Here is a 110,435-nt window from a genome sequence, read left to right on the forward strand (position 1 = left end):
CCTCGCCGTGGTGCGGAAAGCACTCGGCCCCGACGATCCCGAAGCGACGGTGCTGATGAACAATTTGGCAGATACCTACATCCAGCAGCATCGCTATCCCGATGCAGAGCGGCTTCTGAAGCGGTCCATGGTGGTGGCCGAGAAGGCCTTCGGTCCCGATCATCCCGACGTCGCTCAGGCGCTGAACAATCTCGGTGCACTCTATGCGCGTCAGGGGCGAAACAGCGAGGCCGAGCGGCTGTTCAAGCGGTCGGTGGCGACTTTCGAGAAAACCTTCGGCTCCAATCATCCGGATCTTGCTGGTGTCCTGGACAACCTCGCCGGCATCTACAAGAATCAAGGTCGCACTGCCGATGCTGACCAAGTCCTGAAACGGTCGATGGCCATTCGAGGGAAGACAAGGCCGATCTGAGCAGGCCAGTCGAGATGTCCTTTGTGAAATGTTCGTCGCGTTTCGCGTTGAGGGGACCATGACGAAGCGTGCAAGACGGCTCCAACTTGCCCTCGCCCTGATGTGGCTCGGATTGTCTGCGGCAAAGGCGGCCGGCGGCCCCTCGAAGGACATGTGGAGCGGTGCATGGACGTTCGAAATGGACCGCCAGGATCGGCCATGGCTTGCCTTTTCCGACCCGCGCGGCAAGACCGTGTTCCGCATCGGCTGCGGTTCGCATTTTGAGCTGGATGCGGTCTATCCGGGGAATGCGCCGACAAAGGACCACACCGAAGCCTCGATCACGATCGGCAACGGCAAGACGCAGATGGAGTTCGCCGGCTTCGCATATGCGGGCCCTCAGTCCTTCCCGCCGAACACCTCGATGTTCAACCAGGCGGACCTTGGTCATCCCGGGCTCGCCGACGATCAATGGCGCATGCTGGAAAACCGCGTCCTGGATCTTTTGGGGGCGGGCCAGCCCCTGAGGGTCGCAGCCGAAGGCAAGAGCTACGTGCTGCCGCCGGTCAAGGTATCGCGCTGGCGCGACCGTTTTCAAAAGATATGCTGACGCGCTGATTGCGCGCAGGTGGACGCGTCTCCCGACGATTTTTTTTCGCTCGACCATGTCGGCGCCGACGGGTTTCAATCGTCCTTGGGTGACAAGTCCCGAAAAGTGCCGCCCATGGCGGCACAGGGGGACGTGATGTCGCACCTCGACTGCAGGAATGAACTGGAGCAATGCCCATGAGGATCACCGTTGAAACCAGCGTCGCCGCCCCCATCGACCAGGTCTGGCAGGCCTATACGACGCCCGCCGACATCGTGAAGTGGAATGCGGCGTCCGACGACTGGCACACGACCAAGGCGACGGTCGATTTGCGCGAAGGCGGCGCCTTCTCGTCGCGGATGGAAGCCAAGGACGGCAGCATGGGCTTCGACTTCGCCGGCACCTACACCAAGATCGTCGAGCACAAGCGGATCGAATACGCTTTCGGCGATCGCAAGGCCGAGGTGGAGTTCGTGCCCGGTCCGAACGGCGTTGTCGTCCGCGTCGCGTTCGATGGCGAAACCACGCACTCGGAGGAGCAGCAGCGGGGCGGCTGGCAGGCGATCCTCGACAATTTCGCGCGGTACGTCGCGGCGAAGAAAGCGTGATCGGTCAGGGATCGGACGTGATCGCTTGCATCACGCCTTCCGCGATGCTCTCACGGTAGCCCTGTTTTGCCCGACGGAGCAAACCGGCTTCGTAAGCTCCCAAAAAACGCAATGCCGCCAAGGGGGCGGCTACTGTGCATGGGGTTGTTTTCGCGTTTTTTGTTTGGCTAAGTACTGAGGTCGGGCCGGCGCGTCGCCAGCCCCCGCCTCAGCTATCCACCTTCAGCGCGGCAATGAAAGCTTCCTGCGGGATGTCGACCTTGCCGAACTGCCGCATCTTCTTCTTGCCTTCCTTCTGCTTCTCCAGAAGCTTGCGCTTGCGCGTGATGTCGCCGCCGTAGCATTTCGCGGTGACGTCCTTGCGCAGGGCGCGCACCGTCTCGCGCGCGATCACCTTGCCGCCGATCGCCGCCTGGATCGGGATCTGGAACATGTGCGGCGGGATCAGCTCCTTCATCTTCTCGACCATGGCGCGGCCGCGCCCTTCCGCGCGGGTGCGATGGACGAGCATGGAGAGCGCATCGACCGGCTCTGCATTGACGAGGATCTGCATCTTGACGAGATCGGCCGGCTTGTAGTCGGTCAGATGATAGTCGAACGAGGCATAGCCCTTGGAGACCGATTTCAGGCGGTCGTAGAAGTCGAACACGACCTCGTTGAGCGGCAGATCGTATTTCACCATGGCGCGGGAGCCGACGTAAGTGAGCTCCTTCTGCGAGCCGCGGCGGTCCTGGCACAGCTTCAACACGCTGCCGAGATATTCGTCGGGCGTCATGATCGTCGCCTCGATCCAGGGCTCCTGGATCTCCTCGATCTTGACCACGTCGGGCATGTCGACGGGATTGTGGATCTCGAGCTCGGTGCCGTCGGTGAGCTTCATCTTGTAGATGACGCTCGGCGCGGTCGCGATCAAATTGAGGTCGAACTCGCGCGACAGCCGTTCCTGGATGATCTCGAGGTGCAGAAGTCCGAGGAAGCCGCAGCGGAAGCCGAAGCCGAGTGCGGCGGAGGTCTCCATCTCGAAGGAGAAGCTAGCGTCGTTGAGCCGCAGCTTGCCCATCGCGGCACGCAGCGTCTCGAAGTCGTCGGCGTCGACCGGGAACAGGCCGCAGAACACGACGGGGATCGCCGGCTTGAAGCCCGGCAGCATCTCGGTGACCGGCTTCCTGTCGTCGGTGATGGTGTCGCCGACGCGGGTGTCGGCGACTTCCTTGATCGCGGCTGTGATGAAGCCGATCTCGCCGGGGCCGAGCTCGTCGACCTGCTGCATCTTCGGCGTGAAGAAGCCGACGCGCTCGACGTCGTAGGCAGCGCCCGTGCCCATCATGCGCACGCGGCTGCCCTTCTTCATAACGCCGTCGACGACGCGGATGAGAACGACGACGCCGAGATAGACGTCGTACCAGCTGTCGACCAGCAGCGCCTTCAAGGTCGCGTCGCGGTCGCCCTTCGGCGGCGGCAGGCGGGTGACGATGGCTTCCAGCACGTCTGGGATGCCGAGACCGGTCTTGGCCGAGATCATCACCGCGTCGGAAGCGTCGATACCGATGACGTCCTCGATCTGCTGCCTGATCTTCTCGGGCTCCGCCGCGGGCAGGTCGACCTTGTTCAGGACCGGGACGATCTCGTGATTGTTGTCGAGCGCCTGGTAGACGTTGGCGAGCGTCTGCGCCTCGACGCCCTGGCTGGCGTCGACCACCAGCAGGGAACCCTCGCAGGCCGCCAGCGACCGCGAGACTTCGTAGGCGAAGTCGACATGGCCGGGCGTGTCCATCAGGTTGAAGATGTAGTCCTTGCCGTCCTTGGCGCGGTAGGCGAGGCGCACCGTCTGCGCCTTGATCGTGATGCCGCGCTCGCGCTCGATGTCCATGGAATCGAGCACCTGCTCCTTGCCCGCCATTTCGCGGTCGGAGAGGCCGCCGGTCATCTGGATCAGGCGGTCGGCCAGCGTCGATTTGCCATGGTCGATATGGGCGACGATGGAGAAATTGCGGATGTTCGAAATGGGGACGGTCGTCATGGGCGCGGGATACCACTCACATCTCCGTGCGGCAACCATTCACTTGGTCTTCCCGCGTCCGCACGGAGGAGCCTCTGGAGGGGTTTAGCCGCCCGGGCTTGCGGCGGTCCGGGAAGGGGCGGAGATCGATCCGCCATGCCGCTGCAATCCGGCCTGCAGCCATCGATTTCAGGGGCCGGCTCTGCTAGCTTTCCGGCTTTCTGTCACGGAAATGGGCAATGTGTTGGAAGTTTCTTTTCGCCTTGCTGTTTGTAGTGTGTTTTGCCCACCCGGCCGCTGCTGAAAAGCGCGTCGCCCTCGTCATCGGCAATTCCGCCTACCAGAGCGTGTCGCGGCTGGAAAATCCCCGGAACGACGCGGTGCTGGTGGCCGATACGTTGCAGAAGCTCGGCTTCACGCTGGTCGGCGGCGGTGCCCAGGTCGAGCTGGACAAGCCCAGCTTCGACGCAGCGGTCCAGCGCTTCGGTAACCAGTTGATCGGCGCGGACGTCGCCCTGTTCTATTACGCTGGCCACGGCATCCAGGTCCGCGGGACCAATTACCTCGTGCCGATTTCCGCCAATCCGACGCGTGAGACCGACGTCGATTTCCAGATGGTCGACGCCGCATTGGTGCTTCGGCAGATGGACGGCGCAGGAACCAAGCTGAACATCGTCATTCTCGATGCGTGCAGGAACAATCCGTTTGGCGGACGCGGCCTGCGTGGCTCCGACAGCGGTCTCGCGCAGATCCGGGCGCCGGAGGGAACGCTGCTCTCCTATGCGACGCAACCCGGCAACGTCGCGCTCGACGGATCCGACGGACACAGCCCTTACACGCGCGCGCTGGTCGAGACGATGCAGCGTCCGGGCCTCGACGTGCTTCAAACGTTCAATCAGGTGGGACTTCTCGTCAAGCGCGCCACCGGCAGCAACCAGCAGCCCTGGGTCTCCTCCTCGCCGATCGACGGATCATTTTACTTTTCGGGCACGCCGGCCGGCCAGGTCGCCGCGGTCAACGTGCCGGCGCCGATCTCAACGCCTCCTGCGAATTCCACGCCGTCCGCGGCTGCGGCCGCTCGAACCCAATCGGATCTTCTGTTTCCGGATTCCGACAGCCGGCTTCTTGCCGATGGCGATTTGAGGCCGCTGAGCAAGGATGAGCTGCGCCTCGCGCGAAACGAAATCTTTGCGCGGCGAGGCCGCTACTTCAACTCGCCCGATCTGACGGCGCGGTTCAGCAGGTTCGCCTGGTACGTGCCCCACACCTGGGATCCGCAGTTGAACGCCGTCGAGAAGGCGAATGTCGCCCTGATCGATCGTTATGAATCCGGCGGTCCTGCGCCAGGCGGCTTCATCTTTCCCGATTCGGATCGACGGCTGCTCACGGTCGCAGACCTGCGCGGGCTGTCCCAAGACGAGCTCCGTATCGCGCGCAACGAGATCTTTGCGCGGCGGGGACGATATTTCGAAGCGGCGGACCTCAAGGCCCGCTTCGAACGTTTCCCGTGGTATTCGCCGAGCACATGGAATTCAAAACTCAATGCGATCGAGGAAGCGAATGTCGCGCTGCTCGATCAGGCTGGCAAGCGTCGATGAAGGCTGCGTTTCGAGCGATGCAAATCCTTGCCGCGCTCGTGGCTGCGTCCGTGCCGGCAGGCGCCCAAACCAGGACCGAGCTTCTCGACCGGCTGGTGCGTGCCTATCCCGACTTCCTCGCCAGTCACGACGGCAAGCAGATCCTGTGGCGCGACGGCACTGCGATGCCGGTGGACGATGGCCTTGATGACAAGACGTTCGATCAGCGCCTGCGCGATGCCTCGATCCTGGACCAGCTCCGATTGCCGTATCCCGTCGGTGCGTCCGGGCCGCCCGCGGTGAACGCCGACCCCGGACGGTTCCGGAACGAACCGTTCTTCACGAAGATGTATGGCGACTGCCGCAACGGAGCGGTGCAGCGCAATCTCGTCACCATCACCTGGCTGCCGCGTTCGTGGGGGAAGGCGGTCCGGGTGACGCGGATCAATGGTGTGGCCGACCGGCTCAAGGAGGTGTCCGCGGAGATCGACCAGCTCGAACCGGAGCTGAAGGCTGCGGCCTATCCGATTGCCGGAGTGCTGTCGTGCCGGCCGGTCGCGGACACCGGCAAGATGAGCATGCATGGCTATGCCGTCGCGATCGATCTGAACTTGAAATATTCCGACTATTGGCTATGGGCGGGCCGCGGAAAGTCCATTCCCTACAAGAACAGGATGCCGCGGGAGATCGTCGATATCTTCGAGCGTCACGGCTTCATCTGGGGCGGCAAATGGTATCACTACGACACGATGCATTTTGAGTATCGCCCCGAAATGCTGGCGCGGTGATCTCGCATCGTTTTTGCGGGCCGGGCGGTCATGCATTCACGTCAAGCTGATTTCACTCGGGCGCAAAACGCGCTACGCAGGCGCCCATGTCCACGACGTCGATCTCGTCCGCCCGACCACGCGCGAAAACCCGCCTGAGCTTCGACCGCTTCCGGGCCTGGCTGGTCGCCTGCGCAATCCGCCCGGAGGCGAGATTGTGGCTGGTGATCCAGCTCGCCATCCTGCATGCGGTGCTCTGGACCTTCATCCTGATCAATCTCAAGGCCGCGCAGGACGTTCACATGGACGTCGCGGAAGCCTGGGGCTGGGGCCAGAAATTCCTCTGGGGTTACGGCAAGCACCCGCCGCTGTCGGGCTGGGTCGCCGGCCTCTGGTTCACGGCGTTCCCGGCGACGGATTGGGCGACCTACGCGCTGGCGATGGCGACCGTCGGCCTCGGCATGGTGATCTGCTGGCTGGTGGCCTTGCGCGTCGTGGATGCGCGGCGCGCGTTCCTGGCCGTGGTGATGGTCGCGCTCTACCCGATCTTCAACTTCAAGGGCTTCAAGTACAATCCGGACCTGCTGCAGCTCGTCACGCTGCCGCTGCTCGTGCTCGCCTATCTCAACGCGTTCGAGAAGCGCAGCTGGCAATCGGGCCTCTGGCTCGGCCTTGCCGGCGCGCTGGCGCTGATGACCAAATATTGGGTGCTGACCATGATCGGCGCCATCGGCCTTGCCGCGCTGATCCATCCGGAGCGGATGAAATTCCTCGCCTCGCCGGCGCCGTGGGTGGCGATCGCGACGATGGTCGCGGCGATGATCCCGCACATCGTCTGGCTGGCGGATGCGCATTTCGTGCCGCTGACCTATGCCGGCGACACCTATAGTCTCCATGACGACCGTCTTCTGCATCAGCTCGTGGCCGGCTATGCCCTGCATAACATTGCGCTGCTGGCGTTGCCGGTGGCGCTCGCCGCGCTGGCGATGGCGTGGGTGCCGCCGTGGTTCAACCTGCTGCTGCGCGCGCCCTCGCGCATCGTCACGCGCGCCTGGGCGCGCGGCGCCAATCCGGGCGTCAACCTTTCGCAGGCGCTGAATGTCTGGATCGTGCAGGTCATCGTTGCGGTCGGCCCGCCGCTCGGTGCACTCGCTTTCAGCATCTACATGAAGACGGATTGGGGCATCTCGCTGTTCTTCCTGGTGCCCTTGGCGCTGGTCGCGATTCCGGCGCTGCGGGTGCAGAGCGCAGTGTTGTTCAACATCACCGCGATCTGGCTCGTGCTCAGCGTCGCGACGCTCGCCGCCTCGCCCTGGATCGCCGCGCGCGAGATGGCGGCCAATGCCGGCAACGCGCAGATTTACGGCGCGCGCTCGGAGCTCGCGCGCGAATTGACGCAAGCCTGGCACAGCCGCTTCGCCTCGCGCTGGGCCGTCGTTGCCGGCACGATGGAGCAGATTCAGCCGCTGGTCTTCTACAGTCCTGATCATCCCTCGGCATTGCTGCCGCTGGAGGCCTGGGATTCCGGATTGACCTCGCGCGACGATGCCAAGAAGTACGGTTTCATCGGCGTGTTCGATCCGACCGACGGCCGTCTGCCTGCGTTCGAGAAATGGGTGTCGGAGACCGCGCCCAACGCCGAACGCATCGTGATGACGACCCGCCGCTTCACCCACGGCAAAGCCGGCCCGTCGATGAGCTGGAACATCTACATCGCGCCGCCGGGGAAGTGAGGTTGTCGTCGTTCCGGGGCACGCCAAGCGTGAAAGGGTTCGATGCTGCGCATCGCCCCGAAATGACAACGGGCAGCTAAATCCCTTCCTCGTTGAACTTGCTTTCAACGAGCTCGGTGATCGCCGCGAGCGCGGCTTCGGCGTCGGTGCCGGCGGCGGCGACGGTGATGGTGGTGCCGGGTCCCGCGGCGAGCATCATCAGGCCCATGATCGAGGTGCCGCCGACGGTCTCGCCGCCGCGCGTCACCCAGACTTGCGCGTCGAAGCGCTCGACGGCCTGGACGAACTTCGCCGAGGCGCGCGCATGCAGGCCGCGCTTGTTGATGATCAGGAGATCCTTGGAGATCGCGCCCGCGGGCACGCCTGTCCCCGCTTGTGGCGCGTCGTCGCTCATTTGCCGGCGAGCACCCGGCTGGCGATGGTGACGTATTTGCGGCCCGCTTCCTGAGCCATCGCGATCGCGTCCGGCAGCGGACGCTCCTCGCGGACCTTGGCGAGCTTCACCAGCATGGGAAGGTTGATGCCTGCGAGCACTTCGACCTTGGGCCGGCTCATGCAGGATATTGCAAGGTTCGACGGCGTGCCGCCGAACATGTCGGTGAGGATCGCAACGCCATCGCCGGAATCGACGCGGTTAACCGCCTCGATGATGTCGCTTCGACAGAGATCGGAATCATCTTCGGCGCCGATCGTGATCGCTTCGATTTGCTTTTGTGGGCCCATGACATGTTCAAGCGCTGCCTTGAATTCGTCGGCAAGGCGCCCGTGGGTCACAAGTACTAGACCAATCATCGGAAAACTCCTCGCGGGCGCTTTTGGTGCACCGCACGAACGCGCCACTTTGACCATCCAGAGCCCCTGCGCAAGAGGGGATGTTGCGTATCTCCCTGAATCTAGACGGATGGATGAGGGGAGCTGCGCCGGTCTATTCGGTCGCGATAGTGGGGTTCATATGGTTACCATTTCCCTTCAAACAATCGCCTGAAGGGTTAACGGAAGATGAACTCTTGGTAGTGGTCAAGGCCGCAACAACCAGGGGGAGGGGTGAAGTGTCGCGGCCGACGGGGATTCGCGGTATTTCGACACCGGAAATGCTGGTTTTCAGGGCTTCCGGCGGCGGCAGGCGCTCGGCGTCCGCGGCGTCGAGATCGACCACGAGACCGACGGTCGCATGCTCCACGAAGTCGCAGCGGCGGATCCCGAGACCCCGGATCTCGATCAGGCCCTCAAGGCGGGGCGCGGGGCGGACCTCAATTTCATCGCCGACTGTCGCCAGATGGACACGGTCATCCCCGACCAGAACGGCCCTGTCGACCACGCCCGAACGTCCCGCCATGATCAAATCAAAGGCAAGGCGCGACTTGCCGGAGCCCGAGGGCCCGCGGATCAGCACCGCCAGAGGCCCGACCTTGACCGCGGTGGCGTGCACGCTGGGCGAGCCATCGTTCAAGCTGCCTTCGTTCAAGCTGCCTTCGTTCAAGCTACCTTCGTTCAAGCTATCTTGGCTCATAGCGCCGGCAGTCGCACCACGAAGCGCGCGCCGGCAACTGTGGGCACGCCCTCGTCATCCGGCGGGCCTGCGCGGTTCTCGGCCCAGATCCGTCCGCCATGGGCGTCGATGATCTGCTTGGAGATCGAGAGGCCGAGGCCGGAGTTCTGGCCAAAGCCCTGATGCGGACGATCGGTGTAGAAGCGCTCGAAGATGCGCTCCAGCGCGTCGTCGCGAATGCCGGGGCCGTCATCGTCGACCACGATCTCGATCTCTCCGCGCACGCGGCGGCAGGTGAGGCGCACCTTGTTGCCGCGCTCGGAAAACGACTGCGCGTTGGAGAGCAGGTTGGAGACCACCTGCCCGAGCCGTGAATCGTGGCCGGTCACGGCGAAGGTGTCGGTCGGGCTGCGGCCTTCGAGGCGGGTCTCGACCGCGACGTCGTGGCCGAGCTTGGTTTCATTGGCAACGGACACCAGCGTCGTCAGCAGGCGGCGCAGATCGACCGGGATCGCATCCTGGCGCTGCAATTCGGCATCGAGGCGGCTGGCGTCGGAGATGTCGGAGATCAGGCGGTCGAGCCGCTTGACGTCGTGCTCGATCACCTCGAGCAGGCGGGCGCGGCTGTTTTCGTTGCGCGCCAGCGGCAGCGTCTCGACCGCCGAGCGCAGCGAGGTCAGCGGGTTCTTCAGCTCATGCGCAACGTCGGCGGCGAACATCTCGATCGCCTCGATGCGGCTGTAGAGCGCGCTCGTCATGTCACGCAATGCGCCCGAGAGATGGCCGATCTCGTCGCGGCGGCGGGTGAAATCGGGAATCTCGATGCGGGCCTTGATGCGGCGGCGGACGCGCTCGGCGCTGTCGGCGAGCCGGCGCACGGGCCCGGCGATCGTGCTCGCGAGCAGCAGCGACAGCATGATCATGACGGTGGCCGCGACGCCGCCGACCTTCAGGATGGCGAGGCGTTCGGCGGTGACCATCTGGTCGATGTCGTCGCCTTGCGTCGACAGCATCAAGGCGCCATGGATCGCGCGCGAGCGCAGCACGGGGACCGCGACCGAGACGATCACCTCGCCGCGCACGTTGACCCGCACCATCGAGCGCTTCTGGCCCTGCAGCGCATCGCTCACCTCGGCATAGCCGTTGCCGTTCTCGGGCCCGAGCTCGCGATAGAGCGGCAGGTCGCCGCGGTTCAGCCAGGTGCGCACCGCGACCATGCCGCGTTCGACGATGCCGGGCTTTTCGGCCGGCGGCGGCAGATTGTAGCGCAGCACGTTTTCGAGGTTGCGGCTGTCCACCAGCAGGCTGCCGTTCGGATCGTAGATGCGGGCGCGCGTCTTGGTCGGCGAGATCAGCGTGCGCAGCACCGGCGCGACCCGCTCCGGATTGATCGGGAAGTCCAGCGGCGAATATTCGTCCGAGCCGCCATAGGTCTCGCCCGGCTTGAGGTCGAGCAGCCGGTCGGGATCGATGGTGATGGCGTTGGTCTGAACCGTGGCGGAGGCCGCGATCGCGCCGGCGATGATCTCGGCCTGAACCAACAGGCTCTGCGCCCGCGCGTCGATCAGGCCGGCGCGGAATTGCGACAGATAGAGGATGCTGGCGACCAGCGCGACGAGGCCGGCAAGGTTGAGCGAGACGATACGGCGGGTCAGGCTGGAGAAGGACAGCGCGAAGAAGAACTGACCGGCGCGCTTCAGCCAGTTCAGCGGCCGGAAGCCCTGTGGCTTGTCTTCGGCAAATTGCTGCTGAACGCCGTCGGATGTGACATCCCCGGCGCTCCGGTTTGGATCAGGCTGCGTTCGGTCCAGCAATGCTTACGCCTGCGTTAGGACAGCTCGTTGAGGGTCCCTGCATCCTAGAGCATGATCCGGAAAAGTGTGCAGCGGTTTTCCGAAGGATCATGCTCAAGAAATAATCGAACGTGCGATGATCTCATCGCGCTTGGAGCAATCCCGGTCCCCATGGAACGAGAACCGGAGATGCTCGTAAGTGTTTGCGAAGGCGCCCGCCGCCTCAGGCTTCCTTGAAACGGTAGCCGACGCCGTAGAGCGTCTCGATCATCTCGAACTCGTTGTCGACCACCTTGAACTTCTTGCGCAGCCGCTTGATGTGGCTGTCGATGGTGCGGTCGTCGACATAGACCTGGTCGTCATAGGCGGCGTCCATCAGCGCGTTGCGGCTCTTCACCACGCCGGGACGGGTCGCCAGCGCCTGCAGGATCAGGAATTCGGTGACGGTCAGCGTCACCGGCTCGTTCTTCCAGGTGCAGGTATGCCGTTCCGGATCCATGCGCAGCAGGCCGCGGTCGAGCGCCTTGGCGTCGTTCTCCTTCGGCGCGACGGTCGGGTCCTTCGGTGCCGAGCGGCGCAGCACCGCTTTGACGCGCTCGACCAAAAGGCGCTGTGAGAACGGTTTGCGGATGAAGTCGTCGGCGCCCATCTTGAGGCCGAACAGCTCGTCGATCTCCTCGTCCTTGGAGGTCAGGAAGATCACCGGCAGGTCGGACTTCTGCCTGAGGCGGCGCAGCGTCTCCATGCCGTCCATGCGCGGCATCTTGATGTCGAGGATGGCGAGGTCGGGCTGGGTGGTACGGAAACCGTCAAGCGCGCTGGCGCCGTCGGTGTAGGTCATGATGCGGTAGCCTTCGGCTTCCAGCGCGATCGAGACGGATGTGAGAATGTTGCGGTCGTCGTCGACCAAAGCGATTGTGGGCATGAGCCTCTGCTTTCTGCTGTCCGTTTGGGTCGTGGCTTGAAACGGCGAGCAATCCACTGATGCGCCGCATACATGGGTGCCGAAGTCGGCGTTCGAACCTTGTCACCGAGCAATGCAAGCTGGGCTGAAGTGTGACCAAGTTCCACGAAATGCAGCAGATTCGCCGCATGTCGACCCATAACCAGGCCCCCGTTTACCCGAAAAAAGGCCCCCCTTGCAACCACCTGAGCCGAGAAAGCCGATGCAACCGACCCCTGATTTCGACCCCTCAAAGCTCGCCAAATCCCTGCTGCGGCGATCGCGGCAGGGGGCGCTGGCAACCCTCATGGCCGGCAGCGGCGACCCCTATTGTTCCCTGGTCAATCTGGCCAGCCACCCCGACGGCTCGCCCATTTTGCTGATCTCGGGCCTCGCCGTGCACACCAGGAACATTCTGGCGGACAGCCGGGTCTCGCTGATGCTGGATGAGCGGGCGGCAGGCGATCCGCTGGAAGGCGCGCGGATCATGCTGTCCGGCCGGGCGGAGCAGGCGGATTCCGAAAGGGAACTGCTGCAGCGGCGGTATCTCAATGCGCATCCGTCTGCGGAAGGCTTTGTTTCTTTTAAGGATTTCTCCTTTTTCCGGATCCGCCCCACGGGAACCCATCTGGTAGCCGGCTTCGGCCGGATCGTCGACCTCAAGCCCGAGCGATTCCTCACGGACCTCACCGGCGCCGAGGATCTGCTGGCGGCGGAGGAGGGCGCTGTCGACCACATGAATGCCGACCATCGCGAGGCCATGGGCCTCTACGCGACGAAGCTGCTGGGCGCGGCCGCGGGCGACTGGCGCTGCACCGGCTGCGATCCTGATGGTCTCGACATGCAGGACGGCCAGATCGCGCTGCGGCTGGACTTTCCGGAGCGGGTCACGGACGGCACCTCGCTGCGCAAGATGCTGGTGCGTCTCGCTGGCGAAGCGCGCAGCAAGGTGGGCGACTAGGGCGTGTACTCCCGAAATCGAGGTCGGCTCTGAGCGCCGAGCGGAAGTTTTCTGATTGGGTGGAGCAGTACTGCTGATGACCCGGACCGGAAGTCGCAGCGCTCGCAACATGTGACGCCGTCATTCGCCATGTGGACGGGACTGCGCGAGAGCGCCGTTAAACGCGCGACCGTTCCTGTCATCCGCCCCGCCGGAGCCGCGCTGCAATTGTCTGCGACAGGCGGCAAACTGACGTGCCAACGTTAGCCCGTATCCGCTGATGCGGACTGAACGGACCCGGCGCCCACAAGATCTCGTTTGGCTCGCTTATGATCCGCAGCTCTCGGCGCTTGTTATCCAGGAGAATGTTTCTTGGCAGGCAATTATCTCAGCCACAGCTTGAGGGGAACCGCCTGACGATCGGGGCATTTCATGGTGCCCGTATAGGAGTCTGACAGTCGTCCACTGTAGGTGCATTCGACGCCGGCAACCGAGAATGTCGCGTTCAATTGGGATGATGAGTCCGATACCCGAAAACGCATTTCACCGGTCTTCTCCTCCGGGCCATCCTGAGTGCACACCCCGATGTGCTTCATCGTTAATGGCCCGGAGTATTCCTTCGTATGGCCGGAAACCGTTTCGGTGACGGTGGCGGTCAACTCCCACTCGCCCAAATGGCCAGAATATCCTACGACCTGAAGCGATTGAGCGCTGGCCGGGCTCGCAAGGATGCCCAGAACGATCGGCAGAAAGGCTGCTCTCACGGTGTGTTCCATGGCTTTCGCCGGCTTCTCAGCGCTTCGTCAGGAACGCACGCGCCTCGGCAAGCTCGATCCGGGTGCTATCGGCAGCATCGGCGATCGCAACGACCTGGCCGTAGTAGTCCCGAGCCTTGGCGGAGTCACCGGACTTTTCTGCGGCCTTGGCCGCGCCCACATAGGCGCCGAGTCGGTTTGGCTCCTTCCTCAGGGTTGCCTCAAAGGCGGCAAGTGCTTCATTGGCATTGCCGCTCTCGAGCAGCATGACTCCATAGAGTTCGCGCGCCGGTCTGAGCACGCCTGGCGTCACTGGATGCTTCTCGGTCTTGTCCTCGGCATCAGCAGCGGCACTCATCGCCTTCAGCGCATCGTCGCGGTTGCCTTCGGCGTAGAGCAGCCAGGCGGTGGCCACCTGCCGCTGAATGTCGACTTGCTGCGACCAATATGCGTCCTTGGCATCGCGCAACTTATCGCGCAGCTCAGCGAGCTTTGCGATGTCAGCCTTGGCGGCTTCAGGATTGCCCGACCGGGCTGCGCCTAGCGCTCGCGCGAAATGAGTGATCGCCTGGACGTGAGCCAGCGGACTAGGGCGAACCTGAAGCGCCGCCGCAGCCTTCCAATCGCCGCGCTCCACTGCGTAGCGTGCCGGCGAAGCGGCCTGCGCGTATGGCCCGGCGATGAAAGTCTCGGTGAAGCCGGTGACCGCGTTCATCTCGTCGATAATGGCTGCGGCTTTCTCATCCTGCCCAAGTTGTAGATAGGCGTAGACCAAATAATCCATAGCGTGCAGCTGATCATGGCCCTCGTTGTCCGCGCTGGCGACACGCGATGATTCGACGTTGGAGGCAATCGACTCCTTCCAGTAACCGACGCGCGTAAAGATGTGTGATGGCATGTGCTGGGCATGAGCTGACGCTGGCGCGACCTTGGCGTAGCGTCGGGCGGCATCAAGGCCTTTCTCGGCGATCGGCGGATAGTCGTAAAGGTGAATCAAGTAATGCGCCACGCCGGGATGTTGCGGCTGGCGTATTGCGATCGGCTCCAGGATTGCCGCGCCCTTGAGCTGGTTGGCGTAGGTTTTGTCGGCCGGCGAAGCCGAGGTGTTTAGGGCAAGCGCATAGTAGATCTGCACTTCGTCATCATTGGGGTAGCGCTGTGCTAATTGCTCCATGGCCTTGGCGTAAGCTTGCATGCGCGTACGGTGATCGACCTTGTCGTAGTCGGCATACATAACGCCCAGCGCATCGAGGTAGTCGCGCTCGCGCTGAGTCTTGGCGCCGACACTCTTTCCTTTCGCGATTATGGCCCCGCCCTCGGCGAGGTTCTTCGCAGGCGTCGGCACATGCGGATTCCACAACAGGCTGAGCGCGATGCCCCAATAGGCAATGCCGCATTCGGGATCGGCCTTAAGTGCATCTTCGAAAACCTTTTGCGAGGCGCGGTACCAGAACGAGTGCTGGTACAACATTCCCTGGCTAAAAAGCTTCTGCGCTTCCGGTTTGCACGATGTTTCGAAATTCACCGTACCGAGCTTGTCGTCCGATTGTCCCATTGCTGGTTGCGGGAGCGAAAGTCCAGCCGCCGCTATGGCGGCAACCGCGAATGATTTGTTTTTCATGATCCAGCTCCATGGCAGCATTCGAATTCCAACAGAGCGAACTGAAAGGTTATGCCGATTTCATGAGGCCAGCTACCCTTTTCTATTTGGCACTCTCCATGTCTACTTGGACTCCAAGGCATGTCAGCGAGATTTACGCTTGTTGTGCTCAGAAGCCGAGACGATCAAGACCGATATTAGCGCCTCCGCCGCGCCACGACCGAAGGTGGCCCATCAGCGAAGTCGCGCCTCATCTAATGGAGGTCCGCTCATTGGTGCTCGGCGGACTAGATTTGCTCAATCTGAGTTCTTCGCATTTTGACCCATAAGCGACATGGAAGGATCAAAAGTCTTGCCATACAATGTCCTGTGGGCAGCGGTTGCTCAAGACGGCCCAGCGCAGATTGCATCGCCAGGAGCCGATCAATGACATTGATTGACGAACGGCTTCTCGAAAGCAAGATGACCCAGATCGAGCAGGCCCGCAGTTGGAGCCCGCGCGTCATCTCCAAGTTCGAAACGCTGATCCGTAGCGGTGATGAGGTCAGCCTGTACCGTGCCAATCCGCTCGCGTTCGCCCGCGACCGCAGCGTGGCTGAGCCGGAGTCGATCGATCTATTTCTCCACGCCGCTCGTGTCGGGCTGGTCGACATGCATTGGGACATTCTCTGCCCCCACTCGGGCCTGGTGCTGGAGAGTTTTGGGAGGCTCCGTGCGCTTCGGAGCCATTTTGTCTGCGGGCTGTGCGATATCGAGGGCGAGACGGAGCTGGACGACTTCATCGAGGTTTCCTTCTCTGTCTCGCCGCAAGTCCGACCCCTCGCTTTGTATGACATCGATAATCTTTCGATTGAAGATCTGCACTGGAAGCTCAAGTTCGCCAACAGCGGGCGTCTGCCTGGCGGGCAAACCCGATTTGTCGATTTCCTGCGCGGCCTCCTCCGCGGAATGACTTATCTGCCATCCGGCCTGACGACGACGCTGCAGGCCGAGATCGAGCCGGGCGCCCTCTCCGGCGTCAACGTCCAGACGCAGGCGGGCTTCATGCTTCCGGTCATGCTCGCTCCCTCTGCCGAGCAGGTTCCGAAGACTCAGACGATCGTTCGCATCGCCTATGACGGGCAACGGTTCACGCCAGCTGTTTCGGCCCTCCCTTCGGGCTCCGTGGTCTTCGAGATCAGCAACACCGGTCCCAGGCGCGGTTCGCTGCTCCTGATCAACTGGCCGCCTGAAATCCTGGCGATGCCTAAAAAGCCGACGCTCCAATTCGATCCCTACGTCTCCGGTGGCATGCTGCTGACGCGCCAGACGTTCCGCAAGCTCTTCCGTTCGGAGCGCGTCGATGAAGAGGAGGGCCTCGGCGTCCGGCAGGTGACGTTCCTGTTCACGGACTTGAAGGGGTCGACCGCGCTCTACGAACGTCTCGGGGATCTCAATGCCTATGCCTTGGTTCGCGAACATTTCGCTCTCCTAGATGCAATCGCTCATCAGCATGCCGGTGCCATTGTGAAGACCATCGGCGACGCCGTCATGGCTGCGTTCTTCCAACCGGCGGATGCCGTGGCGGCGGCGCTCCAAATTCTGCAAGACATCGAACGGTTCAACCGGGATCATGGCCAGCCGGCGATCATTCTCAAGATGGGCGCCCATTGCGGGCCGTCTATCGCCGTGACCCTCAATGAGAACCTCGACTATTTCGGCCAGACCGTGAATATCGCAGCTCGGGTGCAATCATTCGCCGGTGCCGGCGAAATCTGTCTCACGGAAGCGCTCCATACGGCCCCCGCCGTTCGCCAGCTCCTGACGGGGTACGGTGTCGAAGAGTTCGACGCCCCGCTGCGTGGCGTCGAGGGCGAGGCGCGAGTCTATCGGGTCACTGGCCGATCGTAGCTTAGCTACCCGCCTTGCTCAAAGGACAGCGGTGTTGCGAGCGTCAAAGAGAGGGGGCCTCTCAACCGTGCAAATGTCGCCTTGTGGCCCATCAGCGACGTCCGGCGATGGCCGGCTCTATACCGCTGTTGAGGGGGAAGCGGACACCCGAGAGCGCTCAAACCCAGCGCCGGATTATGAGTACAACCTAGAACGCAACGTTTGAACGTAGCGACCCGTCGCTGCGACCCAAGACGATAGGTCTGTAAGGCTCGCAGCGAGAGGGTTTATGACGCGTCGTCGTTTGGCATTGGCTGCGGGTCTGGCACTCGCGATTACCACGTCGCTTGCCACGCCCGGCCTTGCCCAGAAGGGCGATCTGTCAGCACAAAGCGCGCGCATCAATGCGCTCCGCAGCGCCGGCAGATATGCGGAGGCGCTGCCGCTGGCGCAGGCCATGGTGGCCTCTCTCGAGAACACCAGCAACAACCGCGATCTCGCCGCCGCGCTCAACAATCTCGGGCAGATCCACGCCGACCAGGGCCACGACGACCAGGCCGAGCCGCTCTACAAGCGTGCCATTGCGCTGATGGAGAAGGGCACCGGTCAGGGCACCGTCGAGATCGCGCCGCTCCTGAACAATCTGGCGGCGCTCTATCAGCGGCAGGGCCGCTTCGCCGAGGCCGAGCCGCTCTTCAAGCGCGCGCTGGCCGTCAGCGAAAAGGGCCTGTCGCGCGAGCATCCCGATGTCGGCCGTGCCCTGAACAACCTCGCCACGCTCTACGTGAAGCAGGAGCACTTTGCCGACGCCGAGCCGCTGTTCCAGCGGGCGCTGGCGATCTATCAGAAGATCGCCGGGCCCGAGCATCCCGCGGTCGCCACCGTCCTCAACAATATCGGCCAGGTCGATCGCGACCTCAACCGCGACACCGATGCCGAGGCGCCGATCAAGCGCTCGCTCGCAATCCGCGAAAAAGTGCTGGGACCTGATCATCCCGACGTGGCGCGTTCGCTGAACAATCTCGCCGGGCTCTACGAGCACCAGCAGCGCTATGCCGAGGCCGAGCCGCTCTATCGCCGCGCGCTGTCGATCCGCGAGCGTGCGCTCGGACCCGACCATCCCGATGTCGCGACCTCGACCAGCAATCTCGCCAACTTCCTTCAGATGTCGGGCCGGACCGCCGACGCCTTGCCGTTCGCGGAGAAGACGCTTGCCGGCAATCGCGCGCAGCTGCGAGTCGTGCTGCCTGTTCTGTTCGCGGCGCGGCAGCAGGCGCTGCTGGCGAGCGACAAGGCGCTCGATGACGCGCTCGCCGCGATCCAGCGCGGTACGCAATCGTCCGCCGCCTCCGCCGTGAACAAGCTCGCGGTGCGGATGGCCGCCGGCAGCGATCGGCTCGCCGAGCTGGTGCGCCGGGACCAGGATCTTACCGCCGAGGCCGAGGCGCTCGACAAGGCGATCATCGCCGCGGTGTCGAAGCAGTCGGCGCAGCGGGATGCCACCGCCGAGCAGCGCAGCCGCGCCCGGATCGCTGCGATTGCGAGCGAGCGTGCGGGCTTGCAGAAGACGCTCGTGCGCGAATTTCCCGACTACGCCTCGCTCTCCAACCCGCTGCCGCTGGCAGTGAAGGACATCCAGCCGCTGCTGTCGGCGGACGAAGCGATGGTGATCTATTCCGTCGTCGACAAGCAGAGCTATGTCGTCGCGATCACGCGCGATGGCGCTGAGTGGAAGGAGATCCCGCTCGGCGCGGATGCGATGGCGCGGAAGGTGGCGGCTTTCCGCAAGGGACTGGATGTCGGCAAGGCGCGCGATGCCTCCGGCAAATCGGGACTGTTCGACCTCGCGCTCGCGAACGAGCTCTATGTCGCGCTGCTCGGCCCGGTCGAGGCGTTGACGAAGGACAAGCGCAATTTGCTGGTGGTGCCATCGGCGGCGCTGACGGCATTGCCGTTTCACCTCCTGGTGACGGAGACGCCGCGGGCTGCGATCCCGGACAAGATCGAAGGTTATCGCAATGCTGCCTGGCTGCTGCGGCGTCAGGCCGTCTCGGTACTGCCGTCGGTGATCTCCCTGAAATCGCTGCGTGCCTTCGCGCGCAGGGATCAGGGCGCAAAGCCGATGACCGGATTCGGCGATCCTGTCTTCAATCCCGCAGCCGAAGGACCGGCCGACCGACGCGCTGCAAGCGGTAAGGTCGCCGCGCGCAGCATCGCGACGATCGCCTATACCGATTTCTGGCGCGGCGCCGGCGTCGACCGCGCGCGGCTGGCACAGGCGCTGCCGCAACTGCCCGACACCGCCGACGAGCTGAACGCGGTGGCGAGGGACGTCGGCGCCACTGAAGCCGACATCCATCTCGGACGTGATGCCAGCGAGACGACGCTGAAGCGTGCAGCGCTTGCTCAATACGGCATCATCTACTTTGCCACCCATGGTCTCGTTGCGGGTGACGTCAAGGGACTGGGTGAGCCCTCGCTCGCGTTGTCCATTCCCGATCAGCCGTCGGAGCTCGACGACGGTCTTCTAACCGCGAGCGAAGTGGCGCAGCTCAAGCTCAATGCCGATTGGGTGGTGCTGTCGGCCTGCAACACCATCGCCGGCGACAAGCCCGGCGCCGAGGCGCTGTCGGGGCTGGCGCGCTCGTTCTTCTACGCAGGGGCCCGTGCGCTCCTGGTCTCGCATTGGGCCGTGGATTCGGAAGCCGCCACCCGCTTGACCACATCGACGTTCGAGCTGCTCAAGAACGAACCAAAGATCGGTCGTGCCGAAGCCCTGCGCCGCGCGATGTTAACGTTTGTTGACGACGCCTCGTCGCCACGCAACGCCTACCCTGCAATGTGGGGCCCGTTCGCGCTGATCGGCGAAGGTGAGGTAAGATAAGCCGACGACACAGGGATTGTGCGGCGCAATAACCTGATGTAACGCGCAAACACGCGTTTGGTTGCGCGATCATTTGCGTTTTCTCGTCGCGCCGGTTCAGAGCTGACATGCGCGACGTTTGGCGCGGTCCTTGAATAAACCAAATCCTGCGGGATCGGCTTGGCAACGCCAGCGTTCATGATTATTAGGTCGTTCAGCCGAGGCCGAATGGCCCATTCATCACGGTGACTGCGACGGCGCCAGGCTTGGTCCGCTAAATGTCGCGGGTTCTAGGAGGATTTTTTCGTGCAAGAGACGGGCGTGCGCAACGGTGCCTTCGGCGCCGACAAATTCGGCTTAAAGAATCTCAAGCAGGTTCACTGGAACCTGGGTGCGCCGCAACTCTATCAATATTCGCTCGCGGCGGGCGAAGCGGTGCTGTCGGCTGACGGCGCGCTCTGCGCCGACACCGGCGAGTTCACCGGGCGCAGCCCGAAGGACAAGTTCACGGTGCGTGACGCCACCACCGACAAGAAGATGTGGTGGGCCGGCAACCAGTCGATCACCGCAGAGCAGTTCGAGACGCTCTACCAGGACTTCCTCAAGCACGCCGAAGGCAAGAAGCTGTTCGCGCAGGACCTCTACGGTGGCGCCGATCCGGCCTACCGGATCAAGACGCGCGTCTTCACCGAGCTCGCCTGGCACTCGCTGTTCATCCGCACGCTGCTGATCCGTCCCGAGGCGATCGAGCTGTCGACCTTCGTGCCGGAGCTCACCATCATCGACATGCCGAGCTTCCGCGCCGATCCCAAACGTCACGGCTGCCGCTCGGAGAACGTCGTCGCGATCGATTTCGCCCGCAAGATCGTCCTGATCGGCGGGTCTTATTATGCCGGCGAGATGAAGAAGTCGGTCTTCACCACGCTGAACTATTACCTGCCCGAGCGCGGCGTGATGCCGATGCACTGCTCGGCCAATGTCGGCGCCAAGGGCGACACCGCGATCTTCTTCGGCCTGTCAGGCACCGGCAAGACCACGCTGTCGGCCGATCCGAACCGCACGCTGATCGGTGACGACGAGCATGGCTGGGGCCCGAACGGCGTCTTCAATTTCGAAGGCGGCTGCTACGCCAAATGCATCAAGCTGTCGCAGGAAGCCGAACCCGAGATCTTCGCGGCCTCGACCCGCTTCGGCGCGGTGCTGGAGAATTGCGTGCTCGACGAAGACACCCGCGTGGTGGATTTCGACGACGGCTCCAAGACCGAGAACACGCGTTCGGCCTATCCGCTCGACTTCATCCCGAACGCTTCGCGAACCGGCCGCGCGCCGCAGCCGAAGAACGTGGTGATGCTCGCCGCCGACGCGTTCGGCGTGCTGCCGCCGATCGCAAAGCTCTCGCCGGCGCAGGCGATGTATCACTTCCTGTCCGGCTACACCGCCAAGGTCGCCGGCACCGAGCGTGGCCTCGGCAACGAGCCGCAGCCGGAATTCTCGACCTGCTTCGGCTCGCCGTTCCTGCCGCTCGACCCCAGCGTTTACGGCAACATGCTGCGCGACCTCATCGCCCAGCACAATGTCGATTGCTGGCTGGTCAACACCGGCTGGACCGGCGGCAAGTACGGCGTCGGCTCGCGCATGCCGATCAAGGTGACGCGCGCGCTGCTCACTGCGGCGCTCGACGGCAGCTTGCGCAACGTCGAATTCCGCACCGACAAATATTTCGGCTTCGCGGTCCCGACCGCGCTGCCGGGCGTCCCGGCCGAGATCCTCAACCCGGTCAACACCTGGAAGGACAAGGACGAGTTCGACAAGACCGCCCGCGCGCTGGTCGGCATGTTCCAGAAGAACTTCGCCAAGTTCGAAGCCCAGGTCGACGCCGACGTCCGCGCCGCCGCGCCGGACGTGAAGCTCGCGGCGGAGTAACCTCTCGCATCGTCATCAATGCAAAAGGGCGGCCGCGAGGCCGCCCTTTTTGTTTGTGTGCGATACTCTCCGCAGACGAGTCCGCGGAAGAAGGAGCTACGCCTTGAAATACGCGATCTGCGTGCTCGTCGCGAGCAGCCGCTCGTTCGGCGACCACAACTCGGCATTCTGGTCGGCGTAGCTCTTGTGCATGATCTTCGAATCCGCCGTCGCCAGCACGCGCGTGATGTCTTCGGCCGCGAGCTCTTCGCTGTCCGTGTGAAAATAGGTCGTCAGCGACACCGTGCCGAACGGCACCAGCTCGCGCCGCGCGTGGAAGATGCGGCCGAAGAAGGCGTCCGACATCGACATCAGCGACAGCATGTCGAGCTTGCGCGGCGTGCGGTCGCTGATCCAGATCTTCGAATAGGTGCCGGCAAGCTCGGCCTGCGGTGGGCCGATCCGCATCTCGCCCTCGACGAAGCGGAATTCGTACTGGTTGGCCCAGGACGCCGCGATCTTCGGGAACGGCATCGTCTCTTCGAACGGCTTTGTTTGAGGATATTGCGCCACCCGATGCTCCCAGGACGGCCGGCGCTCGGCGAACACCGCGGTCGCGAGCGTTGCGACCTCGCCGCCGCCCTGGCTGAGCTCGACGCTCCAATGCTGGCTGGAGCGGTTGGCCTTCACCAGACGCACATCGAGATCGAACGGACCCTTCGCGATCGGCGCGCAGTAATTGACGGTGAGCGCCAGCGGATCGCCGGCGGCTTGCGGGTGCTCGATCAGCGCGCGGAGGATCGTCGCGGCGGTGGCGCCGCCGAACGGGCCGACAAAGGCCCAGTAATCGTCGCTGGTGTGCCCCTGCCAGCTCGAGTCGCCCGCGGTGATGCGGGTGGCGTCGTCGAAGGGATGCGGGAGCTTGGCGTGCATTGTTTGATCCGGCTTTCGATGTCGAACGTCATATCACGTCCGGCGCCGGCTGATGCAATTACCTCTGACGTAGCCGCTTCCATCCTGCGGAAAATCAGCCCGCGACGTCGCGCAGATCAGGCAGTAGCGGCGTGGTCGGGTTGACCGGCACGTTCCAGATCTCCTCGGCGTATTCGCGGATGGTGCGGTCCGAGGAGAACCACGCCATGCGCGCGACGTTGAGGATGGAGGCGCGGGTCCAGGCCGGCGTCACCTGCCAGCGTGCGTCGACCGCGCGCTGCGCTTCGTAATAGGAATCGAAATCGGCGCTGACCATGTAATGGTCGAGATAACGCAGCGCATGCGCGATGGATTCGAAGCGGCCGGGATCGCCGGGCGAGAATTCGCCGGTGCCGATCGCGTTGATGGCGCGCTGCAGCTTCGGCGAATTGAGGATCACGTCGGAGGCGTCCAGCCCCTGCTTGCGCCGGATCATCACGTCGCCGGCCTCCATGCCGAAGATCGCGATGTTCTCAGCTCCGACATGGTCGCGGATCTCGATATTGGCGCCGTCGAGCGTGCCGATGGTGATGGCGCCGTTGAGCGCCAGCTTCATGTTGCCGGTGCCGGAGGCTTCCATGCCCGCGGTCGAGATCTGCTCGGAGAGATCGGCCGCCGGAATGATCACCTCGGCGAGGCTGACATTGTAGTCGGGCAGGAACACGACCTTGAGCTTGCCGCCGATCGCGGGATCGTTGTTGACGACCTCCGCGACGTCGTTGATCAGCTTGATGATCAGCTTGGCGTAGCGGTAGCTCGCCGCCGCCTTGCCGGCGAAGATCTTCACCCGCGGCACCCAATTGCCGTCGGGATTGTCCTTGATCGCCTGGTACAGCGCGACCGTCTCGATGACGTTGAGCAGCTGGCGCTTGTATTCGTGGATGCGCTTGATCTGCACGTCGAACAGAGCGGTCGGGTCGACCTTGATGCCGAGCCGCTCGCCGATCAGGCGCGCCAGCGCGGTCTTGTTGTGCAGCTTGACGGTGCGGAACTTCTTCTGGAATTCGACGTCGCTGGCGCGGGCCTCGATCAGCGAAAGCTGCGAGGGATCGTCGAGCACGGCCTCGCCGCAGGTCTCGCGCAACAGATCCGTCAGCTTCGGGTTCGCCAGCATCAGCCAGCGGCGGAAGGTGATGCCGTTGGTCTTGTTGGTGATGCGGCCGGGATAGAGATGGTTGAGGTCGTGGAACACGGTCTCGCGCATCAGGTCCGAATGCATCCCCGAGACGCCGTTGATGCGGTGCGAGCCGACGAAGGCGAGCTGGCCCATGCGCACGCGGCGCCCGCTCTTCTCGTCGATCAGCGAGACCGAGGCGCGGAAGTCGATGTCGCCGGGGCAGCGCGCCTCGGCCAGCGCCAGATGCTGCACGTTGATACGGTAGATGATCTCGAGGTGCCGCGGCAGCAGCCGCTCGAACAGCTCGACCGGCCAGGTCTCCAGCGCCTCGGGCAGCAGCGTGTGGTTGGTGTAGGACAGCGTGGCGACCGTGATCTTCCAGGCCTCGTCCCAGCGGAAATTGTGCAGGTCGACGAGGATGCGCATCAGCTCGGTGACGGCAAGGCTCGGATGGGTGTCGTTGAGCTGCACCGCGACCTTGGACGACAGGCTGCGGAGTTGGCCGTCGGAGGCGAGGTGCCGCTTCACCAGGTCCTGCAGCGAAGCCGAGACGAAGAAATATTCCTGGCGCAGCCGCAGCTCGCGGCCCGCCGGGCTCTCGTCGTTCGGATAGAGGAATTTGCAGATCGCCTCCGCGCGCGACTGCTCGGCGCTGGCGCTGACATAATCGCCCTTGTTGAAGGCATCGAGCTTCAGCGGATCGGGCGAGCGCGCCGACCACAGCCGCAGCGCGTTGACGTGCTGGCCGCGCCAGCCGACGATCGGCGTGTCATAGGCAATCGCCTGCACCGTCTCGCCGGGATGCCAGATCGCGCGGTCGCGGCCCTTGTCGTCGACATGCTCGACGGCGCCGCCGAAATTGATGTCGTAGATCACCTCGGGCCGCTGCAATTCCCAGGGGTTGCCGAAGCTCAGCCATTCGTCCGGATATTCCTGCTGCCAGCCCTGATTGATGATCTGGCGGAACAGGCCGTAATCGTAGCGGATGCCGTAGCCGATCGCGGGGATCGACAGCGTCGCCATGCTCTCCATGAAGCAGGCGGCGAGCCGCCCGAGGCCGCCATTGCCGAGCGCGGCGTCGGGCTCGCATTTGCGCAGCTCGGGCAGCGAGACGCCGAGATCGCCGAGCGCGACCTCGAAGATCTTGAGGAGGCCCATGTTGTTGAGCGCGTCGCTGAACAGCCGACCGATCAGGAATTCGAGCGAGAGATAATAGACGCGCTTGCGGCCGGCGTCGTAGCTGTGCTTCTCCGCGGTGAGCCAGCGATGCACGATGCGGTCGCGCAGCGCGAGCGCCGCGGCCTGGTACCAGTCGTGCTTGGTTGCCATGCCGGCATCCTTGCCGATGGCAAGCCGCAGCTTCGCCAGGATCACGCCCTTGATCTCGGCCAGCGCGAGCTCGTCGATGGGCTGCGTGGCAGCGGAAGAACTGGGCTGGAACGATGAATCTTGCAAAGCTGTCATTTCCTGGTCGACGAAGCGCTACTCACTCTACGCACCCTGCTCCTGGACCGGAACCATCGCTGGCGCGGCCGTGTCCCGCACGGAGGTAAAATTATGCAAGGAACGGGCCGATTTGGGAACCCGGACGAGCACGGAGAAACCTAAGTTTCCGTGCTAGATTGCCGATCAATTCAGCCATCAGTGTGGAGGAACATCCCCATGAAACTGCTGAAGCGACTGCTGATTGAAATCGCCGCCGCGGCCCTGCTCGTCATCTGCATCAGCGCCTCCAGTGCCGCATTTGCCGCCGGCAAGCCCGGCCGCAGCGCGGATGGCCTGAGCTGCGGCTTCACCGTCCCGCAGAATGCCTCGCCCGCGGCGCGCTGCGCCGCCATCAAGCGCCAATGCGGCGGCAAGTTTTACGCGAATGCGTGCGGCGACAGGCTGATGTCCGCGGTGAATTGAGAGCCGGGCGGCAATCGTCGCGGCTTCGAGTCGGCGTCAGGCTGCCTTCAAGCCGCCTTGGCCTGCACCGCATCGCAAAATTCGGCAAGACGGTCCGCAAGCCGCAGCGTGGCCGGGCTCGCATCGGGCGAAGCCATCAGTGCGACCTCGGTCTTGTCGATCGGCGCAAAACCTTCCTTCGCCGTCAGCACGCGGTGGTCGGACTGGATCGACATCTCCGACAAGATGCTGAGGCCCATGCCGGCGGCGACCGCGGCCTGGATGCCTGACAGGCTCGAGGAGGAATAGGCCATGTGCCAGGCGCGGCCGATGCTTTCCAGCGCGTGGATGGCGCCGGCGCGGTAGAGGCAGCCGGCCGGGAAACCGATCAGCGGCACGGATTCGGCGTGGACGTCGACCGGATGGCTCTTGCTGGTCACCCAGTGCACCCGCTCCGGCCACACCGCGATGGCGCCGTTCTCGCCGGCGGCGCGCTTGAACAGCGCAAGGTCGAGCTCGCCGCGCTCGAGATCGCGCGCGAGGTGCTTGCTCTGGTCGGCGCGCACGTCGAGCCGCAGGCCCGGATGCGAGCGCGCGAACGCGCCGAGCAATTTGGTCAGCCGGTACGCCGCGAAATCCTCGGGGATGCCGAGCCGGATCGCGCCTTCGCCCTCCGGCTGGCGCAGCACGTCGCGCGCCTCCTCGGCCAGCGAGAGCAGCCGGCGCGCATAGGACAGCAGCCGCTCGCCGGCCTCGGTCGGGCGCACGTTCTTGCCGTCGCGATGCAGCAGAACCTGGCCGATATCGTCCTCCAGCCGCTTGATCTGCTGGCTGACCGTCGACTGCGTGCGGTGGACGCGCGCACTGGCGCGGGTAAAGCCGCCGGCCTCGACCACCGAGACGAAACTGCGTAGCAGCTCGAGATCGAGCATCACCGCCTCCATTCGAAAATCCACTTATCGGCAGTTAATCATTTAATTTCCAAATGACAAGCGGCCTCCCTAGATCGAGGGTTCAGGAGAATGCCCTCATGTCGCTCGCCCCCTCGATCTCGGTCCCCAGCCGCCGCTTCAACACGCTGCCGCTCGCCATCGGCCTGTTCTGCCTGCTCTGGAGCTACGCCTTCGTCGCCGGCAAGATCGGCGTCACCCATTGCCCGCCGCTGATCCTGCTCGCCGCGCGCTTCTCGCTTGCCGGCATCTTGATCCTGGGTGCAACGCTGATCCGCGGCGAGGCCTGGTCGCTGTCCTGGCGCGATGCGGCGATCTTCGCCGTGCTCGGCATCGCCAACAACGCGCTCTATCTCGGCCTCGGCTACACCGGCCTGCAATCGGTCTCCGCCGGCCTCGGCGGCCTGATCGTGTCGGCCAATCCGGTCTTCACCGCGGCGCTCGCAGCCTTGCTGCTCGGCGAAGGCATGACCTGGCGCAAGGCAAGTGGCCTGCTGCTCGGCATCGCCGGCGTGACGCTGATTGTCTGGCATCGCCTGTCGGTCGGCACGGATTCCCTGCACGGCATCGTGTTCACGCTGGCCTCGCTCGCCTCGATCGTCGCGGGCACCATCCTGTTCAAGCTTCTTGCGCCGAAGGGAAGCTTGTGGATCGGCAACGGCGTGCAGAACCTCGTCGCCGGCCTCGTGCTGACGCCGGTCGCGCTCACCTTCGCCGATGTCCACGCGATCGATGTCACGCCGGGCCTGATCGGGGCCTTCGCGTTCCTCGTGCTCGGCGGCTCGATCCTCGCTTACTGGCTCTGGTTCCATCTCCTGAAAGTGTGCGGCGCGACCGCCGCCAGCGCCTATCATTTCCTGATGCCGCCGCTCGGCATGCTGTTCGCGTATCTCGTCCTTGGTGAGCATGTCGAAGCGCGCGATCTGCTCGGCATCATTCCGGTCGCGCTCGGCATCTATCTGGTGACGCGGCCGGCGAAGACCGTCGCATAAGAGGAGTTTGTCCCATGCCCATTTCCATCACCCTGATCGGCGGCCCCACTGCGCTGATCGAGATCGACGGCTTTCGCCTGCTGACCGATCCGACCTTCGATGCGCCCGGCGCCTATCAGCTGCTGCATGTGAAGCTGGAGAAGACCATCGGCCCCGCGTTGAAGCCCGAAGCGATCGGACCGGTCGATGCCGTGCTGCTCAGCCATGACCAGCATTCGGACAATCTCGACAATTCGGGCCGCGACTATCTCCATAAGGTCAAGCGCGTGCTGACGACGGAAGCGGGCGCAAAGCGGCTCGGCGGCCATGTCGAGGGCCTTGCGCCCTGGGCGACCTCGCATCTGAAGGATCGCGACGGCAACACGCTGACCATCACCGCAACGCCGGCGCGCCATGGCCCGGCCGGCATCGAGCCGCTGTCCGGCGACGTGATCGGCTTCGTGGTGTCCTCGAGCCGCAAGGACACGACTTCGGTCTATATCAGCGGCGACACCACCTGGTTCGACGGCGTCGCCGAAGTCGCGCGCCGCTTCAAATGCGGCGTGGTGCTGCCCTTCGCCGGCGCCGCGCAGACGCGCGGGCCGTTCCATCTCACCATGGACACCAACGACACCATCGAGACCGCGCGCGCCTTTCCCGATGCGATGATCGTGCCCGTGCACACCGAAGGCTGGGCGCATTTCCGCCAGAACAGCGAGGATCTGCGCAAGACGTTCGACGCGCTCGGATTCGGACCACGGCTGCGCCTGCTGGAGCCGGGCGTGCCGACGGTGGTGGAAGCGCCGTAGCTGCCGCGGCCGTCATTGCGGCCATTCATGCACGAACGCAGGTCTCGTGCCCCGGACGCAGCGCAGCGCCTTTTCGGCGGTGCGCTGCTGAGCCGGGGCCCATGCCTCCGCATTCATCACGGGCTTTCTGGGTCCTGGCTCGCACCGCAACGCAAGAGCGTTGCGCCGCGTCCGGGACACGAGAGGAAGGAACGCGATAAACACAACCTCCCTCATTGCAATGACAGCGATCGTCAATCCTTCCGAAACACGATCGACGCCATCCAGCCCGTCATCAGCGCCATCGCGGCTGTGACGAGGCCGTAGATCAACCCGTTCTGCCGGGCGGTGGTGGCGACGAACTGTTCGAAGCCGACCTTGACGATCTCGAACGCGGTCTCGGTCTTGCCGATGAACGCGCCGTTCGCGAACAGCTTGATCTCGACTTCATAGGTGCCGATCGGCACTTCCGCCGGCAGCGGGATGCCGGTGCGGAACAGGGTCGGCGTCAGGAACGTGACGGCGCTCCCATCCTCGCGATAGAGCCCGTGCTGGGTGCGCAGGCGGATGAAGGCCGAACGGAACGCGTCGTTCGGCACCACGTCGGCATAATCGCCGCCGACCCGCTGCGTCAGCAGCACGTTGTTGAGCCCGATCTGCTGCCGCCGCGCGATCTCGGGCGAGGTGATGGCGTCGAAGGGGCGGTTGGCGAACAGCGCGAGATAGCTCGGCACCTGCAGGAACTGCCGATAATCGGTGTTGATCCAGATGCCGAAGGTGCGTTCCTTGCGACGCGTCACCATGTCGGCGCGCGGGCCCATCACGGTGACGACGAGATCGTAGGACGTGCGATCGGCGGGCGTGGTGGCGTCCTTCTCCACCGAGCCGAACAACACCAGCTCCTCGCCGGAATAGTTCGGCGTCACCGTGACGCGGTGGTTGGAGACCGACACGATCAGCCGCTCGGCGTGCGCAACCGAGCCGAGCAGCAGGACGAGCAGGAGGGCGAGCGCCGTGCGCTTCATCCGCTCGCTCCGAGGTCACGGATGGTGAAGAGGTCCGCAGGCTGGATCACCAGCTCGATCGCGAAGCGGATTCCGACCGAGAGGATGAGAAGGCCGAGCAGCAGCCGCAGCTGCTCGCCGCGGATCTTCTGGCCGGCGCGGACGCCGAACTGCGCGCCGGTGACGCCGCCGACCATCAGGATCAGTGCCAGCACGGCGTCGACGAGGTGATTGGTCACCGCATGCAGCATGGTCGCGAACAGCATGGTGACGAGGGTGAGGACCATTGAGGTCCCGATCACCGTCGAGGTCGGCACCCGCAAGAGATAGATCATGATCGGCACCAGGATGAAGCCGCCGCCGATGCCCATGATGGCGCCGATGAAGCCGATCATGATGCCGACGACCACCACGGGAATCACCGAGAGATAGATCTTCGAGCGCTTGAACCGCATCTTCAGCGGCAGGCCGTGGATCCAGTTGTGCGTGCGGCGCGGCGGCAGTGCGCCGCGGCGGGTCCGCATTAGCGCGCGCAGGCCTTCCGAGAACATCAGGCTGCCGACAGTGGTGAGCAGCACGACGTAAGAGAGCGCGATCATCAGATCGAGCTGGCCGAGCGCGCGAAGCTGCGTGAAGGTCCATACGCCGAGCGCCGTGCCCGTCACGCCGCCGCATAACAGGACGCTCGCCAACGCCGGATCGATCGCGCGCCGCCGCCAATAGGACAGCGCGCCGGAAAACGAGGACGCCGCGATGTGGCTGGTGACCGAGGCGACCGCGACCGCGGGCGTGATGCCGATGAAGATCAGCAGCGGCGTCATCAGGAAGCCGCCGCCGATCCCGAACATGCCCGAGACGAAGCCGACCGCGGCGCCCATCGCCAGCACCAGGAAGACGTTGACGGGAAGATCGGCGATCGGAAGATAGAGCTGCATCGAAGGACCACGCTCCGGCGAGACGGATCGACTATCGCGGAATGCCCGCCGGACGGTCGGAACGATTGCCGCGCCCCTCAATAGCGGAATTTGCTGGCGGGAGGGACCCTAGAAATTCTGGCGTGGTGAATGGCTGCGACGAGTGCGTGTTGAATTGGGCTTGATCGTTACGGCAGCGGAAGTGCGCTCCCTCCCCCGCAAGCGGGAGAGGGTTGGGGAGAGGGTACCTCCGCGGTGGGGCTCCCCAAGAGGAGAGAACCCCCACCCGCCGCGCTTCGCGCGTCGACCTCCCTCGCAAGCGGGAGAGGTGCACACCGAGCGCGTGGCTCGTACTGTCCGTCTAAAGCTGTTCGCCTTTAATGCGCAGCCGAGGCCGACTTCTTCGCCGCGACCGGCTTCGGTGCGGGCTTGGCGCTTGCCTGCGGGGCGCTGTCCCAGCCACCGGCGGGAGCTGCGACATTGACCGCATCATCCGGCTGCGGCTCGGCCGCAAATGTCTGGATCGCGAGCTTGGCGGCGGCGAGCGATTGCGGGTCGAGGCGCTTGGCGACGTCGTCGCGCTTGCCGGACGCATCCGCGTCGCCCTGGGCAGCGGCGAGGCTGAACCACTTGTAGGATTCGGCGAGGTTCTGCTCGACGCCGATGCCGCGGGCATAGAGGATGCCGAGGTTGAACTGGCTGTCGGCGACGCCGCGATCGGCGGCCTTGCGGAACCATTGCGCCGCGCTCTTGTAATTGGCGCCGCGTCCGCCGCCATCGGCGTCGAGCACCGCGAGATTGTGCATCGCCTTGGCGTTGCCGCGCTCGGCGGCCTGGGTGTAGTAGCGGCGCGCGATGTCGGCGTCCTTCTTCACGCCCAAGCCCTTCTCGTAGAGCGTGCCGAGGCGGAAGGTCGCGGGGATCACGCCGGCCTGTGAGGCGCGGTCGTACCATTTGGCGGCTTCGTCGTAGTTCGTCGCAACGCCCTTGCCTTCCGCAAAGCGCAGACCGATCTCGTAGGCCGCGGTCGCATCGCCCTTCATCGCGGCGCTGCGCAGGCCGGGGCCGCCGATGCCGTCAGGCAGCTTTTCGCTCGGCGGCACCTGGATGGAGCCGAGCTTGGCGCGGCTCGTGCCCGACAGCGCGCCGGTGACGTCGCTGCTCGGCGCAACTGCGGGCGGCACCGTGGCCGGCGCCGTCGGAATCTCAACCGAGGCCGAGTTGCCCGAATTGGCGGCGGGAGCCGGCGCGGAATTGTTCTGGGATTGCCGTCCGATCGGCGTCGGCGAGGTCATCGATGGCGTGACCTGCTCGGGCGTGGCGGGCTTGTTCTCGATCACCGGCGGCGGCGGAGGGGCCTGCGGCGCGGGCTGGCTGGACGTGTCCATCGCCTGCGGCGCTGGCGACGGGCTGCCTTCGAGCAGGTTCATCGCCATCTTGAAGGTGCCGAGCACGATCACGACCACGCTCGCCCCGACCAGCAGCGAGCGGATCTTCGAGGTGATGGTCGAAGCGCCGTCCTTGCCCTTGTCCTTGCCGCGATCGGCGCCGGCCTTTGCACCACCCTTGGCACCACGCGCCGGCTTTTCCGGCTGCGCGGCGGCGGCCTGTGCGGCGCGGCGGGCGGCCGCGATGAAGCTCGACGAGGAGACCGGCTCTTTCGCAGCAGCGGGAATGTCGCTGATCGCGCTCTCGGAGGCGGCAATGCGCTCCGACGGCGTGGCGGCGCGTCCACCCGGCCGTGTGCCCGGCTCGAGCGGATGATCCGGCGGCAGTTCGGGTGCGAGCGCGGCGCGGGCGGGCGCCGTATGCGGCTCCAGGATCTCGCTGATCGCGCGCGGCGGAATTGGCGGTGCCGACGGCACCGGCGGCGGCGCGGCGGGGGCCGCGGCATGGAATTCACGCGGCGCGGCGGCGAAGGCGGCTTGCGCCTGCTGCTGCGCGGCGGGATTCGGCAGCTCGGGCTTCGGATCGTATTTCGGCTGTTGTGCCTGCGGCCGCGGCTCGCGCGCGACAGGCGCGGGCTCCATGGAAACAGCCATGGGAGCCGCCATCGGCATCGGCTGCGGCGCGGCGGCCGGCGGCGCCGTGCGCACCGCGCGCAGGTCGCCCTCGATCATGGACAGGCGATCGACGACATGGCCGAGCGCGCTGTGGACGGCATCGAGCGAGTCCTGCGTGCTGCGGTTGGTCTCGGCCTGGCTGAAGCGGATGTCGGACAGCTCGCGCTTGACGAGATCGACAACGCCGGAATCGGCAGGTGCCGAACTGCGGCTCTCGGCCAGTGCGGAATAAGTCGCCTGCTGCCGCTCCAGGTGCCGGAGAATGTCGTGCAGCCCGTCCTCGACGCGGCTCAAATTGCCGTTGCGCGGGTCGGAGGCGGCTTCGATCCGCTCCAGCAGGTATGAGACGCGCTGTTCGAGATGGGCGAAGGTCGAGGCGGAATCGTTGCCGACCTGCATGCGGTCGAAGCGGTCCGACAGGGCGCGGATCGCGGATTCGAGATGCTCGGTGCTCTCGGAGGGCTGCGGCCGCTCGCGGGTTTCCAGCGCCGCGGTGAGCGCCGCAATGCGCTGCTCCAGCACTGCAAAGCTGTCGCCCTGACCGGAGGCGCGGGTGACCTGGTCGACCTTGGAGGACAGCAGCTGCACGTCTTCGGACAGGCGTGCCAGCGCTTCGTTGGAGGCGACGTTGGAAACGATGCCGCGCAGCGCCGAGATCGCGCTTTCGAGCTGATGCACGGTCGAGGGATCGTCATTGGCGCGCAAGATCAAATCGAGCTTGGCGCCGAGATTGCGGATCGCCTCGTCATAGCCGGTGAGCTGCTCCGCCGGCGTCAGCGTGCGCAGCACCTGCTTGATGTCGGACAGCGCATGCTCGATGCCGGACAGCACCTGGCCGTCGGTGCCGTTGGACCGCGTCTCGTCGATCCGCCGATGCAGCGAGCGGATCTCGTTCTCGATCGATTCGATCGCGCGCCGCGGCATCGCCTCGGTGATGGCGGTGCGGATCTCGGCGAGCTCGCTGCGGAAGGCGTTGATCGCCTGCTCGGTATTGTCCGGCCGCTGCAGCGACTCGATCTGGCTCGTGATCTTGAGCAGATGGCGCTCGAGCGAGGAGAAATCCGGCCCTGCTTGCGGCGGCGGCGGAGCATAGGCAGGCGCGGGCGGCGCCGCCATCGGTGTCATGGGCGGTGCGTAAGGAGCAGCCGAAGGCGCAATCGATGGTGCGGCGCGCGGCGGCATCTGCCGCGGCGTAAAGCCGTCGAGCTCGCTCTGCCGCGCGGTGATCTCGGCCACGGCGACGTCGAACGACGCGGGGCTCAGGGGAGGGGAGTTGCGATAGACCTGCGCGGCCGCGCGCTCGACCATGTCGGCCTGGCGCTGGCGTGTTTCAACGGGCGAGGGCGCAGGCGCCGGGCGCGGCGCTTGCTGCGACTGGGGCTGCTGCGGCTTGGAAATCTGCGACAGCCGCGCATCGAGCCGCGAGATCGCGTCGTTGAGCTGGCGCGCGACGCCCTGCTCGCGCGAGACGTCCCTTGAGGAATCCTGGCGCGGCGCGGGCTTTGAAATTCTTTCGATCTGCTGGGTGATCGCGTCGAGCCGCTGATGGATGTCGGCGACTTCGCGGCTTTCCTGGCTCGGTCCTTGATTCGGTCCCTGGCTCGCACCTTGGCTCGGAACGTGCGCAGCTTGCGGACGCTGGTCGTAAGATCCGCGAAAGTTTGGCGGGGCAGTTTCGCCGAGCGTGGAGTTCAGCCAATCGTTGAGCGACATGCCGGCTCTGCGCGCAGCAGCTTCGGCCCGCTCCCTGACGGATGGGTCGATGCCGTCAACACTCCACGATACGCGCGAATTCATGACTCTGTCCGGTTCCGACTCCGGCGCCCCACCCGGCGCCTCCAGTCTCCCCACGCGTGCCGGTTGCAAAGACAATCGAATTTGGCGCGGGTCGTCTGCCTCGAAAACCGACTTTTGTCCGTTACGGTAAATAACGGGTTAAGGAATGCCTTGCCGGTGTCTTAAAGTTGGGCGGGGAACACCAACCCCGGAACCGGTGCGCTCTCTCCCCGCTTGCGGGGGGAGGGCTGGGAGAGGTGCCTCCGTGATGGGACAGCCCCCAAGAGGAGAAAGCCCTCACCCGCGCCTTCGGCGCGACCTCTTCCGCAAGCGGGAGAGGTTTTGGCACGCCGTCGCTGATCGAATTCTCAGCCCTTCTCCCGCTTGCCCTCGTCCAGCGGTACCACCGTGGCCTTGCCGCTCATCGCCGACAGCGCGGCGAGGGTCTCCTCGCAGAAGTCGGCCACCATCTGCTCATGCCGGGCGCCCAGGCGGAGCAGCAGCAGATTGCCGAGGTCGAGCCTTCCCTCCGCGGTGCCGTCGGGAAAGCGCTTCTTCAGGATGCGCTCGTAATTGGCGTGGCGGTCGCGGTGGTGCTCCAGGCGGGCCATCAGATCGGCGCGCAGCGGCTCGATGTCGATGCTGTCGAGGGCGTGGAGGCGGACCAGCAAATCGTCCTTGGTCGAGGCCGGCGTGCTTGGCCGCGCGGCCCAGTGCCGCAGCGCTGTTCGCCCCTCCGGAGTGAGCGTATAAACCAGCTTGTTGGGCTTGCCCGTCTGCACGACCTCGCGGCCCTGGATGTGGCCGCGGTCGCGCAGCTTGGAGAGCTCGCGGTAGATCTGCTGATGGTCGGCCTTCCAGAAGAAGCCGATCGAGGAGTCGAACGTCTTGGCGAGCTCGTAGCCCGTCATCGGACGTTCCGTCAGACATGCGAGGATCGCGTCGCCCAGGGCCATGCCCGGCCTCCTTGTTTCAACCTCGACCATCGTGCTTGACTTTATGCGCATTGGCGCATATGCGTCAATGTGCATATCGCGGCGTCTCGGGCCGGGCGAAAGATCCGACCCGAAAAGCCCAGCGAAATCAATCACCACGCTACTGTGCATGGGGTTGTTTTCGCCCTTTTTAGTCCAGGCCTTTAGGGAGGCAGCTGAGAATGACCGGCCTCGATTCCTGGTACGCCTACATGAAGTCTCATGATCGCGCCGCGCTCTGGGATCTCCTGCATCCCGATGCCGTGTTCGAAAGCCCCGTCGTCCACACGCCGCAGCGCGGGCGCGACATCACCTTCAAATACCTTTCCAGCGCCGAGCAGGTGCTCGGCGGCCCGACCTTCACCTATGTCGGCGAATGGCGCAGCGACCACGGCGCCGTGCTCGAATTCAAGACCGAGATCGACGGCATCGAGATCAACGGCGTCGACATCATCAGCTTCGATGCCGAGGGACGCATCACGCATTTCAAGGTGATGGTGCGTCCGCTCAAGGCGATCAACATGCTGCACCGCCTGATGGCGGAGCAACTGGCCGCCCAATCATGACCCTGCCCTGAGGTTGCAGAACCCGCTAAGCTCGCGGGCCAGGCTGCGCCGCAGGAACGACCGACATCACCACTTTCGAAGGCCCATTGCCGGGAGACCCCCATGCCGATCTACAAAGCCCCCGTCGAAGACGTGAACTTCCTGCTCAACGACGTCTTCCAGATCGACCGCTATGACAATCTCGCCGGCTTCTCCGATGCGTCGAGCGACGTGCGCGAAGCCATTTTGGGCGAAGCTGCCAAGCTAGCCGAAGAGGTGCTGCAGCCGCTCAATCGCGTCGGCGATCTCGAAGGCTGCAAGCGCGCCGATGACGGCAGCGTCACCACGCCGAAGGGCTTCAAGGACGCCTTCAAGCAGGTCGCCGAAGGCGGCTGGCTCGGCCTGTCGGCGCCGACCGAGTTCGGCGGCCAGGGCCTGCCGGTGACGCTCTCCCAGGCCGTTAACGAATTCCAGATCTCCGCCAACATGGCGTTCTCGATGTATGGCGGCCTCACCATGGGCGCGACCGCGGCGCTGATCGTGCACGGCTCGCCCGAGCAGAAGCAGACCTATGTGCCGAAGATGGTGGCGGGCGAATGGACCGGGACCATGAACCTCACCGAGCCGCATTGCGGCACCGATCTCGGCATGCTCCGCACCAAGGCGGTGCGCCAGGCGGACGGCAGCTTCAAGATCACGGGCACCAAGATCTTCATCTCGGCCGGCGAGCATGATCTGGCCTCCAACATCATCCACCTCGTGCTGGCCCGCATCGAGGGCGCACCCGCCGGCATCAAGGGCGTGTCGCTGTTCGTGGTGCCGAAATTCCTGGTCAATGCCGATGGTTCGGTGGGCGCGCGTAACGGCGTCGTCTGCGGCTCGATCGAGCACAAGATGGGCATCCACGGCAACTCGACCTGCGTGATGAACTACGACAACGCCACCGGCTGGCTGATCGGCGAAGAGAACAAGGGCATGCAGGGCATGTTCGTGATGATGAACGAGGCCCGCCTCGGCGTCGCCGTGCAGGGCCTCGCGCAGTCGGAAGTCGCCTATCAGAACGCGGTCGCCTATGCCCGCGAGCGCATCCAGGGCCGATCGCTGACCGGCGCCAAGGCGCCGGACAAGCAGGCCGATCCGATCATCGTGCATCCCGACGTGCGCCGCACGCTGCTCTCGATCCGCGCCTTCAACGAGGCCGCGCGCGCCTTCGTGATGTGGACCGCGCTGAAGAGCGACGTCGCGCATCGCTCGGAGGACCCGAAGGACCGCCAGGCCGCCGACGACCACATGGGCCTGATGACGCCGGTGCTGAAGGGCTTCCTCACCGATTACGGCTTTGCCAACGCGGTGCAGGCGCAGCAGATGTATGGCGGCCACGGCTACATCGCCGAGCAGGGCATGGAGCAGTTCGTGCGCGATGCACGCATCGCCATGATCTATGAAGGCGCCAACGGCATCCAGGCGCTCGACCTCGTCGGCCGCAAGCTGCCGCGCGACGGCGGCCGCGCCATCATGGCGTTCTTCGGCGAGGTCATGGCCTTCGCCAAGGAGAACGGCGGCGACGAGGCGCTGAAGCCGTTCGTCGCCCCGCTGTCGGCTTCGCTCGGCCATCTGCAGCAGGCCACCACCTGGCTGATGCAGAACGCGATGGCAAAGCCCGACAATGCCGGTGCTGCCGCAACCGATTACCTGCATCTCTTCGGCTTCGTCGCGCTCGGCTACATGTGGGCGAAGATGGCGAAGGTGACGAATGCAAAGATTGCCGAGAGCGGGGCGACGCCCTATCTCTCGACCAAGCTGGTCACCGGCCGTTTCTTCATGGAACGGATGCTGCCGGAGACGGCCGCCAATCTCGCGCGCATCCAGGCCGGCTGCGCCACCATCATGGAATTGCCGGCGGAAGCGTTCTGACGCTTTCCGCTTCACTGGAGATCGCGACCGCGCAGCGGTCGCCGCAACAATAACTGCAATCAGGAGGCTCCCCATGGCAGATGCCTATATCTACGATCACGTCCGCACCCCCCGCGGCCGCGGCAAGGCCGACGGCGCGCTGCACGAAGTCACGGCGCTCGCGCTTGCGACCGTGCCGCTGAAGGCGCTGAAGGACCGCAACAATCTGCCTGAGGATTCCGTCGACGACGTCGTGCTCGGCGTGGTCGATCCGGTCGGCGAAGCCGGCAGCGACATCGCGCGCTTCGCCGCGCTCAAGGCCGGCCTCGGCGAAGCCGTCCCCGGCGTGCAGATCAGCCGCTTTTGCGCCTCCGGGCTCGATGCCGTGAATTTTGCCGCAGCCCAGATCATGAGCGGCCAGCATGAGCTCGTGATCGGCGGCGGTGCCGAGTCAATGAGCCGCGTCGGCATCGGCGCCTCCGGCGGTGCCTGGCCGATGGATCCGTCGATGGCGGTGCCGGCCTATTTCATGCCGCAGGGCGTTTCGGCCGATCTGATCGCCACCAAGTACGGTTTTTCGCGCGACGACGTCGATGCCTATGCGGTGCAGAGCCAGCAGCGCGCGGCGAAGTCCTGGGAAGAGGGCCGCTTCGACAAGTCGATCGTGCCGGTGAAGGACATCAACGGCCTCACCATCCTCGCCAAGGACGAGCACATGCGTCCTTCGACGACGATGCAGTCGCTGGCGCAGCTGCAGCCCTCGTTCACGATGATGGCGCAGATGGGCGGCTTCGACGGTGTCGCGATCCAGTCGCACCCGGAGATCGAGCGCGTCAACTACGTGCACCATGCCGGCAATTCCTCCGGCATCGTCGACGGTGCCGGCGCCGTGCTGCTCGGCAGCAAGGAGGCGGGTGCAAAGTACGGGATGAAGCCGCGTGCGAAGATTCGCGCCTTCGCCAATATCGGCTCGGAGCCGGCGATGATGCTGACCGGTCCGGTCGACGTCACCGAAAAACTGTTCGCGCGCTCCGGCATGAAGAAGTCGGATATCGACCTGTTCGAGCTCAACGAGGCCTTTGCTTCGGTCGTGCTGCGCTACATCCAGGCCTTCGACATCGACAACGCCAAGATCAACGTCAATGGCGGCGCCATCGCGCTCGGCCATCCGCTCGGCGCGACCGGCGCGATGATTTTGGGCACCGTGCTCGACGAGCTCGAGCGCACCAACAAGTCCACCGCCCTCGTCACGCTGTGCATCGGCGGCGGCATGGGCACCGCGACCATCATCGAGCGCGTCTAAGGCTAGGGAGCAACCAACATGTCTTACAAGAACTTCAGGGTTGAGACCGATTCCGACGGCATCGCGCTCGTCACCTGGGACATCCCGGGCCGTTCGATGAACGTGCTCGACGAGACCTCGACCAACGAGCTCGACGCCATCGTCAAGGCGACCACGGCCGATGCCGCGGTGAAGGGCGTCGTCATCACCTCCGCCAAGGAAGCTTTCTGCGCCGGCGCCGACCTCTCCATGCTCGAAGGCATGAACCAGGCCTATGCCAAGGTCTTCAAGGAGCAGGGCGAGACCGCCGCGAATCAGATGCTGTTCGACCAGAGCCGGCGCTTCTCGCTGGTGCTGCGTTCGATCGAGACCTCGGGCAAGCCGTGGGCGGCCGCAATCAACGGCCTCGCGCTCGGAGGCGGTTTCGAGATCACGCTGTGCTGCCACTACCGCGTGGCCGCGGAGAATCCCAAGACGCGCCTCGGCCTGCCCGAGGTCAAGGTCGGCCTGTTCCCCGGCGCCGGCGGCACGCAGCGCGTGCCGCGCCTGGTGCCGCCGCAGGACGCCATGACGATCCTGCTCAAGGGCGATCCTGTGACGGTCGAGAAGGCCAAGGCGCTGAATTTGATTCACGCCATCGCTCCGGCGGCCGACCTCGTCAAGGCGGCGAAGGACTGGATCAAGGGCGGCGGCAAGGCGATCGCGCCCTGGGACGAGAAGGGCTTCAAGCTGCCCGGCGGCCCCGTGTTCTCCAAGGCCGGCATGATGATGTTCCCGGCCGGCAACGCGATCTATCGCCGCGAGACCTACGACAATTATCCGGCCGCGCGCGCCATCATGAGCTGCGTCTATGAAGGCCTGCAGCTGCCGATCGACGCAGCTCTTCGCGTGGAGTCGCGCTACTTCACCTCGGTGCTGCGCTCGAAGGAAGCGGCCGCGATGATTCGCAGCCTGTTCCTGTCGATGCAGGAGCTCAACAAGGGCGCCCGCCGTCCGAAGGACGTGCCCGCCACCAAGGTCAAGAAGATCGCCGTGATCGGCGCCGGCTTCATGGGCGCGAGCGTCGGCTACGTCTCGGCCCGTGCCGGCCTCGACGTCGTCCTGATCGACCGCGACCAGGAAAGCGCCGGCAAGGGCAAGGCGCATGCGCAGAAGGTGATCGAGGAGCAGATCAAGAAGGGCCGCGCCAAGCCTGCGGACGCCGAAGCGCTGCTCGCGCGGATCACGCCGACCGCGGACTACGCCGCGCTGAAGGACGTCGATCTCGTCATCGAGGCCGTGTTCGAGGATCGCAAGGTCAAGGCCGATACCTTCGCCAAGGCGCAGGAGCACATGAAGCCGGACGTGATCTTCGCGTCCAACACCTCGACGCTGCCGATCACCTCGCTGGCCGAGAGCTTCAAGGACCAGGGCAAGTTCGTCGGCATCCATTTCTTCTCGCCGGTCGAGAAGATGATGCTGGTCGAGATCATCAAGGGCAAGAACACCGGCGATCTCGCGCTCGCGACCGCGCTCGACTATGTCCGGCAGATCGGCAAGACGCCGATCGTCGTCAACGACTCCAGAGGCTTCTTCGCCAACCGCTGCGTCGGCCGCTACGTCGCCGAGGGCAACGAGATGTTCCTCGAGGGCGTGCCGCCGGCGATGATCGAGAACTGCGCCAAGATGGCCGGCATGCCGGTCGGCCCGCTCTCGCTCTCGGACGAAGTCGCGCTCGACCTCGGCCTGAAGATCATGAAGGCGACGGAGGCCGATCTCGGCCCCAACGCCATCAATCCCGACCAGAAGAAGCTGATGGTGGAGATGGTCGAGAAGCAGGGCCGTCTCGGCCGCAAGAACAGCAAGGGCTTCTACGACTATCCCGAGAAGGGCAAGGGCTCGAAGAGCCTGTGGCCGGGCCTCTCGGCCTTGCAGCCGAAGCAGCTCGACCCCGACACGCTCGACATCGAGGAGCTGAAGCAGCGCTTCCTGGTGGTGCAGGCGGTGGAAGCCGCGCGCACGGTCGAGGATCACGTCATCACCGATCCGCGCGAGGCGGATGTCGGCTCGATCCTCGGCTTCGGCTTCGCGCCGTTCACCGGCGGCACGCTGTCCTACATCGACTTCATGGGCACGAAGAAGTTCGTCGAGCTCTGCCACAAGCTCGAGGCGAAGTACGGCTCGCGCTTCACCCCGCCGAAGCTGCTGGAGGAGATGGCGGCGAAGGGCGAAACCTTCTACGGCCGCTTCGCGCCGAAGAAGGCGGCGGCCTGACGAGAAGCCTGTAGCTGCGCAGAATCAAAAAGGGCCGGATCCATCGATCCGGCCCTTTCACTATTTCGGGAGAGCTCTGCCTTACTTCGCCTGCGCGAGGCCTTCCTTCCGCAGTGCTTCCTGCACCTGCGGCCTCGCCGCGACGCGGGCCTTGTAGGCGGCCAGGTTCGGCATCGCCGTGAGGTCGAACTTCATCCGGTCGGCCCAAACCAGCATCGTGAACAGATAGCCGTCGGCCACCGTGAACTGCTTGCCCATCAGGTAGTCGCGGCCGGCGAGCTGGCTGTCGATATATTTCAGCTTGCCCATGACGCGGTCCTTGAAGAAGGCCTTGGCCTCGTCGTTCAGCGCCGGCGCGAACAGCGGACCGAAGCTCTTGTGCACCTCGGAGGTGAGGAAGTTCAGCCACTCCAGCAGCTTGTAGCGCTCGGAACTGCCGTGGGCCGGCGCCAGCGCCTTGGCCGCTGCCTGATCGGCGATCATCTGGACAATGACCGGGCCTTCGGTCACGATCTCGCCGCTGTCGAGGCCCAGCGCAGGGACCTGGCCCTTGGGGTTCAGCTTCAGATAATCCTCACCATTTTCGAGCTTCTTGGCCCGGATATCGACCTTGACCAGCTCATAGGGCAGGCCGGCTTCCAGGAGCGCGATGTGGGGGGACAGCGAACAGGCACCGGGCGAATAATACAGTTTCATGGAATTTCCTTCTCCTGATGCTTGGTTCGGCCGAAAGAACGATTACATGCAGTTGCTTGGAATAGTCAAGATTGATGCAGCTGCATCAAATGAGGTAAGAGACGGGCGACGAGCTTGAGCGGGACCATGAAACGCAAACCATCGACCGAGGCGACTTCCGCCTGGATCCGCCTGATGCGGGTGCAGAGCCGCGTGCTCGATTGCGTCGAGCAGGATTTGAAGAAGGCCGGTTTCCCGCCGCTTGCCTGGTACGATGCGCTGCTCGAATTGTCACGGGCGCCGAGCGGCGAGCTGCGGCCGGTGGAGCTCGAACGGCAGATGCTGATTCCGCAATATTCCACCTCGCGCCTGATCGACCGCCTGGTCGACGAGGGCCTCGCCTCACGGCGCGAATGCAAGATCGACAAGCGCGGCCAGTTCGTCGAGATCACCGAAGCCGGCCGCGAGCTGCAGAAGCGGATGTGGGGCGCCTATTCGGCCGCGATCGAGAAATATGTCGGTTCGAAACTGTCCGATGCCGATGCCGTCAAGCTCAGCGGTCTGCTCGACCGGCTGGGCTGCTCGTGCGGCGAGATGAAGCTGCCGCCCGTCGCCAACGTCAACGAAACCGCGCCGTCGCGATGATCGCGCGGCACACCAGCTCGTCCGTGCGCCCGGTGGGTTCGCGGACCATCCCCGTCACCCGCGCGCATTCGGTCGAAGCGCCTTTGATTAGAGTTTGATATGGCGCGAGACCAGATCGATATGACGCCGCTGCAATCGCGCGACGAGCTCGTGGCGTGGTTCGAGGCCGGCTGCAAGCCGGCGTCCGAGTGGCGCATGGGCACCGAGCACGAGAAGACGCCGTTCACGCTCGAAGGCCACCGTCCGGTGCCCTATGAGGGCGCGCGGGGCATCGGCGCGCTGCTCGAAGGCATGAAGCTCCTGCTCGGCTGGGAGCCGATCATGGAGAAGGGCAACATCATCGGCCTCTACGACGTCACCGGCGGCGGCGCGATCTCGCTCGAGCCCGGCGGACAGTTCGAGCTCTCCGGAGCCCCGGTCGAGAATGTGCACCAGACCCAGAGCGAGTTGATGGCGCATCTGGCGCAGGTGCGCGAGATCGCAACGCCGCTCGGCATCGGCTTCCTTGGCCTCGGCATGACGCCGTCCTGGTCGCGCGCCGACATCCCGATGATGCCCAAGGGCCGCTACAAGATCATGACCAACTACATGCCGAAGGTCGGCCAGTACGGCCTCGACATGATGTACCGGACCTGCACGGTGCAGACCAATCTCGACTTCTCCTCCGAAGCCGACATGGTCAAGAAGCTGCGCGTGTCGCTCGCACTGCAGCCGGTCGCAACCGCCCTGTTCGCCAACTCGCCGTTCACCGAAGGCAAGCCGAACGGCTTCCTCTCCTTCCGCTCCGAGATCTGGCGCGACACCGACAACGCGCGGTCGGGCATGATGCCGTGGGCATTCGAGGACGGCATGGGCTTCGAGCGCTATGTCGACTACGCGCTCGACGTGCCCATGTATTTCGTCAAGCGCGACGAGGACTACATCGACGTGTCGGGCTCCTCGTTCCGGGCGTTCTTCGAGGGCCGCAACAACAACCTTCCCGGAGAGCGTCCGACGCTGTCGGACTGGGCCAATCATCTGTCGACCATCTTCCCGGAAGTGCGGCTCAAGCGCTATCTTGAGATGCGCGGTTCCGACGGCGGTCCGTGGGGCCGCTTGCCGGCGCTGCCGGCGTTCTGGGTCGGGCTGCTCTATGACGATGTCGCGCTCGATGCGGCCTGGGAGATCGTCAAGCACTGGACCGCGCCCGAGCGTCAGGCCCTGCGCGACGACGTGCCGCGGTTCGGCTTCAAGGCGCGGATCAAGAACCGTTACCTGTTCGAGATCGCCAAGGAATGCCTCGTTCTGGCCCATGCCGGCCTGCGCCGTCGCGGCCGGATCGACCAGCTCGGCCGCGACGAAACCCGGCATCTGGAGCCGCTCGACCGCATCATCGATTCCGGCCGGACGCCGGCCGAGGAAATGTTGGACAAGTTCAACGGTCCCTGGAAGGGCTCGGTGGAACCGGCCTACGCGGAATACGCGTTCTAGGGACCCGATCGGGAGTTCAGCCGTTCATCGCCCATACAGGTTTGCGGCGATCAAATGACCGGCTGAAAAAACCTGAGCGTCCTCAATAACTCGAAAGCTGTTCCGATGGGGAAGGGCCGCCTGTCCGGCGCCGTCATGGCACAGGTCTTGGCAAAGGTCTTGGCAAGCGTCGTGGCCTGTGCCGCGCTGCTGTCGCTCGCATTTGCGAGCGTGCCGGCGCGCGCCCAGACGGCGTTCGACCGGCCCGGCGGCGACTATTTCAGCTCGCCGGTCGCGTCGGGCGATCCGGAGGATTGCGCGCTGCTGTGCGAGCGCGACCGCCGATGCCGCTCCTGGAGCTTCAGCTATCCCGACGTCGAAGGCGGCTCGGCGGTGTGCTGGCTCAAGAACACCGTGCCGGCGCGCGTGCCGGGAAGCTGCTGTATCTCCGGCGTGCGCGGCGCTGGCGTGATCGAGCCGCGGGTCGAGGGCGTGGAGACGTCAATCGACCGCCCCGGCGGGGACCTGCGCAATTTCGAGCTGAAGGACGGCGAGAGCGTGGAGGCCTGCAAGGCCGCGTGCACCGCCGACAACAAGTGCCGCGCCTTTACCTATGCCCGCCCCGGCTACACCGGGCGCGAGGCGCGCTGCTTCCTGAAAAAGGAAATCAAGCCGCCGCGCCGCAAGGCAGGGTTCACGTCGGGCGTGGTGCGGTAGGGGCCGGTCTCACTGCAGGCGCAGGTGCCGTTGGTTGGGGAAAGGCGCCCCTGCTCCGTGCCCACGAACTTTCCAATACGGCGACGGATACGTGGGGACGCTTCGCTTTGCCCCCTACGAGATTCTCAGTCCGCTGCGATCACCGTGAGCTCCGGCCACAAGGTCTTCCATCGTGCGGTCTTCACCGCGTAATTCGCCGCGGAAAAATTCGGTCCTGGATTGGGCCGCGCGATCAATCCCCCAACGTCGTCAAAGCCGTGCGGCGCGTACACCTCGTAGCCATCCCCTGCGCGCCTCACGCCGACCTGCGTATTCTGCGTAAGGAAGCGGTCGATGCCGTGGGTCGAACGCGTCAACGGCGGATAGGGCAGGCCGTGCTTGTCGGGGTACCATAGATGCACACGCGCCTGGTTGCGGATCTCGATCTTGGCGCCGAGATGCGTGAGCCGCGCATCTAGCTTGCGGATCACAGCGTCCTCCGCCTCCCACGAAATATCGGGATCGAAATAGAACACGTCGTAATCGGCAATGCCGTGATCGACCGCGCGGCCCGTGAGCGCGTTCCACACTGTCTGCACCAGGCAACCAGAGACGAGCCACGCGTCCGGCAGGGCGAGGCGGTGCAGTTCATCGATGATCGCGACGTTGACGGGATTTCTCAGCGCGAGCGCGAGGAATTCGTCGCGGTTCATCGTAAGATGAGGAGGGTCAATGCACGGCGGTAAAGAACCGTGCGGGCCGGAAGCCGGACAGCCAGGTCCATACCGGCTGGCTGCGCATGCCGAGATCCCAGGAGCCGAGCACCGCATCTGCGCGGCCGATCAGATTGTCGATCGGCAACAGGCCGACGCCGCCGGAGCGCACCGACACGCGGCTGTCGGAGGAGTTGTCGCGGTTGTCGCCGAGTACGAAGAGATGACCGGCCGGCACCGTCACCTCCGGTGTGTTGTCGAGCCGGCCGTTGTCGCGCATCTTGAAGATCAGGTGCGAGACGCCGTTCGGCAGCGTCTCGACATAGCGGTAGGCGGGCTCGCTGCCGCCATTGTCGTCCTCGGCTGCTCCAACGCCGTCCGGCTTGAGCTCGGCGGGGCGGTCGTTGATGAAGAGCTGGCCCTGCCGCATCTGGATGCGATCACCGGGCAGACCCACCACGCGCTTGACCCAGGCCTGCGAACGATCGCCCGGCCAGCGAAACACCACGACGTCGCCCTGCTTCGGCGTCTCCGCGAACACGCGGCCGGTCTCGGGCAGGCTGATCTGGATCGGCAGGGAGGAGCTGCCGTAGCCATAGGGGAATTTCGAGGCGAGCAGCGCATCTCCGATCAGCAGCGTCGGCTCCATCGAGCCCGACGGCACGTAGAACGGTTCGGCGAGCGCGCCCTTGGCGATGAACACGGCGACGACGATGCCGGCGAGCTGAACGATCTGCCCGCCCCAGCCGCTGCTCTTCCGCTTGGAGGCGACAGTTACTTTTTCAACGCTCATGCGCCCGTTCCACCCACCGTAATGCGTTCCATCAGCAGCGACGGCTGGCCGACGCCGACAGGCACGCCCTGACCGTTCTTGCCGCAGGTGCCGATGCCGGTATCGAGCGCGAGATCGTTGCCGATCATGCGGATGCGATGCAGGTCGGTCGGCCCGTTGCCGATCAGCATGGCGCCCTTGAGCGGCGCGCCCAGCTTGCCGTTCTCGATCTTGTAGGCCTCGGTGCACTGGAACACGTACTTGCCCGAAGTGATGTCCACCTGACCGCCGCCGAAATTCGCGGCAAAGACGCCGTTCTTCACCGAGGCGAGGATCTCGGCCGGGTCGCGGTCGCCCGCGAGCATGTAGGTATTGGTCATGCGCGGCATCGGCACATGGGCATAGCCCTGGCGGCGGCCGTTGCCGGTCGGCTTCATGTTCATCAACCGCGCGTTCTGGCGGTCCTGCATGTAGCCGACCAGGATGCCGTCCTCGATCAGCACGGTGCGATTGGTCGGCGTGCCCTCGTCGTCGATCGACAGCGAGCCGCGACGCGAGGCAATGGTGCCGTCGTCGACCACGGTGACGCCCTTGGCCGCGACCTGCTGGCCCATCAGGCCCGCAAAAGCAGACGTCTTCTTGCGGTTGAAATCGCCTTCGAGTCCGTGGCCGACCGCTTCATGCAGCATCACGCCGGGCCAGCCGGCCCCGAGCACGACGTCCATCTCGCCGGCGGGGGCGGGGATCGATTCCAGATTGACCAAGGCCTCGCGCAGCGCGCCATCGGCGGCCTCACGCCAGCTCCGGCTCTCGATGAATTCGGCATAGCCGGCGCGGCCGCCATAACCTTTGCTGCCGCTCTCCTGGCGGTCACCCTGGCCGGCGACGACGGAGACGTTGACGCGCACGAGCGGGCGGATGTCGCGATAGCTCTCGCCATCCGGCCGCAGGATCTCGACCACCTGCCAGGTCGCGCCCAGGCTGACGCTGACCTGCCGCACCCGCGGATCCTTGTCGCGCAAATAAGCGTCGATCTCGGCGAGCAGCTTGACCTTGGTCTCGAAGCCGGGTGCGTCGAGCGGGTTGTCGTCGCCATAGAGCCGCACATTGGTGCGGGGAGGCGGCGCGGCAAAGCTGCCGGAATAGCCGCCGCGCACGGCCGCGACCGCGTCCGCCGCGCGCATCAGCGCCGGCAGCGAGACGTCGGAGGAGTGGGCATAGCCCACGGCGTCATCCTTGACCGCGCGCAGGCCAAAACCCTGCGAGGTGTCGTAGGTCGCCTGCTTCAGCCGCCCATTGTCGAACATCAGCGCTTCGGTCTGGCTGTACTCCAGGAACAGCTCGCCATCGTCGGCGCCGGAAAGCCCGCGCGCGACCTCGTGGCGAACCTGGTCGCGGTCGAGATTGGCGCGGTCGAGCAGGGAGGTCGTGGCAGGATTTGTCATGCGTCCGTCCATTAGCGGAAGATCTGGGGCAAGATAATGGTTTCGGACCGGTTCCGCGAGAGCGCCAAGCCTCACATTACGGAAACAATAGGATTCGCCGACCGACAGACCGCCCGCTACGGCAGCTTGTCGTAGCCCTCGCCGAGGCCGTTCAGGCTGAGCGGGAAGCCGATGCCTTCTTCGGGGGTCTCGAAGATGATGAAGGTGGCGGTCTTGGCGGTGCGGAGCTGGCCGAGCAGCTTGTCGTCCATGACGACCTCGGCGACGCAGCCATTGGGCAGGCAGCGGACGAAGCCGGCACGGCCGACGTCCTGGTTGTCGAGCTTGAGGCCGAGGCCGGAGGGCAGCAGGACCCCCAGCGGTGCGACCACGCGCATCAGGCGGCTCTTCTGGTCGGCGGTCTTCAGCACGATGACGGTCAGGCCGGCATTGGAACGGTCTTCCGCGACCACGCTCTGGATCAGGGCGCATTGCTCGGTCTGGGCGCCCGGCGGCGTGTCGCAGCGAATTTGCCAGTCGCCATGGACGGAGCGTACTGCGCCCTGCGCATGGGCGAGGCCGGGAAGCGCCAGCAGGGCGAGCGAGACCAGCATGGCGGCCAGCGCCGGGAGGTGGTTAAGCTGCCTTGTCGCCGGCCTAGCCATCGCTTTCGAAAGCCCCATCGGCTCGGTCCCTCTGCTCGCCTTCCTCGCTCGCGCTTGGCGGACTAATCTGGCGGACTGATACGGGAATGACGGCGTCTTGAAGGCAATTCCCAAGCAAATTCCACGCCGCCTCACGCCGCCGCCGCCCGCACGAATCAGGTTCCTGCGCGGCCATCCGCCAGTGCCTAACGCGGGCAATTCCGCTGTCAAGCGGCAGCATCCCGGCGAACGGTATTTTTGTCTGATCTTACTAGGAAATATCTTGCGGGTGATCGCTGGCAGACAGGGCTCAAGACTGCATTGCGATAGATCAAAAACTATGGTTTGAGAGGCTTGATTTCGGCGTTCTAGCGATCTGGCCCCAATTCCTCTTAGAGGTATTCTTGCGCGGCGGTTTGTCAGGCGGGCGGATCGAATAAGCGTTTCCCGGACACAGGGGAGCGCACTTGGGGTGACTTCGTAAGGGGAGCGCGAACGGCATGAGGATGTCGATGGGCCGGATAGGCCGGCACTTGCTGGGATTGGCCGTGGCGGGTCTGACGCTGGCGACAGGCGGTGCGGCATTTGCCGAGCTCGGACAGCCGAAGCCCTGGGAATGGACGCTTCAGGAGTCCGGTTCCCCGGTGATGGACAACATCGTCTGGTTCCACAATTTTCTGTTCGTGCTGATCACGCTGATCACGCTGTTCGTTCTGGCGCTGCTGGTGGTCGTGGTCATCAAGTTCAACGCGCGGGCCAATCCGGTGCCGTCGCGGACCACCCACAACACGCTGATCGAGGTCGCCTGGACGCTCGTTCCGGTGCTGATCCTGGTCGGCATTTCGGTGCCGTCGTTCCGGCTTCTGTTCCTCGAGCTCGACGTGCCGAAGGCGGATCTGACCATCAAGGCGACCGGCAAGCAGTGGTACTGGTCTTATGCTTATCCGGATAACGGCAAGTTCGAGTTCGACTCGCTGATGGCGCAGGACAAGCAGCCCCGTCTGCTCGGCGTCGACAACGAGATGGTGGTTCCGGTCAACAAGGTGATTCGCGTCCAGGTCACCGGCGCGGACGTCATCCACGCCTTTGCGCTGCCGGCTTTCGGCGTCAAGATCGACGCCATTCCGGGTCGCCTGAACGAGACCTGGTTCAAGGCCACCAAGACCGGCATGTTCTACGGCCAGTGCTCGGAGCTGTGCGGCAAGGACCACGCCTTCATGCCGATCGCGATTCGCGTCGTGGAGGACCAGGAATTCGCCTCCTGGGTCGAGACCGCGAAGAAGAAATTTGCGAGCGGCGGCACCAGCACCTACGCCTCCGCGGCCGGCCCGACGCAGTAAGCGTCGGGTGACGGCGTGAGGGACTGAAAGCGATAGAAGGGCGGGACCTCCTGGAGGTCCGAACGGGACGCAAGGCAGGATTTGAAAATGGCAACGAGCGCAGCGGCACACGGCGATCACGCCCACGGACATGACGAGCACGCCCATCCGACCGGATGGCGCCGTTACGTCTATTCGACCAACCACAAGGACATCGGCACGATGTACCTGATCTTCGCGGTCATCGCCGGCGTCATCGGCGCCGCGATGTCGATCGCGATCCGTGCCGAGCTGATGTATCCGGGCGTGCAGATCTTCCACGAGACGCACACCTATAACGTGTTCGTGACCTCTCACGGTCTGATCATGATCTTCTTCATGGTCATGCCCGCGATGATCGGCGGCTTCGGCAACTGGTTCGTCCCGCTGATGATCGGCGCGCCGGACATGGCGTTCCCGCGCATGAACAACATCTCCTTCTGGCTGCTGCCGGCCTCGTTCGCGCTGCTGTTGATGTCGACCTTCGTCGAGGGCGAGCCGGGCGCCAACGGCGTCGGCGCGGGCTGGACCATGTACGTGCCGCTGTCGGCCTCCGGCCATCCGGGTCCGGCCGTCGACTTCGCGATCCTGTCGCTCCATCTGGCAGGCGCTTCGTCGATCCTCGGCGCCATCAACTTCATCACCACGATCTTCAACATGCGCGCGCCGGGCATGACCCTGCACAAGATGCCGCTGTTCGTGTGGTCGATCCTGGTGACGGTGTTCCTGCTGCTGCTGTCGCTGCCGGTGCTTGCCGGTGCGATCACCATGCTGCTCACCGACCGCAACTTCCACACGACGTTCTTCAACCCCGAAGGCGGCGGCGACCCCGTGCTGTTCCAGCATCTGTTCTGGTTCTTCGGCCACCCCGAAGTGTACATCCTGATCCTGCCCGCCTTCGGCATGATCAGCCAGATCGTCTCGACCTTCTCGCGCAAGCCCGTGTTCGGCTATCTCGGCATGGCCTACGCCATGGTCGCGATCGGCGGCATCGGCTTCGTGGTGTGGGCGCACCACATGTACACGGTCGGCATGTCCTCGGCGACACAGGCCTATTTCGTCGCCGCGACCATGGTCATCGCGGTTCCGACCGGCGTGAAGATCTTCTCCTGGATCGCCACGATGTGGGGCGGTTCGATCGAATTCCGGGCGCCGATGATCTGGGCGGTGGGCTTCATCTTCCTGTTCACCGTCGGTGGCGTCACCGGCGTCGTGCTGGCGAATGCCGGCGTCGACCGCGTGCTGCAGGAGACCTACTACGTCGTCGCGCACTTCCACTACGTGCTGTCGCTGGGTGCGGTGTTCGGAATCTTCGCCGGCTGGTACTACTGGTTCCCGAAGATGTCGGGCTACATGTACAACGAGACGCTCGCGAAGGCGCACTTCTGGGTCACCTTCATCGGCGTCAACCTGGTGTTCTTCCCGCAGCACTTTCTCGGCCTGTCGGGCATGCCGCGCCGCTATGTCGACTATCCCGATGCGTTCGCGGGCTGGAATCTGGTCTCGTCGGTCGGCTCCTACATCTCCGGCTTCGGCGTGCTGATCTTCCTCTACTGCGTGTTCGACGCCTTCATGAAGAAGGTGCCGGCGGGCGACAATCCGTGGGGTGCCGGTGCGACCACGCTGGAATGGACGCTGCCCTCGCCGCCGCCCTTCCACCAGTTCGAAGTGCTGCCCCGCGTTCAGTAACGATCTCCCGCGGCGCCCGTCACGGGCGCCGCGGCTCTTCTAACGAAGCGAGTTGAATTCGTGTCCGTCCTCGACCAGAACGCCATCGACATCAATCCCCGCATCTCCGAGGCGGAGGTCGGCGACTACATCGCGCTGTTGAAGCCGCGGGTGATGTCGCTGGTGATCTTCACCGCGCTGGTCGGGATGGCGATGGCGCCCGGACACTTCCACCCCGTGCTCGCGTTGACCTCGCTGCTCTGCATCGCCGTCGGTGCCGGCGCCTCCGGCGCGCTCAATATGGCGCTCGAAGGCGACATCGACTCCAAGATGTCTCGCACGGCGAACCGGCCGATCCCGCGCGGCCGCATCACCCGCCCCGAGGCGATGGCGTTCGGCCTGACGCTGTCCTTCTTCTCGGTGATGACGCTCGGCATCCTCGTCAACTGGATCGCGGGCAGCCTGCTCGCCTTCACCATCTTCTTCTACGTCGTGATCTACACGATGGGCCTGAAGCGCTGGACCGCGCAGAACATCGTGATCGGCGGCGCCGCCGGTGCGCTGCCGCCGGTTGTGGCCTGGGCTGCCGTCACGGGCACGGTCGACGTCGAGCCGCTGCTGCTGTTCGCCATCATCTTCTTCTGGACCCCGCCGCACTTCTGGGCGCTGGCGCTGTTCCGCTCCGACGACTACGCGCGCGCCGGCATTCCGATGCTGCCCAACGTCGCCGGTCCCGATGCGACGCGCCTGCAGATCCTGCTCTACACCATCGTGCTGATCGCGGTCGCCGCGGCGCCCTGGGCGCTCGGCTATTTCGACGCCGTCTACGGCATCGTCTCGCTGATCCTGGGGGCCGGCATGCTGGTGCTCGCGATCAACGTCTATATGCGCCGCGAGCGGGCTGCGTCGCTGCGCGCGACCCGCAAGCTGTTTGCCTTCTCGATCCTCTATCTGTTCGTGCTGTTCGCGACCCTGCTGGCCGAGGTCGTGTTCCGGGCACTGGCTCCGATGGTTGGGGGCGCATGATCACCGCGATGGCCGACAAACCCGAGACAGACGGAATCGTCCTCACCGAGGCGCAGAAGAAGAGCCGTCGTCAGCGCTCGATCGCGATCGCACTCGCGCTCGGCGTGCTGGTGGTGCTGTTCTTCGCCGTCACCATGGTCAAGGGACCGGCCGTTCTCGTGCGGCCGATGTAGGACAGATGAATCACGAGCCGACCATATCGCAGGATGTCAGCGCCAAGCCGGGCGATCGTAAGCCGGCCAAGCGCCGTGGGCTGGGCCGCGATGCGGTGGTTGCGTCCATCTGCGGCGGCGTGGTCGCGCTGATGGTCGGTGCGTCCTACGCGGCGGTGCCGTTCTACAATTGGTTCTGCCGCGCCACCGGTTTCAACGGCACGACGCAAGTCGCGACCTCCGCGCCGGCCACGGGGCCGATCGCGCGGAAGATCTCCGTGCGTTTCGATTCCAACGTCGCGCCCGGCCTGCCCTGGAAGTTCGAGCCGGAGCAGAACGAGATCGAGGTCAAGATCGGAGAGGTCGTGACCGTCTTCTACACCGTGACCAACCAGGCCGCGCGCACCACGGCCGCCCAGGCCGCCTACAATGTCGCGCCGCTGACGGTCGGATCCTACTTCCAGAAGATCAACTGCTTCTGCTTCACCGAGCAGACCATGGCGCCCGGCGAGAAGCGGGAGATGCCCGTTGTGTTCTACGTCGACCCGTCGATCACCGAGGATCACGAGAACGACGGGCTCAACACGATCACGCTGTCCTACACCTTCTATCCGGTGAAGGATCCCGTGGTGAAGCCGCTGGCATCGGGCGAAGGCGACAAGCGCAAGGGAAATCTCTGACCGCCGGGCTCGCGCTCGCAAGGTCGGAACCAAGGGGATAAGTGCCTGACAGGCACGGGATTGAGGAGAGAGACCGCAAATGGCAACGGCGCACACCAAGCATCACGACTATCATCTGGTCGATCCCTCTCCGTGGCCGGCCGTCGGTTCGCTCTCGGCCTTCATCATGGCGGTCGGCGCGATCTCCTGGATGCATCACATGTACTCGGCCGCGCCGATCGTGTTCGGCGTCGGCACCGTGGGCGTGCTCTACACGATGGTGAGCTGGTGGGGCGACGTGATCAAGGAAGCCCAGTACAAGGGCGACCACACCCGCGTCGTGCAGCTGCATCACCGCTACGGCATGATCCTGTTCATCGCCTCCGAGGTGATGTTCTTCGTCGCCTGGTTCTGGGCCTATTTCAACGCGGCGCTGTTTCCGGCCGACGCGGTCCACGCCACCCGCGACGCCGTGTTCGGCTGCGGCCTTGGCACCCAGGCCGGCGCCTGCGCGGTCCCCGGCACCTGGCCGCCGAAGGGCATCGAGACTTTCGATCCCTGGCACCTGCCGCTCCTGAACACGCTGATCCTGCTGACCTCGGGCACCACCGTGACCTGGGCGCACCACGCGCTGCTCGAGAACGACCGCCAGGGCCTGAAATACGGCCTGATCCTCACCGTCGTGCTCGGCGCGCTTTTCACCTGCGTGCAGGCCTATGAGTACGGCCATGCGGCGTTCTCGTTCGGCGGCAACGTCTACGGCGCGACCTTCTTCATGGCGACCGGCTTCCACGGCTTCCACGTGCTGGTCGGCACCATCTTCCTGCTCGTGTGTCTGTTCCGCGCCTATGCCGGCCACTTCACGCCGAAGCAGCACCTCGGCTTCGAGTTCGCCGCCTGGTACTGGCACTTCGTCGACGTGGTCTGGCTGTTCCTGTTCCTCTGCATCTACGTCTGGGGACACGGCGCCGAGACCATGGCCCACGGCGCGCACTGAGCCGCGAGGCAGATGATCACAAAGGGCGGCCGCAGGGCCGCCCTTTCGCATTTGGGACGCCGCAAGTTTCGGCGAGAAGTGTGATAGAGTCCGCCATCATGAACGACACCGCCGGCAAATCCGAGTCCGAGACCACCGTCCTGCAGAGCGCGCTGCGCGGGCTTGCCTGCAGATGTCCGCGTTGCGGCCAGGGCAAGCTCTATGCGGGCTTCCTCAACCTCGCGCCCGCCTGCGAGCGCTGCGGTCTCGACTACGCCTTCATCGATACCGGCGATGGTCCGGCGATCTTCATCATCATGCTGGCCGGCGGGATCGTCGTTGCGGCAGCGCTCATCGTCGAGGTCAAATACCAGCCGCCATACTGGCTGCATGCGGTGCTGTGGTTGCCGCTGATCCTGGCCACCACGCTGTTGCCGCTGCGTGCGATGAAGTCGCTGCTGATCGCGCTGCAATTCCACCACAAGGCGGCGCCGGGCCGACTGGTCGACCGCACGAAATGAACCAGCCCGCGCGCAAGCCTCGCGTGGCCGGCTTCGCGCTGTTCACGCTGTTCCTGACGGCTGTTCTGCTGGCGCTCGGCCTTTGGCAATTGCAGCGGCGGACCGCAAAGCACGAGCTGATCGCGGCGCTCACCGAGCGGCTTGCCGCGGCGCCCATCGCGCTGCCGTCACCGGCCCAATGGGCTGCGCTCAATCCCGCACGCGACGAATTCCGCCGCGTCAGCTTCACGGCGACCTACGCGGCCCTGCCCGATGCGATGGTCTATTCGTCCGGCTCGGCGGTGCGCAAGGATGCCTCCGGCCCCGGCACCTGGGCGTTCCTGCCGGCGCGGCTTCCGAGCGGCGAGACGGTCGTGATCGATGCGGGCTTCGTCGAGAACACCATGCAGGACCGCGGCGTCGAGGATCGCGCGGTGAAGAAGCTCGTGACCGGGCAGCCGGTCGCGTTCACGGGCTATCTGCGCTTTCCCGAGGCGGCCGGCTGGCTGACGCCGACGGAGAACCGCGACAAGCGGCTCTGGTTCGTGCGCGATCATCCGGCCATCGCAAGCGCGCTCGGCTGGGGCGCGGTGGCGCCGTTCTATGTGGATCTCGAGCAGCCGGCGCCCGAGAACGGCATTCCCCGTCCGGGGCCGCTCGACGTGCATCTGAAGGATGACCACCTGCAATATGCCGTCACCTGGTTCTTGCTCGCGGGCGCCGTGCTGATCGCCTTTGCGGTGTGGGCCAGAGGCCGGCGGCAGAGCTGAGCTGGTCGGTCTCCGCGCGGGAACCCGGTATCGCCCGGGGTTTATTATTCAGCGCACATTCACGAGTGTGGTCCTAAGCCGCCAGTGGTTTCCCGCGGCAGACAGGATTGCGGCGTGAGCGATTTCGATCAGATGGGAATTGTCGTCGACTGGCTGGACGCCTGCCGGAAGGGCGACCTCACGACGTTGCTCGACCTCTATGCGGACGACGCCCAGGTCGAATGCACGTGCAACGGCGCGCGGCGCTATCGCGGCCGGAGCGAGCTTGAGGCCTATTGGCAGCCGCGGCTCAGCGCGTTCTCGCTGGCGGGTTTCGGGCTGGAGGAAATTCGCCCGGCGCCCCATGGCGTCGATCTCGAATATTCCGTCGCCGGCGCGCTGCGCATTCACGCCTCCTTTCGCTTCAGTCCGGAAGGCAAGATCCGCAGCACGCTGTGCGAGCCGGCGCGGCAGAACGCGCATGACGGCTGTTGCGCCTGCTGAAGCACGATCGAAAAAGTGCGCAGCGGTTTTCCGAAGAGATCACGCTTGAAGAACAACCTAGAGCGCGATGACGATTCTTCCTCATCGCGTTGCGCTTTAGCCGCTGGCCGGCGCCTCGCGTGTCGTCTCGGCCGGAAGGCGGCAACGGACATAGGTTCGCTCGTCCACGCGCAGCAGTGACAGCGATCCGCTGAGCGCGCGCACGCGCTCATGCATGCCGGTCAGGCCGCGGCCGAAGGCATTGTCGGCGGGGAAGCCGCCGCCGTCGTCGGAGATCTCGACGATCAGTGTTTCGCCGGCGATGGTCGCCTGGACATGGGCGCTGCCGGCCTTGGCGTGGCGCAGCACGTTGGTCAGTGACTCCTGGATCACGCGATAGACGGTACGCGCCAACGGCCCGTCGATCACGTCGAGATCCGGATCGATCGTATCCGTCAGGATGATATGAGGCGCCTGCTTGCGAAAGTTTCGGAGCAGCGTCTGCACGCTGGTCGCAAGGCCCAGCTCCTCGATGTAGAGCGGCCGCAGCCGATCGAGGATGCGCCGGTTGGTCTGCTGCAGCGCTTCGACCGATTGCAGCACCTCTTCCGCCGAGTTGCCGAGATTTCCCGCCTGGGGCGAGGCGTCGATCAGTGCGATCGTGCCGGCGCGGATGCTGAACAGCAGCGGTCCGAGTTCGTCGTGCAATTCGCGGGCGAGATCGCGCCGCTCGTCGTCCTGGAGCGATACCAGACGATGCATCAGATCGCGATTGTCCTGGCTCAATTGCGCGAGCGTTGCCGCCAGCGCGTTTGCCTCCGCACAGCTCTGCCGAATCTCGGGCGGCCCTCCGACCGGGATCGGCGTCGCGTAATCGCCACGCCGCATCCGCGTCAGGCCTTTGCCGAGATGCTGCAGGGGGCGCAGAGCCGATCCAGTGAAGGCGTAGGCGATAATTCCAGTGAGCACCATCAGCATGGCGACGAGACTGGTCAAAGCGAGAAAGCCGATCCACTTCTCGAATAGGTCGGCTGACAGATCCGGCAAAAACACGATATCGCCGATGTGCTTGCCATCAATGACCACAGCAGACGCGGTATCCATGTCCGGTATGGTCAGAAGATTGATGAACCACCCTGGAACCAGCTTCAGGTTGCGCGTGTCATCTCTCGGGGAGGGAGAAGGACCCTCTTCGACCCGACGGAATTGAATATCGGAGGAGGTGTCCAGCGACTGGACGAAGGCATCCAGCGTCTTCTGCGGATTGTCCGAGGCGCGCAGCGTGTTGTTGAGCGCGGTGGCAAGAATCCTGGTCGAGCGCCGGGCCGGCTCGTTCTCATCGGCAAGCTGCCCGGTTGCAAATATCTGCAGCAATATGCCGCCCAGGATCAGCGCGGCGAGAAAACTCGCGCCGAGCGGAAGAAACAGTTGTGTTCTGAACGACAGTTGGTGCCACATTAGGTCAATTCTAACGCGCATCGGCGGGATTTGCTCTTTCCATTTGTTCCCGGCGGTCTATGAGTCAAGAAAACAAGAGAGCGCGCGATGCAAGATACTGCCAAGCCGGGGACCCGGGTCCTGATCGTCGACGACCATCCCGTGGTGCTGTCCGGTTGCCGCACCCTGTTCGCGTCCGACCATTCGATCCGTATCGAGGAGGCGACGGACGCCAAATCCGGGCATCGCGCCTATGTCAGCAAGCGTCCAGACGTCGCCGTGATCGACATCAGCCTGCCCGATGTCTCCGGCTTCGAGCTGATGCGACGGATCCGCAAGGACGATCCCGACGCCAAGATCATCATGTTCAGCATGAACGACGATCCGGCCTTCGTGGTGCGGGCAGTCGAGCTTGGGGCGCAGGGTTATGTTTCCAAGGGCGACGATCCCAGGATCCTGCTTAAAGCGGTGCGCAAGGTGGTCGCGGGCGACAATTTCATCTCACCGCAACTCGCGGAAGCCGTGACGTTTTCCGGCGCGGCGATCAAGGCCAACCCGGCCTCGCAGATGACGCCGCGGGAGCTCGAGATTCTCCGCCTGCTCGGACGCGGCGACAAGATCGTGGAAGTCGCGGAAGCGCTCGGCATCTCCTACAAGACGGTCGCCAACACCACGTCCCTGCTCAAGCAGAAATTGGGGGCCAAGAACCACTCCGACCTGATCAGGATCGCAGTGGAAATCGGGATGAATTGACGTCCCGGGGCTGCCCGGGCACCACCGGCCCGGAAGCGCCGAACCGGCCGCTCCAGCCGGTTCGGCGGGACGGATCGGTGTCAGCGCGCAGCCGGGCAATGCATGGACACCGCCGACACCCATCCGCCGACCCCAATGGGCGGAGGCAGGGTTCGTTCCCAACGAATCCCATAATTCGGGAAAGAGCGGCAATGTGCGACGTGCTGCTGCACGGGAGCGTTTGCCGGGCCCGGATCTCGATCGGGAAAAATAGGAACATTTGCTTGCCCTCATCGTTTTCGCCCTTGACGGTTTCGTGACAGGCGACGAAAGAGTTGCGCGAACAGTTTTGAGGGGGCGACGACCCCGAGAGGCAAATCGGTCTGCACACATCAACGACAGACCTTCCAAGAGAGGGGCTGCGGCATCGCCGCAGCCCCTTTTCGTTGACCGGGGGAGAGGCGGGAAGCGGTTTCCCGATGCCGCAAAACACTTTATGGTGGCCCAAAGCCTCTGGCCGCTAACAAGTAATTTCGTGAAATCAAAGGCTTAACGAGCGGCGCAGGCCGCTCGGCCTTTGGAGGGCAGTTTGACTCGTTATATCTCGACCCGGGGCGAGGCCCCCGAACTCGGCTTCTGCGACGTGATGCTGACCGGGCTTGCCCGCGACGGCGGCCTGTATGTGCCGAACATCTGGCCGCAGCTCTCCAGCGAGACCATCGCCGGTTTCTTCGGCCGTCCCTATTGGGAGGTCGCGGTCGATGTGATTCGTCCCTTCACCGGCGGCGAGATCACCGATGTCGAGCTCGGCCGCATGGCGAACGAGGCCTATGCGACCTTCCGCCATCCCGCGGTGGTGCCGCTGCGCCAGATGGCGCCGCACCAATTCGTGCTGGAGCTGTTCCACGGTCCGACGCTCGCCTTCAAGGACGTGGCGATGCAGCTCATCTCGCGGCTGATGGACCATGTGCTCGCCAAGCGCGGTCAGCGCACCACCATCGTGGTCGCGACGTCGGGCGATACCGGCGGCGCCGCGGTGGAGGCTTTCGCCGGCCTCGAGAACGTGGATCTGATCGTGCTGTTTCCGCACGGCCGCATCTCGGAGGTGCAGCGGCGGATGATGACGACGACGGGCGCGGCCAATGTCCATGCGCTCGCCATCGAGGGAAATTTCGACGACTGCCAGGCGCTCGTGAAGGGGATGTTCAACAACCATCGCTTCCGCGATGCGACCTCGCTCTCCGGCGTCAATTCCATCAACTGGGCGCGCATCGTCGCCCAGGTGGTCTACTACTTCACGTCCGCCGTTGCCGTCGGTGCGCCGGCGCGCGCGGTGGATTTCGTCGTGCCGACCGGCAATTTCGGCGACATCTTTGCCGGCTACGTCGCCAAGCGCATGGGATTGCCGGTGCGGACCCTGCGCATCGCCGCCAACGTCAACGACATTCTCGCGCGCACGCTGAAGACGGGGATCTACGAAGTGCGCGAGGTGCACGCGACCGCGTCGCCGTCGATGGACATCCAGATCTCGTCGAATTTCGAGCGGCTGCTGTTCGAGGCTGGCCGGCGCGATGCGGCGGGTGTGCGCCGCCTGATGGATTCGCTGAAGCAGTCTGGACGTTTCGTGCTGCCCGATGCGACACTGGCCGCCATCCGCGAGGAGTTCGACGCCGGTCGCGCCGACGAGACCGAGACCGCGGCTGCGATCCGTGCCGGCTGGCGCGAGGCGGGCGAGCTGGTCGATCCCCATACGGCAGTGGCGCTCGCTGTCGCCGATCGCGACACCACGGACACTGGGGTGCCGAGCATCGTGCTTTCCACCGCTCATCCGGCCAAATTCCCCGACGCCGTCGAAGCGGCCTGCGGCCAGCGGCCGCAACTGCCGGCCTGGCTCGACGGATTGATGACCAAATCCGAACACATGAAGGTGATGAAGAACGATCAGGCCGAGGTCGAGCGGTTCGTGCTGGCGGTCAGCCGCGCCGCAAAGCAGGGAGTTGCCGGATGAGTGTCGAGATTTCCAAGCTTGCCTCCGGCCTGACCGTCGTCACTGACGAGATGCCCCATCTCGAGACCGCGGCGCTCGGTGTCTGGGCCGGCGTCGGTGGCCGCGACGAGAAGCCGAACGAGCACGGCATTTCGCATCTCTTGGAACACATGGCGTTCAAGGGCACGACCAAGCGCTCCTCGCGCGAGATCGTCGAGGAGATCGAGGCGGTCGGCGGCGACCTCAATGCCGGCACCTCGACCGAGACCACGTCCTATTACGCGCGGGTGCTGAAGGCCGACGTGCCGCTCGCGCTCGACGTGCTCGCCGACATCCTCGCCAATCCCGCCTTCGAGCCCGACGAGCTGGAGCGCGAGAAGAACGTCATTGTGCAGGAGATCGGTGCCGCGCAGGACACACCCGACGACGTCGTCTTCGAGCATCTCAACGAGCTCTGCTATCCGGACCAGCCGATGGGCCGCTCACTGCTCGGCACGGCCAAGACGCTGCGCGCCTTCAACCGCGACATGCTGCGCGGCTATCTTTCGACGCATTATCGCGGACCCGACATGGTGGTGGCGGCGGCCGGCGCGGTCGATCACAGCCAAGTGGTCGCCGAGGCCGAGAAGCGCTTCGCGACTTTCGAGGGGACGCCGGGTCCGAAGCCGCAAACCGCCCAGTTCGGCAAGGGCGGCGCCAAGGTGGTGCATCGCGAGCTGGAGCAGGCGCATCTGACGCTGGCACTGGAAGGCGTGCCGCAGAGCGATCTGTCGCTGTTCTCGCTCCAGGTCTTCACCAACATCCTCGGCGGCGGAATGTCCTCGCGCCTGTTCCAGGAGGTGCGCGAGAAGCGCGGCCTCTGCTACTCCATCTATTCGTTCCACGCGCCCTATACCGACACCGGCTTCTTCGGCCTCTACACCGGTACCGATCCGGCCGACGCGCCGGAGATGATGGAGGTCGTGGTCGACATCATGAATGATTCGGTGGAGACGCTGACCGAGGCCGAGATCGCGCGGGCCAAGGCGCAGATGAAGGCGGGCCTCCTGATGGCGCTGGAGAGCTGCTCGTCCCGCGCCGAGCAGCTTGCCCGGCATGTCCTTGCCTATGGGCGGCCGCAGACGGTGGAGGAGCTGGTGGCCCGGATCGACGCCGTCAGCGTCGAATCGACCCGGGACGCGGCGCGGGCGCTGTTGTCGCGGAGCCGGCCGGCCGTTGTCGCATTGGGCAGTGGCAGGGGTCTGGACACGGCGGTGTCTTTTGCGGAAGGATTGACCCGGGCACGTGCCAAGGCGCGGCTGCATTAGGAGCCGCGCGCGGGTCGATCTGCCCCGGGAAGCATCACCATGGCCCTCTTTCGCCTGCCGTCCAGTGGACCCGCCGCCCTCGCACCGCGCGGCAACGGGCTATTGCTGCGCGCGCCGCAGATGTCGGACTTCCTGCAATGGGCACATCTGCGTGAGTCCAGCCGCGACTACCTGACGCCCTGGGAGCCGATCTGGCCGTCGGACGATCTCACCCGCTCAGGCTTTCGCCGCCGTCTGCGCCGCTATTCCGAGGACATCGCCGCGGACCGCTCCTATCCCTTTCTGATCTTCCGCGAGCTCGACGGCGCCATGGTCGGCGGCATCACGCTGGCCAATGTCCGCCGCGGCATCGTGCAGGCCGGCACCATCGGCTATTGGGTCGGGCAGCCCCATGCCCATCGCGGCTACATGACGGCGGCGCTGCGGGTGCTGCTGCCGACACTGTTCGGCGAGCTCAATTTGCACCGGGTCGAGGCGGCCTGCATCCCCACCAATGCGCCGTCGATCCGGGTGCTGGAAAAGTGCGGTTTCTCACGCGAGGGGCTCGCCCGCCGCTACCTCTGCATCAACGGGGTCTGGCAGGATCATCTGCTGTTCGGCCTGCTGCATGAGGATTTCCGCGGCTGAGCCGCCCGATTCGCGTGGCCAAATCCCCCATTTTGCTGCCTTGGGTTCGCCGATTTTGGCGATATAACCCGCGGGGCCTGCCGGCGATCGGCCGGGTTTTGTCATGGAGTAGGGGCTTTGATGGGGAAGCAGCTTCGGTCGTCGCGGAATGTCCTGCAGCAGGTGCCTGCGATCGCGCTTGTTGTGTCGGTGTCGCTCGCCTCTGTCTCGCCGGTGGCGGCCCAGTCACTGACCGACCGTTTCAAGAGCCTGTTCGGCGGCAAGTCCGACGAGCCGGCCCAGCCCAAGCCGCCGCCGGCGCCCGGCCAGCCTGCCGAAGACGACCTCGATTGCCCCCAGGTGACGGTGCGCGCGGGGGCCTCGACCTATGCGGTCGGTGCCAGCGGCAAGCCGGCTGTCGGCAATGAGATTCGCTTCCAGGCCTCGATCACCAAGATGGCGCGCGAATGTGCCCGCAGCAGCGGCGGCATCACGGCCCGGATCGGTATCCAGGGCCGCGTGATCGCCGGTCCCGCCGGCGCGCCTGCCTCCGTCGAGGTGCCCTTGCGCATCGCCGTCGTGCAGGGCGGCGTCGGCGAGAAGGTGATCGCCTCGAAGGCCTACCGCACCACGGTCGACATGACCGAGGGCGGCAGCGTGCCCTTTACCTTCGTGATCGAGGACATGACCTATCCGGTGCCGGCACCCGCGGTCGCCGACAACTACATTTTCTATGTCGGCTTCGACCCGCAGGCGCTCTCGCCCGAGCCGAAGGGGCGGAAGAAGAAGTAGGGCGGGTAGTGCCCCGGACGCAGCGCAGCGCTTCTTCAGCGGTGCTCTGCGTCGCGTCATTGCATGCCGCGCCGCGTCCGGGACACGAAACCCTTGAGCCAACAAAAAAGCCGGCGCTCATCGCGCCGGCTTTTGATTGGTGAAGGCAATTGCCTCAGTTCAGCTTCTGCCGGACTTCGTTGATGCCCTTGGCGAGCAGATCGTCGGCGACCTGGCCCTTGACCGACTGCGACAGGATCGTCGAGGCGGCCTGGACGGCGGCCTCCGCGGCGGCGGCGCGGACATCGGCCACCGCCTGGGCCTCGGCGAGTGCGATCTTGCTCTCGGCGGTCTTGGTACGGCGGGCGACGAAGTCTTCCATCTTCGCCTTGGCCTCGGTCGCGATGCGCTCGGCTTCGCTTCTGGCGTTGGCGATGATCTCGGCGGCCTCGCGTTCGGCCGAGGCGGTGCGCGCCTTGTAGTCGGCGAGCACCTTGGCGGCTTCCTGCTTGAGGCGCTGGGCGTCGTCGAGCTCGGCCTTGATGCGCTCGGCACGATGATCGAGCGCGGTCATCGCCGACTTGAAGACCCCGAGATAGCCGAACACGACCATCAGGATCACGAAGGCGATGGCGACCCAGGTTTCAGGATCGAAGAACATCTGTGGCTAACCTTTCAGCGACGCATCGACCGCGGCATTGACTGACGCGGCATCGGGGACGACGCCGGTGAGCTGCTGCACGATCTGACCTGCCGCATCGGCCGCGATGCCGCGGACGTTGCTCATGGCGGCGGCGCGGGTCGAGGCGATGGTCTTTTCCGCCCCGGCGAGCTTGGCCGCCAGTTGCTCTTCCACGGCCTTGCGCTCGGCGTCCGCCTGCGCATTCGCCTTGTCGCGGGATTCGTTGCCGATCGCCTGCGCCCGCGAACGCGCCGAGGCGAGCTCGCTTTCATAGGCCTTCAGCGCCGCGTCGGACTGGTCCTTCAGCTTCTGCGCTTCGGCGAGGTCGCCCTCGATCTTGTTCTGACGCGCCTCGATCGCCCCGCCGACCTTGGGCAGAGCGAGCTTGGACACGATCACATAAAGCACGACGAAGAAGATCGCGAGCGACACCAGCTGCGAAGCATAGTTGCTGCTCTCGAACGGCGGAAAGCCGCCACCGTGGTGACCACCGTCAGCCTCGGTGTGTGCGCCCGCCGCCGGACCCTTCGCCCCGCCATGACTCTCAGCCATGGAGTACTCCTGTTGCTGTCAAGCGCGCCGCTTCGGTTGAAGTGGCGCGAAGAACGTCGTCCTCAGAGCGGAACGAACAGCAGCAGCAGCGCGATCAGCAGCGAGAAAATGCCGAGCGCTTCGGTCACGGCGAAGCCGAAGATCAGGTTGCCGAACTGGCCCTGAGCGGCCGACGGGTTGCGAACCGCCGCGGCGAGGTAGTTGCCGAAGATCACGCCGACGCCGACGCCCGCGCCGCCCATGCCGATGCATGCGATGCCCGCGCCGATAAGTTTTGCTGCTGCCGGATCCATTTTAGACTCCTTGGAAGAAAGATTGGGTTGTGGGTGGAAATTCCCCGGACCGCTCAGTGTCCCGGATGAATGGCGTCGTTGAGGTAGATGCAGGTCAGGATCGCAAACACATAGGCCTGCAGGAACGCGACCAGGATCTCGAGGGCGTACAGCGCGACCGTGAGCGCCAGCGGCAGCACGCCGCCGACCCAGCCGAGTGCGCCGAGCGAGAAGCCGAGCATGGCGACGAAGCCCGCGAACACCTTCAGCGCGATGTGGCCGGCCAGCATGTTGGCGAACAGACGGACGCTGTGGGAGACCGGCCGCAGGAAGAACGACAGGATCTCGATGAACATCACCAGCGGCAGGATGTAGCCGGGGACGCCGTGGGGCACGAAGATCGAGAAGAATTTCAGGCCGTTCTTGGCGACGCCGTAGATCAGCACGGTAAAGAACACCAGAAGCGCGAGCGCTGCCGTCACGATCAGATGGCTCGAGATCGTGAAGGTGTAGGGGATGATGCCGACCAGGTTCGAGACGCAGATGAACATGAACAGCGAGAAGATCAGCGGGAAGAACTTCATGCCTTCCGCGCCGGCCGTCGAACGGATGGTGCTGGCTACGAATTCGTAGGAGATCTCGGCGACCGACTGCAGGCGCCCGGGAACCAGCTGCGTGCCGCTGGCAAGCATCAGGATCGAGATGATCGCCACCGCCACCAGCATGTAGAGCGACGAATTGGTGAAGGCGATCGTGTGATTGCCGATATGGCCCAGGGTGAAGAGAGGCTCGATGTTGAACTGGTGGATCGGATCGATTTTCATCAGCGCGGCATCTCTTGGTCTGCCGGGCTATGCCGGCGGGTCTCGGTCTGCCGGCCGGGCCGGCCCGTACCGGCAAGACCGGCACGATCAATCTCATGGTGCGGATCGGCTATGATCCACCGCGCCTGTTCTGACCCGCGCCTGCCGTTCTCACCACATTCACTACGCCGGCGACGAAGCCCAGCAACAGGAACACGATAAACCCGAAAGGCGAGGTCGACAGCAAGCGGTCGAAACCCCAGCCAATCCCCGCTCCGACCACGACGCCGGCGATCAACTCCGAGGATAGTCGGAAACCTAGCGCCATCGCCGAGGCTCTGGCCGCTCCGTCTCCACCGTCACCTGCGGGTTGCTCGGTCTTGATCCGGCGGTCGCGAAATTCGGACAACCTCTGATCAAGACTTCCGAGCCGTTCGGAAAGCGCAGCTTCCTCGGACGATTTATCGCGATCCCCATTCTCGCCGTGTCCCGTGCCCTGTGTCATGCAACGAAGACCCGAAACGCCGCGGCTGAATGGAAATTGCGCCCGCCACCCTCAAAAGCCGCGCGGACCATACTGATGGCCTATAATCAAGTCAAGCCAAGTCACGATTGCGTCGCTTTCGTTTATGTATCTGATTTATTTGGAGATATTGGCGTGCACGGCAGCGCTGCACACAGCGTGACGCCGCACCGCAGCAGCTCGCCTCGGGATCGGCGGACGCGACCGGCCTTTCGCCGTGCCGCCGGGATCAAAGACGCCGCCGGGATCGTTGATGCCGGTGTGCGTTTTGGGCGGCGGATCGCCACGCCGGGGTGTAGAATTTGCCGGATTGCCACCTCCACGTCGTGGCGGAGAGCGCGATGAGACCCCTGAAATCATCCACAACATCCTGCGCAAGATCCTGCGCCACATCCTGGCTTGCGGCGGCGGCGTTTGCCGCGGCGATGGCGATAGGCGGCGGTCTCATGGCCGCGCCGGCGACGCCCGACAGCGAAAACGGTCGCTACAGCATGACGCCCATTCCCGAGGGCGTGCTGCGGCTCGACACCCGCACCGGCACGGTCTCGACCTGCAGCAAGAACGGCGCCGGCTGGGCCTGCTATGTAGTGCCGGACGAACGGACCGCACTCGATGCCGAGATCGGCCGGCTCCAGGCCGAGGTCGAGAAGCTGAAGGGACAGCTCGCGGCGGGGCCGACGGTGTCGGGCAAGGTCGACGAGGCGCTGCCGAAATCCGACCCGCTGAAGAAAGCCGAACCGAAGAGCGCCGAGGGCGAGCGCAAGATCGAGATCCCGCTGCCGAGCGACCAGGACGTCGATCGCGTGATGTCGTTTCTGGAAAAGGCCTGGCGGCGGCTGATCGACATGGCCAACCGGGTGCAAAAGGACGTGTCGGGAAAGATCTAGCTCATAGCGAGATGCCGTAGGGTCGGCAAAGCAAAGCGTGCCCGCCAATTCCAATGATCGGGAAAGATCTTGGGCACGGCGGCTTTCCGAGTTGAGAGACCTTCCATGACATCTACCAAATCCGTCACCCGCTCGGCGCCATCGACGGTGCAAGCCGCCACCGTCTCATCGTCACTGCTGACTGTGCAGACATCGGGTCATGGCTTCACCGATCTCACCGGCGAAGCTGCAAAATTCATCAACGAGGTTCGCGCGCGCGACGGTGCGTTGACGCTGTTCATCCGCCACACCTCGGCCTCGCTGACGATCCAGGAGAACGCTGATCCTTCCGTGCTCGTCGACCTCACGACCGCGCTGTCCCGGCTCGCGCCGGAGAATGCCGGGTGGACCCACGACACCGAAGGCCCGGACGACATGCCGGCACACGTCAAGACGATGTTGACCGGGGCCTCGCTTCAGGTCCCGGTGCTGAACGGCAGGCTCGCACTCGGCACCTGGCAGGCGATCTATCTGATCGAGCATCGCAGGCGCCCGCACCGGCGCGAGGTGGTGCTGCAATTCGTCGGCTCAGCAATCCCATAAAACAAAACCGGCCGCGGAAACCGCGGCCGGTTGATGCTGGTTGAGATCGGTGCTTTCGATCAGGTCGCCTTGATGTCGACGTCCTTGGTCTCGGGCAGGAAGAGCAAGCCGATCACGACGGTAATCGAAGCGAAGATGATCGGGTACCAGAGGCCGGCATAGATGTCGCCGGTCGAGGCCACGATGGCAAAGGCGGTCGCCGGCAACAGGCCGCCGAACCAGCCGTTACCAATGTGGTAGGGCAGCGACATCGAGGTGTAGCGGATGCGGGTCGGGAACAGTTCGACCAGCATCGCGGCGATCGGGCCGTACACCATGGTGACGAACAGCACCAGGACGAACAGCAGCCCGATGATCGCGGCCACCTGCGGACGGAAGATGTCGAACGGATGCGCCATCTTCACGATGCCGGCGTCGCCGGCCTTCGGATAGCCGGCTGCCTGCACGGCGGCGAGGACTGCCGGGTTGCTGTCCTTGGCGTTGGTGTAGGCGACTTCCTTGCCGTTGACCATCACCTTCACGCCCGAGCCGGCGGCTCCCGGCGCGGTCGAGTACTTGACCGACGACTGCGATAGGAAGGCGCGCGCGGTGTCGCAAGGTGCCGTGAAGACGCGGGTGCCGACCGGGTTGAACAGGTCGCCGCAGCCCGCGGGATCGGCCACAACCTCGACCTTGGTCTGCTCGATGGCCTTCTCCAGCGCCGGGTTGGCGTTGGTGGTGATCATCTTGAAGATCGGGAAGAAGGTCAGTGCCGCGATCAGGCAGCCGCCGAGGATGATCGGCTTGCGGCCGATCTTGTCGGACAGCATGCCGAACACGATGAAGAAGCCGGTGCCGAGCAGTAGCGACCAGGCGATCAGCAGGTTGGCGGTGTAACCGTCGACCTTCAGGATCGATTGCAGGAAGAACAGCGCGTAGAACTGGCCGGTGTACCAGACCACGCCCTGGCCCATCACGCCGCCGAGCAGCGCGAGCAGCACGAGCTTGCCGTTCTGCCAGTTGCCGAAGGCTTCCGTCAGCGGCGCCTTCGAGCTCTTCCCCTCGTCCTTCATCTTCTGGAAGATCGGGGATTCATTGAGGCGGAGCCGGATCCAGACCGAGACGCCGAGCAGCAGCACCGAGACCAGGAACGGGATGCGCCAGCCCCAGGCGGCGAAGTCGGGTTCGCCGAGGGCGCTGCGGGTGAACAGGATCACCAGCAGCGACAGGAACAGGCCGAGCGTCGCGGTGGTCTGAATGAAGGAGGTGTAATAGCCGCGCTTGCCGTTCGGAGCGTGCTCCGCGACATAGGTCGCCGCACCGCCGTACTCACCGCCGAGCGCCAGGCCCTGGGCGAGGCGCAGCGCGATCAGGATGATCGGGGCCGCGATGCCGATGGTCGCCGCGTTTGGCAGCAGGCCGACGATGAAGGTCGACAGACCCATGATCAGGATGGTGACGAGGAAGGTGTATTTGCGGCCGACGATGTCGCCGACGCGGCCGAACACGATCGCGCCGAACGGGCGGACCAGGAAGCCGGCTGCGAACGCCAGCAGCGCGAAGATGTCGCGGGTTGCCGGCGGATAGGCCGAGAAGAACTGCGCGCCGATGATGCCGGCGAGTGAACCGTAGAGGTAGAAGTCGTACCACTCGAAGACGGTACCGAGCGAGGAAGCGAGGATGACGAACCGTTCGTCCTTTGTCATCCCTCCCGCGCGTGCTTGAGACACAGCCATCGTCGACATATTGAATCGCTCCCCGAAATGCGTTTCCTCGCGCCCCGGATGTCCGGACATGCCGGATCAACCCAGGTCTTGCCCGCAAGGTAACATCGGCGTGAAAGCTGCCCCAATACGACTTTCGGCCTTGCGCACTGACGTGCAGCTGACGTCCGGTATCGGGCAACGGCGTGCCGCCACGGAGATTCCAAGATTAACCCCTTTGCAGCAAAGGGATAATGTGCACTTGCATGCCACGTCCGCTCGGGGAAGAATTGGTTCATCCGGGTCGGTCTGCCGGCCCGCGAACGACAGCAAGAGAACGATGAACGCTCCCTCGACCCATCTCGTCATCGCCGATGACCATCCCCTGTTCCGCGACGCGCTGCGACAGGCGGTGGCCGGCGTCCTGACCTCGGCCCAAATCGACGAGGCCGGGTCGTTCGAGGATCTGACCAAGCTCCTGGAACAGGCCTCGGACGTCGATCTGATTCTGCTCGACCTCTCGATGCCCGGGATCTCGGGCTTTTCCGGCCTGATCTACCTGCGGGCGCAATATCCGGCGATCCCGGTGGTGATCGTCTCGGCGTCCGACGACGGTGCCACGATCCGCCGCTCGCTCGATTTCGGCGCCTCCGGCTTCATTCCGAAGCGGTTCGGCGTCGAGACCTTGCGCGACGCCATTCTCAAGGTGATGGAGGGCGACGTCTGGGTTCCCGCCGACACCGACCTGTCCGCAGCCAGCGATCCCGACATGACGCGCCTGCGCGACCGACTGGTGACGCTGACGCCGCAGCAGGTCCGGGTCCTGATGATGTTGTCGGAGGGGCTGCTCAACAAGCAGATCGCCTACGAGCTCGGGGTCTCCGAGGCCACCATCAAGGCGCATGTCTCGGCGATCCTGCAAAAGCTCGGCGTCGAGAGCCGCACCCAGGCGGTGATCGCCGCCGCCAAGATCGCCAGCGGCCAGTGGAAGCAGGGCACCCCGACGGGGTGAGCCTCGCTACAACATCTTCAGAAGCGCATCGGCAGCCCGGATATCCGCCGTCTCCGAACCTTCGGCAAAGCCTTCAAGCGACGATTGCAGCAATCCCTTCGCTTCCTCGCGCCGGCCGCGTTCGCCGATGAGCCCGGCGAGATCGACCACCGCCCGCAGTTCCCAGGCTTTCGCGCCTTGGGCGCGGCTGAGCTCCAGCGCCTGCATCAGGCAGGCCTCGGCGTCCTGCATCCGCGGCGCCGGCTGGTGTGACAGGACCTTGCCTTTCATCCGCAGCAGTTCGGGCATGTAGAGGTGGTCGCCGCTCCGCTCGACCAGCCGGATCGCATCGTCGATGAGGTGCGCGCTCTGCTCGAACCGTCCGAGCGCGAGCAAGCCCTGGACCAGCGCGATGTTGAAGGTCGTGGTCAGCAGCTCGTAGCCGGCATCGTGGAGCTCGCGCAGGCAAGTCCCGATCGTCTCGACGCCACCGGCGGCATCGCCGCGCCGGATCGCCAGCTCGCCTTTGACGCCGCGGCCGACCGCAAGATAGGGCCCCATCGAGCGCGAATTGGCGTGCGCGATGAAGCGGTCGATGTCCTCCTCCGCGCCGTCGAGGTCGCCGCTCCAGAGCTCGATGGCGACCGCCCAGATCAGCGCGATGCAGAGCGTGATCGGATGATCCATCTGCGCAGCCTCGCTGACCGTCTGCCGCGCCAGTTGCAGCGCATCCGCGGGCCGGCCCTGCAGCCAGAGCTCCCGGGCGAGCGTGATGCCGGCCCGGTTGCGATGATCGAAGCCGTAGACCGTGCTGATTCGTTCCGTGCCCGGTCCCCGCCAGGCCATCTCCAGCATCTTCAGCGCGTCGCGATGCCTGCCTGCCAGATGCAGCGAGACGCCGAGGAGGGAATGGGCGAGGGCGATCGAGGCCGCATCGCCTAGCGACCTTGCGACGGCGAGGCTCTGCTGCGCATAGCCAAGCGCGGCGTCGAACTCTCCCATCCGCTCGTGAAAGATATGCATCCGGCCGAGCAGCTGGAGCTGGTTGATCTGGTCGCCGCGCGCCTCGGCGATCGCAAGGCTCCGGCTCAGGGCGTTGCGCGCCGCTTCGCTGCCGCCGCGGGTGAACATCAAGGTCAGTCCGAGCGCGGCCTGGATGTGCATTTCCTCGGCGCTGCCGCGCGCGGAGGGCACCATTGCCAGCAGCGCACGTTCCGACCAGCGCCGGCATTCGATCAACAGGGACATCGCCAGGAAGATCGGCGCCGCGGCGGCGGCGAGCGCGATACCGGCGCCGAGATCGCCGCCCGCGCCGAAGCACCAGTCGAGCGCGGCGCGCACGTTGTGAAGCGCGGAGAAGTGAGCCGCCCGTTCGTCCGCGCTCGGCACATTGGCCCAGCTCATGCCGGCCTGTTCCAGCCATCGCCGGTAGTAGGTCGCGTGGCGGACGGCGAGCGCCGTGTCATCAGGCTCGATCTCGCGCAGATAGGCGCGCGTGGTGTCGAGCAGGCGATAGCGCATCATGGCGCCGATCGGGCGCGGGGCGACCATCGATTTGGCAACGAGACTGTCGACGGCATCGAACAAATGAGCGTGGTCGACGCGCTCGTCCGGCACGACTTCGAGCGCTGCGTCGAGGGTGAAATGGCCGGCGAAGACCGCGAGCCTGCGCAGCACCAGGCGTTCGCGATCCGACAATAGCCCGTAGCTCCAGTCGATCGTGGCCTGCAATGTCTTCTGCCGGGGTGGCGCCGTCCGCTGGCCTTGCCAGAGCAGGTTGAGACGCTCGTCGAGCAGTGCGGCCGTTTGCGCGAGGCCGTAGGCTTCGACCCGGCCCGCGGCGAGCTCGATCGCCAGCGCCATGCCGTCGAGCTTGCGGCAGATCCTCGCGATGACTGCGGCATTTGCATCGTCGAGCGTGATCTGCGCGCCGCCGGCTGTGGCACGTTCGAGGAATAGTTGAAGTGCGGGATAGGTCTGTGCTGCGGCGGCGGTCAGGCCGGAATTGTCGGGCGGGACGGCGAACGGGGCCAATCGATAGACCTGCTCGCCCTCGACGCGCAGGGCTTCGCGGCTGGTCGCGAGGATATGGACGTGCGGCGCCGCATGGAAGATCTCCGCGGCCAGCGGTGCGGCCCCTGCGATGACGTGCTCGCAATTGTCGAGGATCAACAGCATCCGCTTGTCCCTGAGATGCGCGAGCAGCGCGGGCAGGGGATCGTCGGTCTCCGCCGGCAGGCCAAGCATCAGCAGGATCGAGGTGATCACGAGATCGGGATCGCTGAGCGAGGCAAGGTCCACGAAGTGCGCGGCATCGGAGAATGATTCGAGCAGGTCGTGCGCGATCGCCACGGCGACCGCGGTCTTGCCGACGCCGCCGGGGCCGACGATCGTGACGAAGCGCGAGGCGAGGAGCTTGCCGGAGACGGCGGCGATCGCATCGTCGCGCCCGACCATCCGCTGCAGCCGGTTCGGCAGTTTCACGGGCGGCAATTCCAGCCGCGGCGCGGGGCGCTGCACCGGGGCGATATTTGTCTGCGAGATCGGCGCCACGAAGCAATAGCCGCGGCCGGAAAGCGTCGTGATGTAGCGGGCGCCATCCTTGCCGTCGCCGAGCGCCTTGCGAAGCGCTGCGACATGAAAGCGCAGATTGGTCTCCTCGACGGTGATGCCGGGCCACACCAGCGCCATCAGGTCCCATTTGCTGACGACCTCATTCGGCCGCGACATCAGCGCCATCAGCGTGTCGAAGGCTTTCGCGCCGAGCGGCAACGCGACGCCGTCGCGCATCACCAGCCTTTCATGCGGCGTCACGGAAAATGGCCCGAACGACAATGTTCCCGTCGCGGTGACGGCCGGCTCTGTCATGGCGAAATCTTGGTCCCTTCGGAAGGACCCGATAGCCAGATGATCGCGATCCGGCAAGGCCGCTCCTGCATCGGCATCAGACCGCGGATGCAGGCCTTTGTGAGGCGCCAGGCGAGACCTCACAACTTCTCACAAGTCCAAACGGGTGTGCCGTCGCAGCCGCTGCTAGTCAGTGGCGTGACGACGAGGAGACCATGATGACGCAGGCGGCGAAGTTACTCTACACGGCCAGGACCCACACCAGCGGCGGGCGGCACGACGGCATATCGCGCAGCTCTGACGGCCGCCTGGACGTCAAGCTGTCGCCGCCTGATGGCACCGGCATCGGTACCAATCCCGAGCAATTGTTCGCCGCCGGCTGGTCGGCCTGCTTCGAGGGCGCGATGGAGATCGCCGCCCGCAAGCGCAAGCTCGAGCTTCCCAGGAAATGCGCTGTCGATGCGGAGATCGATCTCGTGCTCGACGACGGCGCCTATTCGCTCCGGGCACGCCTCAATGTCAGCCTGCCGGGCCTCGACCCCGAGATCGCGCGCGGCATCGTCGATGATGCGCATCAGACCTGTCCCTATTCCAAGGCCGTTCGCGGCAACATCGACGTCACGGTCATGCTGATCTGACGCAACGATCACCAAGCACCACGAGGTACGACCATGAAGCCACCAATCATCGACCAGCATCGTCGCAAGTTTTTCGGCGTGGCCGCCGGAACCGTCGCCGTCGGCCTCGGCGTGATCGACCTCGCACGCGCCGAAACGGAAGCGCCGCGATCATCCGGATCGACCGCGTCATTCGGCGCGATCAAGCAGATCGATGCCGGCGTCCTCAATGTCGGGTATGCCGAGGCCGGACCTTCGAACGGTCCCGTGGCGATCCTGCTGCATGGCTGGCCTTACGACATCCACGCCTTCATCGACGTCGCGCCGATCCTGGTGAAGGCCGGCTATCGCGTGATCATCCCTCATCTGCGCGGCTACGGCACGACGCACTTCCTCTCCGGCGAGACGCCGCGAAACGGTGAGCCCGCGGCGATGGCCGCCGACATCATCGCGCTGATGGACAAGCTCGATATCAAGAAGGCGGTCGTTGCCGGCTTCGACTGGGGCGCTCGCACCGCCGACATCATCGCCGCGTTGTGGCCGGAGCGCTGTCGCGCGCTGGTGTCGGTCAGCGGCTATCTGATCTCCAGCCAGGCCGCCGGCAACATGCCGCTGCCGCCGCAGGCCGAGCTGCAATGGTGGTACCAGTTCTATTTCGCGACCGAGCGCGGCCGCGCCGGATACGAGAAGTACACGCACGATTTCGCCAAGCTGATCTGGAAGCTCGCCTCGCCGCAGTGGAAGTTCGACGACGCCACCTTCGCCCGCAGCGCGGCGGCGCTGGATAACAAGGATCATGTCGCGATCACGATCCACAATTACCGCTGGCGGCTCGGGCTCGCCCAGGGCGAAGCGAAATACGAACATCTCGAAAGGAAGCTGGCGGCTGCTCCCGTCATCGAGGTGCCGACCATCACCATGGAAGGCGACGCCAATGGCGCACCGCATCCCGATCCCAGCGCCTATGCCAAGAAGTTCTCGGGCCGGTACGAGTTTCGCCTGATCACCGGCGGCGTCGGCCATAATCTGCCGCAAGAGGCGCCAGAAGCCTTCGCCAAGGCCGTCATCGACGCCGACGGCGTCTGATCATTGATGCGATCCTCGGTCCAGCGTGGCTGGACCGAGGATGTGCCGCCCCCAACCTGCAGAAATGACATGACGTCCAGCGAACCTGAAACGCAGAAGCGCTCCTATGCCACGGCGATCACGCTGGCAGCGCTTGTTCTCGTCCTTCTCCTGACCTTTGTGCCTTACCTGATTTCGATCGCCCTTGCCGAGGCGCCCGCGCAGAGTTCGGCGGAAGCCTCGCCGATCTTCGGCGTCACCATTCCGCCCGGCTACAGGCAATGGGAGTTGATCGCTCCGGCCGAGGAGGCCGCCCCGCTCGACGAGCTTCGCGCCGTCGTCGGCAACCAGACCGCAGTCGACGCCTATCAGGCCGGTAAGCTTCCGTTCCCGGACGGCAGCATCCTGGTCAAGCGCGCCTGGAAACGGAAACAGTCGCCCGAGTTTGCATCAGCGACGATTCCCGGCGCCGCCACCACGGTCCAGGTGATGGTCAAGGATTCCAGGAAGTACGCCGCGACCGGCGGCTGGGGCTTTGGCCGCTTCGTCGACGGCAAGCCGGTTGACGAAGCCCAGCATCGTACCTGCTGGGGCTGCCACGAAGCCCGCGCCAAGAGCCGCGATTACGTCTTCACGCGGCTGGCGCCCTGAAGCGGGCCTCTGCCGGCGCAAGAGCAAAGCGGAATCATCCGGCGCTCGGAGCTTTGCCGGTTTTGACCCGGGGAAGCTGACCGAGGCGATGTATGAACCATTTGAATTCCGACCCCGACCAAGGGTCGGAAGAGAGTTTCTCAAAAAAAGGCGCGGGCGGACCATGACGCAGCTTCCAAACTTGATCCGCGGGATCCCGACGCGCCAGAAGCGATCCGGCGAGCGAAGAAAGACTTGAGCACAGAATGATGAGCAATTGAGCCATGCAGAAGCGCTCAATCTCCAATGTGAGGCGATTCGGAGCTTATGGCCGAAAGACGGTCCTCCTGCTGCTTCTCCTTTTCGCGATCCCCGCGGACGATTGCTTCGCGCAGGCAACACCGCCGCCAGTCGACGGACATGCGTTGGAGCGCGTGTCGCCGACGATCAAGAAGAGATTGGCAACCCGCTTTTCGTTAGGCGCGTTCGCCGGCCGCTTCGAGGAGACGCCGCTCGGCGCGGTCCGCGACACCGTGGGTGAAGGGACCATCCAACATCGAGGCGATGCTGGAGACAGCATCTATTGGCTGTGTTATCGGCGCGCGCAGCATCGAATATGGGTCGTGTCCAGCGGAGAGATGGGCGGCCCGGACCATCGCGTCACGGAGATTGTCGAAGAGCTCGCCGAGAAGGACACCGAGGCTTCGACCGATTGCGCCATCGTCCCGGAAAAGTTCGGGCCGCTCGTCTTCGACGGCAAGCTGCATTTAGGGATGTCGCGTTTGGAGGTGGTCAGGGCGCTGGGACCGCCGTCGAAGTCGGACGCTGCCCGGATGGTGTATTCTCATGCCGGAAAGCTCGCAGACGGTTTCGATGAAACCGCATGGCTCATTCTCCGATTTCGTGAGGAAAACCTCGTGTCCATGCGCGGCGGCAAGACCACGACGAATTGAAGTGGCTGCCAGGCGACTTCCCGGAAGCTGAAGCAGACAAAGGGGCGATCGTACGTCGTCGCGAGGCGCGGGCCTCATTCGATGCAGTTACCGCTATTGACCGGCCGCGCCCCTCACTCCGCCGCCACCATCTGCTGCGTGCGCCACTGGCCAAGGAGCGCGCGCAGCGAGGCCGGCTTGACCGGCTTGTTCAGCACCGCGACGTTTTCGTCCCGCGCCGCGACCTGCACGGCGGGGCTGCGGTCGGCGGTGATCAGGATCGCGGGAATGCCGTCGCCGAAACGCCGGCGGATCTCGCGGATCGCGGCGATGCCGTTGCCGCGGTCGAGATGATAATCGACCAAAAGGCCGGTGACGCGGCGGCCGGCGGTCTCGATCGCGGCGATCGCGCCTTCGGGATCGGCGACCGCGATCACCTCGGCATCCCATGCTTTCAGCAGCGTGCGCATGCCGTCGAGGATCGCCGCGTCATTCTCGATGCAGACGATCAGGGCGCCCGAGATCGGTGTGCGCGCCAGCGGCGTGGCGCTGGTCACGGCGGCGGTGTGGGTGATCGCCTTGGCGGTCGGCACCGTCACGGAGAACACCGAGCCGCCGCTTTTGTTGCCGTCGATGGCGATGCCGTGCTTGAGCACCCGCGCGAGCCGTTCGACGATGGAGAGGCCGAGCCCCAGCCCGCGCGCGATCCGCGCGCCCTGCTCGAGGCGATGGAATTCCTTGAAGATCTCGCCGCGCTTGACCTGGGGGATGCCGACGCCGGTGTCGTAGACGCAGATCTTGAGCGACGGGCCCTGGCGGCGACAGCCGACCAGCACGCGGCCGCGCGGGGTGTATTTGATCGCGTTCGAGATCAAATTCTGCAGCAGGCGGCGCAGCAGCAGCCGATCCGACTCGACCGGCAGCGAGCAGGGCACGAAGGCGAGCTCCAGGCCCTTGGCGCGCGCGATCGGCGCGAACTCGATCTCCAGCGAGCGCATCAGATCGGCCATCTTGAAGCTCGAGATCGAGGTCGTCATCGCGCCGGCGTCCAGCCGCGAGATGTCCAAGAGCGCGCCGAGGATCTCTTCGATCGCCTGCAGCGATTCGTCGATGTTCTCGACCAGCCGCGTCTCCTCGCCGCTGTGCTGGCGCTCGACCAGGCTCGTGACATAGAGCCGCGCGGCGTTCAGCGGCTGCAGAATGTCGTGGCTGGCGGCGGCGAGGAAGCGGGTCTTGGAGATGCTGGCGTCCTCCGCCGTGCTCTTGGCCAGGGCCAGCTCGGAGTTCAGCCGCGTCAGCTCCTCGGTGCGGTCGCGCACGCGCTTTTCCAGCGTCGCGTTGGCGCGCTCCAGCGCTTCCGCCGCTTCGAAGCTGGGCGTGACGTCGGTGAAGGTGATGACGAAGCCGCCGCCGGGCATGCGGTTGGTGAGCACCTCGATCACCATGTGGCGTTCCGGCAGGCGTTCGAGATACGGCTCACTGTCGGTGGTGTAGGCGATGAGCCGCTGCTCGATCATCGCCTCACGGTCGGCCTGATGGTCCGGATCGCTCACCCCCATGAATTCCAGGATCTCGCGCAAGGGCGTGCCGAACTGGACGATGTGCGGGGGCACGTTGAGGAGATCGCCGAACTGCCGGTTGGAGCAGATCAGCTGCAAATCGGCATCGAACACCGCGATGCCCTGGCGCACGTGGTTGAGCGCGGTCTGGAGGATCTCGCGGTTGAAATGCAGCGCCGCGTGCGAATCGTCGAGCAGTTTTAGCGCGGCTTTTGCCGACACCGTCCGCTTGCGCAGCAGGAGCGACATCACGAGGCGGGAGGAGGCCGCTCCAATCGAGGAGGCGATCAGGTGCTCGGCGTGCTGCAACAGCTCGAAATCAGCGGGGGCGCCGGGCTCCAGCCGGACGTTGCGCCGCGCGGAGAAGGCCTCGAAGGAGTGCCGCGCGCGGTCGGGGCCGAGATATTGCGCCACCGTAGTCTGGATGTCCTGCACGGTGACGGTGGTGCGCCAGCGGCGGAAACCCGGGGAGATCGGCGCGAGCGTGTTGGGGACGAACAGATCGGCCTGCAACAGCTCGATCGACGAGGGCCTTCGCGCCAGCGACAGCAGCACATAGGTCAGGATGTTGAGCGACAGCGACCAGATCACGCCGTGCATCAGCGGGGGCAGATCGGCGCCGAACAGCGCCTGCGGCCGCAGCGCCTCGATGCCGAACGGGCCGTGCTGGAGCAGCAGGATGCCCGACGTCGAGGAATCCATGAAGCTCGGCATGAACAGCGTGTAGAGCCACACCGCGAAGCCGACCAGCATGCCGCCGATCGCGCCGCGCGCGGTGGCGCGCCGCCAGAGCAGTCCGCCGAAGAAGCTCGGGGCCAGCTGGGCGATGGCCGCAAAGGAGAGCAGGCCGATCGCGGCGAGCTGGGTATTGCCGAGCGCGCGATAGTAGAAATAGGCCATCACCATGATGGCGAAGATCGCGAGTCGCCGCGAGCGCAGCAGGAAGTCGCTGAAATCCGCGCCGCCGGTGCGCCCCTCGGGCCGCCGCTGCAGCACCAGGGGCACCACGAGGTCGTTCGAGACCATGATGGACAGCGCGACGCATTCCACGATCACCATAGCCGTGGCCGCCGAGAGGCCGCCCACGAAGACAGCAACGCTGAGCAGGCCCGCACCGCCCTCCATCGGCAGCGCCAGCACGTACATGTCCGGATCGACCGCGCCAAAGGGGAAGCTGACGAGACCGGCGAGCGCAATCGGGATCACGAACAGATTGATGGCGACGAGGTAGAGCGGGAACAGCCAGCGCGCGCGGCTGACCTCGGCATCCGAGGAATTCTCGACCACGCTGACGTGGAACTGGCGCGGCAGCAGCATGATCGCGCACAGCGACAACAGCGTCATGGTCAGGAAGTTGCCGATCGACGGGGTGTAATCGATGGCGCGCACCGCCTCCGGCGTCTTCATCGCACGCTCGATCAATTCGTGCGGCGAGAACATCCAGAAGGTGACGAAGATGCCGACGGTGAGGAAGGCGACCAGCTTGATGGTGGATTCGGTGGCGACCGCCAGCATCAGGCCGTGCTGATGCTCGGTCGCGTCGGTCTGCCGGGTGCCGAACAGCACGGCAAAGGCTGCCATTGCCAGCGTCACCATCAGCGCCATGTCGCCGACGATCGGGATGTGGGAGAAGGCCTGGTCTTCGCTCAGGATCGTCTGCAGCGAGGACGCCACCGCCTTGAGCTGAAGCGCGATGTAGGGCACCGAGCCGATGATCGCGATCAGCGCGACGGTCGCGGCCACCGCCTGGCTCTTGCCGTAGCGCGCGCCGATGAAGTCGGCGATCGAGGTGATGTTGTGGGCCTTCGCGAGCTGGATCACGCGGCGCAGGACGCCTGCGCCGAGGCCGATCATCAGGATCGGGCCGACATAGATGGCGAGGAAGTCGGTCGAGGTGCGGGTGGCGAAACCGACCGAGCCGAAGAAGGTCCAGGAGGTGCAGTAGATCGCCAGCGACAGCGGATAGATCCACCCGGAGGCACGGCCGGGCCCGGCCGGCGAGCGGCGGTCGCCATGGCTCGCTACCAGAAACAGAAAGCCGATATAGCCGAAGGCGGCGGCAATCACGCCCCAGTCGTGCAGCATGGGAAACGCGCTTCTCGAAAGGGCACCGGCGGCGCCCAAGCTCATTTTCGCTGTAAATCTAGCGCGTTGGTCGGGGCGAGGCGACAGCGAAATGCCGGGTGAGGGCGGGAACTGGGGATGTCGTTAAGGTCCGGAGCGCGGACGCCGGGACTTACCCTCCCCTGGAGGGGGAGGGTCGATCGCGCGAAGCGCGAGCGGCGTGGGGTGATCTATCCACTCGGGCACTGTTGGATGAGGAAACGCCGTCAGCCCACCCCGTCTCACATTTTCGCTGCGCTCAATGTGGGCCGACCCACGGGCGAGCTACGCTCGTCCCGGACCTCCAAGGGGAGGGTAAGAAAGAGCCTACTCCGCCGCCAGCGACTTCGCGCGCAGCGGCAGGCCGAGACGGTCCCAGACCTGCAGCAGGGCCTCGGCGAGCTGATCGATCAGGCCGTCGTCGTGATAGGGCGACGGCGTGATGCGCAGCCGCTCGCTGCCCTTGGCAACGGTCGGATAGTTGATCGGCTGGATGTAGATGCCGTGCTCCTCGAGCAGCAGGTCGGACGCCTGCTTGCACTTCTCGGGATCGCCGACGAACAGCGGCACGATGTGGGTGTCGCTCGACATCACCGGCAGGCCGGCGGCGTTGAGGATCGCCTTGACGCGGGCGGCGCGGTCCTGGTGGCGCTCGCGCTCCCAGTTCGAGGTCTTCAGATGCTTGATCGCGGCGGTCGCGGCCGAGCAGATCGCCGGCGGCAGCGCGGTGGTGAAGATGAAGCCCGGCGCATAGGAGCGCACGGCATCGATGATCTGGCCGTTGGCGGCGATGTAGCCGCCGAGGCAGCCGAACGCCTTGGCGAGGGTGCCTTCGAGAACGTCGATGCGGTGCATGACGCCGTCACGCTCGGCGATGCCGCCGCCGCGCGGGCCGTACATGCCGACCGCGTGGACCTCGTCGACATAGGTCATCGCTTTGTACTTCTCGGCGAGATCGCAGATCTTGGCGAGCGGGGCGACGTCGCCGTCCATGGAATAGAGGCTCTCGCAGACGATCAGCTTCGGCCGGTTCGGATCGGCCGCCTTCAGCAGCTCCTCGAGATGCGCCAGATCGTTGTGGCGGAACACGACCCGCTCGCAGCCCGACTGGCGGATGCCCTCGATCATGGAATTGTGGTTGAGCTCGTCCGAGAGGATGAGACAGTTCGGAATGAGCTTTGCGATGGTCGGGATGCCGGTCTGGTTCGAGACATAGCCCGAGGTGAACAGCAGCGCGGCTTCCTTGCCGTGGAGATCGGCGAGCTCGGCCTCGAGCTGGACCAGCGGATGATGCGTGCCGGCGATGTTGCGGGTGCCGCCGGCACCGGTGCCGACGCGCGTCGCGGTCTCGACCATGGCACCGACCACCTTGGGGTGCTGGCCCATGCCGAGATAGTCGTTGGAGCACCAGATCACGACGTCGCGCTTGCCCTTGGGCGAGTGCCAGACCGCGTGCGGGAATCGGCCGGCCGTGCGCTCGAGGTCTGCGAACACGCGGTAACGCCGCTCGGCGTGGAGACGATCGAGGGCGGAATCGAAGAACTGATTGTAATCCATCGGCAAAACCTGCAACGGAACCCGGCCACGGCGGCCACTCGTTTTTAGAGCTTTTCCAGCTCTCATGTCTATGCGCCAGCACACATTTGGTGCGAGGCGCGCGGGTATATTGATAGCGCCGTCTCGCGGGCGATAGTTGATGTGGATCAAACGCCTAACAGTCGCCCGCCGGCGCGGACCATGGCTCCCGGGACAGTACGGGACCGTTGCATCCGGCTTGGACATTTTGTCCAAGGACCGCGCTCCGTCCATGACGGCCGGGCCGGTCGCGCCCGCAAGCGGGGCGAGATGAAGACAGCGCTCACGTCGTCCGGAATTGCAGCACGCCGTCCTTCGTCTCGGCCGTCAGCCGGCCCTCGACGATCATGTAATTGACGTGGGCGACGAGCTCGCCGGCGGCAAAGCCCATCTGGTGTTCGTCGAGCACGTGCTTGTTGAACACCACGGGCACCAGGGCGCGCGAAGTCTGCGGCACCTCGCGGCAGGCTTCCGCGATCAGGCGGCAGCGCTCCTCATGGTGGTCGGCGAGCTGCTTGATGCGGGTCTTCAATCCGTAGAACGGCACGCCGTGGCCGGGCAGCACCAGCACGTCATAGGGCAGCGTCGTGGTGAGGCTGGCGAGCGAGGCCAGATATTCGCCGAGCGAGTTCTGGTCGGGCTCGACCGCCCAGACGCTGACATTGGGCGAGATCTTGCTCAGCACCTGGTCGGCGGAAAGGAACAGCTTGTCGTCGGCGCAATACAGCATCACCTGGTCGAGCGCGTGGCCGCCGCCGGTGATCACCCTGAAGCGGCGCGTGCCGATCACGACGTCCTCGCCATGGGAGATGCGACGGTAGGAGGGCGGCAGCACCGAGACGCGCTTGAGATAATCCTGGCCGCGGCCCAGCAGCTTTTCGGTGAGCGACTCGTCCATGCCGTGGCGGCGGAAGAACAGCCGCTGCGCCTCGCGCCGCTCCTCGGTGCCGCGGTTCTGGTGATAGACCGATTGCAGATATTCGACCTGCGACATCACCAGCGGGCAGTTGAACCGCTCGACGATCCAGCCGGCGAGGCCGACATGATCGGGATGCGAGTGGGTGACGATCAGGCGCGTGATGGTGACGCCCTTCAGCGGCCCCTCGAACAGCTTGGTCCAGGCCTCGATGGTCTCCTCGTTGCCGAAGCCGGCGTCGATCATCGCATAGCCGTCGCCGTCGGCGAGCAGGTAGATGTTCACGTGGTTGAGGCGGAACGGCAGCTTGAGCCGCGCCCACAACACGCCGGGCCGGACCTCGACGATCTCGTCGTGGCCGGGGGGCTGGTCCCAGGGATAGCGCAGGGCCTCGGCCGAGGACTGTGCCGAGGACTGCGCAATGTCGGTTTTTGCGTTCATGCTACCGGCTTAAACCCGCCGCGGGCGCCGCGCCAGCCGAAAAAGGGCGGGCCGTGGTCTCCGCATGGCGGTCATACCGGACGCTGTTTTTCCGTGACGTGAGACAGTCGAGCCTCGAACTCGGTCACCTCTCCTACTTACGGGGGAGGTCGGCGCGAAGCGCCGGGTGGGGGCTGTTTCCGCGTAAAGATACTCTCGCGTACCTCAGACACTCCCAACGCGGAGGCACCCCCACCCCGGCCCTCCCCCGCAAGCGGGAGAGGGAGTCGAGTCCCCGCGTGGCCGGCGGCTTACGCCGCCCGCATGTTGTTGAGGAACGCGTCGATCTCACCGCGCAGCATGTCGGCCTCGCGGCGCAGCGCGTCGGAGGCGCCCAGCACCTCGTTCGCCGCGGCGCCGGCTTCGGCCGAGGCGGTGGAGACGCCGACGATGTTGCTGGAGACCTCGCTGGTGCCGCCGGCCGCATGCTGGATGTTGCGGGCGATCTCGCGCGTGGCCGCGCCCTGCTCCTCGACGGCGGCCGCGATCGTCGTGGTCACGTTGTCGATCTCGCCGATGATCCGGCCGATGCCCTGGATGGCGCCGACCGCCGACGTCGTGATGTTCTGCATGCTGGCGATCTGGCTGCGGATTTCCTCCGTCGCCTTGGCGGTCTGGCTCGCGAGGCTCTTCACCTCGGAGGCAACCACCGCGAAGCCGCGGCCGGCCTCGCCCGCGCGCGCCGCCTCGATGGTGGCGTTGAGCGCGAGCAGATTGGTCTGCGAGGCGATGGTCTGGATCAGATCGACCACGACGCTGATGCGGCTCGCGCTGTCGGCGAGGCTCTGCACCGTGGCGTCGGTCGCGCCGGCTTCGTCGACCGCCTTCTTGGCGATCGCGGCCGAGGTCACGACCTGCTTGCTGATCTCCTCGATCGAGGACGACAGCTGCTCGGTGCCCGACGACACGGTCTGCACGTTGACCGAGGTCTCCTCGGCGGCGGAGGCGACCGCGTTGACCAACGCGTTGGACTGGTCGGCGGTGGTCGACATGCTCTGTGCGGTCGACTGCATCGAATTGGCCGACTGCGCCAGATTGTCGAGCGCGGAGCGCACCGTGTCCTCGAACTCGGCGATCTTCGCTTCCATGCGCGCGGCACGCTCGGCCTTGGCGATACGGTCCTTTTCCTGCTCGCCGGCGAGCGCCCGGGCTTCGATCATGCTGTCACGGAACACGGTCAGCGTTTCCTTCATCACGCCGATCTCGTCGTTCTGGCGGGAACGCACGATCTCGGTGTCGAGGTCGCCGGCCGACAGCAGCTGCATGGCGCGCTGAAGCTCGCGGATGCGGCGCAGGATGTTGCGGCCGACATAGAGCCAGACGAACAGCGCCGAGCCAACCAGCATCAAGGCGCCGAGCGCCAGCATCACGGTCGTCGCGAGCGAGGTCTCCTGCTGCGCCTGGGAGGTCGAGGCGTTGGTCTCCTTCTGCACGCCGTCGACGAGCTGCTGCACGCTGATGCCGAGGCCGACATTGAGCTTGCGGGTCTCGTCCAGGATGGTCTGGCCGTAATCGGCGGCGTCGAGCTCCTTCTCGCGCAGATTGAACACGCCGGTCTTGCCGGTGCCGAGCGCCAGCAGCTTCTCCGCGGTGTCGCGCAGCATCTTGTTGCCCTGATTGTCCGGCAACAGATCGAGGTTGGATCGCAGGCGGCCCTGGGCCGTCTTGAATTCCTTCTGGATGTCGTCGAGCTTGTCGCTGGTGTTGGCCGACAGCGCCGCGCTCATGTCGGCGGCAGCGAGATTGCCGCTGGCGACGACGTTGCCGAGCTGACCGACGGTCTGCGCCGCGTCGGAAGCATCCGCGGCGGACAGGTCGGCCGAGCCGAGAATGGCGTTGACCCGGGTCTGAGCGTCGAGCATTGCCGGGCTGGCCGCGCCGACGAAGGCGCCCTGCGCGGTGCGTAGCGCGTCATATTGCTTGTCGTGCAGGGCGGCGATGTCCAGCCGTTCGCGGGCGGCCTTGGCCAGGCTCTGCGCCGCCTCGTTGATGCTCTTCATCGTCTCGCTGAGGCCGGACACGACGGTCTTGTCGCCGCCGAGCTGGATGATCTCGGTGAGCTTCTGCTGCGTCTGCTCCTGCAGCTCCTTGAGCTTCTTGGTACGCTCGTTGAGCGCGTCCTCGCTTTGCGCCGCGAGCAGCGCCGGTCCCTGGGCCGCGAGGCTCGCGCTCAGCGCCGACAATTGCAGGCTGGCGGCAAGGCGCGGAATGTCCCGTCCGCTCAGCTCCGTCATGCGAGTTCCAAGATTCTGCAGCGCGAGGCCAGCGCCGGCTGCGATCACGAGGCCCATGCCCGCGATCACCGCGAAGGCCGTAAACAGGCTGCCACGCACGCCCCATGTCGGCATTTTGAATCGCGGCTTGAATCGACCAAGCAAACGGCCAACGCCCAGACGGATAGCCATCGAAAATTCCCCCAGCATTCTTGCTTCTCTTTGTGGCCGGCAGTATCGGCGCGGCCGGTTAAAAAATCGCAATCTCCGCAAACGGTTGTGCGCGTTCCGCAGAGCGAAAAAAGAAGGGCCGGCGAGATCGCCGGCCCTGTGTCATGGTAAAGTTGCGGTAACCGATCAGTAGCGCGCGCCGCCCGTGCTGGCCCAGTTGAAGCGGTAGTTGACGCCCGCCTTGATGGTGTGGTCGTCGGTGGTGAACTTGCCGGTGCCCACCAGCGGACCGCCGGTGAAGCTCGCGTCGCCGAAATTGTAATACTGGTACTCGGCCTTGGCCGACCAGTTCGGGGCGAACATGTATTCGAGGCCGGCACCGACGGTGTAGCCGTTGCGGTGATCGCCCGTGATGACGAAGGCGGTCGGCACGCCGCCGACGGTCACCTTCTCGTTGTTGTCGGAATAGGCGTAACCGCCCTTCACGTAGACGAGGCCGGGACCCCAGGTGTAGCCGACGCGGCCGGTGATCGAGCCGAGACCGCGCTGGTCGTTGGTGTAGGCGATTCCGCCCGGAAACACCGCGCCGACGCTGCCGGAGAGCCAGGAATACTGGCCCTCGACGCCGACCAGGAAGTTCGGATGGAACTGCCAGTCCCCGCCGACCTGCACGCCGCCGAGGAAACGGCCGTTGCCGTTGTTGCCGGTGGAGAGGCCGTTGAAATTGTTGTCGCTGGAGAACGCGCCGCCGACATGGCCACCGATGTAGAAACCGGTCCAGTTGTAGATCGGCGCGGCATAGGCCGGCGCGGGCGCCTTGTAATAGTTGCGGTTGCCGAGATCGGCACCGACGGCCGGTGCAGCCACGCCCACCACGAGCAGCGCAACCGTCGCAAACAGAATCTTCTTCATCGTCTTGAACTCCAGCACTCAATGTCCCCGGCAGGCGCGCTTTCCGCGCCGCGTTGGTTTTGCAGATAGCTCGCTTTTGACGAAAATGCTGTCACATGCATGGCACAGCGAGGCCCAACCTAACTTATTGGGCTGCAAATGGTTTTCGTGCTTAATGCCAGCTTAAGAAATGCTGAAGAAAGGCTTAAATTCATAGCGTTCCGGTAAGCTGCGTGCGTCCTTCGTTAACCAAGACGCCGGCGGGCCTCATCCCGCATCTGCGCGCGGAACGCCGCGCGCTTTGCGGGACGGTCTTCCTCGCGCACGTCATGGCGATCGAAGATGTCGAACTTCTCGAGGATCGGATAGCGCTCGCTCGCCATCGCGAGCACGCGCAGCACCTTGGTCGCGGATGGCGAGGGTCCGCTGACTTCCCAGCGCCGGATGGTGTCGGCGCCGCCCTTCTCCGGCAATCCGCAGAGCTTTGCCATGTCGGCCGCGGTGAGCTGTCGCTCGAGGGCATCGGAGAGGTCGACACGGAGCTGCTTCAGTTCGGGACCAGTCATGTCGCCTCAATGCGCGAAGTCGATGAGGCAATGCACTAGCGCTGATTCGGGTCCATCCGAAGGCGGGCCGTCGCGGCAGTCTCATCCACCGCGCCCTGCCAGCGCGATGCAATCGACCTCGACGTCGAACGGCCCGGGCCATGATGGGACGTGCACGAAGATGCGCGCAGGCGTCTCGTCCCGGAAGTAGCGGGCATAGACCTCGTTGAACGCGGCGAAATGCGCGAGATCTGGCGTGCAATAGACGTTGCACTTGATCACCTCGGCCAGCGACGATCCTGCCGCTTGCAGGCAGAGCTGCATCTGGTTCAGCACGATCTCGGCCTGTCGCTCGAATGGCAACGGCCTGACGTCGCCCGTGTCAGGATCGAACGGTGGCAAGCCGGACAGATAGACCAGGCCCTCGGCTATCACGACCGGATAGATCGGGCCTTTGCGGCGACGCTCCAGATAGGTCGATATCGGCTCCACGCGGATCCTCTTCATATGGCTCCTCCCGGGTTGCGGAGGCCATGGTAGAGCGCCCTCAGATCCAATGGTTCGGCCGCCGCCAAACCATTGCCGTTGCCGTGCCTAGGCGGTCGCGATACGGTTTGTCCATGGTCGCAGCGGCAAACATGGTCGAGGTGGCGGCGCTGGTGGGCGACACCGGGCGGGCCACGATGCTGGCGGCGCTGATGGGTGGACAGGCGCTGACCGCAAGCGAGCTCGCCTCTCGTGCGCGGATATCGAGATCGACCGCGAGCGGACACCTCGGCAAGCTGGTCCGCGCGCGGTTGCTCGACGTGACGCAGAAGCGGCGCAACCGCTATTACCGCATTGCCTCGCCGCTGATTGCCGGAATGCTGGAAGGCATCAAGGCAGTCGCCGCGATCGAGGTTCCGCAACGTCACCAACCGCGCTCGATCGGCGATGACCGGCTCCGCTTCGCGCGCACCTGCTATGACCATCTGGCTGGCCAACTGGGCGTCGCGATCGCAGATGCTCTCGTTGCCGAAGGGCACATTGTCCTCGCGGGTGACGGCGGCGAGGTAACGGCATCGGGGATCAACTTCCTCTCCGCATTCGGCGCGGCGCTGGGGCCGAAATCCGGAGGCCGGCGAATCTTCTGCCGTCCCTGCCTCGACTGGAGCGAGCGCCGCCATCACCTCGCCGGTCACGTCGGCGCGGAGATACACCGTTGCTGCCTGGAGCGCGGCTGGCTGAGGCGGGACCGCGACAGCCGAATCGTGCGCGTCACGCCGGCCGGCCAGATCGGTTTGCGCAAGACATTCGGCATCGATCTGAGCGGTGGCCGCGCTCCGGCACATTTGCGCGCGCACGGAGTTATGAACTTGTGCCTATGGACATCGTCCGCGGAATGAACAGATGGCACAAGGGGCCCCTGAGACCGAGGGATCAGCCATGAAAGGCATCAGATTCGCCATCGCCGCACTCATCTCTGCCGGACTGCTCCTCACGCCCTTCACGGCTGAGGCGAAGAAGCAGCGATCGAGCCGACATTCCAGCACCGGCGTGGTTGCCCCGAACTATGGCGGCGCGGCATCGCCGGCGGCGCAGCCGAGGGCGTCCTATGGCTCGTCGGGACCGTCAGTTGGCACGGTCACGGCGCCCTCGGTCGGATCATACAATTGGCCCTCGGTCGGCGTGACCAATTCCGTTCCGACCTGGAGCAACACCACCCGCTAGAGCGATGCAGGCCAGTGTGTGCCGGCAAGGTGCGATACAAGGCGCGATAGTTAGATTCCCCTGCGAGCCTGGTTTCCGATCACGCAGCGCCAGGCTGCCAGTCGCTCGGCCGGATGCTGGCTCATCCAGTCGGCGAGCTGCGGCGCGCCCATCAGGCAGGACTGCACCGAGACCTCGGCGAAATCCGAGGTGGTGACGATCTGCTCGTGACAATTGGTCGGAGAGGCGAGACTGCAAAGCACCGCGATGATCTTGATCACGACCGGGTGCTCCCGTCGCCGACGAACGCCCGGCCAAGCGGCGTCTTATCCTGACCTTCGCCGGAGGGATCAGCCGAAGGGAAGATGCTGTCGTAGATGGCGCGCGCTTCCTGGATGAGACGCATCCGCTCGCGCTCGGACTTCGAGACAAATCGAATGATTTCGCCCATGTTGGCTCCGTATCAATTGGCATCCGTCATCAGATGACGTGGATCATTCCATCATGACTTATGACTGCCACCCCGCTCTTGAAACGGGGGTGACCGATCACGTCACTATAAAAAACGCGTGAGCGCGCCCGGACGTCTCAACTTATCCGACGCCCTCGTGCGCCGAGTTGAGAAGCCGCTCGCCACTTCATATTCGTTGCAAGGCGCGGAGCCGGGCGACGAACGCTGGTGTCAGCTTTACTCCATGCCGTCATCAGCAAGGGATCATTCCGGAAAGCAAATGCCGCTGGACCGAATATGTTTCACGTCTTGGGACATCCAAGTTTTTGGAACCATCGCGAAGTTCGGTGATCGACGCGGGCGCCGGCTCACGCCGCCGGCGCGCGTTCCTTTCGTCCCGGCACGGCGGCCAGCAGCTCGCGCGTATAGGCGTGCTCCGGCGCGGCGAAGAGCTGTGCCGTCGGCTTCAATTCGACAATAGCGCCGCGCTGCATCACCGCGATCCGATCGCAGATTTGGGCGGCGACGCGCAAGTCGTGGGTGATGAACAGCATCGAGAGGCCGAGGCGTGCCTTGAGGTCTTCGAGCAGCCGCAAGACCTGCGCCTGCACGGAGACGTCGAGCGCGGAGACGGCTTCGTCCGCGACGATGATCTCCGGCTCGAGCGCCAGTGCGCGCGCAATGCCGATCCGCTGGCGCTGGCCGCCGGAGAATTCATGCGGATAGCGTTCGAGTGAACCGGCATCGAGGCCGACCATCTTGAGGAGATCACGGGCACGATCGAAGGCGACCTTCGGATCGACGCCGGCCGCGATCGGGCCGGCGGCGATGATGTGACCGATCTTGCGGCGCGGATTGAGCGAGGCGAACGGATCCTGGAAGATCATCTGGATGCGATGGCGCTCGGCGCGCAACGCCTTGCCAGCGAGCGAGGTGAGATCGGTCTCGCCGATCCGCACCGTGCCGCGGTCGGCCTCGATCAGCCGCATCACGAGGCGTGCCACCGATGATTTCCCGGAGCCGGATTCGCCGACAAGGCCGAGCGTCTCGCCCTTGAGGATGCTGAAATTGACCGCGCGCGCGGCATCGACGCGGCGGTCCTCGCGAAACCAGCCGCCCGATGTCACATAGGTTTTGTCAAGCCCGATCACCTCGACCGCCCTGGCCTGGTTGTCGAGGGGGCTGCGCGCCGGCGGATCCATGGAGGGGACGGCTGCGAGCAGCGCCTTGGTGTAGTCGTGCTGCGGCTCGCTGAAGACGGTCGCGGCCGGGCCTTCCTCCACGACCTTGCCGTGGCGGAGCACCACGACCTGGTCGGCGATGTCGGCGACCACGCCGAAATCGTGGGTGATGAACATCACCGCCATGTTGCGGCTCTGCTGGAGGTTGCGGATCAGCTTGAGGATCTGCGCCTGCGTGGTGACGTCCAGCGCGGTGGTCGGCTCGTCCGCAACCAGCACCGCGGGCTCGAGCGCGAGCGCCATCGCGATCATGGCGCGCTGGCGCTGGCCGCCGGAGAGCTGGTGCGGATAGGCGCGCACGATCCTTTCAGGGTCGGGCAGGCCGACCTCCCGGGCCAGCGCCAGCGCCTTGGCGCGCCGCTCCTTCGGCGTCAGCAGGCCGTGCGCCTCGAACATCTCCGCCATCTGGTCGCCGATCCGCATCAACGGATTGAGCGCGGTCATCGGCTCCTGAAAAATCATCGCGAGCCGGCGTCCGCGCAGATCGCGCCAGCCGTCGTCATCGAGCTTGAGAAGGTCGCGGCCTTCGAACTGGATCTCGCCGGAGGCGACAGCCACCGTATCGGGCAACAGACCCATCAGCGCATGGGCGCACATCGACTTGCCGGAGCCGGACTCGCCGACGACGCAAACGATCTTGCCGGGATGCAAGTCCAGCGAGACGCCGTCGACGGCGAAGGGACGTTCGGCACCCTTGGGCAGCGCGATCCTGAGGTTCTTGATGGAGACGGCGGGCGGGGCGGTCGTCATCTAGCGGCCCTCCCGCGACAGGCGCGGATTGAGCGCGTCGTTGAGGCCTTCGCCGATCAGGTTCAGCCCGAGCACGGAGATCAGGATGGCGACGCCTGGAAACACCGTGATCCACCAGGCCTGGCGGATCACGGTGCGGCCGGCGCCGACCATGTAGCCCCAGGAGATCAGATTGGGATCGCCGAGGCCGAGGAAGGACAGCGAGGATTCCAGCAGGATCGCGGTCGCCACCATCAGCGAGGCCAGCACGATCACCGGCGACAGCGCGTTGGGCAGGATCTCGCGCAGGATGATCCAGCTGTTGCTTTGCCCGGTGACGATTGCGGCCTGGACGTATTCGCGCGTGCGCAGCGACAGCACCTCGCCGCGCACGAGGCGGGCGACCGGCGGCCAGCTTACCAGCGCGATCGACGTCACGATCGAATAGATCGAAGGCTGCAGGATTGCGACCAGAACGATCGCGAGCGCGAAGCTCGGGATGGTCTGGAAGAATTCGGTGAAGCGCATCAGGGCATCGTCGACCCTGCCGCCGAAATAGCCGGCCATGGCGCCAATGGGGATGCCGACGACAAGTGCGACCAGTGTCGAGACGAGGCCGACCAGGAGCGAGACGCGGGCGCCGAAGATCATGCCGGCGAACACGTCGCGGCCGAGCGCGTCGGTGCCGAGCGGCACGGTCGACAGTGTGAACGGCGGCAGGAACGGCCGCTGCACCATGCGCCAGGGCGAGTTCGGGAACAGCATCGGTCCGAATACCGCGACCGAGATGGCAAGCAGCAGAATGATGAGCCCGATGACGCCGCTCGGGCTCTTGAGCATCGATGTCCAGAACTGTTTCATGAGGCGAATTCGATGCGCGGATCGACCAGGCGATAGACGAGGTCGGTGATGAGATTGAAGATCAGCACCATGGCGGAGCAGATCACGAAGACGCCGAGCAGCAGATTGTAGTCGCGCTGCAAGAGCGCGTCGTACATCAGCCGTCCGATGCCGGGCCAGGCGAACACGGTCTCGGTGATGACGGCGCCGCCGATCAGCGTGCCGGAATGCACGCCGGCCAGCGTCACGACCGGCAGCAGCGCATTGCGGAGCACGTGGCGGCGCTGGATCACGGCGTCGGAGAGGCCCTTTGCGCGCGCGGTCTTGACGAAGTCGAGCCGCTTCACCTCCAGCATCGAGGCGCGCGTCATGCGGGTGTAGGTCGCCATGAAAAACAGGCCGAGCGTCATCGCCGGCATGATCAGGTGCTTTGCGACGTCGACGACGTGGGAAAGGCCGGTGAGGTTGGCGCCGACCGTCTCGTAGCCGAAGCTCGGCAGCCAATCCATGGTGACCGAGAACAGCAAAATGCCCATCAACGCCACCCAGAACAGCGGCATGGCGTAGAAGATCAGCGCAAAGACCGTGATGGCGGTGTCGAGAAAGGTCCCGGCGAAGCGCGCGGCGAAGGTGCCGAAGAGAATGCCGAGCATCAGCGAGATCGCGAACGCGGTCAGCGTCAGCAGCAGCGTTGCCGGCAGCCGTTCGCCGATCAGTTTTGCGACCGGTGCCTGCTGGCGGAAGGAGAAGCCGAGGTCGAGGGTGACCACGCCCTTGACGTAGATGAAGAGCTGCTCCGGCAGCGGCTTGTCGAGGCCGAACTTTTCCCGGAGCTGTTGGACGAAGACCTGATCGCTGGCGCCGGCCTCGCCCGCCATCACCACCGCGGGATCGCCGGGCGCAAGCCGGATCAGGAAGAAGTTGAGGACGACGATCGCAAGCAGGACGATCACGCCCTTCACGATTCGTTGGGAGATGAAGGAGAGCATTCTAGACAGTCATCTTGGTAAGGTGACCTTTAGCCACGGAGACGGTGCGCTCCCTCGCCCCGCTCTTGCGGGGAGAGGGTCGGGGGGAGGGGGGACTCTCCGCGAGCGTATCAGCAGTTGGATTCGCGCGGACTCCCCCTCACCCGAATGTGCGCCATGCGCACATTCGACCTCTCCCCGCGAGCGGGGAGAGGTGAAGGAAGAGGCCCTCACTTGTCGAGCCATGCGTCCTTGAAGCCGTCGTTGACCCCGATCCCCGTGGTGATCAGGTTCTTGACCTTGCAGCGCGTGATGGTCGGAAATTGCAGCTCGAGCATCCAGGCCACCGGCACGTCCTCGACCAGGATCTTCTGCGCCTGCTTGTAGATCTCCTTGCGTTTGGAGTCCGGTGTGGCGACCGCGCCGTCGGCGAACAGCTTGTCGATCTCCGGGTTCGAGTAGCCCTCGACGTTGTTGAACACCTGACCCTTGGCGATGGCGCTGGAGACGTAGTTGCGTCCCACCCCGAGCGCGGGATCGCCGTACTGGTAGAGATAGGTGAAGGCGATGTCGTAGTCCCAATCGCCGATCTTCTGGTTGCCGCCGGCGACGTCGGTGGCGATGGTCTCGATGGTCATGCCGACGTCCTGGAGGTTCTGCTTCACGGCTTCACCCCAGCGCTGCCAGGTCTCGCCATAGGCGAGCGGCAGCAGACGGATCTTCTCGCCCTTGTAGCCGGCTTCCTTCAGCAGCGCCTTGGCCTTGGCCGGGTCGTACGGATATTTCTTCACGTCGTCGGTGTAATATTTGATGGTCGAGGCGGACGGCCCGGTCGCGACCTTGCCGAGCCCGTTCCAGATCACGTCCCTGGCGAAGTCGCGGTCGATCGCGTACATGATCGCCTGCCGCACCCGCTTGTCGGCGAGCGGACCCTGGCGGTTGTTGAGCCACAGCCAGGCCAGCGGCGAGAAGAACTCCCAGCCGGCGCCGGTGACGCAGGTGTCCTTCAGCTTGGACAGCCGTGGCACGTCGAAATTCTCGACCGAGCCGCCGGGCAGCACGTCGACCTTGCCCGTTTCATACGCCACCGAGCGCGCCGCGGCGTCGGGAATGATCTGCCAGTAGATCTCGTCGAGATAGGGCTTGCCCTTCTCGTAATAGTTCGGGTTTTTCGCCAGGCGGATGAACGAGCCCTTCTGCCATTCCTTGAACATGAAGGGGCCGGTGCCCACAGGGGCGTTGTTGTAGGGATTGGTCTTCCAGTCGGTGCCTTCATAGAGATGCTTCGGCACCATCGGCATCGAGCCGACCTCGAAGATGCCGAGGAACGGGCCGAACGGCTGCTTCAGCGTGAACACCACGGTGTAATCGTCGGGTGCTTCGACCTTGTCGACCTGGGCGAGGTTGTTGCGGGCGCGCGCATGGGTCTGCTTCAGCATCTCGATGGAGAACAAGACGTCCGCAGCGGTGAAAGGCTTGCCGTCGTGCCAGGTCACGCCCTTCCGGAGCTTGAAGGTGTAGGTCTTGGCGTCCTCGCTGACGCTCCAGCTCTCGGCGAGCTCCGGCTGGGGTTCGAGCTTGGGGCTGTAGCGCAGCAGCCCCTCGAAGATGTTGCCCGACACCATCTGGGTCGGGCCGTTCTGCACCAGTGCCAGCATCAGGCCGGGCGGCTCGGGCTGGATCACGGCATTGACCGTTCCCCCCGTTTTCGGCTCTTGCGCAAGAACTGGCTCAAATGCCGGGGCCGCAAGGCCGCAAGCCAGGAGGAGACCAAGCAACACTCGTTTCGGCATGTCGTATCTTTCTCAAGCGCGGCCAGCCGAAAACGCTTCGCAACGTCCTCGCGCGCAAAGCTGTGGCCAGCCCATCCCAGTCCCCATCCGATGGCGAGGCTCACATAGTCTCGTTCAGCGCCGCAAGATGAAAGTCGCGACAGTATCAGCACAAAAAATGTACAGCGCGTCCTGTTTTCACTTGATTCATCGCGGCGTCATGGAGACAAGTCGGCCATGGACAATGCCAGCCGCTCCGAACGATCCCGTAACGCCGCGCTCGAGGCGGCCATCGCGATCATCGCGCGCGATGGGCCGGGCCGGTTGACGCTCGACGCGATCGCGCGCGAGAGCGGCCTCAGCAAGGGCGGCGTGATGCATCAGTTCCGCACCAAGGAGGCGGTGCTGAAGGCGTTGCTCGAGCGGCAGATGGCGCATTTCGAGGAGTTCTCGACGCGTTATATGGCGAAGGCGAGCGAGACCTCCGCGAATCCAAATCTGGCGACTCAGCTCGCGACCGTGCGGGAAGCTGCGACCTCGCCGAATTCCGCCGCGCTGGCGCTGGTTGCGGCCATGGTGGAGAACCCTCGCCTGATGGCGCTGCCGCGCGAGCGCGAGATGGAGCGGATGGCGGCGATCCGGGAAGAGGCCGCGGACCCGGATCTTGCGATGCTGCGCTGGGCCGGAGCGATGGGACTGCTGCTGAGCTCGCTGTTCGGTATGTCGCCGCTCGGCAAGGACGAGCACGAGCGGCTGTTCGCGCGCCTGCTCGACGACGCACAATGGAGCGGTCTCGCCCAACCGGTGGCAACGCGCGCCGCCAAATCCGGAGCGGCACCGGTCGCGAAGGCGGCAACCCGGCGCAAGCGCGCCTGATTCCTCGTTAGCGAAATCCAATCGTGACCTGCACAAAGCCGCCCTGCGGCCAAATGCGCCGGGCCTTCATTTTCGAATTTTACAAACCGTCTAGTCGGTTTTATAAATCCAGCACTGAGGCAGCCCGAAGCTTCCGAGACGGCCCCGGACGAAGCCGAGGGTTGGCAATGGTGAGCGCCGCAGCCGCGTCCGGTCCTTGACGCGGCTGCGGTCGCCATCGCCGTGGAGAGCGCTGAGAGGAGTCTGAGATGAATCGCTCGATCGCCATGCGCGGTCTGGGAACGCTGGTGTTTTGCGCTGGCATGGGTGGCTGTGCCTCGGTTGCTCCCGTGCCCTATTCGGAGATGGCGTCCTCGGCCTTCCTGGCCCCGGACAAATCGGATGCCTCCGGCCGCGTGCCCTACCGCTATTCGACGCCGGTCGACTGGCGCGCATACAATAAGGTGATCCTCGATCCCGTCGTGGTCTACCGCGGCAAGGACCATCAGTTCGGCGACATGTCCGACAAGGACAAAGCGACGCTCGCCGCCTACATGCAGAATTGTTTCGCCGACCGGCTGCGCAGCCGCTTCGCGCTGGCGCGCGAGCGCGGACCGAACACGCTGCGGGTCAGGCTGACGCTCACCGGCGCCGTCACCAACACGCCGGTGCTCGGCACGCTCTCGCGCTTCGACATGGCCGGTGCGGTCTACAACGGCGTGCAGGCCGCGCGCGACGGCGAGGGCATGATGACCGGCTCGGTCATCTACGGCGTCGAGATCTTCGACGCGACGAGCTCGCGGCTGCTCTCGGCCTATGTCACCAAGCAATACCCGGCTGCCTACGACATCAAGGCCACCACCGGCGCGCTCGCGGCCGCGACGGCCGGCCTCGACAAGGGCGCCGACGCGCTGATGGCGCAGCTGAACTGACGCCGCGATCCATTCAACGAAAGGTGCTGCCGATGAACATTCTCCTTCGCTTCCTGCTGCGCATTGCGATCACGATCGTGATGCTGGCGTTTGGCGGCCGAGCCGGCGCTGGTGCCCCGGCAGATCCGAGCGGCACATGGCTGGTCGAGGACGGCCGCGCCCGCATTCGCCTCGAGCGTTGCGGCCCCTCGCGCGACCGCCTCTGCGGCTTCATCGTCTGGATGAAGGAGCCGGCCGACAAGCGCGGCCAGCCCTATCGCGACACCCAGAATCCGGATCCGGACAAGCGCGCTCGTATGCTGCTCGGCCACCAGCTCATCATGGGCTTGCAGGCGACGCAGGAGGGTCGGTTTGCCGGCGACATCTATAATGCCGAGGACGGCAAATCCTATTCGGTCTCGGTGTGGCGCGAATCCGGCGATCGCCTCAAGTTGAAAGGCTGTCTCATCAAATTCCTGTGCCAGACCCAGACTTGGCAGCAGACCCTCGACGTGCTGCCCGGCCAGCTCGTCGGCCTGACCGGCGACCTCAATGGCCCGCGTGCCGACAAGGAGTGGGCGATGGTGCCGGCCCCGAGGCCGATAGCGGCGAAAGCGAAGTAGCCGTCAGGAGGTCCGCAGCGCCCGTCGCAATTCGTCGAGCGCCTCTGTGAGCTGCTCGCGGTGCGCGATGTCGTCCTTGGGGATGCCGGCGACGCTTCCGGCGAGTTCACGCAGGATGCCGGCGAGCAGGCCGAAATTGATGTGCAGATGCACCGATTTGCGTTCGTCGGCAGCTCCCGGATGCTGCAGCACCAGCGCAACGCCGCTGCCGTCGAGCCGCGCCTCGAACCGCGACGAATGCTCGAAAGTGCCGACATAAAACTTGTCGGGATATTCGAGCGCGACCTCTGCCTTGTCGGGAACCGGTCTGGACATGTGAGCCTCGTTGATACCGGTCGATTCTGGCCGGGAATAGAACGGGCCGCCTTGCGATAGGTCAGAGGCGGCATGCGGATTTGATCCGGATCAAAGTGAGGCCGCCGCTTTTGCGATCCAATGGCAACTGGCGGGCCCCGGCACTCCGCGTCGCGTTCCCTCGAGCCGGTGAGACGATCGATGGACTTGCAGGCCACGAATATCCCGGCGGTTGACGACAACGGACCTGATGTCGCCGGCCTCGAGCCACCGCCGGATGCGGGCGTGCAGCACTGCCTGCAATTGCTCGGCAATGCCGGCCTGCGCCCGACGCGCCAGCGTCTCGCGCTCGGCCATTTGCTGTTCCTGAACGGCCATCGTCATGTCACCGCCGAGAGCCTCTATGAAGAGGCGATCGCGGCGAACGCCGATCTGTCGCTGGCGACCGTCTACAACACGCTGAACCAGTTCACCGAGGCCGGCCTGCTCCGCCGGATCGCCGCCGACGGCATCAAGTCGTTCTTCGACACCGACACCTCGGTGCATCCGCACTTCTATCTCGAAGGCGAGGACATGCTGGTCGACGTTGCCGAAGGCCTCGTCTTCACTGGGATGCCCGAGGCGCTTCCCGGCCACGAGATCGCCCGGCTCGACGTCATCGTCCATCTGCGCCGCAAGCGGACGTAGCGCCACACTTCACCGCAACCCCGCGCGCCTGAATCCTTCGAGATAGTGCGCGCGATCGGCGTCGTTGGCCCAGGGCAGCTGCGTCGCGATCCAGTGCAGCGAGATGCCCGGCTGGGCCCGGCGCAACTCGCCCAGCGCCGCCTCCGCGAGCATGCCGTCGCCCGTCATGCCGGCCGAGACCGCGAGCACGCGGTAGGCGCCGGTGAGATCGCCGCGATGGCGGATCGCCTCGCGTGCGAGCGCGATGGCCTCGTCGTAATGGCGTTCGGTGAAGCGCGCATAGCCGGCGACGCCCTGATAAATCGCCAGCGAGGGATCGCGCGGCGACAGCCGGATCGCCCTCTGCGCGGCCTCGAACGCCTCCCTCGGCCGACCGGCATAGGACAGCGCCAGCGCGTAATAGCCCTGCGCCAGCGAGAAGTTCGGATTGAGCGCGAGCGCCCGCTCGAATTCGGACAGCGCGTCCGTAAGCCTGCGCGTCGAGAAATAGACGCTGCCAAGCGCGACATGCGCCCAGGCATCCTCATGGTCGCAGCGAACCGCGGCCAGCGCGGCGGCTTCCGCCACTGGGGCCACCGCGGTGAGATGGGACCAGCCGAGATGCGCGCCGAACATGTCATTGGCCGCCAGCAGCGACAGCGCCTGTCCGTAGTTCGGATCGATCGCGATCGCGCGTTCGAGCAGCGTCCGCGCGGCCTCGTGATCGCACCTCGTCACCTTCCAAAAATGCGACAGCGCCCGCATCAGGAGATCCCACGCGTCCAGGCTCGCGGGCCCCTTGCAGTGGGCGCGAAAACTCTCGGCCGCGTGAATCTGCGGCTCGATCGCCGCGGCAATCGCGTTGGTGATCTCGTCCTGGACGGCGAAGACGTCGACCAGCTCGCGGTCATAGCGCTCGGCCCACAGATGGCTGCCCGAATTGGCATCGTTGAGCTGTGCGGTGATGCGGACCCGGCTGCCCACCTTGCGCACGCTGCCTTCGACCACGTAGCGGACGCCGAGCTCCTCCGCGATCTGCCGGATGTGGACTGCGCGTCCCTTGTAGGTGAAGGACGAGTTGCGCGCGATCACCATGAACCAGCGCTGCTTCGACAGCGCGGTGAGGATGTCCTCGCTGATGCCGTCGCCGAAATAATCCTGTGCGGGGTCGCCGCTCATGTTCTCGAAGGCGAGCACCGCGACCGCCGGGCGGTCCGCCGCGCGCGGCAGAGCGAGCCTGGCTTCAGCCGGCACGATCGAGGCTGCCGCTTCTTCCCGGACTTCGCCGACGAAGCGAAAGCCCTTGCGCGGAATGGTCTTGATCAGCCGCTGTGTCGCGCCGTCGTCGCTGATCGCCTTGCGTGCGGCGTTGATCCGGCTGTTCAGCGCCGAATCCGAGATGATCCGGTCGCTCCAGATCTGGCTGATCAGGTCATCCTTGCTGACGACACGCGCACGTTGTGCGACGAGATAGAGCAAGAGATCGAATACTTGTGGCTGCAACGGCACGGCCGCCCCGCCGCAGGTGAGCTCCCGCAGGTCGCCGTCGAGCACGTTGTTTTCAAAGCAAAATCGCACGGCTTCATCATCTCAAGCAAAAATCAAAGTCGTCTCAGGCGAAAATCAATGGTCCGCGAAAGCCCCGGGCCCGTCCGGGGTGCATGGTGAAGCAACCAACGAAGTGCCGGCGTTCTGGCACAACGGAGCTGTTTCATGACCCAACTCGATCATCAGGTTCATTCGATTGGCCCGGGGGTTGCGGGCTTGCGGAGTTTCAAAATCATCGCCTTTTTGTACGGAATTGCGGCGTATCTCGTTTTTTTCGTCACCATTCTCTACGCCATCGGCTTCGTCACGGGTCTGGTGGTGCCCAAGACGATCGACAAGACCATCGACATTGGAACCCAGAGTTCGACGACCGAGGCCGTCATCATCAACCTGCTCCTGATGTCGATCTTCGCCGTTCAGCACAGCGTGATGGCGCGGCAGCAATTCAAGGCGTGGTGGACGCAGTTCGTCCCCAAGCCGGTCGAGCGAAGCACCTATGTGCTGCTGGCGAGCCTGTCATTGCTTCTCCTGTTCTGGCAGTGGCGTCCGTTGCCTGCGGTCATATGGAACGTCGAGAATCAGAATCTTGCCGTGACTCTGGTCACGCTGTCCTTCGCGGGCTGGGTCCTGGTGTTCACCAGCACCTACCTGATCAATCATTTCGAATTGTTCGGATTGCATCAGGTGACCAACCACCTGATCGGGAAGGAGACGCCGCCGCCGCGCTTCAAGACGCCACTGCTCTACAATTTCGTCCGCCATCCGATCTATCTCGGTTTCATCATTGCGTTCTGGGCGGCGCCGACCATGACCGCGGGCCATCTGCTGTTCGCGGCCGTCACCACGCTCTACATCTTCGTCGGCATTGCGCTGGAGGAGCACGACCTCGTCGCGCTCTTCGGCGACGAGTACCGGCAGTACAAACAACGGGTAGCGATGCTTATTCCCTGGCGCCGGTCACACTAACGCAGGCGCGGCGCCGCGCGTCCCCCGAACGGAGGACGTCCGGTCGCGTCGTGTGAGTTACGCAAGCCTCGCACGCGTCCGTCCCCTCAAAGTCCCCCGGGGTGATCTCCCCCTTCACCCCGACACCCTCTCCCCGCATCCCGCCTTCCCGAGCTATCGCGGAACAGGGGGCGGGGAGAGGATTTCTCCCCTTCATCAAACGGAGACGACCCAATGAAACATGTCGGAAACTGCTTTTGTGGCGCCGTGACGATCGAGGTCACGGGTGCCCCGGAGGCGATGGGCTATTGCCATTGCCGCTCCTGCCGGTCGTGGTCGGGTGGCCCGGTCAACGCCTTCAGCCTGTGGAAGCCCGAGGCGGTCCGCGTCAGCGAAGGTGCCGAGAATGTCGAGACCTTTGCCAAGACTCCGCTGAGCCAGCGCCAGTTTTGCAAGAAGTGCGGCGGTCATCTCATGACCAATCACCCGCCGCTCGGCCTCGTCGACGTTTTCACCGCCACCATCCCGACGCTCGCTTTCGCGCCCGGCGTTCACGTCAACTATGCCGAGACCGTGCTGCCGATGCGCGACGGCCTGCCCAAGCTGAAGGATTTTCCGGCCGAGTTCGGCGGCAGCGGCGAGATGATGCAGGAATAGCGGCGCCGGAATCATGAGGGCGGCGTTGCGCCGCCCTCATATTTTTCAAGGCAGAACGACGACGGACTAGCCGCCGCGCGATTCGACGACCTTGCGGCAGCTCTCCGAGAGCTTCGACTTGTTCTCGCGCAGGCAGGCATTCATCTGCGGCGGCTTGCCGATATGTTCGGCGCAGAACTTGCTGGCATCGCCGCGGCAGGCCATTTGCTCCTGAACCGATGGCCCGGATTGCGCAGACGCGGGCAGGGCGGCAGTGGCGAGCAGCAGCGCGGCAAGAACCGAAATCTTCATAAAGCACCTCTTTGGGATTGTCGTTGGTCCCGCCTGGGATCAAGCGGCCGGACGATCCCGCAAAGGCCGGGCGCCGGTCCATGCCATGTTCATGGCACCGGCCGGTCCTTGCAGCCGCGGTACCCCCATCTTCATGGCATGTATCCGCGCCCCGTCTTTTGTCATTCAGGCTGCACCTCGGCTGCGAAATCCGGTGATTGCATCGGGACGCCGAACGGGAAGCAGGAGAGCAAGAATGTCGAAGAGAGCTGGAGCGCTGAGCGCAAGGCTGACGGTCACGGCACTGACGGTCACGGCGCTCGCGGGTGCGGCGATGGTGTTGCTGGGCACGAGCCCGGCGCAGGCGGTGGTCTATTGCAAGACCGTCGGCGTACCCAAGGGTTGCGTGGTGCGGCCGACGGCGGCGGTGGTGGTCGCCCCGGGAGCGCCGGTCGCTGCGGCGGCGGTCGCAACGCCCGGCGTCGGCGCGCCTGGTGTCGGCGTCCGCGCGGGAACGCCGATGAATCGCGGCGGCCCGGTCAACCGCGTCGGCAGGCGCTGATATTTCCTTTGGATTGATTGCATTGCTTCGGGCCAACGGGGCCTGCGGATGAACACCCCCCGTCCTCCGCAGGCGGATTTACCCGGCCCGTCCCCTCTCTCCGTGCGCCCCACACGTTCGGGGAGGGGGCTTTTCAGCCCGCGGCTGCGTCGCTGTCGGGGAAACGCTGCGGCAATTGCAGCCGCACGCGCGTGCCGGAGGCATCCGAACTCAGATCGAGCGCCGCACCGCAGCGCGCGGCGCGGCTTCTCATGTTGCGCAGGCCGCGCGCGGTCTGGCCGTTGCGTCCGGCCTCGTTATTTTCGTTCGGTGCAAAGCCCTGGCCGTCGTCGGTCACGCTGATTACGCCGTACGGCCCCTGGCCTGCGTCGAGCGTGTCGATGGTGACCGCGATGCGGCGAGCCTGCGCGTGCTTGACCGCATTGGTCACGGCCTCGTCGAGGATGCGTACGATCTGGATGACGTGCCATGGCCGCAGTTCCGGATGCAGCGGCAGTCCCTGCGGCGTCGCCACGCGCCAGTCCAGCGTGATGTCGTGCGGCCGCAATTGCGCGCTCGCGCGTTCGCGCCAGGAGCCGAGGGCGAGCATCAGGTCGCCGCCGATGTCGTCCATGGAATCGATGACGAGACGCAGATCCTTCAACGCGGCACGGGCAGCGTCGGTGATGGTCGCGCCCTCATGGCCACGCTCGGAGAGCGCGACGATGCTGACGAGCTGGCCGCCGAGGCCGTCATGCAGGTCGCGCATCAGGCGCGTGCGCTCGTTGGCAAGGGCGGCGGCGCGTGCGCGCTCCTCCTCGCGGGCAAAGCTCGCCTTCAGCCGCTCCTCGGCCTCCCGCACGCGCGTCACGAGCTGGCCGGCAAAGCTGTCGACCTGGTTCAAGGCGCGGGCGAAGCGCCAGGTCAGCCCGGCGCCGATCGCGACCAGCATCGCCGAATAGGACAGGCGGGAGACGAAGATGCGTTCGTTGCTCACGATCTCGAAGACCGTGAGCATGTCCTTGATCCAGCAGACCAGCACGATGGTCACGGCGCACCCGATCATGAAGCTTGCCGCATCCTGCCGCCGCACCACGGCGGTCGCGGTGACGCAAGCCATCACGAAAAGGCAAAGCCCGACCGTTGGGATGCCGAGCACCAGAAACAGGATGCGCGGCAGCGGCGGGCCGCCGATCAGCCCGACCACGAACACGACGATTCCCGGCGCGAACACCAGCGTGCCGTAGCGAGGCCAGCGCCAGCCGAAGAACAGCACGCCGAACATCACGACCAGCGCGCTCTCGATCGGCGCGGACGCCAGCAGCACGGCGGCGAGCCGCGACGTGGCGGCCGGCGGCACCGGCGGAGGCGCGAACGCCTGCACCACGCCGAGCACCATCGCGGTCGCCAGCACGCCATAAACCGGCTCGCGGCGCCGCATCAGCCACATGATCGCGAGGATGACGGCCAGGATCGACTGCCATGCCGAGAACACCACCGGCAGGGTGACGAACAGCAGGGTGCGCGTCTCATAGGCCGGGCGCAAGGCGACATCCGGCCCGACATAGACGGTGTCGAGAAAGCCCTTGAGCGGTCCCCACACGAACAGCCGCACCGTGATCTCGTTGCTGCCATCGCGCAGCAGCGAGGCGGGGATGGCTGCGATCTCAGGCGTGTTGCGGTCGGGCCGGTTGGCATTGGCATCGCGCCGGGAGTCGAGCACGACGACGCCGTTGACGGCAACCTCCACCGCGTTGCTGAAGCGTGGCAGGTACACCGACCAGCCCGCGGCTGCATCGTCGCGCCGGAAAGAGAAGGCGCCGGCGTAGAACGGCGGGTCGGCCAGGGAATAGCGCGACGACGTGAAATGCGGCAGCGTCACGGGGCGGGTCAGGCCGTCTTCGCGGGCCGAAAAATCGCTCACCGCGAAGTCTTCGGGGTCGCTCGGCTGCAGCAGCCGCAGCCCGAGGATGGTGACGATCACGATCAGGACCTGGAGCAGCAGATAGGGCACGAGGCGCGAGGCGATCAGCTGGCGCCGCGGTCGCGTCGGTGCCGTCGTCGTTGCCTTGGTAGTTGCCTTTGTAATTGCCTTGGCCGGAATCTCGCTCACAGCTTGATCAGGCCCTGCTGCACCGCCTCGAACACCGCTTCGCTGCGCGTGTGCACCTCGAGCTTGCGGTAGATGTTCTTGATATGGCCGGGCACGGTCTGCTTGGACAGGCCGAGATGGCTCGCGATCTCGGCATAGCTGAAGCCTTTTGCGATGCCCCAGAGGATGTCGATCTCGCGCGGCGTCAGCTTCGCGGTGTTGAGCACGGGCCCGGGCGGCGGCTCTGCCGAGTTCTGCGCGGCGCCTTGCGTTCTGCGCACGATGAAGCGGGCGATCGAGGCCGAGATCGGCGAATGGCCGGCGACCAGATCGCGCACGGTGGTGGCGATGTCGGTTGGGAAGGCGTCCTTGAGCAGATAGCCGGTGGCGCCGACGGTGATCGCGGAGATCACGCTTTCCTCGTCTCCGAGCGCCGAGATCACCATGATCTCGGTGTCGGGGAAGCGCTGCCTCATCTCGCGGATCAGCTCGATGCCGTGGCCGTCGGGCAGCCGCAGATCGGTCAGCAGCACGCGGGGCGCGCCGCCGGCGAGCGCGGCACGGGCTTCGCCGAGCGTGCCGGCGCTGCGCACCTCGTAGCCCGCCTTGACCAGCGCGTCCTGGAGCCGCCAGCAGGTCGGTGCGTCGTCCTCGACGAGGAGGATGGTGATGATTTCACCCGTCTCGCCCTGTTCGGTCATGATCATGGTCCCGCACCCGCGTGTCCCCCGCGGCGCAAGGACAAGTTTAGCCGGTGAGGGGATGCCGTGACACCCATAATCATGGGGGCGGGAGCGACGGTCCCCCGGGTCAGCGCGGGTCGAAATGAGAGAACGTATCCTTGCTCAGAAGGACATCGACACGGTGCACGCTGGCCGCTTCGGCCAGGATGGCGTTCATTCGCGTCACGTCGCGAAAGATGTCGCCGCCGCCGCCCTCCACGTGGGCCTGGCGTCCCGCCAGATCGGGAAACGCTTCGAAGATGCCAAAGCTCGTCTGTGAAAAGCGAACGGCGAACCAGGGGCCGGTTGCGGGTTCGTCTTCGACGCATGCGCGAATGTCGCGCAACATCTGCACGACGGCCTCCTCCTGGCCAGGGCGGGCTTCGATCTGAATGAAGAACGCCTTGCGGCCTTCAGGGCCTTGCTCTCCCAGCACCTGCACGCCCTTGTGGGGAGCGGGCGAGCTGGTCGAGGTCTGCGATGAGGGCAATTGGGTCATGGGCGCGGCTCCTGGGTTAATGCGCCCTCTGTAGGATATCGCCTGCCGCGCGAGGTGCCGGAACGTCGGCATTCCTTGCCTAATCGTCCAGGTCGGCTTTCAGGTCAGCTTTACTTCGCGGATCGTCATGGCCAGAATTGCCGCCATGTCGCACGATCTGAAGCAGGCCATCCTGCGCTACACCGGAGAGCACAAGCGAGCGGAGGGCGTCACCGTCACGCCCGTCCACGGCCTGTACCTGGTCAGGCACACGGCACCGAGCGAATTGGAGCACACCTTGGCGCACCCATTAGTGTGCCTGGTCTTGCAGGGTTGCAAGCGAGTGACCACGGGCAGGGGCGTGTCATCCTATGCTGCGGGGTCGACGATGATCGTCACGAGCAGCCGGCCGGAGGCGACTCGAATCAGCAAGGCGAGTCCCGCCGTTCCCTACCTGGCGATCGCACTGGACCTCGATCCCACCGTGGTCACGGATCTGATCACGAGGGCACCCGAATTCCATTCATCGCGAGCCGCGCCTGAGACAAGCGAGGAGCTGCGCGATGCCTTCCGTCGGCTGGTGCTGCTGTTGGATCGGCCACAACCACTCGCGATGCTGAAGGATGGTCTGATCCGGGAAATTCACTATTGGCTGCTGCTTGGCCGCCAGGGCGCCGCCATCCGCAACCTGGGTCTGTCCGACAGCCACGCGCAACGCATCGCACGCGCCGTGGCGATGCTGCGCACCGACCACGCCCGGCCCGTGCAGGTCGAGCGCCTGGCGGCGGCGGCTGGCATGAGCCGCTCGGCGTTTCACCAGCATTTTCGTGCCATCACGTCGCTGTCGCCGCTGCAGTTTCAGAAACATCTCAGGTTGATCGAGGCGAGACGCTTGATTTTGGAGGGGAAGACCTTGAGCCAGGTGGCCTTCAAGGTGGGCTACGTCAGCCCCTCGCAGTTCAGCCGCGAATACACCCGCATGTACGGGCAGCCGCCCAGCGTGGACAAGAAGGCCGCATCTGACCAGTGGAGAAAACACGACGCTGGCGAGGCGGTCGCGGCGCGATTGGGCTGACCGCCCAATCTTGCAAAGCCGTGGATTCACACCCCGGCCGGCTCACGACAGATCGACCCGCGGCGGCGGATAGCGGCGCGCCAGCATCGACAGCGACAGACGCCGTTCGTCCTCCGGCAGCTCCAGATAGGCCAGCACGAGCGGCCGCTTCCAGTCGCCGATACCGAAATCCATCGCCCTCCATTTCTGCGGCTCGGGGCCTTCGAGACCCCGGACCCAGACGAAATAGCGGGGAAGGTCGTCGGCGTCCGTCGTGCGTGTCCTGGCCATCAAACTGTCCGCGGCATCGGGTCGGTTGCTACCGGATATAGGGATTGGCGTGGCGAAGTCGAAGCCTCGGGAGAGCGTAATCTCTCCTCCTCGTCATTGCGAGGAGCCCTTGCGGCGAAGCAAACCAGACCGTCTCCGCAGACGCATTCCTGGATTGCTTCGCTGCGTTCGCCACGACGATGTGGAGGCACGCGGGCTAAGAGGGGCCAAGAACATGGTTCTCGGCCGGAGCGCGGCCAGCCCGAACGCGCCGTTGCGGGGTTGAAAAATTCTGCTTGACCGAAATTCGGAAATATCGTGTGTCGCGTTCATCCTGGCCCATGGACAAGGGGCGTTTCGCGATCAGCCCTGTCCGCTGCTTCTGCCGATCAGCGCCACAAGTCGCAGGTCGCCACGCGATTGATGTCGGCGAGGCGCCGCGCGGCATCTCCGTGCAGATCGAGGCTCTCGACCAGCGTCAGCAGGCGACGATAGGCGCCGTCGGCGACCTCGACCGGAAGCGGCGCCTCGTCAAAGGCCTCGACATAGCTGCCGACGATGCCGCTGAGCAGGCGGCACAGGCCGCGCTGCGCGGGATCGCGCCGGCCGAGCGTCTCGAGCTTGTGCTGGAAGGTCTGAAAAGTCCGCAAACCGTGGTGCTGTTGCGAAAGCCACGCGTGCAGGTCGTTCATATGAGCTCCTTCGATTAACGGAAGAAGCTACCGGTGTATACAGGTGGGATGTGACGATGGGAAGGGGAGCTGTGTCGAGACAGTCCGTCTTCGCCAAGAGGCTACGCCGGACACGCTTGGCCCTTCACCTTCAGCGTGGCTGCGCCACGCGTAGCCCGAAGGGCGAAGCGTGGTGCCCCTGGCCGGAATCGAACCAGCACTCCTTGCGGAACTCGATTTTGAGTCGAGCGCGTCTACCAGTTCCGCCACAGGGGCCCTCGGTCGGCCCTGGAAGGGAGCGTCGCGAAGCCGGCGGACTATAGCCATGGACAAAGCGGGGTCAACCCGCGCCAAAGTGATGTCCGCCGTTCTCGACAGCCGCATGGACCGGAGCTAGAGGCTTAAGGGCGCGACCCCCAGGAAAGAGGCTGCCGTGACGACCCAGAGTGCCGCCATACCTGCATTCAAGCCGGCTGCCGGCGGCCCCGCGCTGACGGCCTCGCTGCTCGTCACGCTGATCGCGGCCGTGACCATCGCGGGCGCCTGGTTCTTCCAGCTCGTGCTGGAGATCCTGCCCTGTCCGCTCTGCCTCGAGCAGCGCTACGCCTATTACCTCGTGATTCCCCTCGGTGCGCTCGCGGCGCTTGCCGCGCGAAGCGGCGCGCCGCGGCCGCTGCTGCTGGCGGGGCTCGCAATCCTCGCGCTCGCGACGCTCGCCAATGCCGGGCTCGGCACCTACCATTCCGGCGTCGAATGGGGATTCTGGAAGGGGCCGACCGATTGCACGGGTCCCGTCGTCAACCTCGGCAACGCCGGCGATCTCTTTTCGCGGCTCGATACCGTGAAGGTGGTGCGCTGCGACGAGGTGGAATGGCGCTTCCTCGGTCTCTCGCTCGCCGGCTACAACGTGCTGATCTCGCTGTTGATGGCCGCGATCGCCGCGTGGGGATTTGTGCGGACCGCGCAGCGCTGAAGCTCAATCGTCGACGTCGTCTTGCGTGCGTCCGAACAGGTGCACGATGCCTGGCGTTGCGATCGTCACGAACACGAAACGCGACAAATGATGGGCGCCGACGAAGATGGGGTCGATGTGCAAGGTCAGCGCCAGCGCCAGCATGGCATCCATCGCGCCCGGCGCGAAGGCGACCACGACGTCGGAGAATTTGACCTGCGTGGTAAGCGCAATGATGCCGACGAAAATGGCGGAGACGGCGATCGCGACCGTGAATGAGCCCAGCGCCGCGCTGAGGTGACCGGCAAGGGTCTTGATCCGCATCCGCGCGAAACGGCTGCCGATCAGGGCGCCGATCCCGACCAGCGCGACGCCGCGCACCCAGTCCGGCAGGCCGCCCTCGACCCAGCCCGCGCCATGCAGCACGCTGGAGGCGATCATGGCGCCGAACATCCAGCTCGCCGGAAACCTGATCAGCCGCAGGACCAGCGCCATTACAAGTGAGGCCGCGGCCAGCTCCACGAGGTCGAGCGGCGAGGCAATGATCGACGTCGTCAGCGACGGCGCGGCGGAGGGGGCGACGCCCGCGAGCGCGAGCACGATCGGCAGCGCGGCGGTAAGGATGATGACGCGCATGGTCTGCACCACCGCGATGCCCGGCAGGTCGGCACCCCGCTCGACCGCCAGGATCGTGATCTGCGACAGGGCGCCGGGGCTGCCGGCCAGGAAGGCCGAGGTGCGGTCCCAGCCATGGATGCGCTGGAGGTAATAGCTCGAGCCGAAGGTCGAGCAGAAGGTCGCGAGCGCAAGCAACCCGATGGTGAGGGGATAGGCACTGAGCTGCTGCAGCAGATGGCGCGAGACCACCGAGCCCAGCGAAATCCCGAGCAGCACCAGCACGGTCTGGGTCAGGAGCGGCGGCAGCGACAATTGGCGGCCGGCGATGGCAGCGATGCCGACCGCGATCATCGAGCCCGAGATCAGCCCGCCCGGCAGCCCGGCGAAGAGAAACACCAGGCCTCCGGCGGTGCCGATGACGAGCGTCTCCGCCGTGCTCAAGAGCTTGGCGCGGCTCGGCCATTCGAACGGCAGGGAGGCGGTGATCTGCTTCACGCCGCCTTATCGCAAATCGGCGCGAGGCGCACAATTGCAGGCTCGTCATGCCGCAATGCGTGCGCCTCGCGCCGGCGCGCGTGGAGGGTCGCGAGGGTTACTTCTTGTCGGCGGCAGGGGCGGCGGGCGCGGCGGTGCCGGACCTCGCTTCCTTCTTGCACTCGCGACGGAATTTCTTGCGCTCCTTGCCCTTCAGGCCCTTGGCGTCCGCCTGCTTGGAGCACTCGATCGACTCGGCCGTGCGCTCCTTCGTCGCCTTCGCGGCCTCTGTCTTCACATCGGTCTTCACATCGGTCTTGGCCGCCGGCGCGGTGGTCTGCGCGAAGGCGGTGCCGGTGACGAGCAGGGAGGCGAGGGCGACGGCGGCGAGGCGGGAGGCGAGGGTCATGGTGTTGCACTCTATCTTGCGAGAATTGCGAGGGATTGCGAACGTCGGCTCGGATTGCTGAACGCGACATGAATAATCTGAACGAGGCCGTCACTATATTTTGGCGGCAGCAGTCGTCGCATCCTTGTCGCAAGCAGCCGACACGCTAGGATAGCAAGTGTTATTTTGCTCCCCGTCGGGAGAAGACCAAGGAGGAGACCCAGGGATGACCATTCAATCAAGATGGCTGTGCGCGGTTGCGTTGTCGGGATTTGCGGCGCTCGCGCTGTCGGCACCGGCGCAGGCGCTGACCTCGCAGGAATGCAGCGCGAAATACCAGGCTGCCAAGAAGGACGGCTCGCTCGGCACGATGAAGTGGAATGACTTCCGCAAGGCCCAGTGCGGTGCGGATGCGACGCCGGCCGCCGCGCCGACTGCGGCTGCGCCCGCTGCTCCGGCCGCTCCCACTGAACCGAAGCAGGCGAAGAAGGAGGCGGCCCCCGCCGCCGCGCCGACCCTGCCGGCCGGTCCCGCGATCTATCCGAACGCGGTCGATCCGAAATACGCCAAGGAGACCCCCGGCAAGGCGCGGATGCACACCTGCGTCGACCAGTACAATGCCAACAAGACCACCAACGGCAATGGCGGCTTGAAGTGGATCCAGAAGGGCGGCGGCTACTACAGCGAATGCACCAAGAAGCTGAAGGGCGCCGCCTGAGTTTCGACATGACGCGATGGCCGGAGCAAAGCTCCGGCCATCTTGCTTAGTCCAGCAGCTTCTCGGCCGATTTCGCCACCAGCTGCGATCGCTTGCGCGGGCCGCGCTCGACGAACAACAGGCTCTGGCCGAAGATGAAGCAGTAGAACAGGAAGGCCTGTGCCTCGGCCGCCTCGGTGTCGAGCCCGGTCGCGCGATAGAGCTCGGCCACGTGCTTGAGCCGCGCGGCATCGACACCCGCCACCGCCGCCGCGGCGGTCTCGTCCGAGCGGGCCCATTGCCGGATCGCGAGCTCGATCGCCATGGCTTCCGGATTGAGCCGCTCCGAATAGAGCTGGATCACCGCCTTCAGCCGTTCGCGGGGCTCCTCGCCGTCGAGGCGCGTCTGCTGCGCGATCGACGCGGCGCGGCCCTCGCGCCAGCGCTGCAGCATGGCCTCGAGCAGCGCTGCGCGGTCGGCGAAGCGGCGGTAGAAGCCGCCCTTGGTGACGCCGAGATGCTTGGCGAGCACCTCGACCCTGACGCCCTCGATCCCCGAGCGGGCGAGCTCGGCAAACCCAGCCTCGACCCAGACGTCGCCCCTGCCGTCGCTCATGAAGTAGGCCTCTCGGATTCTTGATACGGTGCCGTATTGCTAACCCGTCGCCACCCTGATACGCTACCGTATCAAAATCAAAAGTCGCACGAGGGCAGGGAATGGCGATGGAGCAGGAGGCAACCTATCGCGGGACGGTCTATCCGTGGCAGTGCGATCACGTCGGCCACATGAACATCATGTGGTATGTCGGCAAGTTCGACGAGGCCAACTGGAATCTGTTCGCGCGCCTCGGACTGACGCCGAGCT

Annotated in this window: 106 protein-coding genes and 1 tRNA gene (2 of these 107 running past the window's edge); 54 read left to right on the top strand and 53 right to left on the bottom strand. The window is 65.1% G+C overall.

The window, feature by feature from the left end:
- From AC0WRY_RS03735 to AC0WRY_RS03745, 3 genes are all read left to right on the top strand, one after another.
- Window positions 1–412 carry the final stretch of a tetratricopeptide repeat protein gene (locus AC0WRY_RS03735; RefSeq protein ID WP_491122688.1) on the top strand. It extends 656 nt beyond the left edge of the window, so 412 of the gene's 1,068 nt are visible here — the last part of the coding sequence; its start codon lies off the left edge, out of view; its stop codon occupies window positions 410–412.
- A gap of 58 nt (window positions 413–470) precedes the next feature.
- A complete protein-coding gene (locus AC0WRY_RS03740) occupies window positions 471–1,001 on the top strand; it encodes a hypothetical protein (RefSeq protein WP_491122689.1) in 531 nt (176 codons plus the stop codon).
- 176 nt (window positions 1,002–1,177) lie between these two features.
- On the top strand, window positions 1,178–1,588 hold the full coding sequence (locus AC0WRY_RS03745) for an SRPBCC family protein (protein ID WP_194405731.1): 411 nt from the start codon (window positions 1,178–1,180) through the stop codon (window positions 1,586–1,588).
- 208 nt (window positions 1,589–1,796) lie between these two features.
- Here AC0WRY_RS03745 and lepA read toward each other — a convergent pair whose 3' ends face one another.
- Window positions 1,797–3,608 carry a translation elongation factor 4 gene (lepA, locus tag AC0WRY_RS03750; protein ID WP_194405732.1) on the bottom strand — a complete coding sequence of 604 codons (1,812 nt, stop codon included), beginning with the start codon at window positions 3,606–3,608 and terminating at the stop codon, window positions 1,797–1,799.
- 218 nt (window positions 3,609–3,826) lie between these two features.
- On the opposite strand from lepA, the gene AC0WRY_RS03755 reads away from it, so the two are divergent.
- The 3 genes from AC0WRY_RS03755 (at window position 3,827) to AC0WRY_RS03765 (ending at window position 7,664) form a co-directional block, all read left to right on the top strand.
- Entirely contained in the window at window positions 3,827–5,185 is a 1,359-nt protein-coding gene (locus AC0WRY_RS03755; protein WP_491122690.1) for a caspase family protein, read from the top strand.
- Window positions 5,182–5,952, top strand: a complete 771-nt coding sequence (locus tag AC0WRY_RS03760; RefSeq protein ID WP_194405734.1) for a M15 family metallopeptidase — start codon at window positions 5,182–5,184, stop codon at window positions 5,950–5,952. The genes AC0WRY_RS03755 and AC0WRY_RS03760 overlap by 4 nt, the downstream gene beginning before the upstream one ends.
- An 86-nt stretch (window positions 5,953–6,038) precedes the next feature.
- Entirely contained in the window at window positions 6,039–7,664 is a 1,626-nt protein-coding gene (locus AC0WRY_RS03765) for a glycosyltransferase family 39 protein (protein WP_194405735.1), read from the top strand.
- Between the two features lie 76 nt (window positions 7,665–7,740).
- On the opposite strand, the gene AC0WRY_RS03770 is transcribed toward AC0WRY_RS03765, so the two are convergent.
- From AC0WRY_RS03770 to AC0WRY_RS03790, 5 genes are all read right to left on the bottom strand, one after another.
- A complete protein-coding gene (locus AC0WRY_RS03770; RefSeq protein ID WP_097657200.1) occupies window positions 7,741–8,058 on the bottom strand; it encodes an HPr family phosphocarrier protein in 318 nt (105 codons plus the stop codon).
- The gene (locus AC0WRY_RS03775) at window positions 8,055–8,456 is read right to left on the bottom strand and encodes a PTS sugar transporter subunit IIA (RefSeq protein WP_007597752.1); all 402 of its coding nucleotides are present in this window, start codon (window positions 8,454–8,456) and stop codon (window positions 8,055–8,057) included. Before AC0WRY_RS03775 ends, AC0WRY_RS03770 begins: the two co-directional genes overlap by 4 nt.
- 133 nt (window positions 8,457–8,589) lie before the next feature.
- Window positions 8,590–9,114 carry an HPr kinase/phosphorylase gene (locus AC0WRY_RS03780; RefSeq protein WP_194408153.1) on the bottom strand — a complete coding sequence of 175 codons (525 nt, stop codon included), beginning with the start codon at window positions 9,112–9,114 and terminating at the stop codon, window positions 8,590–8,592.
- Window positions 9,115–9,170: 56 nt separating this feature from the next.
- The gene (locus AC0WRY_RS03785) at window positions 9,171–10,967 is read right to left on the bottom strand and encodes a sensor histidine kinase (protein WP_194405736.1); all 1,797 of its coding nucleotides are present in this window, start codon (window positions 10,965–10,967) and stop codon (window positions 9,171–9,173) included.
- A 202-nt stretch (window positions 10,968–11,169) separates the two neighbouring features.
- A complete protein-coding gene (locus AC0WRY_RS03790) occupies window positions 11,170–11,871 on the bottom strand; it encodes a response regulator transcription factor (protein ID WP_008542552.1) in 702 nt (233 codons plus the stop codon).
- 241 nt (window positions 11,872–12,112) lie between these two features.
- Between AC0WRY_RS03790 and AC0WRY_RS03795 the strand changes: the two genes are divergently transcribed.
- Window positions 12,113–12,850, top strand: a complete 738-nt coding sequence (locus AC0WRY_RS03795; RefSeq protein WP_194408154.1) for a HugZ family pyridoxamine 5'-phosphate oxidase — start codon at window positions 12,113–12,115, stop codon at window positions 12,848–12,850.
- Between the two features lie 362 nt (window positions 12,851–13,212).
- On the opposite strand, the gene AC0WRY_RS03800 is transcribed toward AC0WRY_RS03795, so the two are convergent.
- Both AC0WRY_RS03800 and AC0WRY_RS03805 read right to left on the bottom strand, forming a co-directional pair.
- The gene (locus tag AC0WRY_RS03800; RefSeq protein ID WP_194405737.1) at window positions 13,213–13,605 is read right to left on the bottom strand and encodes a hypothetical protein; all 393 of its coding nucleotides are present in this window, start codon (window positions 13,603–13,605) and stop codon (window positions 13,213–13,215) included.
- 16 nt (window positions 13,606–13,621) lie between these two features.
- Complete coding sequence (locus AC0WRY_RS03805) at window positions 13,622–15,205, bottom strand: tetratricopeptide repeat protein (protein WP_194405738.1); 1,584 nt, start codon at window positions 15,203–15,205, stop codon at window positions 13,622–13,624.
- A 405-nt stretch (window positions 15,206–15,610) separates the two neighbouring features.
- Here AC0WRY_RS03805 and AC0WRY_RS03810 point away from each other — a divergent pair, with 405 nt between their 5' ends.
- The 3 genes from AC0WRY_RS03810 (at window position 15,611) to AC0WRY_RS03820 (ending at window position 21,839) form a co-directional block, all read left to right on the top strand.
- Window positions 15,611–17,074 (top strand): adenylate/guanylate cyclase domain-containing protein, encoded by a 1,464-nt coding sequence (locus AC0WRY_RS03810; RefSeq protein WP_194405739.1) that lies wholly within the window; start codon window positions 15,611–15,613, stop codon window positions 17,072–17,074.
- A gap of 268 nt (window positions 17,075–17,342) precedes the next feature.
- The gene (locus AC0WRY_RS03815; RefSeq protein WP_194405740.1) at window positions 17,343–19,937 is read left to right on the top strand and encodes a CHAT domain-containing tetratricopeptide repeat protein; all 2,595 of its coding nucleotides are present in this window, start codon (window positions 17,343–17,345) and stop codon (window positions 19,935–19,937) included.
- A 285-nt stretch (window positions 19,938–20,222) separates the two neighbouring features.
- Window positions 20,223–21,839 (top strand): phosphoenolpyruvate carboxykinase, encoded by a 1,617-nt coding sequence (locus tag AC0WRY_RS03820; RefSeq protein WP_194405741.1) that lies wholly within the window; start codon window positions 20,223–20,225, stop codon window positions 21,837–21,839.
- Between the two features lie 96 nt (window positions 21,840–21,935).
- Here the strand turns inward: AC0WRY_RS03820 and AC0WRY_RS03825 are convergent, their stop codons facing one another.
- Window positions 21,936–22,751, bottom strand: coding sequence for an acyl-CoA thioesterase (locus AC0WRY_RS03825; protein WP_194405742.1), 816 nt, complete (start codon window positions 22,749–22,751; stop codon window positions 21,936–21,938).
- Between the two features lie 94 nt (window positions 22,752–22,845).
- Window positions 22,846–25,371 (bottom strand): glycogen/starch/alpha-glucan phosphorylase, encoded by a 2,526-nt coding sequence (locus tag AC0WRY_RS03830; RefSeq protein ID WP_194405743.1) that lies wholly within the window; start codon window positions 25,369–25,371, stop codon window positions 22,846–22,848.
- 198 nt (window positions 25,372–25,569) lie between these two features.
- Between AC0WRY_RS03830 and AC0WRY_RS03835 the strand changes: the two genes are divergently transcribed.
- Complete coding sequence (locus AC0WRY_RS03835; RefSeq protein WP_194405744.1) at window positions 25,570–25,815, top strand: hypothetical protein; 246 nt, start codon at window positions 25,570–25,572, stop codon at window positions 25,813–25,815.
- A gap of 47 nt (window positions 25,816–25,862) precedes the next feature.
- On the opposite strand, the gene AC0WRY_RS03840 is transcribed toward AC0WRY_RS03835, so the two are convergent.
- Window positions 25,863–26,726, bottom strand: coding sequence for a LysR family transcriptional regulator (locus AC0WRY_RS03840; protein ID WP_491122691.1), 864 nt, complete (start codon window positions 26,724–26,726; stop codon window positions 25,863–25,865).
- Window positions 26,727–26,824: 98 nt separating this feature from the next.
- Here AC0WRY_RS03840 and AC0WRY_RS03845 point away from each other — a divergent pair, with 98 nt between their 5' ends.
- A complete protein-coding gene (locus AC0WRY_RS03845) occupies window positions 26,825–27,736 on the top strand; it encodes a DMT family transporter (RefSeq protein ID WP_194405746.1) in 912 nt (303 codons plus the stop codon).
- A 14-nt stretch (window positions 27,737–27,750) separates the two neighbouring features.
- Entirely contained in the window at window positions 27,751–28,524 is a 774-nt protein-coding gene (locus AC0WRY_RS03850; RefSeq protein ID WP_194405747.1) for an MBL fold metallo-hydrolase, read from the top strand.
- Window positions 28,525–28,757: 233 nt separating this feature from the next.
- On the opposite strand, the gene AC0WRY_RS03855 is transcribed toward AC0WRY_RS03850, so the two are convergent.
- The 4 genes from AC0WRY_RS03855 to AC0WRY_RS03870 form a co-directional block, all read right to left on the bottom strand.
- Window positions 28,758–29,528: a TIGR02186 family protein gene (locus AC0WRY_RS03855; RefSeq protein ID WP_194405748.1), complete on the bottom strand. Its 771-nt coding sequence runs from the start codon at window positions 29,526–29,528 to the stop codon at window positions 28,758–28,760.
- Window positions 29,525–30,442: a sulfite exporter TauE/SafE family protein gene (locus tag AC0WRY_RS03860; protein WP_194405749.1), complete on the bottom strand. Its 918-nt coding sequence runs from the start codon at window positions 30,440–30,442 to the stop codon at window positions 29,525–29,527. The genes AC0WRY_RS03855 and AC0WRY_RS03860 overlap by 4 nt, the downstream gene beginning before the upstream one ends.
- 356 nt (window positions 30,443–30,798) lie before the next feature.
- Entirely contained in the window at window positions 30,799–34,281 is a 3,483-nt protein-coding gene (locus AC0WRY_RS03865) for a tetratricopeptide repeat protein (RefSeq protein ID WP_194405750.1), read from the bottom strand.
- 347 nt (window positions 34,282–34,628) lie between these two features.
- Window positions 34,629–35,216, bottom strand: coding sequence for a PadR family transcriptional regulator (locus AC0WRY_RS03870; protein WP_194405751.1), 588 nt, complete (start codon window positions 35,214–35,216; stop codon window positions 34,629–34,631).
- Window positions 35,217–35,416: 200 nt separating this feature from the next.
- On the opposite strand from AC0WRY_RS03870, the gene AC0WRY_RS03875 reads away from it, so the two are divergent.
- From AC0WRY_RS03875 to AC0WRY_RS03890, 4 genes are all read left to right on the top strand, one after another.
- Window positions 35,417–35,800, top strand: a complete 384-nt coding sequence (locus AC0WRY_RS03875; RefSeq protein ID WP_491122692.1) for a nuclear transport factor 2 family protein — start codon at window positions 35,417–35,419, stop codon at window positions 35,798–35,800.
- Window positions 35,801–35,902: 102 nt separating this feature from the next.
- A complete protein-coding gene (locus tag AC0WRY_RS03880; RefSeq protein WP_491122693.1) occupies window positions 35,903–37,693 on the top strand; it encodes an acyl-CoA dehydrogenase C-terminal domain-containing protein in 1,791 nt (596 codons plus the stop codon).
- 73 nt (window positions 37,694–37,766) lie between these two features.
- Window positions 37,767–38,975: an acetyl-CoA C-acetyltransferase gene (locus AC0WRY_RS03885; protein ID WP_194405754.1), complete on the top strand. Its 1,209-nt coding sequence runs from the start codon at window positions 37,767–37,769 to the stop codon at window positions 38,973–38,975.
- Between the two features lie 18 nt (window positions 38,976–38,993).
- Window positions 38,994–41,207, top strand: coding sequence for an FAD-dependent oxidoreductase (locus AC0WRY_RS03890; RefSeq protein ID WP_491122694.1), 2,214 nt, complete (start codon window positions 38,994–38,996; stop codon window positions 41,205–41,207).
- 81 nt (window positions 41,208–41,288) lie between these two features.
- On the opposite strand, the gene gstA is transcribed toward AC0WRY_RS03890, so the two are convergent.
- A complete protein-coding gene (gene gstA / locus AC0WRY_RS03895) occupies window positions 41,289–41,903 on the bottom strand; it encodes a glutathione transferase GstA (protein ID WP_194405756.1) in 615 nt (204 codons plus the stop codon).
- Between the two features lie 126 nt (window positions 41,904–42,029).
- Here gstA and AC0WRY_RS03900 point away from each other — a divergent pair, with 126 nt between their 5' ends.
- The 3 genes from AC0WRY_RS03900 to AC0WRY_RS03910 all read left to right on the top strand — a co-directional run bounded on the left by AC0WRY_RS03900 (window position 42,030) and on the right by AC0WRY_RS03910 (window position 44,693).
- The gene (locus AC0WRY_RS03900; protein ID WP_194405757.1) at window positions 42,030–42,527 is read left to right on the top strand and encodes a MarR family winged helix-turn-helix transcriptional regulator; all 498 of its coding nucleotides are present in this window, start codon (window positions 42,030–42,032) and stop codon (window positions 42,525–42,527) included.
- A 99-nt stretch (window positions 42,528–42,626) separates the two neighbouring features.
- The gene (locus AC0WRY_RS03905) at window positions 42,627–43,997 is read left to right on the top strand and encodes a glutamate--cysteine ligase (protein WP_194405758.1); all 1,371 of its coding nucleotides are present in this window, start codon (window positions 42,627–42,629) and stop codon (window positions 43,995–43,997) included.
- A 105-nt stretch (window positions 43,998–44,102) separates the two neighbouring features.
- Entirely contained in the window at window positions 44,103–44,693 is a 591-nt protein-coding gene (locus tag AC0WRY_RS03910; protein WP_194405759.1) for a PAN domain-containing protein, read from the top strand.
- Between the two features lie 125 nt (window positions 44,694–44,818).
- Here the strand turns inward: AC0WRY_RS03910 and AC0WRY_RS03915 are convergent, their stop codons facing one another.
- The 4 genes from AC0WRY_RS03915 to AC0WRY_RS03930 all read right to left on the bottom strand — a co-directional run bounded on the left by AC0WRY_RS03915 (window position 44,819) and on the right by AC0WRY_RS03930 (window position 48,264).
- Window positions 44,819–45,385: a nucleotidyltransferase family protein gene (locus AC0WRY_RS03915; protein ID WP_194405760.1), complete on the bottom strand. Its 567-nt coding sequence runs from the start codon at window positions 45,383–45,385 to the stop codon at window positions 44,819–44,821.
- Between the two features lie 16 nt (window positions 45,386–45,401).
- Window positions 45,402–46,178 carry a signal peptidase I gene (gene lepB / locus AC0WRY_RS03920; protein WP_194405761.1) on the bottom strand — a complete coding sequence of 259 codons (777 nt, stop codon included), beginning with the start codon at window positions 46,176–46,178 and terminating at the stop codon, window positions 45,402–45,404.
- Complete coding sequence (gene tldD, locus AC0WRY_RS03925) at window positions 46,175–47,602, bottom strand: metalloprotease TldD (RefSeq protein WP_211418752.1); 1,428 nt, start codon at window positions 47,600–47,602, stop codon at window positions 46,175–46,177. The genes lepB and tldD overlap by 4 nt, the downstream gene beginning before the upstream one ends.
- Window positions 47,603–47,718: 116 nt before the next feature.
- The gene (locus tag AC0WRY_RS03930; RefSeq protein WP_194405763.1) at window positions 47,719–48,264 is read right to left on the bottom strand and encodes an invasion associated locus B family protein; all 546 of its coding nucleotides are present in this window, start codon (window positions 48,262–48,264) and stop codon (window positions 47,719–47,721) included.
- A gap of 461 nt (window positions 48,265–48,725) precedes the next feature.
- Here AC0WRY_RS03930 and coxB point away from each other — a divergent pair, with 461 nt between their 5' ends.
- The 9 genes from coxB to AC0WRY_RS03975 all read left to right on the top strand — a co-directional run bounded on the left by coxB (window position 48,726) and on the right by AC0WRY_RS03975 (window position 55,817).
- Complete coding sequence (coxB, locus tag AC0WRY_RS03935; protein ID WP_194405764.1) at window positions 48,726–49,565, top strand: cytochrome c oxidase subunit II; 840 nt, start codon at window positions 48,726–48,728, stop codon at window positions 49,563–49,565.
- An 87-nt stretch (window positions 49,566–49,652) separates the two neighbouring features.
- The gene (gene ctaD, locus AC0WRY_RS03940) at window positions 49,653–51,272 is read left to right on the top strand and encodes a cytochrome c oxidase subunit I (RefSeq protein WP_194405765.1); all 1,620 of its coding nucleotides are present in this window, start codon (window positions 49,653–49,655) and stop codon (window positions 51,270–51,272) included.
- 60 nt (window positions 51,273–51,332) lie between these two features.
- Window positions 51,333–52,277, top strand: coding sequence for a heme o synthase (locus AC0WRY_RS03945; RefSeq protein WP_194405766.1), 945 nt, complete (start codon window positions 51,333–51,335; stop codon window positions 52,275–52,277).
- Window positions 52,274–52,450 (top strand): cytochrome c oxidase system small membrane protein, encoded by a 177-nt coding sequence (locus AC0WRY_RS03950; protein ID WP_063197888.1) that lies wholly within the window; start codon window positions 52,274–52,276, stop codon window positions 52,448–52,450. The genes AC0WRY_RS03945 and AC0WRY_RS03950 overlap by 4 nt, the downstream gene beginning before the upstream one ends.
- A 5-nt stretch (window positions 52,451–52,455) precedes the next feature.
- The gene (locus AC0WRY_RS03955) at window positions 52,456–53,109 is read left to right on the top strand and encodes a cytochrome c oxidase assembly protein (RefSeq protein ID WP_194405767.1); all 654 of its coding nucleotides are present in this window, start codon (window positions 52,456–52,458) and stop codon (window positions 53,107–53,109) included.
- 79 nt (window positions 53,110–53,188) lie between these two features.
- On the top strand, window positions 53,189–54,085 hold the full coding sequence (locus AC0WRY_RS03960; RefSeq protein ID WP_194405768.1) for a cytochrome c oxidase subunit 3: 897 nt from the start codon (window positions 53,189–53,191) through the stop codon (window positions 54,083–54,085).
- A 98-nt stretch (window positions 54,086–54,183) separates the two neighbouring features.
- Window positions 54,184–54,585: a DUF983 domain-containing protein gene (locus tag AC0WRY_RS03965; protein ID WP_491122695.1), complete on the top strand. Its 402-nt coding sequence runs from the start codon at window positions 54,184–54,186 to the stop codon at window positions 54,583–54,585.
- Window positions 54,582–55,334, top strand: a complete 753-nt coding sequence (locus AC0WRY_RS03970; RefSeq protein ID WP_194405770.1) for an SURF1 family protein — start codon at window positions 54,582–54,584, stop codon at window positions 55,332–55,334. The genes AC0WRY_RS03965 and AC0WRY_RS03970 overlap by 4 nt, the downstream gene beginning before the upstream one ends.
- Window positions 55,335–55,448: 114 nt before the next feature.
- The gene (locus AC0WRY_RS03975) at window positions 55,449–55,817 is read left to right on the top strand and encodes a nuclear transport factor 2 family protein (protein WP_194405771.1); all 369 of its coding nucleotides are present in this window, start codon (window positions 55,449–55,451) and stop codon (window positions 55,815–55,817) included.
- A gap of 96 nt (window positions 55,818–55,913) precedes the next feature.
- Here AC0WRY_RS03975 and AC0WRY_RS03980 read toward each other — a convergent pair whose 3' ends face one another.
- Window positions 55,914–57,254 carry a histidine kinase gene (locus tag AC0WRY_RS03980; protein WP_194405772.1) on the bottom strand — a complete coding sequence of 447 codons (1,341 nt, stop codon included), beginning with the start codon at window positions 57,252–57,254 and terminating at the stop codon, window positions 55,914–55,916.
- An 87-nt stretch (window positions 57,255–57,341) separates the two neighbouring features.
- Between AC0WRY_RS03980 and AC0WRY_RS03985 the strand changes: the two genes are divergently transcribed.
- From AC0WRY_RS03985 to AC0WRY_RS04005, 5 genes are all read left to right on the top strand, one after another.
- Window positions 57,342–57,986, top strand: coding sequence for a response regulator transcription factor (locus tag AC0WRY_RS03985; RefSeq protein ID WP_194405773.1), 645 nt, complete (start codon window positions 57,342–57,344; stop codon window positions 57,984–57,986).
- A gap of 568 nt (window positions 57,987–58,554) precedes the next feature.
- The gene (gene thrC, locus AC0WRY_RS03990) at window positions 58,555–59,973 is read left to right on the top strand and encodes a threonine synthase (RefSeq protein WP_194405774.1); all 1,419 of its coding nucleotides are present in this window, start codon (window positions 58,555–58,557) and stop codon (window positions 59,971–59,973) included.
- The gene (locus AC0WRY_RS03995; RefSeq protein ID WP_194405775.1) at window positions 59,970–61,259 is read left to right on the top strand and encodes a M16 family metallopeptidase; all 1,290 of its coding nucleotides are present in this window, start codon (window positions 59,970–59,972) and stop codon (window positions 61,257–61,259) included. The genes thrC and AC0WRY_RS03995 overlap by 4 nt, the downstream gene beginning before the upstream one ends.
- A gap of 39 nt (window positions 61,260–61,298) precedes the next feature.
- A complete protein-coding gene (locus AC0WRY_RS04000) occupies window positions 61,299–61,886 on the top strand; it encodes a GNAT family N-acetyltransferase (RefSeq protein WP_011084002.1) in 588 nt (195 codons plus the stop codon).
- 120 nt (window positions 61,887–62,006) lie between these two features.
- Window positions 62,007–62,657, top strand: coding sequence for a hypothetical protein (locus AC0WRY_RS04005; protein ID WP_194405776.1), 651 nt, complete (start codon window positions 62,007–62,009; stop codon window positions 62,655–62,657).
- Between the two features lie 154 nt (window positions 62,658–62,811).
- On the opposite strand, the gene AC0WRY_RS04010 is transcribed toward AC0WRY_RS04005, so the two are convergent.
- The 5 genes from AC0WRY_RS04010 to AC0WRY_RS04030 form a co-directional block, all read right to left on the bottom strand.
- A complete protein-coding gene (locus tag AC0WRY_RS04010; RefSeq protein ID WP_194405777.1) occupies window positions 62,812–63,297 on the bottom strand; it encodes a F0F1 ATP synthase subunit B family protein in 486 nt (161 codons plus the stop codon).
- A gap of 6 nt (window positions 63,298–63,303) precedes the next feature.
- Window positions 63,304–63,870 carry a F0F1 ATP synthase subunit B gene (locus tag AC0WRY_RS04015; RefSeq protein ID WP_194405778.1) on the bottom strand — a complete coding sequence of 189 codons (567 nt, stop codon included), beginning with the start codon at window positions 63,868–63,870 and terminating at the stop codon, window positions 63,304–63,306.
- Between the two features lie 62 nt (window positions 63,871–63,932).
- Window positions 63,933–64,163, bottom strand: coding sequence for a F0F1 ATP synthase subunit C (locus tag AC0WRY_RS04020; protein WP_007599451.1), 231 nt, complete (start codon window positions 64,161–64,163; stop codon window positions 63,933–63,935).
- Between the two features lie 53 nt (window positions 64,164–64,216).
- On the bottom strand, window positions 64,217–64,966 hold the full coding sequence (locus AC0WRY_RS04025) for a F0F1 ATP synthase subunit A (protein ID WP_007605089.1): 750 nt from the start codon (window positions 64,964–64,966) through the stop codon (window positions 64,217–64,219).
- Window positions 64,967–65,075: 109 nt separating this feature from the next.
- Window positions 65,076–65,450, bottom strand: a complete 375-nt coding sequence (locus AC0WRY_RS04030) for an AtpZ/AtpI family protein (protein WP_063197865.1) — start codon at window positions 65,448–65,450, stop codon at window positions 65,076–65,078.
- Window positions 65,451–65,893: 443 nt separating this feature from the next.
- Here AC0WRY_RS04030 and AC0WRY_RS04035 point away from each other — a divergent pair, with 443 nt between their 5' ends.
- Together AC0WRY_RS04035 and AC0WRY_RS04040 are read left to right on the top strand one after the other, a co-directional pair.
- Window positions 65,894–66,355: a hypothetical protein gene (locus tag AC0WRY_RS04035; protein WP_194408155.1), complete on the top strand. Its 462-nt coding sequence runs from the start codon at window positions 65,894–65,896 to the stop codon at window positions 66,353–66,355.
- 105 nt (window positions 66,356–66,460) lie between these two features.
- A complete protein-coding gene (locus AC0WRY_RS04040) occupies window positions 66,461–66,937 on the top strand; it encodes a secondary thiamine-phosphate synthase enzyme YjbQ (RefSeq protein ID WP_194405779.1) in 477 nt (158 codons plus the stop codon).
- Window positions 66,938–66,996: 59 nt separating this feature from the next.
- Here the strand turns inward: AC0WRY_RS04040 and AC0WRY_RS04045 are convergent, their stop codons facing one another.
- A complete protein-coding gene (locus AC0WRY_RS04045; protein WP_194405780.1) occupies window positions 66,997–68,622 on the bottom strand; it encodes an MFS transporter in 1,626 nt (541 codons plus the stop codon).
- Window positions 68,623–68,959: 337 nt separating this feature from the next.
- On the opposite strand from AC0WRY_RS04045, the gene AC0WRY_RS04050 reads away from it, so the two are divergent.
- Window positions 68,960–69,631: a response regulator gene (locus AC0WRY_RS04050; protein WP_491122696.1), complete on the top strand. Its 672-nt coding sequence runs from the start codon at window positions 68,960–68,962 to the stop codon at window positions 69,629–69,631.
- A 6-nt stretch (window positions 69,632–69,637) separates the two neighbouring features.
- On the opposite strand, the gene AC0WRY_RS04055 is transcribed toward AC0WRY_RS04050, so the two are convergent.
- Window positions 69,638–72,478: an ATP-binding protein gene (locus tag AC0WRY_RS04055; protein ID WP_491122697.1), complete on the bottom strand. Its 2,841-nt coding sequence runs from the start codon at window positions 72,476–72,478 to the stop codon at window positions 69,638–69,640.
- Window positions 72,479–72,675: 197 nt separating this feature from the next.
- Between AC0WRY_RS04055 and AC0WRY_RS04060 the strand changes: the two genes are divergently transcribed.
- From AC0WRY_RS04060 to AC0WRY_RS04075, 4 genes are all read left to right on the top strand, one after another.
- Entirely contained in the window at window positions 72,676–73,095 is a 420-nt protein-coding gene (locus AC0WRY_RS04060; RefSeq protein WP_194408156.1) for an organic hydroperoxide resistance protein, read from the top strand.
- 33 nt (window positions 73,096–73,128) lie between these two features.
- The gene (locus tag AC0WRY_RS04065) at window positions 73,129–74,160 is read left to right on the top strand and encodes an alpha/beta fold hydrolase (protein WP_194405783.1); all 1,032 of its coding nucleotides are present in this window, start codon (window positions 73,129–73,131) and stop codon (window positions 74,158–74,160) included.
- A 69-nt stretch (window positions 74,161–74,229) separates the two neighbouring features.
- Window positions 74,230–74,790, top strand: a complete 561-nt coding sequence (locus AC0WRY_RS04070) for a cytochrome P460 family protein (RefSeq protein ID WP_491122698.1) — start codon at window positions 74,230–74,232, stop codon at window positions 74,788–74,790.
- Window positions 74,791–75,053: 263 nt separating this feature from the next.
- Window positions 75,054–75,722 (top strand): hypothetical protein, encoded by a 669-nt coding sequence (locus AC0WRY_RS04075; RefSeq protein WP_491122699.1) that lies wholly within the window; start codon window positions 75,054–75,056, stop codon window positions 75,720–75,722.
- Window positions 75,723–75,835: 113 nt separating this feature from the next.
- Here the strand turns inward: AC0WRY_RS04075 and AC0WRY_RS04080 are convergent, their stop codons facing one another.
- From AC0WRY_RS04080 to AC0WRY_RS04110, 7 genes are all read right to left on the bottom strand, one after another.
- Window positions 75,836–79,345, bottom strand: coding sequence for a PAS domain-containing hybrid sensor histidine kinase/response regulator (locus AC0WRY_RS04080; RefSeq protein ID WP_194405786.1), 3,510 nt, complete (start codon window positions 79,343–79,345; stop codon window positions 75,836–75,838).
- A 345-nt stretch (window positions 79,346–79,690) separates the two neighbouring features.
- Window positions 79,691–80,920, bottom strand: a complete 1,230-nt coding sequence (gene hemA / locus AC0WRY_RS04085; RefSeq protein ID WP_194405787.1) for a 5-aminolevulinate synthase — start codon at window positions 80,918–80,920, stop codon at window positions 79,691–79,693.
- Window positions 80,921–81,221: 301 nt separating this feature from the next.
- Entirely contained in the window at window positions 81,222–82,295 is a 1,074-nt protein-coding gene (locus tag AC0WRY_RS04090) for an MBL fold metallo-hydrolase (RefSeq protein ID WP_491122700.1), read from the bottom strand.
- A gap of 290 nt (window positions 82,296–82,585) precedes the next feature.
- Complete coding sequence (locus AC0WRY_RS04095; protein WP_491122701.1) at window positions 82,586–84,739, bottom strand: methyl-accepting chemotaxis protein; 2,154 nt, start codon at window positions 84,737–84,739, stop codon at window positions 82,586–82,588.
- Window positions 84,740–84,904: 165 nt separating this feature from the next.
- On the bottom strand, window positions 84,905–85,630 hold the full coding sequence (locus tag AC0WRY_RS04100) for an outer membrane protein (RefSeq protein WP_194405790.1): 726 nt from the start codon (window positions 85,628–85,630) through the stop codon (window positions 84,905–84,907).
- Between the two features lie 224 nt (window positions 85,631–85,854).
- Window positions 85,855–86,175, bottom strand: coding sequence for a hypothetical protein (locus AC0WRY_RS04105; RefSeq protein WP_194405791.1), 321 nt, complete (start codon window positions 86,173–86,175; stop codon window positions 85,855–85,857).
- An 81-nt stretch (window positions 86,176–86,256) separates the two neighbouring features.
- Entirely contained in the window at window positions 86,257–86,661 is a 405-nt protein-coding gene (locus AC0WRY_RS04110) for a RidA family protein (protein ID WP_194405792.1), read from the bottom strand.
- Between the two features lie 131 nt (window positions 86,662–86,792).
- Here AC0WRY_RS04110 and AC0WRY_RS04115 point away from each other — a divergent pair, with 131 nt between their 5' ends.
- Complete coding sequence (locus AC0WRY_RS04115) at window positions 86,793–87,539, top strand: ArsR/SmtB family transcription factor (protein WP_246776412.1); 747 nt, start codon at window positions 86,793–86,795, stop codon at window positions 87,537–87,539.
- A gap of 40 nt (window positions 87,540–87,579) precedes the next feature.
- On the top strand, window positions 87,580–87,864 hold the full coding sequence (locus tag AC0WRY_RS04120; RefSeq protein ID WP_194405794.1) for a hypothetical protein: 285 nt from the start codon (window positions 87,580–87,582) through the stop codon (window positions 87,862–87,864).
- Between the two features lie 50 nt (window positions 87,865–87,914).
- Here AC0WRY_RS04120 and AC0WRY_RS04125 read toward each other — a convergent pair whose 3' ends face one another.
- The 6 genes from AC0WRY_RS04125 to AC0WRY_RS04150 all read right to left on the bottom strand — a co-directional run bounded on the left by AC0WRY_RS04125 (window position 87,915) and on the right by AC0WRY_RS04150 (window position 93,865).
- Complete coding sequence (locus AC0WRY_RS04125; protein WP_194405795.1) at window positions 87,915–88,124, bottom strand: hypothetical protein; 210 nt, start codon at window positions 88,122–88,124, stop codon at window positions 87,915–87,917.
- Window positions 88,121–88,294 (bottom strand): hypothetical protein, encoded by a 174-nt coding sequence (locus AC0WRY_RS04130; protein ID WP_194405796.1) that lies wholly within the window; start codon window positions 88,292–88,294, stop codon window positions 88,121–88,123. The genes AC0WRY_RS04125 and AC0WRY_RS04130 overlap by 4 nt, the downstream gene beginning before the upstream one ends.
- A 368-nt stretch (window positions 88,295–88,662) precedes the next feature.
- Complete coding sequence (locus AC0WRY_RS04135) at window positions 88,663–90,285, bottom strand: ABC transporter ATP-binding protein (RefSeq protein ID WP_194405797.1); 1,623 nt, start codon at window positions 90,283–90,285, stop codon at window positions 88,663–88,665.
- The gene (locus tag AC0WRY_RS04140) at window positions 90,286–91,125 is read right to left on the bottom strand and encodes an ABC transporter permease (protein WP_194405798.1); all 840 of its coding nucleotides are present in this window, start codon (window positions 91,123–91,125) and stop codon (window positions 90,286–90,288) included. It lies immediately after the preceding gene.
- The gene (locus tag AC0WRY_RS04145) at window positions 91,122–92,093 is read right to left on the bottom strand and encodes an ABC transporter permease (RefSeq protein ID WP_194405799.1); all 972 of its coding nucleotides are present in this window, start codon (window positions 92,091–92,093) and stop codon (window positions 91,122–91,124) included. The genes AC0WRY_RS04140 and AC0WRY_RS04145 overlap by 4 nt, the downstream gene beginning before the upstream one ends.
- Before the next feature lie 209 nt (window positions 92,094–92,302).
- Window positions 92,303–93,865 (bottom strand): ABC transporter substrate-binding protein, encoded by a 1,563-nt coding sequence (locus AC0WRY_RS04150; RefSeq protein ID WP_194405800.1) that lies wholly within the window; start codon window positions 93,863–93,865, stop codon window positions 92,303–92,305.
- Window positions 93,866–94,081: 216 nt separating this feature from the next.
- On the opposite strand from AC0WRY_RS04150, the gene AC0WRY_RS04155 reads away from it, so the two are divergent.
- The 3 genes from AC0WRY_RS04155 to AC0WRY_RS04165 all read left to right on the top strand — a co-directional run bounded on the left by AC0WRY_RS04155 (window position 94,082) and on the right by AC0WRY_RS04165 (window position 96,233).
- Window positions 94,082–94,720, top strand: coding sequence for a TetR/AcrR family transcriptional regulator (locus AC0WRY_RS04155; RefSeq protein WP_194405801.1), 639 nt, complete (start codon window positions 94,082–94,084; stop codon window positions 94,718–94,720).
- A 248-nt stretch (window positions 94,721–94,968) separates the two neighbouring features.
- Complete coding sequence (locus AC0WRY_RS04160) at window positions 94,969–95,631, top strand: DUF3313 domain-containing protein (RefSeq protein ID WP_194405802.1); 663 nt, start codon at window positions 94,969–94,971, stop codon at window positions 95,629–95,631.
- Between the two features lie 32 nt (window positions 95,632–95,663).
- Entirely contained in the window at window positions 95,664–96,233 is a 570-nt protein-coding gene (locus tag AC0WRY_RS04165) for a DUF2147 domain-containing protein (RefSeq protein WP_194405803.1), read from the top strand.
- Window positions 96,234–96,236: 3 nt separating this feature from the next.
- On the opposite strand, the gene AC0WRY_RS04170 is transcribed toward AC0WRY_RS04165, so the two are convergent.
- A complete protein-coding gene (locus AC0WRY_RS04170) occupies window positions 96,237–96,548 on the bottom strand; it encodes a hypothetical protein (RefSeq protein WP_491122702.1) in 312 nt (103 codons plus the stop codon).
- A 180-nt stretch (window positions 96,549–96,728) separates the two neighbouring features.
- Between AC0WRY_RS04170 and irr the strand changes: the two genes are divergently transcribed.
- Window positions 96,729–97,214 carry a Fur family transcriptional regulator Irr gene (gene irr / locus AC0WRY_RS04175; protein ID WP_194405805.1) on the top strand — a complete coding sequence of 162 codons (486 nt, stop codon included), beginning with the start codon at window positions 96,729–96,731 and terminating at the stop codon, window positions 97,212–97,214.
- 9 nt (window positions 97,215–97,223) lie between these two features.
- Here irr and AC0WRY_RS04180 read toward each other — a convergent pair whose 3' ends face one another.
- Window positions 97,224–98,771, bottom strand: a complete 1,548-nt coding sequence (locus AC0WRY_RS04180) for a winged helix-turn-helix domain-containing tetratricopeptide repeat protein (RefSeq protein ID WP_194405806.1) — start codon at window positions 98,769–98,771, stop codon at window positions 97,224–97,226.
- A gap of 135 nt (window positions 98,772–98,906) precedes the next feature.
- Here AC0WRY_RS04180 and mddA point away from each other — a divergent pair, with 135 nt between their 5' ends.
- Together mddA and AC0WRY_RS04190 are read left to right on the top strand one after the other, a co-directional pair.
- Window positions 98,907–99,707, top strand: coding sequence for a methanethiol S-methyltransferase (gene mddA, locus AC0WRY_RS04185; protein ID WP_194405807.1), 801 nt, complete (start codon window positions 98,907–98,909; stop codon window positions 99,705–99,707).
- A 213-nt stretch (window positions 99,708–99,920) separates the two neighbouring features.
- On the top strand, window positions 99,921–100,343 hold the full coding sequence (locus tag AC0WRY_RS04190) for a GFA family protein (RefSeq protein ID WP_491122703.1): 423 nt from the start codon (window positions 99,921–99,923) through the stop codon (window positions 100,341–100,343).
- A 66-nt stretch (window positions 100,344–100,409) separates the two neighbouring features.
- Here AC0WRY_RS04190 and AC0WRY_RS04195 read toward each other — a convergent pair whose 3' ends face one another.
- Window positions 100,410–100,634 (bottom strand): hypothetical protein, encoded by a 225-nt coding sequence (locus AC0WRY_RS04195; RefSeq protein ID WP_194405809.1) that lies wholly within the window; start codon window positions 100,632–100,634, stop codon window positions 100,410–100,412.
- 235 nt (window positions 100,635–100,869) lie between these two features.
- Between AC0WRY_RS04195 and AC0WRY_RS04200 the strand changes: the two genes are divergently transcribed.
- Window positions 100,870–101,175, top strand: a complete 306-nt coding sequence (locus AC0WRY_RS04200; protein WP_491122704.1) for a hypothetical protein — start codon at window positions 100,870–100,872, stop codon at window positions 101,173–101,175.
- 133 nt (window positions 101,176–101,308) lie between these two features.
- Here the strand turns inward: AC0WRY_RS04200 and AC0WRY_RS04205 are convergent, their stop codons facing one another.
- The 3 genes from AC0WRY_RS04205 to AC0WRY_RS04215 form a co-directional block, all read right to left on the bottom strand.
- A complete protein-coding gene (locus AC0WRY_RS04205; protein ID WP_491122705.1) occupies window positions 101,309–103,267 on the bottom strand; it encodes a sensor histidine kinase in 1,959 nt (652 codons plus the stop codon).
- The gene (locus AC0WRY_RS04210; RefSeq protein WP_194408158.1) at window positions 103,264–103,947 is read right to left on the bottom strand and encodes a response regulator transcription factor; all 684 of its coding nucleotides are present in this window, start codon (window positions 103,945–103,947) and stop codon (window positions 103,264–103,266) included. The genes AC0WRY_RS04205 and AC0WRY_RS04210 overlap by 4 nt, the downstream gene beginning before the upstream one ends.
- Window positions 103,948–104,056: 109 nt before the next feature.
- On the bottom strand, window positions 104,057–104,467 hold the full coding sequence (locus AC0WRY_RS04215) for a putative quinol monooxygenase (protein WP_194405811.1): 411 nt from the start codon (window positions 104,465–104,467) through the stop codon (window positions 104,057–104,059).
- Window positions 104,468–104,594: 127 nt separating this feature from the next.
- Between AC0WRY_RS04215 and AC0WRY_RS04220 the strand changes: the two genes are divergently transcribed.
- Complete coding sequence (locus tag AC0WRY_RS04220) at window positions 104,595–105,521, top strand: AraC family transcriptional regulator (protein WP_491122706.1); 927 nt, start codon at window positions 104,595–104,597, stop codon at window positions 105,519–105,521.
- A 42-nt stretch (window positions 105,522–105,563) separates the two neighbouring features.
- Here the strand turns inward: AC0WRY_RS04220 and AC0WRY_RS04225 are convergent, their stop codons facing one another.
- The 3 genes from AC0WRY_RS04225 to AC0WRY_RS04235 all read right to left on the bottom strand — a co-directional run bounded on the left by AC0WRY_RS04225 (window position 105,564) and on the right by AC0WRY_RS04235 (window position 106,717).
- Complete coding sequence (locus AC0WRY_RS04225) at window positions 105,564–105,791, bottom strand: hypothetical protein (RefSeq protein WP_194405812.1); 228 nt, start codon at window positions 105,789–105,791, stop codon at window positions 105,564–105,566.
- A gap of 368 nt (window positions 105,792–106,159) precedes the next feature.
- Window positions 106,160–106,462, bottom strand: a complete 303-nt coding sequence (locus AC0WRY_RS04230) for a hypothetical protein (protein WP_194405813.1) — start codon at window positions 106,460–106,462, stop codon at window positions 106,160–106,162.
- Window positions 106,463–106,632: 170 nt separating this feature from the next.
- Window positions 106,633–106,717: transfer RNA gene (locus AC0WRY_RS04235), tRNA-Leu, on the bottom strand.
- Between the two features lie 157 nt (window positions 106,718–106,874).
- On the opposite strand from AC0WRY_RS04235, the gene AC0WRY_RS04240 reads away from it, so the two are divergent.
- A complete protein-coding gene (locus AC0WRY_RS04240) occupies window positions 106,875–107,414 on the top strand; it encodes a disulfide bond formation protein B (protein WP_491122707.1) in 540 nt (179 codons plus the stop codon).
- 3 nt (window positions 107,415–107,417) lie between these two features.
- Here AC0WRY_RS04240 and AC0WRY_RS04245 read toward each other — a convergent pair whose 3' ends face one another.
- Together AC0WRY_RS04245 and AC0WRY_RS04250 are read right to left on the bottom strand one after the other, a co-directional pair.
- Entirely contained in the window at window positions 107,418–108,506 is a 1,089-nt protein-coding gene (locus AC0WRY_RS04245) for an AbrB family transcriptional regulator (protein WP_491122708.1), read from the bottom strand.
- Between the two features lie 97 nt (window positions 108,507–108,603).
- Window positions 108,604–108,894: a PsiF family protein gene (locus AC0WRY_RS04250; protein ID WP_194405816.1), complete on the bottom strand. Its 291-nt coding sequence runs from the start codon at window positions 108,892–108,894 to the stop codon at window positions 108,604–108,606.
- A 205-nt stretch (window positions 108,895–109,099) separates the two neighbouring features.
- Between AC0WRY_RS04250 and AC0WRY_RS04255 the strand changes: the two genes are divergently transcribed.
- Complete coding sequence (locus AC0WRY_RS04255) at window positions 109,100–109,591, top strand: hypothetical protein (RefSeq protein WP_194405817.1); 492 nt, start codon at window positions 109,100–109,102, stop codon at window positions 109,589–109,591.
- A gap of 46 nt (window positions 109,592–109,637) precedes the next feature.
- Here AC0WRY_RS04255 and AC0WRY_RS04260 read toward each other — a convergent pair whose 3' ends face one another.
- Window positions 109,638–110,186, bottom strand: coding sequence for a TetR/AcrR family transcriptional regulator (locus AC0WRY_RS04260; RefSeq protein WP_491122709.1), 549 nt, complete (start codon window positions 110,184–110,186; stop codon window positions 109,638–109,640).
- Window positions 110,187–110,293: 107 nt separating this feature from the next.
- Between AC0WRY_RS04260 and AC0WRY_RS04265 the strand changes: the two genes are divergently transcribed.
- Window positions 110,294–110,435: the start of an acyl-CoA thioesterase gene (locus AC0WRY_RS04265; protein ID WP_491123541.1), read on the top strand. 287 nt of this gene lie beyond the right edge of the window; only the first 142 of its 429 coding nucleotides appear in the window; its start codon is at window positions 110,294–110,296; its stop codon lies off the right edge, out of view.

This window comes from Bradyrhizobium sp. T-12, assembly GCF_058314695.1.

What these genes read in the sequence shown, in the direction of transcription:
- AC0WRY_RS04010 (WP_194405777.1), bottom strand. Translation starts at nt 63,297, where the DNA reads ATGTTCTTCGATCCTGAAACCTGGGTCGCCATCGCCTTCGTGATCCTG.
- AC0WRY_RS03850 (WP_194405747.1), top strand. Translation starts at nt 27,751, where the DNA reads ATGCCCATTTCCATCACCCTGATCGGCGGCCCCACTGCGCTGATCGAG.
- AC0WRY_RS03740 (WP_491122689.1), top strand. Translation starts at nt 471, where the DNA reads ATGACGAAGCGTGCAAGACGGCTCCAACTTGCCCTCGCCCTGATGTGG.
- AC0WRY_RS03960 (WP_194405768.1), top strand. Translation starts at nt 53,189, where the DNA reads ATGGCAACGGCGCACACCAAGCATCACGACTATCATCTGGTCGATCCC.
- AC0WRY_RS04050 (WP_491122696.1), top strand. Translation starts at nt 68,960, where the DNA reads ATGAACGCTCCCTCGACCCATCTCGTCATCGCCGATGACCATCCCCTG.
- AC0WRY_RS04255 (WP_194405817.1), top strand. Translation starts at nt 109,100, where the DNA reads ATGACCATTCAATCAAGATGGCTGTGCGCGGTTGCGTTGTCGGGATTT.
- AC0WRY_RS03815 (WP_194405740.1), top strand. Translation starts at nt 17,343, where the DNA reads ATGACGCGTCGTCGTTTGGCATTGGCTGCGGGTCTGGCACTCGCGATT.
- AC0WRY_RS04165 (WP_194405803.1), top strand. Translation starts at nt 95,664, where the DNA reads ATGAACATTCTCCTTCGCTTCCTGCTGCGCATTGCGATCACGATCGTG.
- AC0WRY_RS04120 (WP_194405794.1), top strand. Translation starts at nt 87,580, where the DNA reads ATGAAAGGCATCAGATTCGCCATCGCCGCACTCATCTCTGCCGGACTG.
- AC0WRY_RS03770 (WP_097657200.1), bottom strand. Translation starts at nt 8,058, where the DNA reads ATGAGCGACGACGCGCCACAAGCGGGGACAGGCGTGCCCGCGGGCGCG.
- AC0WRY_RS04150 (WP_194405800.1), bottom strand. Translation starts at nt 93,865, where the DNA reads ATGCCGAAACGAGTGTTGCTTGGTCTCCTCCTGGCTTGCGGCCTTGCG.
- AC0WRY_RS03995 (WP_194405775.1), top strand. Translation starts at nt 59,970, where the DNA reads ATGAGTGTCGAGATTTCCAAGCTTGCCTCCGGCCTGACCGTCGTCACT.
- AC0WRY_RS04070 (WP_491122698.1), top strand. Translation starts at nt 74,230, where the DNA reads ATGACGTCCAGCGAACCTGAAACGCAGAAGCGCTCCTATGCCACGGCG.
- AC0WRY_RS04095 (WP_491122701.1), bottom strand. Translation starts at nt 84,739, where the DNA reads ATGGCTATCCGTCTGGGCGTTGGCCGTTTGCTTGGTCGATTCAAGCCG.
- AC0WRY_RS04000 (WP_011084002.1), top strand. Translation starts at nt 61,299, where the DNA reads ATGGCCCTCTTTCGCCTGCCGTCCAGTGGACCCGCCGCCCTCGCACCG.
- AC0WRY_RS03970 (WP_194405770.1), top strand. Translation starts at nt 54,582, where the DNA reads ATGAACCAGCCCGCGCGCAAGCCTCGCGTGGCCGGCTTCGCGCTGTTC.
- AC0WRY_RS03825 (WP_194405742.1), bottom strand. Translation starts at nt 22,751, where the DNA reads ATGCACGCCAAGCTCCCGCATCCCTTCGACGACGCCACCCGCATCACC.
- AC0WRY_RS04195 (WP_194405809.1), bottom strand. Translation starts at nt 100,634, where the DNA reads ATGAAGATTTCGGTTCTTGCCGCGCTGCTGCTCGCCACTGCCGCCCTG.
- AC0WRY_RS03875 (WP_491122692.1), top strand. Translation starts at nt 35,417, where the DNA reads ATGACCGGCCTCGATTCCTGGTACGCCTACATGAAGTCTCATGATCGC.
- AC0WRY_RS03760 (WP_194405734.1), top strand. Translation starts at nt 5,182, where the DNA reads ATGAAGGCTGCGTTTCGAGCGATGCAAATCCTTGCCGCGCTCGTGGCT.
- AC0WRY_RS03950 (WP_063197888.1), top strand. Translation starts at nt 52,274, where the DNA reads ATGATCACCGCGATGGCCGACAAACCCGAGACAGACGGAATCGTCCTC.
- AC0WRY_RS04225 (WP_194405812.1), bottom strand. Translation starts at nt 105,791, where the DNA reads ATGGCCAGGACACGCACGACGGACGCCGACGACCTTCCCCGCTATTTC.
- AC0WRY_RS04105 (WP_194405791.1), bottom strand. Translation starts at nt 86,175, where the DNA reads ATGACTGGTCCCGAACTGAAGCAGCTCCGTGTCGACCTCTCCGATGCC.
- AC0WRY_RS03910 (WP_194405759.1), top strand. Translation starts at nt 44,103, where the DNA reads ATGGGGAAGGGCCGCCTGTCCGGCGCCGTCATGGCACAGGTCTTGGCA.
- AC0WRY_RS03870 (WP_194405751.1), bottom strand. Translation starts at nt 35,216, where the DNA reads ATGGCCCTGGGCGACGCGATCCTCGCATGTCTGACGGAACGTCCGATG.
- tldD (WP_211418752.1), bottom strand. Translation starts at nt 47,602, where the DNA reads ATGACAAATCCTGCCACGACCTCCCTGCTCGACCGCGCCAATCTCGAC.
- AC0WRY_RS04220 (WP_491122706.1), top strand. Translation starts at nt 104,595, where the DNA reads ATGGCCAGAATTGCCGCCATGTCGCACGATCTGAAGCAGGCCATCCTG.
- AC0WRY_RS03745 (WP_194405731.1), top strand. Translation starts at nt 1,178, where the DNA reads ATGAGGATCACCGTTGAAACCAGCGTCGCCGCCCCCATCGACCAGGTC.
- AC0WRY_RS03900 (WP_194405757.1), top strand. Translation starts at nt 42,030, where the DNA reads ATGAAACGCAAACCATCGACCGAGGCGACTTCCGCCTGGATCCGCCTG.
- AC0WRY_RS03965 (WP_491122695.1), top strand. Translation starts at nt 54,184, where the DNA reads ATGAACGACACCGCCGGCAAATCCGAGTCCGAGACCACCGTCCTGCAG.
- AC0WRY_RS04260 (WP_491122709.1), bottom strand. Translation starts at nt 110,186, where the DNA reads ATGAGCGACGGCAGGGGCGACGTCTGGGTCGAGGCTGGGTTTGCCGAG.
- AC0WRY_RS03830 (WP_194405743.1), bottom strand. Translation starts at nt 25,371, where the DNA reads ATGACAGCTTTGCAAGATTCATCGTTCCAGCCCAGTTCTTCCGCTGCC.
- AC0WRY_RS03775 (WP_007597752.1), bottom strand. Translation starts at nt 8,456, where the DNA reads ATGATTGGTCTAGTACTTGTGACCCACGGGCGCCTTGCCGACGAATTC.
- AC0WRY_RS04190 (WP_491122703.1), top strand. Translation starts at nt 99,921, where the DNA reads ATGAAACATGTCGGAAACTGCTTTTGTGGCGCCGTGACGATCGAGGTC.
- AC0WRY_RS04075 (WP_491122699.1), top strand. Translation starts at nt 75,054, where the DNA reads ATGCAGAAGCGCTCAATCTCCAATGTGAGGCGATTCGGAGCTTATGGC.
- lepB (WP_194405761.1), bottom strand. Translation starts at nt 46,178, where the DNA reads ATGAGCGTTGAAAAAGTAACTGTCGCCTCCAAGCGGAAGAGCAGCGGC.
- AC0WRY_RS03855 (WP_194405748.1), bottom strand. Translation starts at nt 29,528, where the DNA reads ATGAAGCGCACGGCGCTCGCCCTCCTGCTCGTCCTGCTGCTCGGCTCG.
- AC0WRY_RS03860 (WP_194405749.1), bottom strand. Translation starts at nt 30,442, where the DNA reads ATGCAGCTCTATCTTCCGATCGCCGATCTTCCCGTCAACGTCTTCCTG.
- AC0WRY_RS04100 (WP_194405790.1), bottom strand. Translation starts at nt 85,630, where the DNA reads ATGAAGAAGATTCTGTTTGCGACGGTTGCGCTGCTCGTGGTGGGCGTG.
- AC0WRY_RS04060 (WP_194408156.1), top strand. Translation starts at nt 72,676, where the DNA reads ATGACGCAGGCGGCGAAGTTACTCTACACGGCCAGGACCCACACCAGC.
- AC0WRY_RS04155 (WP_194405801.1), top strand. Translation starts at nt 94,082, where the DNA reads ATGGACAATGCCAGCCGCTCCGAACGATCCCGTAACGCCGCGCTCGAG.
- irr (WP_194405805.1), top strand. Translation starts at nt 96,729, where the DNA reads ATGGACTTGCAGGCCACGAATATCCCGGCGGTTGACGACAACGGACCT.
- AC0WRY_RS04130 (WP_194405796.1), bottom strand. Translation starts at nt 88,294, where the DNA reads ATGGGCGAAATCATTCGATTTGTCTCGAAGTCCGAGCGCGAGCGGATG.
- AC0WRY_RS03810 (WP_194405739.1), top strand. Translation starts at nt 15,611, where the DNA reads ATGACATTGATTGACGAACGGCTTCTCGAAAGCAAGATGACCCAGATC.
- AC0WRY_RS03835 (WP_194405744.1), top strand. Translation starts at nt 25,570, where the DNA reads ATGAAACTGCTGAAGCGACTGCTGATTGAAATCGCCGCCGCGGCCCTG.
- mddA (WP_194405807.1), top strand. Translation starts at nt 98,907, where the DNA reads ATGACCCAACTCGATCATCAGGTTCATTCGATTGGCCCGGGGGTTGCG.
- AC0WRY_RS03885 (WP_194405754.1), top strand. Translation starts at nt 37,767, where the DNA reads ATGGCAGATGCCTATATCTACGATCACGTCCGCACCCCCCGCGGCCGC.
- AC0WRY_RS04015 (WP_194405778.1), bottom strand. Translation starts at nt 63,870, where the DNA reads ATGGCTGAGAGTCATGGCGGGGCGAAGGGTCCGGCGGCGGGCGCACAC.
- AC0WRY_RS03915 (WP_194405760.1), bottom strand. Translation starts at nt 45,385, where the DNA reads ATGAACCGCGACGAATTCCTCGCGCTCGCGCTGAGAAATCCCGTCAAC.
- gstA (WP_194405756.1), bottom strand. Translation starts at nt 41,903, where the DNA reads ATGAAACTGTATTATTCGCCCGGTGCCTGTTCGCTGTCCCCCCACATC.
- AC0WRY_RS03955 (WP_194405767.1), top strand. Translation starts at nt 52,456, where the DNA reads ATGAATCACGAGCCGACCATATCGCAGGATGTCAGCGCCAAGCCGGGC.
- AC0WRY_RS04065 (WP_194405783.1), top strand. Translation starts at nt 73,129, where the DNA reads ATGAAGCCACCAATCATCGACCAGCATCGTCGCAAGTTTTTCGGCGTG.
- lepA (WP_194405732.1), bottom strand. Translation starts at nt 3,608, where the DNA reads ATGACGACCGTCCCCATTTCGAACATCCGCAATTTCTCCATCGTCGCC.
- AC0WRY_RS04230 (WP_194405813.1), bottom strand. Translation starts at nt 106,462, where the DNA reads ATGAACGACCTGCACGCGTGGCTTTCGCAACAGCACCACGGTTTGCGG.
- AC0WRY_RS04200 (WP_491122704.1), top strand. Translation starts at nt 100,870, where the DNA reads ATGTCGAAGAGAGCTGGAGCGCTGAGCGCAAGGCTGACGGTCACGGCA.
- AC0WRY_RS03845 (WP_194405746.1), top strand. Translation starts at nt 26,825, where the DNA reads ATGTCGCTCGCCCCCTCGATCTCGGTCCCCAGCCGCCGCTTCAACACG.
- AC0WRY_RS03985 (WP_194405773.1), top strand. Translation starts at nt 57,342, where the DNA reads ATGCAAGATACTGCCAAGCCGGGGACCCGGGTCCTGATCGTCGACGAC.
- AC0WRY_RS04040 (WP_194405779.1), top strand. Translation starts at nt 66,461, where the DNA reads ATGACATCTACCAAATCCGTCACCCGCTCGGCGCCATCGACGGTGCAA.
- AC0WRY_RS04045 (WP_194405780.1), bottom strand. Translation starts at nt 68,622, where the DNA reads ATGACAAAGGACGAACGGTTCGTCATCCTCGCTTCCTCGCTCGGTACC.
- AC0WRY_RS04080 (WP_194405786.1), bottom strand. Translation starts at nt 79,345, where the DNA reads ATGCTGCACGACTGGGGCGTGATTGCCGCCGCCTTCGGCTATATCGGC.
- AC0WRY_RS03765 (WP_194405735.1), top strand. Translation starts at nt 6,039, where the DNA reads ATGTCCACGACGTCGATCTCGTCCGCCCGACCACGCGCGAAAACCCGC.
- hemA (WP_194405787.1), bottom strand. Translation starts at nt 80,920, where the DNA reads ATGGATTACAATCAGTTCTTCGATTCCGCCCTCGATCGTCTCCACGCC.
- AC0WRY_RS03790 (WP_008542552.1), bottom strand. Translation starts at nt 11,871, where the DNA reads ATGCCCACAATCGCTTTGGTCGACGACGACCGCAACATTCTCACATCC.
- AC0WRY_RS03795 (WP_194408154.1), top strand. Translation starts at nt 12,113, where the DNA reads ATGCAACCGACCCCTGATTTCGACCCCTCAAAGCTCGCCAAATCCCTG.
- AC0WRY_RS03930 (WP_194405763.1), bottom strand. Translation starts at nt 48,264, where the DNA reads ATGGGGCTTTCGAAAGCGATGGCTAGGCCGGCGACAAGGCAGCTTAAC.
- AC0WRY_RS04090 (WP_491122700.1), bottom strand. Translation starts at nt 82,295, where the DNA reads ATGAACGCAAAAACCGACATTGCGCAGTCCTCGGCACAGTCCTCGGCC.
- coxB (WP_194405764.1), top strand. Translation starts at nt 48,726, where the DNA reads ATGAGGATGTCGATGGGCCGGATAGGCCGGCACTTGCTGGGATTGGCC.
- AC0WRY_RS04035 (WP_194408155.1), top strand. Translation starts at nt 65,894, where the DNA reads ATGGCGATAGGCGGCGGTCTCATGGCCGCGCCGGCGACGCCCGACAGC.
- AC0WRY_RS04115 (WP_246776412.1), top strand. Translation starts at nt 86,793, where the DNA reads ATGGTCGAGGTGGCGGCGCTGGTGGGCGACACCGGGCGGGCCACGATG.
- AC0WRY_RS04250 (WP_194405816.1), bottom strand. Translation starts at nt 108,894, where the DNA reads ATGACCCTCGCCTCCCGCCTCGCCGCCGTCGCCCTCGCCTCCCTGCTC.
- AC0WRY_RS04215 (WP_194405811.1), bottom strand. Translation starts at nt 104,467, where the DNA reads ATGACCCAATTGCCCTCATCGCAGACCTCGACCAGCTCGCCCGCTCCC.
- AC0WRY_RS04140 (WP_194405798.1), bottom strand. Translation starts at nt 91,125, where the DNA reads ATGAAACAGTTCTGGACATCGATGCTCAAGAGCCCGAGCGGCGTCATC.
- AC0WRY_RS04005 (WP_194405776.1), top strand. Translation starts at nt 62,007, where the DNA reads ATGGGGAAGCAGCTTCGGTCGTCGCGGAATGTCCTGCAGCAGGTGCCT.
- AC0WRY_RS03865 (WP_194405750.1), bottom strand. Translation starts at nt 34,281, where the DNA reads ATGAATTCGCGCGTATCGTGGAGTGTTGACGGCATCGACCCATCCGTC.
- AC0WRY_RS03755 (WP_491122690.1), top strand. Translation starts at nt 3,827, where the DNA reads ATGTGTTGGAAGTTTCTTTTCGCCTTGCTGTTTGTAGTGTGTTTTGCC.
- AC0WRY_RS03890 (WP_491122694.1), top strand. Translation starts at nt 38,994, where the DNA reads ATGTCTTACAAGAACTTCAGGGTTGAGACCGATTCCGACGGCATCGCG.
- AC0WRY_RS04055 (WP_491122697.1), bottom strand. Translation starts at nt 72,478, where the DNA reads ATGACAGAGCCGGCCGTCACCGCGACGGGAACATTGTCGTTCGGGCCA.
- AC0WRY_RS03905 (WP_194405758.1), top strand. Translation starts at nt 42,627, where the DNA reads ATGGCGCGAGACCAGATCGATATGACGCCGCTGCAATCGCGCGACGAG.
- AC0WRY_RS03840 (WP_491122691.1), bottom strand. Translation starts at nt 26,726, where the DNA reads ATGCTCGATCTCGAGCTGCTACGCAGTTTCGTCTCGGTGGTCGAGGCC.
- AC0WRY_RS04145 (WP_194405799.1), bottom strand. Translation starts at nt 92,093, where the DNA reads ATGCTCTCCTTCATCTCCCAACGAATCGTGAAGGGCGTGATCGTCCTG.
- AC0WRY_RS04030 (WP_063197865.1), bottom strand. Translation starts at nt 65,450, where the DNA reads ATGACACAGGGCACGGGACACGGCGAGAATGGGGATCGCGATAAATCG.
- AC0WRY_RS04110 (WP_194405792.1), bottom strand. Translation starts at nt 86,661, where the DNA reads ATGAAGAGGATCCGCGTGGAGCCGATATCGACCTATCTGGAGCGTCGC.
- AC0WRY_RS04020 (WP_007599451.1), bottom strand. Translation starts at nt 64,163, where the DNA reads ATGGATCCGGCAGCAGCAAAACTTATCGGCGCGGGCATCGCATGCATC.
- AC0WRY_RS03980 (WP_194405772.1), bottom strand. Translation starts at nt 57,254, where the DNA reads ATGTGGCACCAACTGTCGTTCAGAACACAACTGTTTCTTCCGCTCGGC.
- AC0WRY_RS04025 (WP_007605089.1), bottom strand. Translation starts at nt 64,966, where the DNA reads ATGAAAATCGATCCGATCCACCAGTTCAACATCGAGCCTCTCTTCACC.
- ctaD (WP_194405765.1), top strand. Translation starts at nt 49,653, where the DNA reads ATGGCAACGAGCGCAGCGGCACACGGCGATCACGCCCACGGACATGAC.
- AC0WRY_RS03800 (WP_194405737.1), bottom strand. Translation starts at nt 13,605, where the DNA reads ATGGAACACACCGTGAGAGCAGCCTTTCTGCCGATCGTTCTGGGCATC.
- AC0WRY_RS03880 (WP_491122693.1), top strand. Translation starts at nt 35,903, where the DNA reads ATGCCGATCTACAAAGCCCCCGTCGAAGACGTGAACTTCCTGCTCAAC.
- AC0WRY_RS04210 (WP_194408158.1), bottom strand. Translation starts at nt 103,947, where the DNA reads ATGACCGAACAGGGCGAGACGGGTGAAATCATCACCATCCTCCTCGTC.
- AC0WRY_RS03805 (WP_194405738.1), bottom strand. Translation starts at nt 15,205, where the DNA reads ATGAAAAACAAATCATTCGCGGTTGCCGCCATAGCGGCGGCTGGACTT.
- AC0WRY_RS04170 (WP_491122702.1), bottom strand. Translation starts at nt 96,548, where the DNA reads ATGTCCAGACCGGTTCCCGACAAGGCAGAGGTCGCGCTCGAATATCCC.
- AC0WRY_RS04160 (WP_194405802.1), top strand. Translation starts at nt 94,969, where the DNA reads ATGAATCGCTCGATCGCCATGCGCGGTCTGGGAACGCTGGTGTTTTGC.
- AC0WRY_RS04135 (WP_194405797.1), bottom strand. Translation starts at nt 90,285, where the DNA reads ATGACGACCGCCCCGCCCGCCGTCTCCATCAAGAACCTCAGGATCGCG.